Genomic DNA, 115343 nt, shown 5'->3' with positions numbered 1-115343 from the left:
TACTCTCCTTTCCATACTCTTCGCTAAATTCAAATGCAAGTTTGCCAATATCATATAAGTCGTCAACAGTAACTTCTTTATTTTCCTTAGATTTATCCAGTTCAAATGACTTATAAATATCTTTTTTCCCAACGGCTATTTGTCCTAAATTAATTTCGCAAAGCCCCATTTCCTGGTAATTAACAGCTTGAGGATTGGCAATATTGATTGATTTTTTAAACCAATATATGGCATCTTCATATTTTCTATCTAAATATAAACTGTGTGCCAATGCACTTCTTACAATTGGATGTGTAGCATCTGTTTTTAATGCTTCTTTAAATTTATCAATCGCATTTTGATTCAGCTGGTTGGCCTTTGTTTCATTTCCCTTACCTGCTTCATCAGCGGCATCAAGCGATAGCGTCACGCCCTCATTAAATATCTTATATGCCTTTTCCTTTTTAGTTTGCTGACAAGAAGCAAAAACAAATGACGAGGTTATAATTAAAATCAGATAAGTTATTTTCATTTAATATACATCTTGGTGACATATAAACATAAGCATTGGTGTTGAGTATTTTTTCCATCAATTAAAATTCCGAAATTCGCCAAATCCGAAATCATCCGCCAATGCTGCAAATACAACAAAACGTATCCCTTAAAAACTTTAACACTTTTGGTATTGATGCACATGCCCGTTATTTTGTGGAGATTGCTCATGAGGATGACCTTGTTGAACTGTTCGCCGACCCGCAATGGCTGCAAACCGAACGGCTGGTAATTGGCGGCGGGAGCAACCTGTTGCTGGTTACAGATTTTGAAGGGCTGGTAATCCGCATGAATATTCGCGGTATTGAACACCGTATTAGTCATAACGATGTTTTTGTAGAAGTAGGCGGCGGCGAAGTATGGAATGACTTGGTGAACTTTTGCGTAGCCCGCGAATATGCCGGCATCGAAAACCTGAGCCTTATTCCGGGTTCGGTAGGTGCATCACCAATTCAAAACATTGGTGCGTATGGTGTGGAATTAAAGGATGCCTTTGTAAGCTGCAAAGCTTTTGAAATAGCCACAGGCACATTTAAAACATTTACTAAAGCCGATTGCAAATTTGGCTACCGTGAAAGCGTATTTAAAAATGAACTTAAAGGGCAGTATATTATAGTATCGGTAAAATTCCATTTATCACTTACCCCCAATATTAATACCCAGTATGGCGCCATTGGGCAGGAGCTGGCAAACCGCGGCATTACATCGCCCACTATAAAAGATGTGTCGCAAGTGGTATCGCACATCCGCGTTTCCAAGCTTCCCGATCCTTCAACTATAGGCAATGCGGGTAGCTTTTTCAAAAACCCGGTAATCAGTACCGATGAGTTTGCACCCGTTGCAGCCAAATTTCCTGATGTAGTGAACTACCCGGCTGCCGATGGGCAGGTGAAATTAGCTGCCGGCTGGCTAATAGAGCAGTGCGGCTGGAAGGGAAAAACTGTTGGAAATACCGGAACATGGAAAAATCAGGCACTGGTATTAGTGAACCACGGCGGTGCCACCGGACAGGAAGTGTACAACTTTTCGTCGCAAATTATAGACAGTGTGTACGCTAAATTTGGCGTTAGGCTACAACGTGAGGTAAATATTATTAGTTAAATAATTTTATTTAAAATAGAAATCGTCTTTTCATTTAAATTTCATCTATAACATTCCTGTTACATAAATAGTTTTTTAAAACTTATTTAATTAGTTGTTTATTTCAAATAAACAACTAATTATCAATGTGTTGAGTGTAAAACAAGTGTAATATATACACCTTTGAATTTTTGTTACAATTACTGCTTAAAGTATTGATTATAGCTTCGGCCTGCCTCTTAGTGGCATCATGCTTGCCTAAGTCTTAACACAAAACTTTAACAAAATGACAAAGATTGAGTTTAACACCCTGGTATTACGTCAAGCGACTTCATTAAGGTCATACGCCTTACATTTCACTCATGACGCAGACGATGCTAACGACCTTGTTCAGGATACAATGTTGAAGGCGATAACTTATTACAATAAGTTTAAAGAAGGTACTAATTTAAAAGGATGGTTATATACCATCATGAAAAACACCTTCATCAACAACTATCGCCGTTTTGTTAAAATGAGCACATTTGTTACCAAAAGCGATGAAATTTCATCTCCTAACCTGGTATTCAGTTCAACAAAAAATCAAGGCGAAGCCAAGTTTGTGATGGATGATATTAAAAGAGCTTTAGACAGGCTTCCTGAAGATTATTTTATACCCTTCACCATGTATTTTGAAGGTCACAAATATCATGAAATAGCTGATCATTTGGAGATCCCTATTGGTACGGTAAAAACCCGTATTCACGTAGCCCGCAAGCTGCTGAAGAAAAACCTTAAAGCGTACGATAACGGCGTAGCCAAACCAGTATACGCAGAAAATTAATAGTTAAAACTCAAACATATATATAGAAAAGACCCGCTCGTAAAGCGGGTCTTTTTAGTTTTAACCAATACTGATAGTTCCCGTCGCTCGGCTCCAGCCGAGTGACTTATATTACCAGGCCTCCGGCCTACGAAGATGCAGCATTCTGCGGCGTCCCGCCGCGTAATAATGGCCACTCGGCCGGAGCCCACAGGTGTTGGGAAGACTGAATTTTATAAAAAGTTTGTCATTTCGATAGAGCCCGGGCGGGTAAAAGCGTGGCGCGAAGGAGAAATCTTCTGCGGAATGCAAAGCTCCAATAGCATAGCGCATAAGATTTCTCACTCGTTCCTCGTATCGAAATGACAACATTTTGCTCTTCCCAACACCTATGGGCCGGAGCCGAGCGGCGGAAGACATGACGTGGTGTGAAGTTATACCTGTTATTTAAAACTCTTTATTACTTCCCCCGCCACCATTTGCCCGGATATGATAGCCGGCGGAACGCCTGGGCCGGGAACGGTTAGCTGGCCTGTGTACAGCATGTTTTTAATATGTTTTGCCCGCATGGCTGGTTTAAAAAATGCAGTTTGTGAAAGGGTGTTGGCCAGGCCGTAGGCATTGCCTTTAAAGGAGTGGTAATCGGCTTTAAAATCATTAAGGGCGTAGCTGCGCTTTACTACAATAGCATCACGAATATAGTTACCCGTGATGTGTTCAAAACGATCCAGCATCAAGTCGAAATATTTTTCGCGGGTGCTTTCGTCGTCATGCAGTCCCGGTGCTATAGGCATCAGGAAAAATAGGTTTTCACCGCCTTCGGGAGCCGCGTTAGCATCAGTTTTTGAAGTACAGCAAACATAAAACAGCGGACTGGTTGGCCACATTGGTGTAGTATATATTTCTTTGGCGTGCAGCTCAAAATCCTCATCAAAAAATAAATTATGGTGCTGTATGCCGGGCACCTTTTTATTGGTGCCTATATAAAACAACAAACTCGACGGCGACATGGTACGGCTATCCCAATATTGGGGGGTATAATTTTGATCTTTCTTATCCAGCAGCAGTTGGTCTACATGCTCATAATCGGCACCGGCTACAATAAAATCGGCCTTAAAAACGCCTTTATTGGTAATTATGCTGCCAGCCAGTTTATTTTCAACGTCTATTTTAAGTACTTCGGTGTTTAGTTTTATCTCCACGCCTAATTCATTGGCGAGGTTTACCATGGCTTTTACAATCTCGTTCATGCCGCCTTGCGGGTACCAGGTACCCAAGGCGAGGTCGGCATAGTTCATCATGCTGTACATGGCGGGGGTATTTTGCGGAGTTGCCCCTAAAAATAAAACGGGGAACTCCAGCAGTTTTATCAGCTTAGGGTTTTTAAAATACCGGCGAACGTGTTTGCTCATACTGCCTAACAATTGCAGGCTAAAACTTTTTTTAATGAGGTTGTAATCAATAAACTCGGTAATGGAGTGCGAAGGACGAAAAACGTATTCGCCCATGCCAACTTTATATTTGTAGGCGGCTTGTTTTAAAAATTCTTTGAGGCCGATGCTGCTGCCGGGTTCGGTTTGTTCAAAAAGAGCTTCCAGCTGGGGCATCCCGGCTGGTACATCCATGATATCGTCCTTAGCAAAGTACACGCGGTAACCGGGGTCTAAGCGTTCCAGTTTGTAATAATCAGATGGCTTTTTGCCAAACAGGGCAAAAAAGTTTTCAAACACATCGGGCATCCAATACCAGCTTGGTCCCATATCAAACTTAAAACCATCCTGTTCCCAAACCCTGGCGCGGCCGCCAGGCTGGTCATTTTTTTCGAGTACGGTAACTTTAAATCCCTCTTTAGCCAAAACGCAGGCAGCAGATAATCCCGCGAAACCCGCCCCGATAATGATGATATGTTTGTTGTTCATGTTTTTTGTGGTGCGGAGTGTGGGGAGCGGAGGTGCGGGGAGCAAAGTGAGAGGAGCGCAGAATATTCGTCCCCCAACACTTCGCTCCTCGCACCCCATTCTCCGCACTCATAATCCAAAGCCCAAGTTAAACAAATTGTTTTGAGCCAATAAAAAAACAATAACGCTTTGAATTTGTACTTTTGGATACAACGCGCGCGTGAATGATGAACCTGTACGACGAAACCTGCTTTGAATGCAGTAAACTAATTACCAATAAGTATAGCACCTCATTCAGCTTAGGGATAAAAGCTTTTGATATTAGTTTCAGGTACCCTATTTATGCCATTTATGGTTTTGTGCGCTACGCGGATGAAATTGTCGACACTTTTCATGATCATGATAAGCAGCAGCTTATCAGCAATTTTCGTACAGAAACCTTCGGGGCTATTAAAAATAAGATCAGCCTTAACCCGGTTATTCATTCTTTTCAGCAAATTGTAAACAAGTACGCTATTGACCACGAGCTTATTGATGCCTTCCTCCGATCGATGGAAATGGATCTGGATAAAAAAGCCTACTGCGACGATAGTTATAAAGTATACATCTATGGCTCGGCCGAGGTGATCGGCCTCATGTGTCTGCGCGTTTTTACTGATAATGATGATAATTTGTACCAGGCCCTTTTACCGCAGGCCCGCAGCCTGGGCGCGGCTTTTCAGAAAGTAAATTTTTTGCGTGATGTTAAGGCCGATTTTGAAGATCGTGGTCGCATTTATTTCCCGGGGGTGGATTTTAATAATTTTACTGAACAGGACAAGCGCCAGATTGAAGCCGATATAAAGGCCGATTTTAACGATGCCTTTGAAGGTATAAAACGCCTGCCGCAGGGAACCCGCCTGGGTGTTTACATTGCCTACGTATATTATCTGCAGCTGTTCAAAAAAATAAGCTATACCCCCGCAAGCGTGATACTGCAAAAAAGAATCCGGATATCTGATACATCTAAAATAGCTTTGTACGTTAAAGCTGTATTACAACAAAAACTGAATGTTATTTAATGAAGAACCATCTATATTTTTTAGCCACTGCCTTTTTACTGCTGTTTGTAACCCAAAACTTAAAAGCCGAAGAGCCCAATCTTAAAGTTTTACGCAAGCAAATGGTGATAGCTATTGATAACAGTAAAACCACCGATTCGTTGTTTAAGAGTCTTACGGCTATAAAGCAGCCTACGGGTATTGTGAACGGTTTTATTGGCGCATTGCAGGCACTTAAGGCCAAGCACGCCTGGAACCCGTACTTTAAAGTTAAATACCTTAAAAACTCCGAAAAAACATTAAAAAAGGCCGTTGCCGATGATCCGCATAATATGGAGATAAGGTTTATGCGGTTTTCTATAGAGCATAATGTACCCGGCTTTATGGGTTTCAACAAAGACCTTGCCGCCGACAGCGAAGATATAATTATCCAGTTAGATAAAAAAAACTATGGCACTGCCGATAAGGAGCTAACTATTGCTATCATCAAATTCCTCATTAATTCAAAAAGGTGTACCGCAGCGCAAAACGCCGTGCTTAATAAACATTTAGTTGAACTAACGTGAGATACACCTACCTGTTGATCAATATACTAACGGTGTTTTTCCCGGTTGCGTTATCGTTTGATAAAAAGGTAGCTTTTTACAAAAGCTGGAAATTCATTTGGCCGGGCATGGCCCTCACAGGTTTATTCTTTTTGTTTTGGGACATTATTTTTACCATGAAAGGCGTATGGTCTTTCAATCCCAAATACATCATCGGCCTAACTTTTTTCAGGCTCCCGGTAGAGGAGATGTTGTTTTTTTTAACGGTGCCGTTTGCCTGTATTTTTATTTATGCCTGCCTCAACTACTATATTAAATGGCAGTTTGATAACCGGCTTACCCGCATTATCAGCAACCTGCTTATCCTATTATCTGTACTGGTACTTATTTTTCATTATAACCGGATATACACCGCTATAACCTTCGGGCTGATGCTGGCGGTAGTGGCGCTGCTGCAATATGGCTTTAACGTACGTTGGCTTAACCGGTATTATATGGCTTATATTGTAGCGCTTATCCCGTTTTATATGGTTAACGGCATCCTTACGTCGGTACCGGTGGTGTTGTACAATAACTATCAAAACATGGGCATGAGGATAGGTACCATCCCCGTTGAAGATCATTTTTATCTGATGGTGTTATTGCTCATGAATATTGGCTTTTTTGAGTACTTTAAAGCCCGCAACAAAACCCAATGAGCACCCTGCCCGAATACACCAAATCACAACTGGCCCTTCGTAACGGGCAGGACAAGCCACAGATATGGGTGGCCTATAAGGGTATCATTTACGATGTAACCGAAAGCCGCCTCTGGAAAAACGGCAAGCATTACGAACACTGGGCCGGCCAGGACCTTACCCCCGAACTCGCCGACGCCCCGCATACCGAAACAGTATTTGAAAAGTTTGTTGTGATTGGGACGCTGAAAAGTTGACAGGAACTAACGTGAAAAGTACATCAATGCTTCGTTCCCAGGATTAACAAAAATTAATATTACCGGGTTACCTTCCACCTGTTTTAGGTATTAATTAGTAACCAAAAAACAATTAACATCATGAAAATCAAAATTTTACCTGCCCTTGCGGTGGGGGTATTGCTGCTGGGCGCTTGTCGCGGTAGTAGCGGAAAATACGAAGCCATTAATAATAGCAGCTCCGCAGATTCTGCCTCGGTTGATAGCCGGGCGGCGGATACATCAACCGCAGTGCAAACCAAACTTGTAAAAACTGCCGATATGCGTTTTAAAGTAAAGGATGTAAGGCAAACTAGCGAAAATATCTCAACGTTAACAGCAAAGTACAATGGTATGGTTATGCATCATCAAATGCAGGCTACCAATGAGGGAAGTCAGGATACGCGCCTGGGTACTGATTCTATTATGCACATTTCGTTATTTACTATGGTAGCCGATATGACGGTTAATATCCCTCCAAATAACCTGGAGAATTTTATGAACCAGGTTGCACAACTGGGTTTGTACATAGATTCACGTAAGATGAATATTGACGATAAATCGCTTGAATATTTGTCATCAAAGCTTAAAACGCAGAATAGGGAAGAGCTTGTTAAGCAACAGGATAAGGCTAAGGAAGACCCTTCAAGGTTGCTGGTAGCTAAAGATGATATTGTTGACAGAAAAATAAATGATCTTAAAACAGACAAGGATGTTAAATACAGTACCGTTGTTTTAAGTTTTTATCAGAGTAAGACTGTAATTAAAGAGGTTGTAGCTAACGAAGATACTGCAGCGTATCAACCATCTTTTTTTAAGCGCCTCGTGAGCTCATTTTCTTATGGCTGGTCGTTTTTTGCCGATTTGATTTTAGGTGTAGCCAATTTATGGGCTTTTATTTTGGCGGCGATTGGCTTGTGGATATTGGTTAAGTATTACAAAAGAAAAAATCCTGCATTATTTCGCACGATAAAATCATAAAATATGTGGCATTTTCATTAAACATTTCTATTTTTGCCAAACATTAAATATCAGTACAATGGAGTCGATGGAAAACGCAAATGCGGAAAAACATTATAAATTATTGGTTGTAGCTATTGCAATAGGCATGGTAGGTGTTTTCCTGCGTTTTGCGGGCGACGAAAACTCAACCTATTTTTCATGGATAGCCAACGCGTTATTGGTTTTAGGTGTTGCTATTGGCCTAAAAGGTGTGTTTGCAATTATAAAATAGGTTTATCCTCATCATATTAAAAAGGCGTGCTGATTTCAGCACGCCTTTTTTTGTTTACATCTCCCGTCACCGAAAGTGCCTAAATACAAAAGGGGGTTGTCATGTTGAGCTTGTCGAAACATAGTGGGCAGGCCTCTGCGCTCAACCCTTCGACAAGCTCAGGGTGACAGACCCGTTCCCTACTTCGGCCGGTATTTAGATAAATTCAATATCTTTTGCGCATCCTTTTCGGCCATTAACTGCTGTAGGGTAACCTCGGGATGTTTCTCCATGTAGGCACGCACAATTTGCCAGCCGGTCCACACCGCTAATTTGGGGGCCGATTCATTTTTTTCGCCCAAGCCGGGGGTAAAAGGAGCTTCGCTAAGATATTTCTGAATTTTGGGATAATCTGTTTCGTACAGCAGGTTCTCATCTAAAAAGTAGCCCCATATTTTGGATTCAAAATCCTTGCACCATTTTAACTGTTCGGTAGTGTAGCTTATTTTGGTAGTATCGCCAACATCGGGCAGTATACTATCCATAAAATACATGATCTTGCCATTGTAAACCATTTTAGCCAGTAATGATTTATCGTTGTCATCCTCCTGGAACATATCCTCACGGGCTATGCCTTCTATCACGCGCGGCGTAATATTCTCGGGCGTAAAATGTCTCGACATATAATGCGGGAACGCGTTGGTTATCGACGGATAAAACCTGGAGTTTGCACCCAAAAAAAGATCGAGCCCAACGGCAAAGTAACCATCACCAATAGAGGTTTGCGCCTGGAAACCCGAGAGGTAGGCATACACCTTAGGCAGGCGTTTTTGCGGGTAGTAATGTTTTATATATTTAAAAGCTTCGGTAAGCTCCTCGTTTTGCTTATCCATGTTGGGGTACACCACATCTACATCATGTTTAAGATCAGTATAGGCGGTGCCGCTGAACACCTGGCGAAGCGTTTTAAAATAAGCGGTATCCCTTGTACTGCCGGCTTGTAAAACGCGTTCAATAAAATCCGGATAAAAAGCGCCGTAGGTATTTTGCAGGTAAGCAGCCTGCGTGTTCATGGGCTTGGTGCGCATGGCATCAAAATCATGGTCAAAACGTTCAATTTTCACCTCAAGGTCAATATTACTTACATCTATCTTTTTGTTGCGCCCACAGGCCGTGAACATAAGGGCGATAGAAAAAATTAAGTAAATTTGTTTTGTTTTGTACCGGGTAGTTGTCATTTTTATCCTTTGAGCAAAAATAATTTTTATTTGCATTAATACGTTACTATTCCATTCGTGAAACCATCGGGAGTTTAACTAAAAATGAACACCGAAAAATAAATATAATTGATGAAAATCGCATTAGCACAGCTTAACTATCATATAGGTAATTTCGAATCGAACACGGCCAAGATCATCAGTCATATTCAAGAGGCCAAACAAAATGGCGCCGACCTGGTGGTGTTTGCCGAGCTATGCGTTTGCGGCTACCCCGCGCGCGATTTCCTGGAGTTTAATGAGTTTATTGAGCTGTGCGATGAATCGGCAAAAAAAATTGCCGAAGTATGTATTGATGTGGCTTGCATTATTGGTCTGCCTACTTTTAACCATAAAACCGAAGGTAAGGACCTGAACAATTCAGCCTATTTTATTGAGGACGGTAAGGTTAAGGCGATAGTAAACAAGGCCCTGCTGCCCAATTACGATGTATTTGACGAGTACCGCTATTTTGAACCCAGTACCGAATTTAATTGCATTGAATTTAAAGGCAAAAAAATAGCGCTTACCATTTGCGAAGACCTTTGGAACACCATAGAAAACCCGCTGTATATTACCCGGCCAATGGATAGCTTGATCCATCAGCAGCCCGATGTAATGATCAACATAGCAGCATCGCCGTTTGCCTATAACCACGATGAGGAACGCATAGCTATTTTGAGCGATAACGCCAGTCGTTATAAATTGCCGTTACTGTACGTAAACCAGGTTGGTGCACAAACCGAGTTGATCTTTGATGGTGGCTCATTGGTTTTTGATAATACAGGTAAACTGATAGATGAGCTGCCATACTTTGAAGAAAATATGGCCTACTACACTTTAGGCGATGATGATGTGATCACTTTCGATCATCCATCAACCTTAAAGACCGAGCGCCCTGCGGATATTGAACAGATCTACCAGGCAATTTTGTTGGGCATCCGCGATTACTTTTATAAATCGGGCTTTAAGCAGGCTATCCTGGGTTTATCCGGCGGTATTGATTCGGCCGTGGTATGCGCGCTGGCTGCCGAGGCGCTTGGTGCCGAAAATGTAATGTCGGTATTGCTGCCATCCCGTTTTTCAAGTGATCATTCCTTAAAAGATGCCGAGGACCTTGTAGCCAATCTGGGTTGTAAGAGCGAAACCATCGCCATAAGAAATATTACCGAGGCGATAGAAACCTCATTACATCCCCAGTTTAATAACCTGCCGTTTAATATTGCCGAAGAAAATATCCAATCGCGCAGCAGGGCCATTTTGCTGATGGCCATGTGCAATAAGTTTGGCTACATTCTGCTGAATACGAGCAATAAAAGCGAAGCCGCGGTAGGTTACGGCACTTTATACGGCGATATGTGCGGTGGCATCTCGGTTATTGGCGATGTGTACAAAACGCAGGTTTTTGAACTTGCTCGATACATCAACCGCAATAAGGAGATCATCCCTATCAATTCCATCGTAAAACCACCATCGGCCGAATTAAGGCCCGATCAAAAAGATACCGATTCCTTACCCGAATATGATATCCTCGACAAAATTTTGGAAGGATACATTGAACACCGTTTATCATCGGCCGAGATCATAAAAATGGGCTACGACGAACCAACCGTTCGCCGCGTTATAAGGCTGATAAACCTTGCCGAGCACAAACGTTATCAAACGCCACCCATCCTAAGGGTATCGCCAAAAGCATTTGGCATGGGTCGCAGGATGCCTATTGTGGGTAAATATTTGTCGTAAGGTAGTATCAAGTAGTTAGTAAGTAGTATCAAGACAACCGCCTTTTATTTTAGAGATACCCAAAAAATCTTGATACCTGATACTAACTACTTGCTACCAATTATTATAAAAATGCCTATATTTCAGGGCCATGAATAAACTTTATACAGCACTTTACGTTTGTTTTATATTGCTGTGTACAGCAGGCCCAACCCTGGCCCAGCAACCGTTGGTAAGTGAGGCTAAGCGTGCCGAACTTAACAGCCTTTCGGTACAATCAAAAAACACTTACCAGGCAAGCCGCTCAAGGGCTTTATCGTTAGCCGCCAATCATGGCTGGCAGGTTCAGCGCCGCACAAAAAAAGGTAATCTGCTCTCATTGCAGGGAGTAAACAGTCTTGGTTTTCCAATTTATCTCATCACGCATAACAATACCACGGCCGCTGCTACTACCGGTACCAATTTGGTACAGCCTGGTGGTGCGCTTGGTTTAAACCTATCGGGGTCAAGCATGGCAATGATTAATAAGCTGGCCATTTGGGATGGCGGATCCGTTTATACCGCGCACCAGGAGTTTGCTGGCAAAAGCATCACCATAAAGGATGGTGCATCGGTATTGGATCATACTACGCATGTTGCCGGTACCATGATTGCCAAAGGGGTATACGGCCCTGCAAGAGGGATGGCGTTTAATACCAGCACCCTGCAATCCTATGATTTTGATAATGATGTGGCCGAAATGAGCGCCGCTGCGCCAAATCTGCTGCTCTCCAACCATTCTTATGGTGATGTGGCCGGATGGGATTTTAACGATAACCAAAACCGTTGGGAATGGTATGGCCTCCCCGGCGATTCGGTAGATTATACTTTTGGATTTTACGACGGCCGTACCCAGGCATGGGATAAAATAGCGGTTGCTGCGCCCTACTATTTAATGGTCGAATCGGCAGGTAACAGTCGCGGCAGCACGGGCCCCGCCATTGGTGCCGATTATTATGGCTACCGCAGCAAAACTGATCAAACCATAGTTGACAAGGGGGCGCGTACAGCAGGCATCAGTAGTAACGATGGGTATGATATCATCAGCACAACGGGCAATGCCAAAAATATACTTACGGTTGGTGCTGTAAACCCCATTCCGTTTGGACCGAAAAGCAGGCAGGACGTCAGCGTGGCTTATTTTAGCAGCTGGGGACCTACCGATGACGGCCGCATAAAGCCCGATATTGTGGCCGATGGTGTTAGCGTACTTTCAACAGGTGTGGCAAGTCCAACTTCTTATTTGACGCTCTCGGGTACATCGATGGCAGCACCCAATGTTACCGGATCATTGTATTTGCTACAGGAATATTATCAGCAAAAAAATGGTGGTAATTTTATGCGGGCCGCTACTTTAAAAGGCCTGGTTTGCCATACCGCTTTTGATGCAGGCAACATTGGGCCGGATTATATTTATGGCTGGGGATTGCTTAATATGCCCAAGGCTGCACAGGCTATAACAGACAATGGCACAAAAAGCCTCATCAAAGAAAATACACTTGCGCAGGGCCAAACGCAAACATTTAACGTAATAGCATCCGGTACAGATGTACTGGCGGCCACCATCTCCTGGACAGACCCAGAAGGAAGCATTACCCCCGATGGCACCATAAACAGCCGCACACCAAAACTCATAAACGACCTCGATATTAAAATAAGCGATGGTACCAACACTTACAATGCCTGGGTACTTAACCCGGATAACCCGGGCGCGGCGGCTACCACGGGCAACAATTTCAGGGATAATATTGAGCAGGTTTATATTGCCAACGCGGTGCCCGGTCAATCGTATACCATCACGGTATCGCATAAGGGTACGTTAAAGGGCGGCGGACAGGCGTATTCGCTGATTGTAACAGGTGCAGGCGGTAAAACCTATTGCACATCGGCCCCGTTAAGCAATGCCGACTCGCGCATTAACAACGTTACACTGGCAAATATTAACAATACCCCGGCTGCGGGCTGCAAAAGCTATTCTGATTATACCAACCTCACCATACAACTGGAACAAGCTAAAAGCTACCCTTTAAGCCTTACCCTGGGTACCTGCGGTAATAACTTTAACAAAGCCGCCAAGGTTTATATAGATTGGAACGGCAACGGTGTTTTTGACAATAATGAACTTGTAGCTACGTCTGCCGTTGTTAATAGTACAGCAACCTACACCACCAATATTACGGTGCCGGCATCTGTTACTGCCGGAGATTTTAGTCTGATGCGAGTGGTGTTAACAGAAACAAGTGACACCGCCGCCATAAAACCATGCGGAACGTATGCTAAAGGCGAAACGCAGGACTACCGGGTACAGTTCCTGCAAACAAGTATTGATGCGGGCATAGCGGCCATTGTTAGTCCTACAGCAAGCGGTACCTGCTCTGCCAGTACGCCGGTAACTGTGCGGATCAAAAACTTTGGCAGTGCGGCTATCAGCAATATCCCGGTTTCTGTAAAAATAACCGCCGCCGATAATTCCATAACTACTTTTGATGGAACCTACACCGGCACCATTGCACCCGGAGCCGAGGATAATTTTACCTTTAGCCAGGAGTTTAACGCCATAACGGGTGCTACCTATACCATAGTTGCTACAAGCAACCTGCCCAGCGATCCGGTTAAAGCCAATGACACCATTAGCGAAACCGTTGCTGTAAATGCCCCTGCCACCATTGGCGATGTTAATGCCTATTACTGCACCGATACCAAGCAATACCTACTATTCGGCACGGGTGACGGTACTTTGTTGTGGTATGCAAATAATACCGATACCGTGCCGATTGCCTACGGTACAAATGGAAGTACCGCAACCGCACCGGTAAACAACACTTACTACGCCGGTATAAATGATTTTAAAGGAGCGGTTGGTCCGGCTACTAAAAATGTGTTTTCGGCTGGTGGGTATAACCAATTCTCGCCATCGGTAAAGGTAAATACCAAAATTCCGGTGATTATAAAAAGCGCCCGGTTGTATATCGGTTATCCCGGGAAGATAACGTTTAGCGTTACCAACAGCGATGGGCAAACCGTATCAACCACCAGTATTAACGCGCAGGCCACCCGCACCAATCCGCAGAAAGCCTTACAACCCGATGACCCCGCCGACCAGGGTAAGGTTTATGACCTTAACCTTGAACTGCCTGCAGCGGGTAATTACTTGATATCTGTGGAATTTGATGGCGATGCAACGCTTTACCGTAATAACGGCGGCGTAAAGGGCTATCCGTTTAAAATTGGCAATGTATTTAGTATAACGGGTAACGATGCCACGAACGATAATCCGCAGGATACTACTTATTCCAAAGGGTTTTACTATTATTTTTACGATATGCAGGTGGAGAGCATGGGCTGCCCCTCTACCGCGCGCAAGGCTGTTACTTTGGCAAAACCGGTAATAACACAAACTAATAATACTTTAAAATCGAGCTTTGCCACCGGTAATCAATGGCTGCTGAATGGTAAAGAAATAAGCGGCGCTACCGGTCCAACCTATGATCCCGTGCAAAGCGGCAGTTACCAGGTTGAAGTTAGGTTAACAAGCGGCTGTTTGGCACTGTCTGATGCGTTTGCGTATGCAAGAGTGGCCCCAAATACCGGCGATGCCACGGATATCGGCTTAACCGTATTCCCGGTACCCACCAAAACCGAGCTTAACGTAGTATTTGTAGCCAAAACCGCCGCAGATTTAAACCTGTCGCTGGTAAACCCCGCCGGGCAAACTGTTTATAGCAGTAAACAAAGTCTGCCCCAGGGTAATTTTAGCACTGTACTAAATGTTACAGATCAAATACCCGGTGTATATGTGCTGAAAGTACTGTTAGGGCAAAAGGTGTATGCTAAGAAGATAATTATTCAACGGTAGGGGGGAGAGAGCGGAAGGCTTAAAGCAGAAAGCCGAAAGCGGGGGTGCCAAAAGACAAAAAGCTCAAAGCAAAAAGCCCCAAAGCACGTCATTGCGCAGTATATAAATCCGAAGTAGTTCAAACCTTAACATTTGAACTTACTTCGGATTTAATTTATATTTGAATATCTAATCCTGATATGAAAACTGATCATCTACTTTTAATATTCTGCGTAATGGTTTCTTGTAAACCTAAGCCGGTTTCCAAAACTATTGATAAGCAATCGGCCCGGGTGCTATCTGCATCTTACAGAACAAAAAGCGCTGCTAAACCTTATGTCGATGCCGGCGATATTGATGAACAAAAAGATGATTACGCAGATTATTATGTAGTGGTAGCCGATACCGGCGAAAAATATAATGTACTTAGGGACAAAATGCTTGATCTGCACCAGTCGCTGAATGTTCCTATTGATACAATGGGCCGCACCTACAATAAAGTGAAGGATTTGATCGCCCTGCCGGATAACGACGAAGATGAAATATTTGCAGGTGATTATTTTCAGCGACGAAATATATCAAACACTTTGAGTCTTGAATATCTTCAACCATATTTATCTTCATCTAAAAATAAAACCATCGCATTAGTCGCGGGGATTTACGAAACCAAGATGAGTGCGGACAGCGTTTTAAAGTCAATCGCTATCCCTAACGCTTTTACTATTAAAGCACATATCTACCAAGGCTGTTTACATTGATTCTTTAACATGAGCTGGGATATCGTATTATTCAATTCGAATCAAAGAATAAATTCGCCAGAAGATGTCGACGAGGATCTATTAATCCCGGTTTTATTCAGCGAGATATTTGAAACGCATTTTAAAAACATCATCAAAAAAGATAACCATAGAGAAATAAAAGGCGAAGATTATTCGATAATGTATTTTGCAGATGACGAGCCGGCAAGTAACACCTTGCTTTTTCTTTATGGCGAAAATGCCATTTATCCAATTATAGACCTGGCTATTAAAAACAACTGGCAAGTTTTTGATACCGCACTCAACGAAATGATCGATTTACAAAATCCTTCAAAAAATGGGTACAAAAACTTTCAAACCTATCTAAATCAAATATTAAACAATTAAATAAAATCACACCCCCATGCCTCTACTTCAAAACACATTCGTTCATCACGTACACTTTTGGCTTAATGATAAAGCCGATCTTGCTAAGCTTATTGAGGGTTTAAATATCCTTGTACCTATTACCCACATCCGCGATATTCATATAGGCGTGCATGCCGGTACTACCCGCAGTGTTATCGATGGTTCGTATGATGCTTCCCTATTAATTTTGTTTGATAGTGCCGAAGCGCAGGAAGCTTACCAGGTTGATCCTATTCACGAAGTTTTTGTGGTAGATTATGCCAAGCCCCTTTGCGCCAAAATTGTTGTTACCGATAGTGTGAACGTTTAACAAACCGGTAACATATTCTTAAAGCAGGTAAGTTATTATAAAACACCCTTCATGTTTAGTTGTTGCACTAAACATGAAGGTGTTAATTGCAGGTGCTAATGGTTACATAGGTACGCGGCTTATCCCGGTTTTACTGGAGAAAGGCCATGATGTTGTTTGCCTGGTACGCGACAAGCGGCGCTTTCATGAACACAGCGATTTTAGCAAACAGGTTACCCTCATTACCGGTGATCTGCTGCGGGAACAAAGTATCGAAGATTTTCCTACAGATATTGATGCGGCTTATTACCTGGTACATTCCATGGCGCAATCGCAGGATTTTGCAGCGCTTGAGGCACTATCGGCTTACAACTTTATTCATGCGCTTGATAAAACCGGTTGCCGGCAAACCATATTTTTAAGCGGTATCACCAATGATGATAACCTCTCCAAACACCTCGAATCGCGCAGGCATGTAGAGGATGTGTTAAAGGAAGGCAAATCGGCATTAACGGTACTGAGGGCGGCTATTATCATCGGTTCGGGCAGTGCCTCGTTCGAGATCATCCGTGATCTTACCGAAAAGCTCCCCATCATGACGGTGCCCCGCTGGGTAAACACCCGCTGCCAGCCCATCGGCATCCGCGATGTGCTGGGCTACCTGGAAAGCGTAATGCTTAACGAAAAAACCTTCAACCGTAATTTTGATATTGGCGGTCCGGATATTTTAACTTTTAAAGAAATGATGCTGGGCTACGCAAAGGTAAGGCACCTGAAAAGGCACATCATTATCATCCCGTTCCTGTCGCCCAGGATCTCGTCGTACTGGCTGTATTTTGTTACTTCCATCAGTTACACGCTTGCCCAAAGCCTGGTGAACAGCATGAAGAACGAAACCATTATGCATGATCATAGTATTGATGACATCATCCCCCGTAAATGTTTAACTTATGAAGAAGCGCTGAATCTCGCCTTTGTTAAGATAGAGCAAAACTCCATAGTAAGCAGCTGGAAGGATGCGCTGAACATGGGCTACCTCAATTCGGGCTTTATGGACCAGATTAAAGTACCGCAAAATGGTACACTGGAGTACAAAGTAAAAATGCCTTTTGAGCGCGAAACTGAGGAAGTGTTTACCAATTTTATGTCGATAGGTGGTAACCGGGGCTGGTACTATTGGGACTGGATCTGGAACATGCGTGGCTTTCTGGATAAGGTCTTTGGAGGTGTGGGCTCGCGCAGGGGGCGCACCAACGGTATCAATATTGGTCCGGGCGATGTGATAGATTTTTGGCGGGTGCTGCTGGCCGACAAAGAAGCCAAGCGCCTGCTCCTATACGCCGAAATGAAGCTGCCGGGCGAGGCCTGGCTTGAATTTAAAATAATTGAACGCAACGGTAAAAAAAACCTCAGCCAGGTTGCTACCTTTAGGCCCAGTGGCTTGTGGGGGCGCCTGTATTGGTACACCATGTGGCCTTTCCACCTGTTTATTTTTAACGGTATGGCGCGGGAAATAGTGCAGTATGGGGAGGAGCTTTGATCTGAGGTCGGGTTTCGGTGGTGTGAGGTGTGGGGTCTGAGGTGTGTTAATAGGCAATTACATTTAAGTCAACAAAGCACCCACAATACCTTCACACTACAGACCACACACCTCAGATAACAGACAACAGAAAAAATGAATATATTAATAACAGGCGGTTCGGGAGGTTTGGGTAAGCGGTTGAGTACGCTGCTGCTTAGCCAGGGACATTCGGTAAGTTTTTTGAGCCGGAAACAGGGTAATAATAAAGACGTTAAAACCTATTTGTGGGATGTTAACGCGGGTACTATTGACGAGCATTGCATTGATGGGGTGGATACCATTGTTCACCTTGCCGGGGCCGGTATTGTTGATAAACGGTGGACAGACGACCGCAAAAAAGAGTTGACGGATAGTCGCACCAAATCAATTGAACTGGTGTACAGCGTGCTTAAAAAAAGGGCCAATAAAGTTACCGCCGTGGTATCGGCATCAGGTGTCGGGTACTACAGTAACCGTGGCGACGAGCTGATGCACGAAACCGATGCAGCCAAGAACGATTTCATTGGCCAATGTTGCGTTGACTGGGAAGCGGCTGTTGATGAGGGCGAAAAATTAGGCCTGCGGATAGTAAAATTCAGAACAGGGGTAGTGCTGGATAAAGAGGCCGGGGCTTTGCCTAAACTTGCCATGCCTGTTAAGCTTTATGTTGGCTCGCCCATAGCCAGCGGTAAACAATGGATTCCCTGGATCCATTGGCAGGATGTGGTAGATATGTACCTGCTGGGGATAACTGATAAATCATTAAAAGGCGTGTTTAATATGGTTGCACCCAACCCGGTAACCAACCAGCAATTGACCCAAACGGTAGCCAAACAATTACACAAACCTTTGTGGGCACCAAACGTGCCGGCCCTTTTGCTGAAACTGATGATGGGCGAAATGGCCAGCGTGGTATTAGGCAGCACCAAGGTATCGGCACAAAAAATAATAGATGCGGGCTTCAAATTTAAATACCCTGAACTGCCAGGGGCACTGAAAGAAATTTATGGATCATAAAACACCTGTCACGATATTCTGGTTCCGCCGCGATTTACGTTTGGCTGATAATGCCGGCTTATACCGTGCTTTAAAAAGCGGCAATCCCATACTCCCGCTCTTTATTTTTGATAAGGAAATTTTAGATCAGCTGGAAGATAAGGACGATGCCCGCGTCACCTTCATTTACAATGCCATTGAAAATATCAATATTCAACTGCATAAACATGGCAGCAGTTTGCTGGTGATCTATGATAAAGCCGACCATGCCTGGGATAACATCATTAAAGAATATAACATAGCCGCTGTTTATACCAATCATGATTATGAGCCTTACGCAACCAAACGCGATAACGCCATAAAGGAGAAACTCAGCAAGCACAACATCGGATTTAACACTTACAAGGACCAGGTAATATTCGAAAAAGATGAAGTAACCAAGGATGATGGCAAGCCTTACACCGTGTATACCCCTTACATGCGTAAATGGTATGCCACGCTTAAACCGTTTTATTTAAAGGCTTATCCAACAGAAAAATACCTGCACAACCTGGTTAAAACCCCGGTACTGCCCGTTCCTCATTTAAAGGATATGGGATTTGAAAAAAGCGAAATGGATTTTCCCAACCAGGATTATAAAAACATTATAGCCGATTATAAAGAGAACCGGGATTTTCCGGCGCTCAGGGGAACCTCGCACATCGGTTTGCATTTACGGTTTGGTACGGTGAGCATTCGCCAATTGGCTAAAACCGCGCATGGTTATCATGAAAAAACATGGCTTAACGAGCTGATATGGCGCGAGTTTTATATGATGATCCTGCACCACTTTCCGCATACAATGGATCATGCCTTCAGGCCTGAGTATGACCGCATACAGTGGGTTAACAACGAAGAGCAGTTTAAGGCTTGGTGCGATGGGCAAACCGGCTATCCTATTATAGATGCCGGTATGCGCGAGCTTAACGCTACTGGCTTTATGCACAACCGCGTACGCATGATTGTGGCCAGCTTTTTAAGTAAGGATTTGCTGATAGACTGGCGCTGGGGCGAGCATTATTTTGCCCGTAAGCTGCTTGATTATGAAATGGCCAGCAACGTTGGCGGCTGGCAATGGGCTGCCGGCTCGGGTACGGATGCCGCACCATATTTCAGGATCTTTAACCCCGAAGCGCAGACCAAAAAGTTTGACCCTGATTTGAAATACATAAAAAAATGGGTTCCGGAATATGCCGACTTTGGCAAGTATCCGAAACCCATTGTTGATCACGCTTTTGCACGTGATCGTTGTTTAAGAGTTTTTAAAGCCGCACTGGCTAAATAATTATGGCGTAGTTACTGTTGCAATTGTAAAATCAAAACGCATACAAGTGTTAGGTGCTATACCGCCTGATGAGCTTCCACCACGGGCATAAGCCAATCTCGATGGCAGTATCATGCTAATCACGGTACCTGCCGAATGACCTTTTAATGCTTCCTGTACTCCCGGTACCAATCCGTCTAAACTTGCAAATGAGCTTGCAGAACCATCAGCCAAACCAGCATCAAAAACGGTATTGGTTAGGTATTTACCTGAGTACGTTGCCGTAAATGCCGAGTAATAAGTAAGCTGATCTGGGCCTGTACCCTCGGTAGTTACTTTGTACCAAAGTCCTTTGCCCCTGCCGCTGGTAACCTCGGTAAAGCCTGTTATACTATTGGTTGCCATGTATTTTTTAATTACAAACTGATCGTAATCATCAAGGTTATCAATAATATTCACATAGTAATCAAGGCTTTGGTTACCTGCAATATGTGAGTTGGCGTTGCTGCTGCTACCGCTGCCGTAACCATTTACACCATATGCAAGACGCGATGGGATAAGTACCCTGGCGCTTGAACCGCGATATTTAATAAGGTTACGTACGGCGATTTGCAAACCTTTTGGCAATGCTGCGCTGGCAATATGGCCCACGTAGTTGTTGTAATGGTTGGAACTAAGCGAATCTAAGGATGTATACTTACCGTCAAATGATTTTAGCGTGAACACAAAGGCAACGCTATCCGGATAATCTAACGGATGGGTGGTATTTGGTGACTGTGCTAGTGTTTGGTAATAAATGCCCGATGTATCGCCATCTGTTGTATCACGCTTCATTGCGCTTAAACCATTGGCAGTTATATAATTTTGTATCTGTATTTGATCATACTGCGTAATATTCGGATCGTTCCCTGTTTTGCGGCATGATATTAAACCTATGCTGGTAAGTAATAAAAGCGTAAAAATTATTTTTTTCATTTATGTTTTTTATTTATTGCGGATAAATGAAGGTTTAATCAGCATCATTTTCCTTAGTATTTTATTATTTTACCTTTTTGTTTAGTTTGTTACATTATATAATTGCATACTAAAATCAAGCACTGCATTGGCCGGCAACCCTATCTGCGCCTGCGGATATGGCCCGTATGCATATCTTGATGGTATCAGCAACCTAATTTTACCGCCCTTTTTTATTTGCGGTATCCCCAGTTGCCAGCCCCTTATCATACTCCCCAAGGAATAAGACGGATGCACCGGATTTGATTCTGTTTCAGAAAACACCGCACCTGTTGTAAGCAACCTGCCTGTGTAACTTAACGTAACCTGTGTTGAACTGGTGTAAAGATCATTACCTGAACCTTCCTCGCCGGTTTTTACAATATAAAACACACCCGATGTATCAATACGTTTTGCATTAAGGCCGGGATTTGCAGTCAAATAATCGGCAATAATCTTATCATCAATAGCAGCCTGGGCTTTATACTGTACAAGCGAATCATTGGTTTTTTTGCACGCGCTAAAACCAATACCACAAATCAATAAAACTAACAGTATCCTGTTCATTTTTTCAAAAGGCAAATTTATTCTTTTATAATAGAAAAACGGCAGCTTAACACTTTTTAACAATTAATAAAACGCATACCCGGCTATTAAGCCTCCAAGCCGCCCGGTTTTCTGAATAAAACGTTGATTTTTTAGTAAAAGTACATCACTTATACTTCGTGTCATTGGGGCATTGAGTCATTAGTCATTGTTTTATTATACAAATGCAAATGACGACACGTAGTATAGTGACTCAATGACCCAAGGACACGTAGTAAATGACTTAATGATTGAAGACTATGGCTTATAGTTAACGGTGAGCTTGTTTATCTTTTTCAGCATTTCGGTGAGGTATTCTTTATCGGCCCCGCTGATGTGGGCATCCAGGTAATTGTTAAACTGCTTGGCAACTACGCGGGCAAGGTGGCGCTTCTCTTTACCCAGATCGGTAAGGTATATTTTAACAGAGCGCTTATCGCCCTGGTTAGATTCGCGGTAGATGAGGCCTGTTTTTTCCAGCTGGTTAAGCATACGCGATAAGCTTGTTGATTTTAAGCCCAGCAAAGCCGCAGCATGCGATACCGTTGTGCCCTCCTTTTCATCGATATTGATCAGCAAATACCCTATGGATTGTGTAATACCAAACTCGGCAACCAACTGGTTATACCTGTTGGCCACGGTTTGCCAAACTATTTTCAAAAAATAGTCGATGGTTTCCTGTGGGTTTACATTATTTTTCATGCTTATCAAACGTAAGAAATGCTTGTTGCTTACACAAATTTAGTTCATCGGTCATTTCACTTCGTGTCATTCAGTCATTGGTCATTGGCTCATTCAATCAATTGTACTTATTAATAGTAAAATGACTCAATGACACGAAGTGAAATGACCAGATTAATATCCCAGCTTGGTATCATCTCCCCTTGGGTCGGCACCGCCTTCGTAGTAGCCCCACTTGGTTTTCAGGATGGCATCTACCCGGCCTATGCCGCCGTTAAGTACAACTTTGTAGCCTTTGCTTTGCAGTTTTATAATGGTGGCGCTGTCAATTGCACCGGCTTCGGCATCAACCTGGTCTGGCAGCCATTGCGAGTGGAAACGCTTTGATGCTACGGCCTGCTGCATATTCTGGTTAAATTCAATAACATTTAAAATAGTTTGAAAAACGGATGTAATAATGGTCGACCCACCGGGTGTACCCACTACCATAAATAGCTTTCCATCTTTTTCAACAATGGTAGGTGTCATTGACGATAGCATGCGCTTACCCGGCTGAATGCTGTTGGCCACGCCACCAACCAAACCATACATATTTGGCACACCGGGTTTCGAACTAAAATCATCCATCTCGTTATTCAGCAAAAAGCCCGCACCGGCAACAAATATTTTAGAGCCGAAAGAATCATTAAGCGTTGTGGTGATGGATACGGCGTTGCCCTCCCTGTCAACAATAGAGTAATGAGTGGTTTGGTGGCTCTCGTAGCCCGCAAAAGCACCCGGCTGAATACTTTTACTTGGCGTTGCAGCATCCCAGCTAAAGTTGCTCATCCGGCTTTTTATATAAGCAGGTTTTAACAGACTATCTACAGGTACCTTATAAAAATCGGGATCGCCAAGGTATTTTGAACGGTCGGCATATACCCGGCGCTCGGCCTCTACTATCAGTCTTATGGTCGAATCCTGGTTACGTCCCCATTTGTTTAGCGGATATTTTTCAACCGACTGCAGCAGTTGCAGCAACGCTATCCCACCGCTTGACGGCGGCGGCATGGTAATTATCTTATACCCTTTATAAGTTCCGGTAACGGCCTTACGCCAAACCGAATGGTAGTTATCCAGATCGGCTTTGGTAATTAAGCCGCCGCCTGCCCTCATTTCGGCAATCAGTTTATCGGCAATCTCGCCTCCGTAAAAACCATTTCGGCCTTTATCACGAATTTGCTCCAGTGTTTTTGCCAGGTCTTCCTGTATCAGCAAGTCGCCTTTTTTCCAGTCACCATCTTTAAGCAGGTATTTTTTACCGGGATTTAACTGCTGAAATTGCGCACGCGTTTCGTTAAGATCACTGGCCAGCCGTTCGGTTACTTTAAAGCCATTACGGGCAAGGTTTATAGCAGGCTGCACCAGATCGGCCCATTTTAGCTTACCATATTTATCATGAGCGGCCACCATACCATCAACAGAACCCGGCACACCCGCTGCTTTATGCGTATACAAGCTCATATCTGGCACAACATTACCTGCCGAATCCAAATACATATTTGCGCTGGCTCCGGCAGGGCCCTTCTCCCTGAAATCAAGCGTATTGGTTTTACCATCAGCTGACCGGTAAACCATAAAACCACCGCCGCCAATATTACCCGCCTGGGGCAGGGTTACGGCCAATGCAAATTGCACAGCCACCGCAGCATCAACAGTATTGCCGCCTTTCTTCAATATATCCAGCCCTACCTGCGCGGCATCGGGATAGGCGCATACCACTATACCGTTGTTGTATTGCCCGCTGTTATTTACGCCAAGCTGGCCCTGCACACAACCGGCAGTACTTAAAAATAGTATGGCCAGGGGTAAAATTAAGTAGCTGTTTATCTTATTGTTAAAGGTATCCGTTATCATTGCAAACGCATTTTATTTGCTAATGTAACCTATTTATGGCCACAAAACCATTAACAAATGTTGATTATTTCGGCCTGAAAATCAGCCGGATGGACTTTTTTGGAAGACGTTTTGTAATTTAAATAACATAAAAAATTAAATCTGCCGTTTATTTGCAGAAACATATAGGCCTAAATGCGGTTAAGTACGCATGCGGCTTATAGTTAAGCACATAATTGTTCACTTAAATTACCCCATGAAAAAATCACTTTACATTTTACTATTCTCAGTTTCGTTTTTATTGATAGGAAAGCGTTCACAGGCACAGGATTACCCGGTAGCGGTAGGTATTAAATTTGGCGCGTATGAATCGGGCCCGTCTGTAAAATACTTTATGGATAAAAACACCGCGCTTGAAGGTATCTTAGGGATCCGCAACCACGGCCTTGTTGTAACCGGTTTATATGAGATACACCAGGAAGCATTCAGCGTTGATAACCTGAAATTTTATTACGGTTTTGGCGCGCACATCGGTTCGGTAAGTAATTACAAACGCATTGGCGGCGACGACGAATTTTACAATGGCAAACAGATCCTGTTAGGTGCCGATGGCGTTTTGGGGCTGGAATATAAAATTCCCGAAGCTCCCATAGCCATAAGCTTAGACCTAAACCCACGCGTTGAACTGGCAAGAGGCCCATTCTTTGACATTGCCCCAGGCCTGGGACTTAAATATACTTTTTAAGATTAAAGACTTTAAACAAGAAAAGCGGGCTGTAAGCCCGCTTTTCTTGTTTTTATAGAAACCGCGCAATGACGCGTTTTATTTTCTTCTTACCTACCTACTGTCAACCGCCAACTACTCAATACTCCAGCACTACATGCGGTTTAAAGGTATCCGTTTTTACATCGGCTTTTAAATCATGCAGTATATTGTACAGCCCAAAATTGGTGCGGTTTACATAGATGAAATGTTTTACGCCGCGGGCATGTTTAAACTCGGGCATTTTGGACAGACGCTCGCCAAAGCTGTACAGCTTATCAAAAAAGTCCGATTGGCTAAAATCAAAATGATTGTTGATATAGGGCATGGCAAACAGCTCTATCATCTCTTTATACTGAGTGTAAAAAAACTCAATTTGCACCGGCGTATCATCCTTACGGATCATATCCAGCAGGCGGAAGGCCTTTATCGTTTCTTCTTTATTATCCAACAGGTTTGTTGAGGTAAGGGAGAAGAAGGGATAATAAAAATCTTCGGGCATTTCCTTTATACAGCCAAAATCAATAACGCCCAGTTTACCTTCGGGGGTGATCATGAAATTGCCCGGGTGAGGGTCAGCGTGTACGGCGCGCAGTTCGTGCTGTTGAAAGTTGTAAAAATCCCATAAGGCCTGGCCAATCTGGTTGCGCAGCTCCTGCGATGGGTTAGTGGCTAAAAACTCTTTCAGGTGTTTACCATTCAGCCAATCCATAGTAATAATGCGCTTGCTGGAAAGCTCGGGATAATAAGTAGGGAATACCACATTATCCAGGTTAGCGCAAGCGGTTGAAAATTCAATAGAGCGGCGTACTTCCAGTTCGTAATCGGTTTCTTCCAGCAGGCGTTCCTCTACCTCGCGCATGTAAATATCCAGCTCCTTTTCGCTCATGCCCAGCATCCGGAAAGCAAAGGGTTTAATGAGCTTAAGATCAGACGAGATAGAATCGCCCACACCGGGGTACTGGATTTTTACGGCCAGCTTTTTGCCGTTCAGTTCAGCCTCATGAACCTGGCCTATGGATGCGGCATTGGTCGACCGGATATTAAACTTATCAAAGATCTGCTCGGGATTTTTGCCGAAATATTTTTTAAATGTTTGTACGATCAGCGGCCCCGAAAGGGGCGGCGCGTTGTATTGCGATTGCGTGAATTTATCTACATACGCCTGTGGCAACAGATTTTTATCCATACTTAGCATCTGCGCTACTTTAAGGGCACTGCCTTTAAGTTCGCTTAATGATTTATAAATATCTGCTGCGTTGTCCTCATTTAACTCAGATTTATCCATATCCGGGTTAAATAGTTTTTTGGAGTAATGCTTTATATAGTTGCCGCCAATTTTAAAGCCTGTTTTTACAAACTTGGCCGAGCGTTCTACTTTTGTGGTTGGAATACTATTTTGTTCAGGAGCAGCCTCATAATCGGCTGCGCCTTTGTTGTCATCTGCCATAAGTGTTTTTAAAATCCCATCTTGTCTTTCATCCCGCCGTTTTTAACCAGGAATTTGCCGTACTCAAAAAGGTTGTCAATCGGCGAACGCTGAAACAGATCGAACGTTACATTGACGCCTTTTTCAATGGCCTCGTCGGTTTTCTCAAATCCGGCCGAGTTATCGTTAACCCAAAAGTTAAGCACAAAAACAAACTGAATCCAAAGGGCATCTTTATACCGTTTGCTGAAAAATTTGCGGTCGCTTAGTTCGGTGCTTTCAATACCTTCCTTGAGGATCTCATCGGCAAAGTTTTCGTAAATATCTTTTAGCGGTTCAAAAACGCGTGGAGTGGTAAAGCCCCTCGGCTGTTTGTTAATGGTGTAAATAGCAAAACTACGACTGCTTTTAAGCAACTCAAAAAAGCCGTAAAAGAAGGATAAGGCTTTTTCGCGGGCACTATACTGTAACCAAACCTCCTGTCCTTTGATCTCGGCTAAGGTTTTTCTGGCAAAATCGGCCCAAATGGCTTGCTCAATGGCATCAAACGAACCATAAAACTGGTAAAACTCAGCCTCGGTCATTTCGTTTTGCTTGGCAAAAATATAAACCGACTTAGGTTGTCCGCCTTCGGTCAGTACATAATCAATATACGCGTTCTGGATGCTTTCAATAGTGGCCATAATAGTATTGCTTTAATTATTAATACGTTAAAGTTACAAACAAAGTATGAGAAGCCTCGGCTAAATAAAAGGCCTCACCCAAGAAGCCTCACCCCGGCCCTCTCCAAAGGAGAGGGTGATTAAAGTCATGCCAATTAAAGTCCTCTCCTTTGGAGAGGATTTAGGTGAGGCTTCTTGGGTGAGGCTTTATATAAACATTTCAATGGTGCGTTGCAGGTCCTTTGCGGGTACTACACCGCTTTGGCGCCACTTGGTTTGGCCCTTCTGAAAAATCATGAGGGTAGGTACGCTTTGCACGCGGTATGCGCTTGCTGCCTGTGGGTTTTTGTCGATATCTATTTTAATGATCTTAACCTTATCGCCAAGGGCATGTTTTACATCCTGCAAAATAGGGGGCATCATTTTACAGGGGCCACACCACTCTGCCGAAAAATCAACCAATACCGGGATCTCCGATGCTATAATTTCCTGAAAATTTGCCATATGTTATTTTAATTAATGGGTGATGATATTGGTTTGCTGAACCACACATATCGCATAATAAACATGCCAAACAGGTAAAAGTTTAAGGTTGTGAACCATCACCCATAAAATATGACTTTAGTACTATGAACTATTAACAATAGGCTATGAACTATAAATTATTTACATTTATATATGTTGAAAAGGCTTGCCGTTTATCTGCTTATTATACTGCCTGCTGCCGTAATGGCACAGGATGCGCCGGTGGTTATTCCGCTTTGGACGAAGGGGGCACCAGGGTTTGAGAATCGGCGTAATGAGCCGGAACAGGCCAAGGATTATTGGGTGAAAAATATCCATAATCCATCGCTTACTGTTTTTTTGCCACCTGCAGGTAAGGCCAACGGCGCGGCGGTGGTGATATGCCCCGGCGGCGGCCATCGTTTGCTGGTTTATACTGCCGAAGGAGTAGAGCCCGCCAAATACCTCAGCAACCTTGGCATCACCGTTTTTGTGCTTAAATACCGGCTGGGCCGCGATACGCTTTCGCCCTATAAAATTGAGGTGCATGCCCGGCAGGACGGCAACCGCGCCATGCGACTGGTGCGCAGTAAAGCCGCCGAGTATGGTTTAGATACCAACCGAATTGGCATGATGGGCTTTTCTGCAGGCGGTGAAGTGGTTGATATGGTTGCCTACGGCGATGGTAAAGGCAATAGTCATGCGCCTGACCCGGTAGACCGCCTGAATGCCCGACCAAACTTTGTGATCCAGATTTATCCTGGTCCGCTGTTTATACCCGATGTGTTGCCTGTTGGTGCGCCTCCCGCATTTTTACTGGCGGCTAATGATGATGCCTGCTGCTCTGTATCCGTAGTAAGTTTGTTAGAGAAATACCGGGCTGCCAAAGTGCCGGTTGAAGTGCATATTTATAACCGCGGCGATCATGGTTTTAACATGGGCAGCCGGTCGAAACTGCAATCCATCAACACCTGGCCCCAACGCCTGGCCGACTGGCTCGCCGATAACAATTACCTGCTGCCGCAGCATACCGAGAGAAAGAAGATACTGCATTGAGGAGGCTACTGCAACACCTCTTCTATCTTTTCTGTCATCAAATCCTCGTTGCCAGATGCAAGGAGCACTTTACCCTCTTTATCTAACAATATAAAATATGGCATAGAAGGTACCCCATATAAACTAATTACCTTAACGGTTAAGCTTTCGGTGGAGAACTCGTCAATTACCTGCATCCAAGGCATTTGTTCTTTATCAAGCGCGGGAATCCAATCTTTCCAATAGCGGTCGTCAGATACACTTACGATATCAAAACCTTTTTGGTGGTATTTTTCATATATTTCTTTCCAGTGCGGAATACCAGCCCTGCAAGGCGCACTCCAACTTGCCCAAAAATCTATCATGATAAATTTACCCCGTGTTGAGGAGAGCGTAAATTTGGATTTATCTCTTTTTAGCAAGGTGAAATCTGGTGCTAAGGCGTTTACTTCCTTGTTTTTTAAATTGCCTATTTTAGTAACTATCTCTTTATAATAAGCAGAATTTTTTGCCGCCCCTGAAAATTTATCAGCGAATGATTGCGCATAACCAGGCGCCGGATCTTGTGATAAATCGGAAAAAACTTCATTAAACAGGAAAGCACCGATTATAGCAGAGGGGTTTTGAGTGATATGGCTTTCTATCCAGGTTTTTTGTTTTGCGGGCATAATTGTTCCCAAAGAATCTATTTTACTCTTGATTAATATGCGTTCGGCTGTGTCAGTAACCATTTTTAACTTTTTAGAAAGAGATATACAATATGCTTGGTCTGTTTCTTTTAAATATTGGGCATAGGCATTGGCCATTTCAGACCCCGTTTCTTTAATTTCCCATATTCTTATATTACCATATGCATCTCGTTCGGCGTCGGCGGTATCTACAGATACCGATGTAACAGGATGCTCAATAAATGCCCGGAAACACAAATTGCCCGGCATTATTGCAAATACCTTTGCTTGAGGAAAATTTATTTTTCCCTTCATAACAAACTTGCCATTCACAATTACAGCACTATTTATCGGCTTATTCATACCTTCTGAAAGCATGAATACCTTGCCCGATTTTATACCTTTTATGCTGCCCTTTACAACAAATGGTTGCTGGCCGCTGCTTTGCGCGCTCGTTTGGAGTGCGAAAAATATTAAAAAGAAGCATGATGCAACTGCAAGTAGTTTGTTTATTGAAAGGTTTAGTGAATTAGTCATCAGGTGATAAGATAAATGGTATATATGATAGGTGAATTTAGGTATTTATATATTGAAATACAGTAAGCGTATAACTATACAGTTATTAAAGCAATGGTTAAATTATGTTAACGCGCATACCACGCTGCTAAATTGCATTTATCTTTATGCAACGGTTACCAAATGCCCTTGTCCTATGCTGCAAAACTACTTTAAACTCGCTTGGCGCAACCTTTGGAAAAACAAGGTTTTTTCGCTTATTAATATCTTCGGCCTCTCGGTTGGTATTGCCTTTGCGCTGTTGATAGGCGCTTATGTATGGAGCCAGGTGCAGGTAAATCATCAGCTTAAAAATGCCCCAAACCATTATATCATTTTAAGTAAATGGAAAGACCCTAACATGGGTAACGAAATTACTTCTATAGCGCAGCTGCCTAAAGCCCTCCATGATAATTACCCCAACCTGGTGGCAAATTATTACCATTTTGATGCCGTTACCACCAACGTATCAAAGGGTAACGAGCATTTCAGGGAGAGCCTGCAGCTGGGCGATAGTACACTGCTTAAAATGTACGGCTTTAAGTTGCTGCAGGGCGATGCCAATACCGCGCTGAACGATCCGTTTTCGGTAGTGATAACCACCAAGGCGGCACTTAAATATTTCGGGCGGACGGATGTAGTTGGTAAAACCCTCAACTTTGAAAGTTTTGGCGGCGATAAACACGATTTTACCATTACCGCCGTGCTGGATAAGCTGCCCAAAAACAGTGTTACCAACTTGAATGAAAATGTAGATTCGGACTTCTTTTTTACGCTCTCCGCCGCCAAGTATTTTAAACGAAACATAGAGGGCTGGAGCAACAACGTCACCGTGAGCTATATCGAACTGCAAAAGGGCGTAAACACCCAGGCGGTTGAACGTGCTATTGCTGATTTAGTAAGCAAGAATGCCCCGCAAAACACCGCCAAAAACTTTGTGCCGCAGCTGGTGTCGCTAACAGATTATAACATGGTGGCGGCCGGCGGGGTGGTTAAAAAAATGTGCTATACGCTAAGTTGTATTGCCTTGTTTATTTTGCTGATGGCGGTTATAAACTTTGTAAATATTTGTATTGGCCGGTCGTCTGGCCGGATGAAGGAGATGGGGATACGCAAGGTGCTGGGCGGTTTACGCAAGCAGCTTATCTGGCAATTTTTAACAGAATCGGTACTGATGGTTATGATAGCTACCATTATTTCACTTGGAGTTTACGTTTTGGCCCGACCGTTCTTTAGCAATGTGCTTGGCCAGGAAATTACCGGGTTGTTCAATTTCCCGGTGTATTTTGCTGTAGTGCCGTTTGTGTTTGCGCTTTTTGTTGGGATACTGGCGGGTATTTACCCTGCACTGGTATTATCGGCACTAAAATCTGTCGATTCGTTAAAGGGGAAACTGAGTTCGGTTAAGGAAAGCGTACTGTTTCGTAAAACGCTGGTGGCGTTTCAGTTTTGTACTGCGGCCATTGTTTTTATTGGGGCCATCATAATAGCGCAGCAGGTGAACCTGTTTTTTAGCAACAACCTGGGGTACAATAAAGATTACGTGATCTACGCGCAGGTGCCGCGAGATTGGTCGGCAAAGGGGGTACAAAAAATGAGCGATACCCGTTACCAGCTTTCACTTGCGCCGCAGGTAAAAAGCGTATCGCTATCATGGGAAATTCTGGATGGGATGAACTGGGGGGGCTCCGCTCTGTATAAGCAAGGTGCCAACCCTGCGCAAACTATTGCCGCGCAAAACCTGGCAACCGATAGCCACTATGCCGAAACTTATGGCATCCCCCTAATAGCAGGTACGTTTTTTAAACCTACCTACAATGCCGCCGACTCAACCCTGGTGGTAATTAACGAGATGGAATCAAAAGCCATGGGCTGGAAAAACGCGCAGGATGCCATTGGTCAAAATATCATGATAACGGGCGCACCGCAGGTGTTTAAAATTTGTGGCGTTACTGCCAATTTTCATTACGCATCGTTACAAGGCCGCATAGAGCCGGTTACCTTTTTCAACGTAAATTATACAACGTTTTTTCGTTATTTTTCAATTAAGCTAAAGCCGGGCAATATGCAGCAAAATATTGCCGGTTTGCAAAAGGAATGGGGCAGACTATTGCCCGGTGCCCCCTTTGAATATCATTTTATGGACGATGCGCTGAACCGGTTATACAAAACCGAAATTCAGCTGAAGCAAGCGGCTTATATAGCCACTACGCTGGCTGTTATAATTGTGTTGCTGGGTGTGCTGGGCTTAATATCCTTAAGTATTCAAAAACGTACAAAGGAAATCGGCATCCGCAAGGTGCTGGGTTCATCGGTAGCGGGCATTATTGGTTTGTTTATGAAGGAGTTTTTAGTGGTGATATTGATAGCGGCGCTGGTTGCATGTCCGTTGGCTTACCTCATCATGACCCATTGGCTAAATGATTATGCTTATAAAATAGCCATTACGCTTAACCCATTTGTACTGGCTGTGGCGGGTTTAGCCATAGTAACGGCCATGCTTATTGCTATACAAACCATTAAGGCTGCGCTTGATAGCCCGGTGAAAAGCCTGAGAAGTGAATGAGGTTTTGAAAGTAATAGGCAATCAATAGACACATTTATAAAAAGGCGTCATGCTGAACTTCGTTGAAGCATAAGGTTAGGTCTGCGCTCGCCCTTCGATCACAATTGTTGGGAAGACTAAAAAGTTTGTCATTTCGACCGAGGAACGAGGAGAAATCTTATACGATATGCATTGAAGTCCTGTATTCCGCAGAAGATTTCTCTTTCGCGCCACACTTTTGCCCCGCGCTTGCTCGTATCGAAATGACAATTTTTATAAAGCTTTTAGTCTTCCCAACACCTGTCGTCTTTCGACAAGCTCAGGATGACAGCCCCCTTTTTGAATATTATTCTTTACTCATGTCTTTTCACGGGCTATATGCTAAAGAGAGATGGTTATTCCTCGCTTAATATGGTAAACTCAAAAGCCAGCGGTTCAAAATGGCGCACAAGCTGGTCAATGAACAGTTGTCCCCATTTTACATACATGAGGCCGAAGTTTTCGGTGCGTTCCTGCAGGCTGTCTTTTGGGAAAAGCTCGGCCTTAACGGCTGAGAGTTGCTCCAAACGAACTTGGTAGTTGCGTTTTTCGGCACGAATAAGTTTCTTTTCGAGGTTATCTACAGCACGTTTAAGGCGTGCCTGTACGGCCGCTGCCGACGGTGAAAGGGTAGGGTCGATCTTATAGGAGCGGAGCTTTATTTTTTCAAAAATACTGCTCATTTCGCGCCATTCCTGCTGTAAGGTAAGGTTATGGTTACTATGCTTTTTGATCCATGCGCTTTGTAGGGAATCGGTTTGTTTAAACAGATCGGCAACAGAAAGATCCATCCGCTCAATTTTAGCGGCCTGTTCCTTGCGTACCACCAATGCCGAATTACGCAGGATGAGGATCGGGAAATCTACCTTATAAAAATCGAAGTTTGATTTTAGCTCCAGCCAGTAAACCACCTCTGCACCACCGCCAATGTAGGCTATGTTGGGCAAAATACATTCCTGGTACAGGGGGCGCATCACCACGTTGGGGCTAAAACGCTCCGGATAATCCGCTATCTCCTGTTTTAGTTCTGCTTCGGTAAAGCGGGTATCGGTGTTCATTACCTCGTAATGGTCCTGTTCAAAAACAATACGTTCGCGCAGGTTATCTTTCAGGTAAAAAAAGTTGATCTCGCGCGGGTTAACCTGGATATGTACGCCCCGTTTTACCAACTGCTCATTAGTGGCATTGATGTTTTTAAAACTATTTTGGTTGATGATATCCTGCTCCATGATGGGGGCAAACTGCTGCTTAAACTCATGGTCGTCGGCATCAATAATTACCAGGCCGTAATCGCCAAAAAGGGCGTTAACAAGGTAACGGGTAGCATCTGCAAGTTTATCAAATTTGGTATAGGCGGTTTCCACAATTTCGGCAACCTCGCCGGCATGGCCTTCCATTCCCAAAACGCCTTTGTATTGATTAAGGGCCTGGCGCATGGTATCGGGGTTAATACGCCCGGTAGCACCCGAAGCCTCGTACCACCAATGTACTTTTTTGCCGCCTATATTGGTATAATTGATCTCGGCAAAATCATGATCTTCGCTGGCCATCCAGTAAACGGGCACAAAATTTTTATCGGGATGGGCGGTTTTTAACTGCTGCGCCAATTTAATAGCAGTGGCAATTTTATAAAGAAAATACAGCGGTCCTGCGAAGATATTCAGCTGGTGACCGGTAGTAATGGTATACGTATTATCCTCTTTTAACAGATCGATGTTATCTGCTACAAGCTTTGAATTTTGAATTTTAAGTTTTGAATTGTCGGCCTCTTCGGTGTTGTGGGTGTATTGCTTAGTTAAAATACGGTGCAGGATCTCGCGGTTGGCAACTACTTTTTTGTTCTTCAACAACTGGGCAAAGCCATCCATATCTGGACGCTGCCCATAAAAAGGTTGCAGATCGGTCCGGTTTTCGAGGTAATCGATAACGGTAGGCGAAAAAAATCCGGTTTCTTTATAACTTATACAGGAGGCTTCCATTGGTCCAAATGTAAACGCATTAGTGATAATGCGCTACAAATTAGCATTATTTTACAATATGTCCATAAAGGTCAAAGTCTTCGGCGCTGTCTATCTTTACGTTAACAAAACCACCAACGGTAGCATAATCAACACTGGCATCAATTAATACCTCGTTATCCACCTCGGGCGAATCAAATTCGGTACGACCAACAAAGTAGTCGCCGTCTTTTTTATCGATAAGCACCTTAAAGGTATGACCTATCTTCTCCTGGTTTTTGTCAAAAGAAATACCCTGCTGAATTTCCATTATGGCATCGGCACGTTGTTGTTTAACCTCGTCGGGTACATCATCAACCAGTGAATGTGCATGGGTTTTTTCCTCGTGCGAGTAAGTGAAACAGCCCAAACGATCAAACTGCGTATCCTCAACCCAGCGCTGCATTTCTTCAAAGTCTTGCTCGGTTTCGCCCGGGTAGCCGGTAATAAGGGTGGTACGCATGGCAATGCCCGGCACTTTATCCCTGATCTGGTTTACCACATCAATGGTTTTTTGCTTGGTGATACCGCGACGCATAGATTGCAGCATCCTATCGGTAATATGCTGTAAAGGCATATCCATGTATTTGCAAATGTTATCGCGCTCGTTCATCACATCCAGAATTTCCATTGGGAAGCCAGATGGGTAAGCGTACTGCAACCTGATCCATTCGATGCCGTTAACATCGCTCAGGCGGCGCAGTAATTCGTCGAGGTTGCGTTTGCCGTACAGGTCTAAACCGTAGTAGGTAAGGTCCTGCGCAATAAGGATGAGTTCTTTGGTGCCGTTTGCGGCAAGTTTTTGCGCATCAAGCACCAACTGGTCCATTGGTGTGCTGAGGTGTTTACCACGCATCAGCGGAATGGCGCAGAAAGAGCATGGACGGTTACAGCCTTCGGCAATTTTAAAATAAGCAAAGTGCGATGGCGTGGTTAAAAAACGCTCGCCAATAAGCTCATGCTTGTAATTTGCCCCAACGGATTGTAACAGATTTTGCAGATCATTGGTGCCGAAGTAGGCATCAACATTGGTGATCTCGGCTTCCAGCTCGGGTTTGTAGCGCTCGCTAAGGCAACCGGTTACGATTACTTTGCCAACTTTACCCTGTTCCTTTAGCTCGCTGTATTGTAAAATGGTATCGATGGATTCCTGCTTGGCATTATCAATAAAGCCGCAAGTATTTATCACAATAATATCATTGCTGCCTACAGATTCGGCCTCGTGCACCACATCAAACTGGTTGCCCTTTAGCTGCCCCATCAGGATCTCAGAATCATATATGTTTTTTGAACAGCCCAAAGTAACCACGTTAACGCGTTGTTTAACGGGGGTAATGATGGGTTGTTTTGTAATTTCCTTTGTTCTCATAATTAAAACTTATCAATGCGAAGAAGGCCTTACCTAAATCCTCTCCAAAGGAGAGGACTTTAACTCCTCGCGTTTTACTCTTTCCTTTGGAAAGGGTTGGGATTGTACCTAAATCCTCTCCAAAGGAGAGGATTTTAACTCCTCGATTTTTTAACTCCCTCTCCTTTGGAGAGGGTTGGGGTGAGGCTTATTCTTTAAAAAGAGAATTAACAAAGGCAGTCCTGTCAAACAGCTGCAAATGTTCAACACCTTCGCCAACACCAATGTATTTTACGGGAATCTTAAACTGATCTGAAATACCTATTACTACGCCGCCTTTTGCTGTGCCATCAAGCTTGGTGAGGGCCAGGGCATTAACGTTGGTAGCTTCGGTAAATTGCTTGCATTGTTCAATGGCATTTTGCCCGGTTGAGGCATCCAGCACCAGCAATATTTCATGTGGTGCGCCGGGAATTACCTTTTGCATCACATTTTTTATTTTGGTAAGCTCGTTCATTAAGCCAACCTTATTATGTAAGCGGCCGGCAGTATCAATAATGGCTACATCATCGCCATTGGCAACTGCCGAACGCAGGGTATCATAAGCCACCGAAGCCGGGTCGGAGCCCATTGGTTGGGCCACTACCTTTACATCAACACGTTTACCCCAAAGCTGCAGCTGGTCAACGGCGGCAGCACGAAAGGTATCGGCAGCGCCAAGCACTACCTGGTTACCCGCCTGTTTAAGTTTATGGGCCAGCTTGCCAATGGTGGTGGTTTTACCCACGCCATTAACGCCAACTACCATTATTACGTAAGGTTTTTGGGTACCGTATTCAAAAGTGTTGAAATCGTTACTGTTGTTTTCGGCCAGCAGATTCTGGATCTCGTCTTTAAGCAGGGTATTAAGCTCGCCGGTGCCAACGTATTTATCGCGGGCAACGCGGGCCTGGATACGCTCGATGATCTTGAGGGTGGTTTTTACGCCAACATCTGAAGTTACCAGCACTTCTTCCAAATTATCAAGTACATCGTCATCAACGGTAGATTTACCTGCAACGGCCTTGGTGATCTTTGAAAAAAAGTTATCCTTGGTTTTTTCTAAACCAGTATCAAGGGCTTGCTGCTCCTGCTGTGTATTTTCCTTTTTCTTAAAAAAATCAAATAATCCCATTTTTCAGATTTCAGATTTTAAATTTCAGATGTGCAGATTATTGATGTGCTGATTTCAAATTTCAGATACGCAGATTAATTTATTTATTTCTCATTTGCATATCTGAAATATGCACATCAACAAAAAAAGCCCTCTCGTAAAAACAAGACGGCTTCAATATTTTAATCAAAAGTTATTACAGGGTTTTACCTGCAATTGCATCCTTAACAAAATCGTTAGGAACAATTTGAGTTCTGAATGAATAAGCACCAGTTTTTGGTGATTTGTTCATTGTGATAACTTTTGAAAATTCTTTGCCTTTACCTGCTACTTTTAGTGTTGCAACTACTTTCTTTGCCATTTCTTTTAATTATTGAATTAGTGAGTTATTGAATTAGTGATACAGGATGCTTCAATTACAGAAAATCCCGGTTAACTAATTAGTCAATTACTTAATCTCTTTGTGAACAGTTACTTTCCTTAAAACCGGGTTGAATTTTTTCATTTCCAGTCTTTCAGTTGTATTTTTTTTGTTCTTGGTGGTAATATAGCGAGACATGCCTGGCATACCGCTTGTTTTGTGTTCAGTACACTCTAATATAACCTGAACCCTGTTGCCTTTTTTTGCCATTTTCTTTTTATGTTGTACGTGTCACCATCTCGGCTTACGTAATTTTCAAATTATTAAACTGCACGTTTGGTAATTACGCTATGCGCAACCACTAACGTAAAACCTACTAAATGTATCCTTTTTTTACAAATTTATTGATACAAGCAGTAATACCATTTTTAGTGATGGTTTTAACAGCTGATGTAGATACCTTTAAGGTAATCCATTTATCTTCTTCAGGGATATAAAACTTTTTAAGCTTTAAGTTTGGATGGAACCTACGTTTTGTTTTAACGTTTGAGTTAGAAACGTTGTTACCAACTATAGATGCTTTTCCTGTTAGATCACAAATTCTTGACATGACAAATATTTTTAATTATCAACCCTTTATTCAAAAAGAGTTTGCAAATATCAGACTTTTTAATCACATATTCAAGTGTGTTTTAAAAATAATTCAAAAAAGATTAAAGCGCCTTAAATAAGTTATATACAGACCATATCACCCAAGTTATATTGCCATTTATTGCAACCGTTTGTGCAATACTTTTTAAAACAGATACCGGCAAAAAAAGTATAATTACAGAGAAGATTTGTTTTTTTTAAATCTGTAGTCTATTTAAATCAATTGAAAACCACTAAGTATCATTCTTTTTAAATTTTTTTAATAAGTTGCACTTTTAATGCCTACTTCACACATAAATACCTAAATTAGGCCCACCATTATAACCACTATGAAGATTACATCATTTGAAGAATACAAGCAGGTTTATCAGCAAAGCGTTGAAAAACCCGAAGAGTTTTGGGCCGGTATTGCCGAAAATTTCCTATGGCAAAAAAAATGGGATAAAGTGCTGGACTGGAACTTTAAAGAACCAAACATTAAATGGTTCCAGGGTGCAAAGCTTAATATAACCGAAAACTGTCTTGACCGCCACCTGGAAACCATGGGCGATAAGCCTGCCATTATCTGGGAGCCAAATGATCCGCAGGAAGATCACCGTATACTAACCTATAAACAACTACACGATAAGGTTTGCCAGTTTGCCAACGTACTGAAAAATAACGGTGCAAAAAAAGGCGATCGTATTTGTATTTATATGCCCATGATTCCCGAGCTGGCCATCGCTGTTTTGGCTTGTGCCCGTATCGGTGCCATTCACTCGGTTGTTTTCGGTGGTTTCTCGGCACAATCAATTGCCGATAGGATTAACGATGCCGAATGTAACATCGTAATAACTGCCGATGGCGGTTTCCGTGCCAACAAAGCTATCCCCCTTAAAACCGTTATTGACGATGCGCTGGTGCAGTGCAAATCTGTAAAGCGGGTTATTGTGCTTACCCGCAGTCGTACCCCGGTATCAATGATTAAAGGGCGTGATGTTTGGTGGGAAGATGAAATTAAAAAGGTAGAAACTCAGGGTAATCCCGAGTGCGTTCCCGAGCCTATGGATGCCGAGGATATGCTGTTTATACTGTATACATCTGGCTCTACAGGTAAGCCAAAGGGCGTGGTGCATACCACCGGCGGCTATATGGTGTACACGGGCTATACCTTTGCCAACGTTTTTCAGTACAATAAAGGCGAGGTATATTTTTGTACTGCCGATATAGGCTGGATCACCGGGCACTCGTACATTGTATACGGGCCGCTATCGCAGGGGGCAACAACGCTGATGTTTGAGGGCGTGCCAACCTACCCTGATGCAGGTAGGTTTTGGGATATTGTAGATAAGTTTAAAGTAAATATATTATATACTGCGCCAACCGCCATTCGCTCGTTAATGAGCTTTGGCGAGGAACCGCTGAAGGGGAAAGACCTTAGTTCGCTTACCAAATTGGGTTCGGTAGGGGAGCCAATTAATGAGGAAGCATGGCATTGGTACGATGAAAAAATTGGTCATGGTAATTGCCCCATTGCCGATACCTGGTGGCAAACCGAAAATGGCGGTTTAATGATATCGCCCATTTGCAACGTTACCCCAACCAAACCGGGTTATGCCACCCTGCCATTGCCGGGTGTACAGCCAGTGTTGGTTGACGAAAACGGAAACGTAATTGAAGGTAACGGCGTAAGCGGAAACCTTTGTATTAAATTCCCTTGGCCGGGTATGCTGCGCACCACTTATGGCGATCATGAGCGTTGCCGCACCACTTATTTTGCCACCTACCCCGATATGTATTTTACCGGCGATGGTTGCCTGCGCGATGAGGACGGTTATTACCGCATCACCGGCAGGGTAGATGATGTGCTGAATGTATCTGGTCACCGTATTGGTACGGCCGAGGTAGAGAACGCCATTAACATGCACAGCAGTGTGGTTGAATCGGCCGTAGTTGGTTATCCGCATGATATTAAGGGGCAAGGCGTTTACGCTTATGTGGTTAGTCCGGATAAGCATGGCGACGAAGAAATTACCCGCAAGGATATCATCATGACGGTATCGCGCATTATTGGTGCTATAGCCAAGCCCGATAAAATACAGTTTGTAACCGGCCTGCCAAAAACACGTTCGGGCAAGATCATGCGTCGTATTTTACGCAAAATTGCCGAAGGCGATACAGCAAACTTGGGCGATACCTCAACGCTATTGGATCCTGCCATTGTAGATGAAATAAAAGCAGGGAAACTGTAGGAGAGAAAGGACTTTTGGAACAAGGAGTAAGGACTTTCGGACTTGCTCCCGATATTGTCATTTCGAACGAGGTACGAGGAGAAATCTTAGACGAAATGCAAAGTCGCACAAGATTTCTCCTCGTACCTCGTTCGAAATGACAGACGTTTTTATTGAAAAGAACGTTGCAAGTTCAGGCGTCTGCGCCTGAACTGATCTTGGCATGGGCGTCCACGCCCATTTGCTTAGTATGGTAAGCGTGGACGCTTACCGTTTTCTAACTCCGGCGTGGACGCCGGAACTTGCATTGGGAAACGACAACGTTTTTCATTGAAAAGAACAAAGAGTAGGAGCTTTTGGATTAAGGATATAATCGACATAAGATGGAAGAAAAGAAAAATAAGCGATTGGCGAGGATGAAATCTTTTATCCTTGTTCTTTGCTCCCAAAAGTTTTGCTCTAAAAACCTTTTCTCTCTCAGCTCCTTTGTCTTTATTCCCTTAATCCTTGTTCTTTTTTCCTTCATCAACAATCCGTCAACAAGATATAATCTCGATTTTTTTACGGCCCATAACCAGTTTTACTTATCTGATTCGGGTTATCTGAGCAACACAGGCGATGATGAATTTTGGTCGCCCAAGGCTTATGCCGCCCGGCTGGCCGTTGCCGATGATGTGCTGGGCATAAGCATAGCCAGCTATGGCCACGTAAAGGCGCAGCTAAATGTGCTGGACGCGCCCGACAAGGAAAAAGACTTTTCCCGGTATGATCATGTGGTTGAAGCCGGTGTAAAAATAAGCTCGGGATTGTTGCTGGTATATAATTACCCGGATAGTAAAGTGGCTTTAAAGGCCATTGTAACCCCGGGTACCTATCGTGTGCGCGTTTATTCGTACGGCCTCACCAATGTAAACCCCGATGAAGACGAAGGTGTAGACCACTACAAAATAAACCTCTGGAAAGATAACAACACCCAACGCAAAGTTTTAAAACAGTTTGAGAAAGAGGAGTAGAGCGGATTGATTAATGATGGAAGGATTAAAAGAGGAAGGATTCTTTATTTAAAGAATTTTGAAAGTTGGATACCGAAGCCAGGTAATAATAAAGAGTTCAGTGTTTCTGTTTTTTGTGCTTTTTGATGCAGATAGTAGGCACCCTCCTTCAATAAATAAAGATCTGCGTTCTCTTGTACAGGGTCAATTATAATATATTCTTTAACGCCGTACTTTTCATAAATATCCTTTTTCTGGCGAAGATCATAATAAGCGTTTGACGGCGAAAGTATTTCGATGATCAAATCGGGTGCGCCTTCAATACGGTCTTTTATCAGTTCAGGGATCCGTTCTTCTGAAATATAAAGGATATCCGGCTGCAGGATATTCCCATCATCAAATTTTACATCCATAGGTGCACTTACCAAAAACCCATTGTCGTTTTTGCTGTCTAAAAAATTCAACAAGGTTTGCAAAACTTTTGCGGAAATTACCTGATGTATAGCAAGCGGTGATGGCGACCTAATTAAATCATAGTTTATTAACTGAAAAGGGGCACCTTCTTCCAGGAGCGAATAATCATCAATGGTGTATTTCTTTTTCTTGTCAGTAATCAACATCAATCGAATATAACTAATTTCGCACAATGAAAACAGCGAAACCTACAATACTTGTTGTAAACGACGATGGTATAACGGCACACGGTATTAAAGCCCTGTTGGAAGTAATGAGCACTATTGGTCGTGTAGTGGTGGTAGCGCCGGATAGTCCGCAATCGGGCATGGGGCATGCCATTACCATTGGCAAACCGCTGCGTTTAGATAAGGTAGATATTTACGAGGGCATAGAAATGTACCGCTGCTCGGGCACCCCGGTTGATTGTGTTAAGCTGGCGGTTAACATAGTATTTAAAGGCCAAAAACCCGATCTTTGTGTATCGGGCATTAATCATGGTTTAAATAATTCTATCAATGTGCTGTATTCCGGCACCATGTCGGCAGCGGTTGAGGGCGCTATAGAAGGCATTCCATCAATAGGTTTTTCATTGGATGATTATAACCTCGATGCCAATTTTAGCCACTGCTTAAAGTTTGTTAAAGAAGTGGCGCTGCAGGTTTTGGCTAACGGCTTGCCGGTAAATACCTTGCTGAACGTTAACTTCCCTAATACAAATAATATAAAAGGCATTAAAATTTGCAGGCAGGCAAATGCCAAATGGGCCGAAGAATTTGATGAGCGGGTTGATCCGCATAAGCGTACCTATTACTGGCTTACCGGCGAATTTCAGTTAGATGATGCCGGCGAGGATACTGATTCATGGGCGCTGGCACATAATTACGCTTCGGTTGTGCCTATTCAGTTTGATATGACTGCCCACTATGCCATTCAATATTTAAATAACTGGAAGTTTAATGTTTAATTTACTTCGCCAATAAATGCTAAAAAACAATACCATAACAGCCGGTATCATAGGTGGTTCCATACTGCCCGGCATCAGCTTGTTTATATTTTTGTATTTGCTGAAGGGTAATTTTCTCATCTTCGATAAACCCGGCACTCCCTACCTGGTGGCCATCGCTTTAAATCTTTTTATTACCCGTTATTGCTATAAAAAAGGAATGGATAAAACAGGAGCGGGTATAATTGTGGTTACCTTTTTATTTATGGCCGCCGTGTTCATTTTTAAATTACAACCCCTCAGATGAAATATTACCTGGTAGCCGGCGAGGCCTCGGGCGATTTGCATGGGGCTAATTTAATGAAGGAATTAAAAAAGCTGGACAATGCGGCCGACTTTCGTTTCTTTGGCGGCGACCTTATGCAGGCCGAAGGCGGTACACTGGTAAAGCACTATGCCGATATGGCCTTTATGGGTTTTGTGGAAGTGGTGGCAAATTTACCGGCTATCCTTAAAAACCTGAAATCGTGTAAGCAGGACATCAGCCAATACCAGCCCGATGTTTTGGTGCTGATAGATTTTCCGGGCTTCAACCTTAAAATTGCCCAATACGCCAAAAGCATCGGTCTGGAGGTATACTATTATATATCGCCCAAAGTTTGGGCCTGGAACCAGAAACGGGTTTTAAAGATCAAGCGGATAGTAGACCACCTGTTTTGCATCCTGCCTTTCGAAGTGGAATTTTATAAAAGCTGGGGCATGGAAGTTGATTATGTGGGTAACCCCCTGCTGGATGCCATTTCGGCCTTTAAGCCAGATTCCGGTTTCTTGAAGCAGCACAACCTGGAGGGAAAAAGAATTGTTGCCCTGCTGCCCGGCAGCCGCAAACAGGAAATTAGTTATTTACTGCCCGATATGGTTGCCGTGGCCAAACAGTTTACAGATTTTCAGTTTGTGATAGCCGGCGCGCCATCTTTTAAAGTCGATTTTTATACCGAATTTTTGCAGGATAGCAACATCCCCATAATATTTAACGCTACTTACAATTTGCTTAAACATGCCGAGGCAGCCGTTGTAGCATCGGGCACCGCCACGTTGGAAACTGCTCTTTTTAATGTACCGCAGGTGGTGGTTTACAAAGGCAACTCCGTAACTATAGCTATAGCAAGAGTACTGGTGAAAATTAAATTTATATCACTGGTAAACCTTATTGTTGACCGGGAAATTGTAAAAGAGCTAATTCAGCAGGATTGTACCGAATTTAAAATAGCTGCCGAACTCAATGCTATACTTAACGATAAAGCTTACCGGGCAGCCATGCTCAATAACTATGATAAGCTGGACGAGCGCATGGGTACCCCCGGTGCATCGGCAAAAACAGCAGCGCTCATTATAAAATACGCCGCAAAAAAATAAAGCCCCGCAATTTGCAGGGCTTTATCGTTTTCATAGGTGATGTTGTAAAACTTTATAGGTAGATGTATATATGATGATATCAGGCTGCCGACATATTTTCGCGGGCCGCCTGTTGACTGATATTCCTTACGGTACTGTTTGCTTTGAAGCTCCTAAGATCTTGCAATAACATATTCTTCAATTCATTGTCAAAGCGGGCAACTAATTTACTGGCAGATGGTGTTTTGTAAGTTTTCATAGGTAGGTGTATCGTGTAGATAAATAGGTGTATGTTAATTAAGCAGCAGTTGGTAATCCTTGTGTGCGTGCTTTCAATGCTTTTAAATCGTTCATTATAATCATCTTCAATTCGTTATCAAAACGTGCTGTTAATTTGCTGGTTGCTGGTTTTCTTGTGGTTTTCATAGTTTTAGTTTTTTGTATATTTTAAATGTCTTTTGTTTAATCTTCTTTTTCTGTTTCCTGGTTTTCGGTAAGGTTATCCTTGCGCCTTTTTGCCTCGTTGTATTGCCTTAAAATTTGTTCCTGATCTCGCGGATCAGTTGTTTTTGCTGGCTCTACCGGGTTTTGCCATTCTTTTTCTTCTTCCTTAACCGTTTTCTTTTTAGTTTCCATAACAGTTATGTTTGATGAGTAGTATTCCAATCCTGTGCCAAAAATTGGTGTGCATCAAAAAAAAGTCATTTCAGCGTCTGTAATTTTTTACGATACGATGTAATTGCCTGTTTTTAAAGGTTTTTGAACCAAATATTTTTTTGGTTTTTTTATACAGCGTATGTGGGGTTTGTTTTCAAACTGTACGCTGATAACTATGATTCCGAACACCTGCCCTAAATCCGAACGTTTTTCTTGTAGTTAATAAAGTGCACAATAAGTGCAATGCCGGCAAAAGCGGCACCTATGGCGCATACACCGTTCCACTGGTAATTTTTCCAAAGCTGGCTGGCCAGGAACGTGCCGGATGCACCGCCCACAAAGTATGATACCATATATACCGTGTTAAGCCTGTTGCGCGCCTCCGGTATCAGCGAGAAAATGATGGATTGATTGGAGATATGCGTGGCCTGTACGCCCATATCCAATATGATAACCCCAATAATGAGCCCGGCAATGCTATGGCTGGAAAAGTAGAATACAATGTAGGAGATGAGCACCAATAATAAGGTATAGCCCGAGAGTTTGTACGAGTCCATTTTATCGCTCAGGCGACCCATCATCCCGGCTGCCAAGGCCCCGAAGGCGCCCACCAGGCCAAAGGCGCCTGCCGCCGCACTGCCCTCGTTAAACTGCGGCTGTTTTAAAAGGAATACAAGGGTTGTCCAAAATGCGCTGAAACCCGCAAAGCACAAAGCCCCGCGAAATGCCGCCATACGCAGTTTGGGCTGTGTTTTAATTAAATGCACCAACGATTTCATCAGGTTTTTATAATTACCCTTATAATCGGGTTCTACTTCGGGTAAAAACAAAAATATCATGAGCCACATGGCCAGCATCAATCCCGTAGCTATATAATACATGGCCCGCCAGCCCCAATGCTCGCCCACAAAACCGCTCAGTGTGCGCGATAGCAGTATGCCTATCAGCAGACCGCTCATCACAAAACCTATTTTTTTACCGCGCTCGTGTGGTTTGGCCAGGTGCGCCGCCATTGGTATAAGCAATTGCGGAATAACCGACGATAAACCCAGCAGAAACCCCGCCACCGTCATCACCAAAATAGAGGTTGCCATAGCGCTGGCCAGCAGGGCTATAATAACCACAGCAAAATCTATAACTATAAGCCTCTTGCGTTTAACCATATCGGCCAGCGGAATAATGAACAACAGCCCCGTGGCATAACCAATTTGAGTGAACAGCGATACTTGCTGCGCTTTTTTATCGGTGATGTTAAAAGTGTGTGCAATATCGGCCAGCAGGGGCTGGTTGTAGTAAATATTAGCCACCACCAATGATGTTGCAATGGTCATGATCCATAACGTGAACATGGTTAAATGCGGATGATCTTTTGATGGCTGGGTAGCTGTCATGGCTGTTTTTAAGTAAATGCGGTGCAAAAGTGCGTAAGCATTTTTTAAAAAAGGCTTTATTAAAGTAATTTTTATCTCATAAAAAACAATAAGATAAATGTTATGGAGTTTAAATATTGAAGAAAATATTACCGCAAGCAGATGTTTTTTATAAATTTTGACAAAAAAATGCATTTGTTCTTTAAAAAAATAGATTTAAAATGAAATTTTGACAAGTATTTGCGTTGAAAATTTATTTTTGTTCTATTTTTTAATTTTTTTTATGTTAAAATTTGTTAAAAATTGATTTTTTATCAAAATAAAATGGTTGATTAATAATAATTGATTCAAAAAAGTGTTATTTAATTATGTTGATTAAAAAGATTTGAAAAATTATCAGATTTATAAAGTTTTATTTGTATTTTTGAGAATCAAACAGGGGATGTGAGTTGTTTTGATAAATGTTACAAAAAAATTACAAAATAAAATTAGTGTAATTAAAAAGTTAGTGTTACTTTTACACCATAATAAAAACACACATAAAATAGTCTTCTCATAATTTAGGTTTATAATTGGTTAGTAAAGGCCCCTGCCCATCAGGGGCTTTACTTGTTTTATAGCTTTTCTGTTTTGCTCCGGTTTGTTTTTCAGTAACGTTTCTTTGGCTAATTATTTAGCATTGGTTTTGTCGGCCTTGAGCCTTAATCAAGTTATTTTTAGGGGAGTTTTATACCACAAACAAGTTGAAAATTTATTGATCAGCAAATTTTAAACTTTATTGGCAAATATCATCTAAACGCATATATTTGCACTCCATCAAAACGGGGGATTAGCTCAGCTGGCTAGAGCGCTTGCATGGCATGCAAGAGGTCATCGGTTCGACTCCGATATTCTCCACACATTGATTATCAGGCTTTTAGATTGGCATCTAAAAGCCTGATTTTTTTACAGGTACAACATAGGTACAACACTTTCATCCCTTATTATCAAGTTTTAGTACTTCGAAAAATGCGCGAAATGTTTTTTTTTGATATTTTTTAGTCAATTTAGATTACATCCCGCGCATGTCAAAAACTAATTTTACCCGATACTCACTTCTTTTTCGATCCTTCATATCGGATGTTCAACTCCCTTAATGGTAATAATGGTAGTTTTAATACAGATTAAAAAACGAGCGAATTACACTACCTATGAAAGACCATTCGCAAGAGTATGGGGTGCTGGAAGTCGTGGGTTCAGATTCCCGCCATATCGACTTAAAAATAAAGGACGTAAGATTAAAAAAGGCCTTTCGCACGTTGATTCAAAATACTAAAGCAAAAGATTTTCAAAATCACTCAAAGGCTATCAATACGGCTTAAACGCTCCAAATCTTCCACAAATCGGGTCGAAAATCTTTCACTTTTGGCTAAGTGCATGAGGTAGCCCTTACTGGACGTTTCTCGAACTACTTCTTACAAGATCTCAGGGCTTTCGCTTTTTAATATTATGCCGGTCGATTTTGCAAGTATTTAATTCTTAATCAAGAAAATAGTTATATTGGCACTCTAATTATTTGCCACATTTTTGATTAAATACGACAGGATGCCGGTTTATAAAGCATACCATGATAATGAGCTCCTTGACCTTTTAAATAGGGAAGACCATTTAGCGTATACCGAGATATTTAATCGATACAGTGCCCCACTTTACGCACATGCTTACAATAAATTACGTAACGAAGATGATGCGCACGACGTGGTGCAAGAAATGTTCCTAAAGCTATGGGATAAAAGAGCGCGCTTTGGTGACGGCCTTACCGCTGGGGACGAGCGTAAAATCAATCTTGCAGGTTATTTATTTACCGGTGTTCGCAACGCGATTTTCGACATGATCAGGCATAGAAACGTGGCTGCGGCTTATGAAGAGTCTTTCCTTAAATTTGATACTCAACATTATCCCATCGCCGATTACCTGATTAGGGAAAAACAGTTCGCAGAACTTATCGAAAAGGAAATTGCCGCTTTACCACCCCGAATGCGGGAGGTGTTTGAGCTAAGCAGAAAAGATAACTTGTCTTACAAGGAGATTGCGTTGAAAATGAATATCGCCGAATCAACCGTTGCAGATCAGATGAAGAAAGCACTGAAGATCCTGCGGCCCAAGATCGGGATGATGATGATCGCGTATTACCTGTTAAACCAATAAAAAAATATTTTTACAATGCATCCCCTATGGTGCTAACATGATCGTATTACTGATGGATGAAGCTAAGACATCCTTGTAGTAATGCAGCGTAACCAATTAAAGGCCCTAATTAAAAAGTATCAGAATAGCGAGTGCACCGAGGAGGAAAAGGCACTGCTTGAAAGGTGGTACCTGAACTGGAACGAGGAAGACAGAACAGCGCTTTCTGAAGAACAACTTGTAAAAGCGCAACAACGTCTCTGGGCGGGTGTAGCGCCAAAGCCAAAAGCCTCAATTGTTAAAATATGGGCAAGATATGTTGCAGCAGCAGTCATAGTTATTGCTGTGGGTATCGGCATGTATAATTATGTCACCAAGCCATCCGGAAAAACCCATCCATCTACAACTGCTCAAAACATCATTGTTCCTGGTAGAAATAAAGCTTATCTCGTTTTGGCTGATGGTAAGCGGATCAGTTTAACAGATCAAAAGAACGGCGCTATTGCAACGCAGGCCGGCGTGCAGGTTTTGAAAACCGCAGACGGGCAGTTAAGTTACGTCATTGCCGATCAGGGGCATAGTGCTTCTTTAGTGTATAACACCATTGAGACACCCAAAGGCGGTCAATACGAGGTAGTTTTACCGGATGGCTCAAAGGTTTGGCTCAATGCAGTATCCTCACTCAGGTTTCCATCGAGTTTTGCAGGCCTGGCCGCCAGAAAGGTGGAATTAAAAGGTGAAGCATATTTCGAAGTAGCTAAGAGTACGCACTCAAACTTACCTGTTCCATTTCAGGTATCTACCAACAAACAAGAGATTCAGGTATTAGGCACGCACTTTAACGTCAATAGTTATGCCGATGAAGAACAAACTAAAACGACTTTGCTGGAGGGCTCTGTCAGGGTACAAAGTGCCGACAAACAGTTTGCTGAAGTCTTGAAACCCGGAGAACAATCATTGTTGAGTAATAACAGGCTCATGGTGCAAAGGGCAAACATCGAAGAAGCCGTTGCCTGGCAAAACGGGAATTTCAGTTTCTATGCCGAAGATATCAGCAGCATTATGCGGAAACTGGAACGATGGTATAATATAGAGGTAGATTATAAGGGGCAGGTAACAGACGAACGCTATTACGGAAGCATTGCCCGCTCAAAGAATATTACTGAAGTGTTAAAAATGCTTGAAAAAGCGCAAGGTGTTCATTTTAAGATAGAAGGAAGGAGGGTAACCGTCATGCAGTAACGCTATACATGCCTTAAAATGATCTAGTCAAAAAGTCACCCCGGGTGGAGCCGGGATGACTATGTACTTAGATTATCCCAATTAAACTAATTGAAGAACCGCAAGGTGCCGTAACCATCTGAAAATGAAAGGCGCATTGCATATTAAACCCAAGCTTGTCAAATGTACAAATTTTACAAACAAAAATTGGTGCAGCCGCCCCGCTGCATTTACAAAAGCCTGTTAATTATGAAGTTAACAACGCTGATTATCGTGATCTCTATGCTGCAGGTGAGCGCAAGTTCCTTTGCACAGAAGATCACCTTATCACAAACAAATGCCTCGCTACCCGAGGTGTTCAGCCAGATCAAAGCCCAAAGTGGTTATGATTTTATATTTAATGCCACTACGGTAAAAGGGGCCGGAAAGATCAGCATACATGTAAAAAATGCTGGTTTGACTGAAACGCTGAAACAGCTTTTTGCCGGCCAGCCTTTAAACTACACCATTGAAAATAATTCGGTAATAGTTACCAAAAAGGAAGTGACGACAACCGCACCGATCATGGTTGAAACGACAGTTAACGGCCGCGTGCTGGATGATAAGGGGCTACCTATACCGGGCGTTACCGTGACGGTAAAGAACTCGCCGGTACAAACCGTTACGAACAATAATGGTGAGTATACGATTAAAACGGAACCTGATGGGGTATTGATGTTCAGTTATATCGGATACCAGACGCAAGAGGTTCAGGTTGCTAATAAAAAGGTTATTGATGTTGTGCTCGCGCTGAATTTGGGTAAGCTTGATGAAGTGGTTGTGGTAGCATATGGTACACAGCAACGAAAAACATTAACGGGGGCAATTTCCACTGTTCAAAGCGAAGATCTCACAGCGGCGCCCCTGGCCGGCGTAACCAATGCGCTGGCGGGCCGCCTGCCGGGCTTGGTTTCCCAGCAGCTAAGCGGCCAGCCCGGGAGTGACGCCGCCACGTTAAGCATCCGCGGATTTGGCAATGCACTGGTTATCGTAGATGGTGTTGAATCGAACATGAACAACATTGATGCAAATCAAATTGAATCAGTATCGATCCTGAAAGATGCTTCCGCGTCTATTTACGGTGCACGGGCTGGCAATGGGGTAATTTTAGTTACCACAAAGAGAGGGGGCGGCAAAAAGCCCATAATTTCACTTGCCAGCAACTATACGCTACAAGGTGTAACCAATATGCCGCACCCGGTTAATGCCGGTCAATATGCCGAATTGCGTAGGGAAGCATGGCTACAGTCAGGGCAACCGGAAGCAACTGCACCGTACACACAGGAACAGATTAATAAATACTACGACGGTACTGACCCTAATTTTCCAAACACCGATTGGTACGACGTACTTATCAGGCCATGGGCACCGCAGGTTCAAACAAACTTATCGGTGCGTGGCGGTTCAGAGAAAATAAAATTTTACGGTTTTCTAGGTTATACTGATCAGGAGTCAATATGGCGAAAAAATGGCGGCGACTACAACCGGTATAACTTACAGTCGAACATTGATGCAAAAATTACAGACAATTTGTCTTTGCAATTTGACCTTTCTACGGTTATTGAAGATATGAATTATCCGTTGCGTCCCCAATCATCCAACGGCGCGGCCTGGCAGGATTTCTGGAATACACTACCCATATACCCATCTGAGTTTCCAGATCCTACGAAAATACCATTTGCTAACGGAGGAGGAACGGGAGGAGCGCATATTACCACGAATAGTGACATATCGGGCTATAACAAAACCAGTAAGCAAAATCTCAAAGGTACCATTGCGCTAAACTACAACATAGCAAAAGTAAAGGGCCTTTCTGCAAGAGCGTTATTTAATTATTTGCAGGATTACATCACCGAAAAGGCGTTTACCAAGCCTGTAAGTTTTTATTACTATGATTATACCAGCGGTATATATTCCCTGGCGGGCTCTATGGGGTCAAAGGCGTCGCTAAGTATTGGCGATACCAAAAGCAGGATACTTACAACCCAACTGTCGTTGAACTATGATCGCATTATAAGGGACGATCATCATATCTCAGCCCTTGCGCTATATGAAGAGATCACTTCCAGAAGCGATTTTTTAACCGGGGCAAGAACCAATTTTTTAACGCCTGCTATAGATCAGCTATTTGGCGGAAGTACAGTTAATCAATTCGCAAACGGACTTGCTACTGAAGGCGGCCGGAAAAGTTATATCGGCAGACTTAAATATGACTATAAAAGCAAGTATTTATTTGAAGCTACCTTAAGAGCAGATGCATCGGCGAGATTTGCACCCGAAAAGCGATGGGGTTACTTCCCTGGGGTATCAGCAGGCTGGGTACTTTCGCGAGAGAAGTTTTTAGCTAACACATCTTCATACCTTGATGAACTGAAATTACGGGCCAGTTATGGTAAATCGGGAAATGACGGCATTGGCAATTTTCAATTTTTGTCAGGTTATCAATATGGTGGCACCTACCTGTTTGGTAACAATGCTTCGCAAGGTATAGCCTCTACCTGGCTGGCCAATCCAAATTTAACATGGGAAAGAATTAAAATCTCGAACGTAGGCCTTGACGCATCATTCTGGAACGGCTTATTAAGCGGCCAGTTTGAGGTTTTTTACCGCGAAAGAAACGGGATACTATTTACCCGGGGCAATACATTGCCATCCACCTTTGGCGCGCTTTTGCCTACAGAAAATATAAACAGTACCAATGACAGAGGTTTTGAAGTAAAATTAGGTACCGCCGGAAAAAAGAATGACTTCTCCTGGAATATCAGCGCTAACGCTTCATGGTCAAGGTCAAAATGGAACCATTATGAAGAGCCTGAATATACGGATCCGGATCAAATACGGATAAGTAAACGTTCGGGCAGGTGGACCGATGATACCTACGGATATATCAGCGACGGACTGTTTACTTCGATGGATCAGATAGCCGCGTTGCCGTTCGATCAGGATGGTCAAAAAAATGCCTCGTTACGGCCCGGTGATATCCGTTTTATTGACCTGAACGGCGATGGCAGGTTAGATTGGCGGGATCAGAAAAATGTAGGCATGGGTTCAATACCGCACTGGATGGTCGGGTTAAATGCAGCGTTTAAATACAAAAACTTTGATTTGGCCACTTTATGGCAAGGTGCGTTTGGCCATTACACTTATTTAACGCTTCAACGCGGTTTAGTACCTATCGAAACCCAGTTCAATTCGAGGTGGACGGAAGCTAATAATAATCCAAACGCACTTGTGCCAAGATCGGGCGGTGCAGCTTCTAACTCTTTCGCTTCGGATTTTTACTACAAAAATGCGGGCTATTTGCGATTGAAGTCGCTAACCGTGGGCTATAGTTTGCCTGCTTCAGTACTTCAGAAAGTAAACGTACAGCAATTACGGATTTATTTTGCCGGAACTAACCTGCTGACCTTTGACAGGTTGAAAGATTACGGGGTTGATCCCGAAGCACCCGCCGGTAGCCTGGGTCTTTATTACCCTCAGCAACGAACCCTATCTCTGGGTTTGAATGTCTCACTTTAACGTTAAACTAAAGCAATGAAAAAGTTATATACGCTTATCATAGTATTGGCACTTTCGGCATCATCCTGCCAAAAAAATGTGTTAGATAAAGTCCCCCTTGACATTATTTCGGATGCCACGGTATGGAATGATCCCATATTGATCGATGCCTATCTTACGCAGGTATACAGTCAATTATCCATTTTGACTAATGAAACCAAGGGCAACGACTGGAATACAGGTGAATCATGGTATACACCTTTTGAGATCAACCAGGTTAGTGATGAAGCAAAAGCTAACCGGGTAGCAGACGCTTACAATTATAAATTTGGTAATCTGAGAATAGATGGTGGTTTGCTGGAGTGGTGGGAACTATCCTATAAATCTATCAGGGAACTCAATATATTTCTTGAACGTATGCCTGCTTCGCCTATTGATGAAGACCTGAAGAAGAAACGGATTGCAGAGGCAAGATTTTTAAGGGCATTCAACTATTTTGCAATGGTAAAGCGCTATGGAGGCGTTCCGTTGATCACAGTAGCACAGAAATTGGATGACGATAACGCTACATTATATCCAAAGCGAAACAAAGAAGAAGAAATATATGATTTTGTGCTGTCGGAGATGGATGCCGTTGCTAATGACCTTCCTGAAAAGGTTGCTGACAATGACTATGGCAGACCATCAAAGTACGCTGCCCTGGCACTAAAATGCAGAGCCGCGCTTTATGCCGGAAGTATAGCACAATTTAGTACCGTACAATTAGACGGGGTGGTGGGTATCGCCGCTGCAAAAGCAACAGAATATTATCAAGCAGCTTATGATGCTGCTACCCTTATTATGAATGGTTCCGGTCATGCATTATATAAAGCCGATGCCGATAAGGTCACCAATTTCCGGAATATCTTTTTGGTTAAACGAAACCCGGAAGTTATATGGGCCAAAGCACATAACCTGAGCGACAAAGACGCAGGTGGTAACGGCTGGGCCTATGATTTTTTTCAAACCCCTGTACCCAATGCCTGGGGCGGTGGAAATGCGGATGGTGTTTACCTTGAAATGGCTGAAGAGTTTGAACATACAGACGGCAGTTCAGGCAAATTAGACCGTAATGCCATTCAGCAGGGACTATGGACGACTACCGATTTGTGGAAGGATAAAGATCCCCGCTTTTTTGCGACGCTTTATACCATGAACACACCCTGGAAAGGTGGCTTGATAGACTGGCATATGGGGATACTAAAACCCGACGGAACCATACAAACCGACGGTTCTTATAACGGTAGGCTGGCTATGGGGACACAAGATGGCACTACTGGTTTCGGTGTAATGAAATATTTGGATGAGGCGAAAGATAATACGCAAAACATTCGCGGAACATCGCAAACAGATTATATCATTTTCCGTTATGGCGAGGTATTGCTTAATTATGCGGAAGCCGCATTTGAACTTGGAAAAACCAATGATGCTTTAAACGCTGTTAATCAGATCAGGGAGCGAGGCGGAATTAAGTTACTGACCTCTATAGACAGGGCTAAGATACACCATGAGCGGAAAGTTGAGCTGGCTTTTGAAGGTCAGCGTTATTGGGATGTGAGACGGTGGCGGACCGCCGTGGCAGATCTGTCCGTGAACGGATCTGGTTTGCGCTATGTATTGGAACCTACCAGTAACAAGTATAAGTTGATGGTTATCGAAAAAATTGACGGAACTGTGCGCGTACCCGCTTTTTTCCAACGGAATTATTATTTGCCCATCACACTTGGCCGGACAAGTAATAACCCCAATTTAGTAGAAAACCCCGGATACCAATAAAAATTAAATTATGAAATTTCCTTTTTTTCTTTCTGTTTTCCGTCCCTTAAGGGATGGAAAACGGGAAAAATATGCCCTTTTTTTATCGCTTATGTTTACTTGCACCGGTTTGTTTGCTCAAGAAACTGCACCTGTAACCATTATACCGCAACCGGTACAACTGGAAAAATCAACAGGTGCGTTTATCCTCAGCAATCAAACAGTTATTAAAGCAGATGCCCCTAACGATAGAACCGTTTTGTTTCTGTTACAATATTTGAACCGCAGGTTTGCACATACCGGCAAAAAGATTAGTGTCGCCAAATCAAATGCTGCAGCATCGGCACCATTGATAGTTTTGACCAGCACGGGATCGGAAGCGCTTCTGGCCGAAGGATACCGCCTCAAGGTAACACCGCGTAAAGTTACCATCATCGGAAAGGGTGCCGGGTTGCTGTATGGTGTGCAATCGTTTATCCAATTATTGCCTTTAAAGTTTGCTAAAACTGCGGCCATACCTTGTTTAACAATTAATGATTATCCCAGGTTTCCATACCGGGGGTTGATGGTAGATGTGGCCAGGCACTTTTATTCCGTATCAGATATTAAGACCCTGTTGGATCTTATGGCATCGTACAAACTGAACCGGTTTCATTTCCATCTTACCGATAATGAAGGCTGGCGTATCGAAATAAAAAAATATCCCAAACTGGCACAAATTGGCGGATTCAGAAAAGAAAGTCATATTGGTTTTAACAGGGATTGGTTTGATGAAATGCCTTATGGCGGCTACTATAAACAGGAAGAAATTAAAGACTTGGTGAAATATGCCCAGGAAAGATACATCACGATTATACCGGAAATAGAAATTCCTGCACATTCAAGAGCCGCTTTGCGTGCCTATCCCGAGCTTAAATGCCAGCTTCCCGAAGATGTTAAAAATAAGGAGTTGGCTGATTTCCTTTACTGCCCTACCGAGGAAACCTTTAAATTTCTTGAAGATGTACTAACCGAAGTTATTGATCTGTTTCCGAGTAAACTAATTCACATCGGTGGTGATGAGGCCGATAAAACCCCGTGGAAACAGTCTGCTTTTACACAAAAACTCATAAAAGATCTTAAGTTGAAAGACGAGTATGAATTGCAAAGCTATTTTATTCATCGTATAGAAAAATTCGTTAATAAAAAAGGACGTAATATCATTGGCTGGGACGAGATATTGGAAGGAGGATTAGCACCCAACGCAACGGTAATGAGCTGGCGGGGCGAAGAAGGCGGCATAGCGGCGGCAAAAATGAACCATGATGTCATTATGGCTCCGGCCGGGAATGGGTTGTATCTTGATCATGCACAAAGCACATCTGATAGGGAACCTGTAAATATCGGGGGATTCTCTTCACTTCAAAAAACGTATTCGTATGATCCGCAGCCAAAGGTTTTAACTCCGGAGGAGAAAAAACATATTATTGGTGTACAGGCAAACATTTGGACAGAATATATACCTACGCTACCTAAATTGCAATACATGTTACTGCCTCGCATGTTGTCTCTGGCCGAAATTGCCTGGACACCGGTGGATAGGAAAAACGTTGACGATTTCGCCCATATCAGGGTACCCGTACACCTGGCCAGATTGGACAGAGATGGTTTCAACTATCGTGTTCCGACGGCAACGGGGGCAACAGATACAATGATGATCGGGAGCAAATTCACTTTTAAACTCCGATCGGAGCTCCCCGGGGCAAAAATCTTTTTTACAATCAATGGCCGAGTTCCTGATATTACGGATATAGAATACAAGGATTCGCTCACATTTATTTTGCCTCCTAACGAGAAAAGAGAGTTGCAAACAATTGTGGTTACATCTTCAGGAAACAGAAGTATTGCTACCCGTACCATTATGTATAACCAAACGCCGTTACAACCGGCTAAGGTTGCAACAACCAGTGCGGGATTAACTTACCAATTGTATAATGGTTCGTTTACTGATTTTACGGAGTTAATGTGTATCAATCCAACAGAGACAGGGCAGGTTAAAAGCTTTTCTGTTGCGGATTTTTATAAGAAAAGCTCAGCCTTTGGTATTATTTACGAAGGGCTGATAAGTATAGAAGAAGCCGGCCTGCATACATTTTCCCTAACCTCAGATTTTGAAACCCGGCTTTATATTGATGATACGATGATCATCGACAATGTTAAAAATCAATCGAGTTTAACCCGGCACGAACGGGAAGGCGCCGTTTTACTACTGCCCGGCTTTCACAAAGTCCGCATCGAATATTTGAATTTGTGGACAGGCAATCCGTTTAAGGTCGAAATCAGGAAACCGACCAAAGCTACAAAAGAACCAATTGAACAATTATTATATCACTAAACTTTAAATTATGCCTTTATTGCCAGAAGGTTGGGTGCCCGCAGGGTTAACGCCAACCTACATTAATGCTACATCATTTTCGTTTACCGGAAATCAAACCGCTATTGTTGCTAAACAAAGGCGTGTGAGAGCATCGCTTGGAAGCGCTTATTTGTACGGGTATGTTGTTTCAGCAGTATATTCCACGGTTACCACAGTAACTGTTAAATGGGATAGCGGATCGCTCACCAGCGCTTTATCAGCCGTAGATATGGGAATATCAGACAGCCTGAATACAGATATACCGCAACAGTTTCAGTATTTTTTAAATGTAAAAGACCCCCGGTTTGGCGCGGTAGGCAACGGAACAACGGATGATACCGCCGCTATTAATAACGCGGTTGCCTATTTAAATACGTATGGTGGCGGCAAGCTTTTTTTTCCCGCCGGTACATACCGTGTATCGCTGATCACCGTAACCACTAATATCACCATAGAAGGAGAAGGAATTGATAAAACCATTATCAAGAGAACCGACAGCGCTACAGGCGGCGTATTATTGGTGAATGCCAGAAACCTGCGGTTTACAGCAATAGATATCACCTTCGACGGAAACCGGACTAATAACACCAACCAGGCGCACACCGTAACAGTTGTAACCGGTGTATTTGAAGTGCTTTTTGAGCGGTGCAGATTTACAGGCGGTAAAGGATATGGCGTTGGTTTAAATATCGGCGATAATAACAGTAATAAAATAAGTAATGGCCTGCGCCGCATCTCGATGTGCCAGTTTGACAATAACGATGGTTACGGCCTGCAATGCACCCAGGAGAACCATATCCATTTACTGGACAACGAGGTGTTTTCCAACAACAGCGGCGGTGTTAGTATTTCGTGGTATGTTTTCCCGCCTGTTACGGGCTCCCAGCAAAATTACCTGATCTCCAGGAATAAGATCTATTCTAACCAGGGCAGCGGGTTGTTCATACTGGGCTATTATACAGGTGGTACTGCGCAGCATTTAATCTATGGGCCACGGCCATCTGCCAACCTTAACTTCCAGGTGGACGCCAATCAATTTTATCTCAATTCGTCTTATGGCCTGGCAGTACAGGCAGATGGGGCGGTTGTAACAAATAATCTGTGTTACTCTAACGGTGTTTATGGTCAACCCCTGGCATCGGTAGTAGCGGGTATATTGTGTAACAGCGCGGGTGCTATCATCTCAGGAAATATATGTAAGCAAAACACCGGTTATGGTATTGACGCGGGTGGGACGATCTATTCAACCATAAGCGGTAATTACATCGTTAATAACGCTGCACAAACGGGCGGCGGGTTTATCGGGCTAAACGTAGGTGCCTGCCAGCACTCCATTGTAAGTGGAAATGTTTTGGAGAATAACGGCGGCGCATCGGGCGTACAGATCGATGTACCCGGCTCGGATGGCGCGGCCGACGCTTCATTTGACCAGTTGATGACTGCAATGAAAATAACCGGCAACCAGATATCTTTATCAACCGCTACCCAGATAGGTATAGATGTAAGACGGCTTGCTGATCTGGTGACCGTAGAAAACAATACAGTTAACGGTTTCTCGGATAATAACAATATCATCGTTACAACACCCGGACGTGTAGTAAGCCGGGGGAATACATTTTCAAGCAATGGTTATCTCGGGGCTTTGATACCATCTGCAGCAACTTTGATTATACCCGATGCCGGAGAATACTTTGTAGTTACCGGTACCACAGCCATAACAGATATCCGTACATTCAGCCAGCAAACTTATTACAGAAAAGTGCTGGATATACAGATCACAAACGGTGGATCAGGATATAGCCCGGCCAGTCCACCCGTAATTACTATTTCGGGCGGGGGCGGCAGTGGCGCCACAGCTATTGCAGATGTTTCCAACTCTGGCAAAGTAGTAAGTGTTCATATCACCAACCCAGGTTCGGGTTACACCAGCTTGCCTGCAATAACTATAACCGGCGGCGGTGGTACAGGTGCTTCAGGAACTGCTGTGGTAGGTTGTAACAATACACGCGGAAGAAACTTTACATTACTGTTTTTGGATGGCTTAACCATTAACAGCGGAAATAATATTGTTTTGCCTGTGCCATCCATCGCTGCAACAGCCGGAAGCTGTATGAGCTTCATCGGTCAGTTTAACATATTATACCAAACTTCAAGAACTTCCTGAAACACGAGCACCTATTATGAAAAGAGTAATTTTTATATTTACAATCATAGCTGCCGGGTTATTGACATCCTGTGGCAGTAAATCTACTAACGGAGAAGCAGATGACATCACAGTCGCGGTTTATTACTTTCCTAATTATCACCCCGGAGATTCCCGTAACAGTAAGGAGAAAGGACCGGGATGGTCTGAATGGGAACTGGTAAAAGCCGCAAAATCAAGATTTGCAGGTCACAGGCAACCGAGGGTGCCCTTATGGGGCTATACGAATGAAGCCGATCCTAAGCAAATGGCGCAAAAGATTGCGGCAGCGGCAGCTAATGGCATTAATGCGTTTATATTTGACTGGTATTATTACGATGATGGCCCTTTTCTGGAAAAAGCATTGGAGCAGGGATTTATGAAAGCGCCTAATAATGATTTGCTGAAATTCAGCCTGATGTGGGCAAACCACGATTGGGAAGAGATACATCCCTATACCGAAGGAGCCCCGCGTGAGGTGCTATACCCGGGTAAAATCACTCCTCAAACATGGGACAAAATGACGGATATGATCATCAGCCGTTATTTTAAGCATAAATCGTACTGGCTTATTGACGGTGCGCCGTATTTTTCTGTTTATGATTTAAGTAAGTTGCAGGAGTCGTTCGGATCAGTCGCCGCTACGGCCAAAGCGCTTGCCGACTTTAGAAAGAAAACCATAGCCGCCGGCTTTAAAGATCTGCACCTGAATGCTGTAGTTTGGGGAAACCCTATTTTACATGCCGAAAAAACCGTTACTGATCCTGTGGCGCTGGTTCATGAGCTTGGTTTTAACTCAGTGACCTCGTATGTGTGGATACATCACGTGCCGCTTCACCAGCAGGTGGTGCCGTTTGATACCGTTAAAAAAGCATATATGAAATATGCCATGGAAGCAACTAATAACTATGCGGTGCCCTATTTTCCAAATGTTTCTGTAGGATGGGATGCTTCTCCGCGTACCGACCAGCGTACGCCTTTCAATAATTCCGGATATCCATATACCAATACAATCGGGGAAAACACTCCTGCAGCCTTTGAAAGTGCATTGCGCGATGTAAAACAATTTATGCAGACTCACGCACAAAAGGTAGTTACCATCAACTCCTGGAACGAGTGGACCGAAGGCAGTTACTTGGAACCTGATACCACGCATCGTATGAAATACCTTGAAGCGATAAAAGCGGTGTTCGGAAAAAAACAAGTGAGTGCTCAATCAAAATAATTTAGTTGTATGAAGATTCTTGGTAAGCTATTTATATGGTTTATTTTGCTGTTACCGACGGCCGCTTTTGCGGCCGCCCCGGCAGCGGATTTTGTGATGTGGCAACTTCCGTCCCAAGTGAATACGCACGGCAATTCATATGTGTTTAAACTAAAAAATGGAAGTGTGTTTGTTATTGATGGCGGCACAAAAGACGAAACGCCCTATCTCCGCGGTTTTTTGGCAGCATTAGGTAATCGCGTAGAAGGATGGTTCATTAGTCACCCGCATTTCGATCACATGGGGGCACTGAACGAGATCCTGAAAAAACCTGGTGATATCAAAATAGCCAACATTTACCATGCGGCACTTTCTGAGGGATATATAGATGCCGAACCGGAATATACAAGCCAAACGCGCGAATTCTATGGAAATCTAAAAGCATCAGGCATAAACATCACTGATGTTAAAAAGGCGGGTTTCACGGTTCGGTCAGGTAAAACCAGGTTTAAAATCCTTTCTGAAAAAGATGAAGCCATTGCTGTTAACCCCTATAATAATCAAAGCATGGTGATAAGGGTTTGGGATCCTAAAAAATCAATTGTTTTTTTGGGTGACTTGGGTATTGAAGGAGGAGAGAAATTACTGAACGGGAAGTATAGGCCGGATCTGGACTGCGATTACCTTCAAATGGCACATCATGGGCAAAAAGGAGTAAGCAAGCAGTTTTACCGCAGCATAAAATTCAGGGCTTGTTTATGGCCAACACCATTATGGCTTTGGAACAATGACGGTGGTAGAGGATATAACACCCATACTTTTGAAACCGTTGAAATACGCGCCCTGATGGATGAATTAGGGATAAAAAGACATTATATTGCTTGGCAGGGGTTGGCTAAAATAGAATGATATCGGGCAGCTCTTATTAGGAAGGACTTTCATGGACTTTTCTATATTTAGAGTTATTTCAATATCAAGCGCTTACTGGACATTTCTCGAACTGCTTTCTCGCATATCTCCGTGCTTTTGCCTTCAATAAAGCTCCTAAACGTAAATGATTCTCAAATAATAACAACATTCGGATTAGTGGTTTTTTGTGACCATTCTTTCAATATCTCAGATCAATTTAAGATTCGTTCGGTAATTTTTTTCCTCTGCACATCCCACCACATTACCGCTTAAACAACTGAAGCTCAAAACAGGAAAATTGTCAAGGGCCGCGGCAATAGCTGCGGTTTATTATACCCTTGACTATTTTCCTGTGTCGCTAACTTTGTGATTTCGGCGTTGTGGTTTTTCTAAGGTGCGCTGGAAGACAGGCGTGTATGAGGAACGAGTACTTGCCTTTGTGCGGCAGCGAGGCTGGCTGCGAAATGAAACCCGGCGCGTAGCGCGTGGTGCCATGCAGCAACCTGCCGCAGCTGCATGGCCTGTCCATCATAATTACATTACTTATTTGCCTTCACCTTTTCCAGCTTTTGCTTAGCCTCCTTTTGATCCTTTTCCGCCTGCGCTGCTACCGCTTCAGCAGCAATGACCGCCTGCTGTTTGGACATTGCTTTTTCGGCCATATCTATAAACCCCTTCGGGTCTTCCGCCAGCTTTGTATTGATGGTCTTCGCAACTTCTCGATACAATGCCCTAACGAGCCAGAAATTATAAGCTTCACGATTTAAGCGGTCATTTTGATGATAGAAATATAATGCTGTGCCGAATGATCCGGCTGTTATTATAAAACAAACCACCAAGCCAATGACCAGATTCTTCGACCAGGCACCTAAATGATGACTGTTTTTCACTCGAATGACTTTCGGTACCGTCGCTACAACATCTTTTAATTCATCAATGTGCTGTTGTATTTCTTGATCGTCATACCGCCTATTAGCTATTTCAATCTGCGCCGTGATCGTTTCCAATGTGCCCCTGTATTGTTCCAGAAAACTTTTTAAGAGTTCTGCTACACTGGTTTCCATCACACTGATCCTACCGGCAAACCCCTGGATCAGTTCTTCCATAATATTTACTTTCTCTTCTAATTCTTCATTTTGCATAACAATTCATTTTAATGTTCATTCTAATCGTTAATTTATCTACCTGCTTATACCCTGTGACTGGGAATGTTCCGCTTCATGCTTCTTCCGTTTTCTGCGTGCAATATCTGCGTCACCCATTGGGTCAGGTGGTCCGGCAACAAATTGTGGTTCCAGCAATGCTTCTAATATCCCTTTACCTACAATGGGATTATGTCTGTATTCCCCCTGAACGCTCTGCCTAATTGAATCACGCAGCTGGTTAGCAATAAATGGTTGATTTGCTTCCCTTGCCGCATGATACTGCTGTACCTGCTGGTTGCGGTTTAAAGTCGCATCTATGCGGGCAAAGCTCAAACTCCGGTCAATGGCGGAACCTTTCATTTTGATATTGCCTTTTGCAAAGGATATGCCCTGTACTTCATTGGTACCGCTGCGGAATTTATAATCAATGGTAATTCCCTGTCTGGCAAGCTGGGCTTCCAGCTGTTTCCAAGTCGTGGCTGTTTTCATGCCTGCTTTAATAGCATCATACAATTCATACCGGGTCTTTTCTTTGCCTTTTAGTGCCTGGCGGTTCACCAGATCTTTTCCTTCACCTATATGATAGCCGTATTTCAGGGTGATCTCCTTACAGGCTTTGACATTTTTAGCGAAGTTATTTTTATCGCTAATCGTTTTGCCGTTATTATCTACCCGGTTGTAGACCAAGTGAAGATGTGGATGAGCGCGGTCGCTGTGGCGAACGATTACATACTGTGTATCTCGGACAGCTACTTTTTCCATATACTCTTTCGCCCGCTCCACCATGATGTCATCACTTAATTTGCGCAAGTCTTCTTTGCTCCAACTGAGTACCAGGTGTCCAACTGCTTTCCCCAACTCAGGCCGCATTTTCCGTTGCAGGTTAAAGTCCTGAATGATAGCAGCTGCGTTCTGCATTCGTACTCCCTCGGCAGATAATATTTTAGCTTCCGGCTTATTCACCACATAGCGCACACACCCGCCAAAGCTTCTCCCGGTGATCGGCTTACCCATCATGGCTGCTAAGTTTTGTAATTAATTCTTCTACCTGTTTTAGTATGGTCTGGCATTTCATAGCAAGCGTAAAGAGGCCTGCCACATGCGCCAGATGGGTCAACTGGTTAAGGTTATTTGCTAACCCCGCCAGCATCCGGAACCAGCCGGTTTCCTCTACAGTGAAGCGCGGGAAAACCTTGGCATTTTTCGCAGCTCTTCGAAACCACTCACTGGGTTTCAGCCCGGCATTTTTTGCACGTCCCTCGATCAAAATTCTTTCTGTTGGGGTTAAGCGCACCATTAAAAAATCACTCCTCCTGATAGTCTTTTTCGGTCTTCCAGGTGTCCGCACTTTTGTTATTGTTTTATTTTCAGTAGTTGCTGTCATGTGTTCGTTTCGTTTTTCGAGGCTTTAAAAACCGACCAACGGGAGCGAGTTCCGAATCACCCCAGCGGGGTGGAATCGGGTTTTTGTGTAGCAAAAACATTAACTCGCTCCTTAAAATTCGAAAAATGGGCCGGTGATATATCCAGCTATCTGTATATACCCTGAATACCGCAAACCGGTATCCGTAATCCATACCGAAAATCGGCTTAGCGCCCAATTCCCCGGCTTCTTTCTTCCGGCGCTTTGCGCCGGATCTGCGGTTGTAAAGAAGCTTGTTTTTGTGAAGCCAGGTACTCGTTAATGTCGTTAAAGCCTTTGTAAAAACCGGATGCATCGGTGAAGCTGATACCGGCTGCCTGTAACTTTTCCATAGCTGCGATCCCAGCATTGTCATGGTTAAGCATCAGGAAAACTTTCGGGTAACTTTTCAAAATGGGCACCGCCTTTTCGGCCAATGCGACAGAATTCAGGATGATAAAATCCGATTGAGATTGAACGCCCTTCAATTGCAGAAGCGAAAGGAAATCAGTAAACCCTTCCAGCACAATGGCGGCTTTATGCACGCCATCAATAACGGTAATGTCCTTGGGAGATGATGCGCCTTTGAACCAGTTATTCCGCAGCTCGTAACCGCCCGAACGATTGGCAAAGCCAATGGCGAAATAAGGTTTCCCGCCGATGGTAAAATCAACCTCTTTGCAATAGCGGTCGGCGACTGCCGGATCAATCCCGCGCGATTCCAGGTAAGTGACCAAGGCTGGGTGACCAAGCGCTTTCACGCCAGTAATAATCACCGGGTTTTCCGGCTGGAGATCCGATTTTAGTGGCGTTTGCTGACGAAACGAAAAATCATGATTGCCATTATTTAAACGCTCCAGGAATTCCTCTACTGAACAATGGTGCATGCGTATGCCGAGGTCTATTAAATTGCCGCCGATCCCTTCGCCGAAATCCATCCAGGCATTCAGTTTAGTATTTACTTTGAATGAAGCGGTCTTTTCTTCCCGCAGCGGTGATAAGTACCAGTAGTTATGTCCTTTGATCCTTTGCGGCTGAATGTCGCATTGCTCCAGGTAATCTATGATAGGGAGCTCTTTTGCTGTTTTACAGTTATATCGTGTCATGTTGTAAAATCTAATGGGTTGTAATTAAATGATGCAGGAGCCAAACCATATGGGAGGGCTACCCTTGCTTTTATGATGAATGATGAGCTATACCTATAACTATTTATAAATAAATTATTTATACCCTCATCATCGCCTCATCATAGTTTTCTGCTTTGATGAGTTTGCTCATCGTGGTCATCATTGCTCATCGTACCTCATCAAACCATGATGAGCATGTAATGCACTGAAAAGCAATTTGATAATTGTATACTTAGCCCGACTCATCAAACTTTTGCCTCAGCCACTCCTCCGTAATGGTATAATACCTGCCTGTTTTGGCTACCGAAACCAATTCGTTGAGGTTATTATAGCAATAGGTTGAATAGCTTAAACTGTTCGGCACCGGTACAAGGCCCCATTCCTGTTGCATCAGTTGCGACACATCCTGCCGCGTCAGACGGGGCATGCTTTTTTTAAGCAGGTCCAGAATGTCCTTATTGGCAAAGCACATTTTTTGGCCGGGGTCATGCTCTTGGATTTCCTTGAGTAATAAAAGCAGTTCTGTTTCAAGCCGGTTACGGTTATTGCGCATCACGCGTAATAAAGCATCTGTTCGTATCTGCTGCTCGGAAAACCACATCCGGGTATTACCAACAGGCACCGATAAAGGCCGCTCTAATAAATGAAAAAGAAAAGCAGGAATCTCCGTGGTCATCTGTTCCAAAAGGCGAACATTTTCTTTTTCAAACACAGGTATCTTTCTTACCCAGTACCGGGTTTCCGTCGGTTCAATAACAATAAAATTGTACTCGTTATTGGAACAAAGGATGAACTTGCCAAAGAATTCCGTCTCGCGCTTATCCTTGCTTTTGGCTTCTACCTTGGATACTTTGGCGGTACTCAGGTTCTTGATCTTTTCCGAATCCTCCTTTTTATCCAGCAACACTTCCTCCACGCCTATGATCAGCGTATTCATCCAATCGGAATTGAACTGTGACCTGAAATCATGGTTTCCGTTAAAGGTCATATTGTTACCGAAGATGACTTTTAGCAGGTCTAGAAAAGTAGTCTTGCCTGTTTTTCGTTCTTTGGATACCAGGCAAAGAATCGGCAGTTTGATGACCGGCCGGGTATAGAGCAGGGTTATATAATCCAGTCCCAATTCACACTGCTCGCCAAAGATGTGACCCAAAAAGCCCAAAATGGTCTCACAGGAACCCGGCTCCGGTTTGAACTCCAAAGGATGATACTTGTTAAAATAGTTGCCGATGGTTTCCCGGTAATCAGTATGGCTGGGAACACAGCAATACGCATCGAACTTGCGGATTTTTTTGATCGCATCTGCACTCAAATCTTTTTTGAGTGTTTCCGATGACCAAAGCAGCCAACCGTCCGTATAGCCGCCGGTAACCATCGGTTGCCGGGTCCGTTTGTAATACGAGGTCTGTACGCGGATGTAACTGCCAGGTTGGTTTAGTGGAAAGAATTGATCAGCCATGGCCATACTTATTGTACAACGGCCTGCTGGCCGCTGCCGATCCATGCCAATAGTTTCTTACGGGAGAAAAGTAGCTTGCCTTCCACTTTACAAAATGGGATCTTTTTTCTTTTCACCAGCCCGTAGAGTGAAGTGACCTCATACTTGATCAGTACCGCGGCTTCTTTGGTATCCAGCAAGGTGTCGTCCTCGTTATCCGGGCGGGGCGGCTGTAAGTGTACCGCATTTCTGACAGATGACTCAATGAGCTCCTGAAGCTCTTGTGTCGATAGGGTAGTAACAAATGTTGCGTTCATAAATTAAAAAATTTGATGAACGCAAAAGAGTATGAAAATAACCCAACGTTAATGAACGAAGTTGAACGTAGTTAGGATTTGAGTATATAGGTCGGTACTTTTTTTAGGACTTTATACGCTTTTTTAGCGTAGCTGCCACTGCTTTTATGGACAAAATTGATGGCCGTATCTTTCTTCTTGGTCATGTTGCTTTTGATGTCGTTAACCGATTCGATGGTGTCAAAAGAAGAGAAGTTTGATTTCAATAGTTCACAATACAGTACCTGCGGCACTTTCACATACATGGTATTCAGCTTATAGGTGGCATGCATCAATAGGCATAACAGGTTTTGGTAGCCTGGTGCCATTTCGTAATACTGCGGTTCTGCTACCATCAACCAAAGCGGCTCCTGCCCCTCGGCTTCAAAAAGCCTGCCCAGCAGTTCTTTGATCTCTTTTTCGACAAAGAAAACCTGCGGTACCTGCATCAGCTGGCAAAGTTGTTTATCCAGTAGGGCGCACCATAACTCGAATATCGCGGTGGCCGGATATTTTAAAGGAATATATACAGGGGGATTTGTTGCTAATAATTGCGGTGTCAGGATTTCCGGCTCAGGTACTGGCGGAACAGCGTTCTGCACTTCCGCCTTCACTTCGGTTTCCTGCGGCTTTACAGCTTCCTGCTCCGGCATCTTTACAATTGGATAAACCTTGACAATAGGCGGTACCAGTTCTTGCTCCTTCAGGCCTTGCAGGTTTTTATACTCCTGGAAACCCCTTACCAGGTTGGCCTGCAGATAACCCAAAGCATATAGTACCTCGGGAATGGCGAAACCTTCAAAGTAAAGGTTGATATGGCAATAAGAAATAAAATCCCGCAGTGCCTCTTTTTTCTGATCCAGTGTTAAGGATAAATAGGTCTGGCCCAATTCTCTGTAAAACCTGTCGGTTCCCGCCAGGTACCCATTATAAAAAAGTGTGACCAGTTCGTTGGTATAATGTTCATCTATCGGCTGCTCATTATCCCTGATAATACGATTGGAGCCATAGAAGGTGTTTTTGAAAATGCGGGTAAGGTTGGGCTCACTGACATAAAACACCCTGTCATCCGGTAAATTTATGCGCTCGAAAGGAAAGTTCCGCTTATAGTTGAATTCATAGTCGTCCGGTTCAAACAGGCCGTCAACGGAAGAAATAAACGGGTATTTTCCATGATTGTCCGTATTGATCCCGGAGGCGGGATGAAATGCTTTTAGGTTTAAGAAATACATAAGGTAGCTTAAAGTTCTTCAAACGCCGGAATGTGGGAAATAGTTTTTGATAGGTTTATTTAAGTAATGGTAAGGCCGGAATTGTTTTAAGGTATGTTCTACACGCTGTGTAGAATTTTCAGTGACCAATGTGATTAACGATTGTAATCCCTCATTTAACCCTCGTTTAATCCCTCACTGCCCTAATTTACTCCCTCACGACATATTAGTTAGTTTTCTGATCAATATTATCCTGAAAAATAGTTCTATAGGCCGCTTCCATAGCGGTTATTTCCAATTCGGTGAGCTTAGAAAAATCTTTCCTTCTGCGATTGGGGAAAGCACCTTTATTCTGATGTAAAAACAAGATCATCAGGTTAATGTCCTTATCCGGCATATCAACAATGTTTTGCAGTTCGCTCTTTAATTCATCATAATGTTGTATAAATGCCAGTTCTTCCGGTATGTCCTGGCTGATCGTTTCCTGTATAGTCTGTGCTAAAAAGATACATTGTGTAGTCAAATCAGGGTATCGAAAATAACCTTCCACTTCCGCAGGATTGGTCACTTCCATTTCTCCATTTCCTTTTTTTGTATAATTGATCTGGTGAAGCAGTGGCTTTGAATAGTTTTCCAATACCTGGTCGTAGTCATGAATGTGGTTAAGCATGTGCGCAGACACCGGGATAATCAATCCATCAGGTACAATACCGTCCCTGACCAGCATATCATGGATTAAGAAACGATGTAAGCGGCCATTACCATCTTCAAAAGGGTGGATAAAAACGAAACCAAAAGAGATCAGCGTAGCCCTGACCACAGCATAGCCCCCCTCTGTTTTGTCGGCTACAGCCTTCAATCCATCCATTAGCGAGATTAAATATTGGGGTGGCGGGCAAATGTAATGAATGATTTCATCGCCGTATGGCAGGGACTGCCCGATATAATTCTGAAAGTCCCGGAACCCCGGAGCTGCAAACCTTGGATCGACTATAGAATTTTGCAGGGTGGTTAAACTTCCTTCATCCAGCATTTGTTCACTGGATTCCTTTCCTGCTTTCATCAACAAAGCGATAAACCTGTTCATCCGTTCGGGTGATGGCTTTTCCTTTTCAATTTCGTAAGAAGAACGGGTCTCCTTGCTGTAAAGGTAATTAGTGGCCCGCCTGAAAATATCAGGAGAATACTGTTGCTTTAATTGTTCAATCTGAACTTCGATATCCTCTTTTAGTAACTGATCCAATACCGGCGTCCTCCTAACTACCGGGCAAAATGAAACCGTACCCAATAAATTATTATTGATGCGCCAGCGGTTATTTTTTATGATACGGCCAGTGATATATTCGTCTTCATCTAAAAGATCGGTGTAGTTACCGGAGATCTGGTAAGGCAGGTCTAAGCTTAACCCCGTTAAAAACTCATATAAAAAGCCAATTTTCCTGGTGTACTTACCGGATGGTGATTGTCCAATAAACTCGATGATCTCAGCTGTGCCGATTTGAGTAAAGACTGCCTTCAGGAACGACAAATCCAAATCATCATATTTTAATGAAAATACAATGTGAGCTAACGGGGTGTTTTCTTCCGGTGCATATTTTTTTCCGTAGATTTGGTTAACGTCACCTTGTTGGTTGAGCTCTATTTTTTCATTATTGCCTACATAAGATTGATGTGTTAAGCGATGTTTTTTTAGACCGAACCGCTCGCGGAGCCATAAATTGCCAACAGGGATTAAATTCATACACTTTAAGCTTACGGTAAAATAGATTTTTATACTGTAATTTAATTATAATTATATAAATATACAGTAAAACAATTATATAGCCAATATTTTAATTAAAAACAGCTATAAGCTACAGTAATCCTGTACCAGGTTCAGTAAAATGATTACGAATGTCATGCAGTTACGGTAAAACGGCTATCTGATAGAAAAGGCAGGCCTAAAAGCCTTTTTACGGCATCTATAAAGCAGCATTAATCAATGCATCCAGTACAGGATCTCCGATGTCGTCAAGGTAAATGTCTGTTGTTTTTAAACTGTCATGCCCCATAGTTTGCCCTATGATTTCTTTTGATACCCCATTAGATCGTAAAATAGAAGCATAAGAATGCCTGGCTACATACGTTGTCACCGTTCTTTCTATACCTACCGATTTAGCGAGTTCCTTAATATCCCTGTTTACCCGTTTCAATATCTTTTGCTTACGAAACCTGATTGCTTTAGGGGTGTCGTGCCGTTTATATAGAATGGGAAATATATATCCTGCATCACTACTGCCATCAAGATTTTTGTAATGTTCAATAATTCGCAACGCTTGATCATGCAGTTTAAACCGAAAGTCTTCACCTGTTTTGGCTCTTGTATAGGATAATTCCCCCTCGCAAATATTGCCCCATTTTAGTTCAGCTAAGTCCGTGAAATTAAGTCCACGGCAATAAAAACTAAATAAAAAATAGTTCCTTGAATTAATAAGGGTGTCTTGATCTGCACCAATTTTAATATCAGCAATCAGATCAATTTGAGGTTTGGTTATAGCCCGCTTCTTCGTACGAGGGTTATTGTATTTGGCAAACGAAAAATCCTTAAAGGGGTAATGTTTTTCAGGGCATACTTTATCCTTTATCGCCATTTTCCATAAAGTCCTAAACGTCCTGAAATAAACGCTTCTTGTTGTTGCTGCGCAATTACGTTTTAACAAATCACCTTCAAACTTATTCAGAAAACTCAATTGAATATTTAGAAAGGGGTAATCTCGATTGCCGGTAAAGCGCTTCAGACATTTTTTTGTCGAGTCAAATGTTTCTGCGTACCCAAGCCTGTCCTGCTCTTTTAACCTATTGATTACTGTATCAAAATATTCCAGAAGATTTTGGCTCTTGATATCACGGTCGGTCACAGTCATTCTTAGGACGACGTTTTTCACATCATCAAAACTTACTATTTCTTGTTCTTCACCGGCATTTAAGAGAATCAAGTCTATCTTGCTGTTAATACTTTTAAGTAGGGGATTGATAGTTCGGTGGTCGGGATGACTTTTTCTTACGCTTTGAGCTTTTTCATCCCAGTTTTCAACGCTACTTGATTTTTTTGTAGTAACAAACTGGCTTTGCCTGTTTATAGTTATTCTTAGCATGATCGGATGTTCATCATTAGTGAGAATTTTGTTGTACCTTAGAATTAATTTAGTTGAAATTGACATAATGCAAGTGGTCGGTTTATGATAGTGCAAGTGGTCGTTTTTAGGTACAACATAGGTACAACATTCGTTGTCTAAGCATACTTAAATAAACTCAATAAAACTATATAACTATCTGTACATCACAAAAATAGGTATAAAAACAATGTCTTGCAAATAGTAAAAAAGGTCACTATGGAGGCATGGCATGCAAGAGGTCATCGGTTCGACTCCGATATTCTCCACAACTTAAAAAGTACTTACAATTTGTAAGTGCTTTTTTGTTTTACAGGTTATTGGAAACAAGTTCGCCGTTGGGCCAGTTAAATTTATGCCTGGTAATTGCTACAGCAAAGGGAGTAAATTTCCTCATCCTCATATGCTGGGCTCGAGCCCCTTCATTTACCTTTTATGGGCAAGAGATTCGCGCCATTCACTTTGGCTGTTCGACGTTTTAGATTTTAAAAAGTGATTTTTTCAGGAAACATCCAGTTAATTAATCTTGTTTTATCGTAACTAATTTATTTACAGTATTTAATATTGAATTAGCATGGGTCGTAGGTTAATAATACTGCTTTCTTTTTGACTTTATATAAGACCTCGGGCTGATTTCGAATAAGTTTCGACAGGTCAAACTAATTACTTAGTTTAGTGCATTAAATAGCCGTTTAAGTCGATGAAACATTTATTACTTGTCTTATATTTTCTTATTTTTTCCAATTTATTGATTGCACAAACTCCGGCTCAAAATTCTTTTAAAACAGCAATGGAAATTATGGATAAGCAACCAGAAAATTATCTTGCGCCTTTAAAAGCAATTAGAAAAATTAAAGTTGATACTGCGGAAAAAGGAGGATTGAATATTTGGCTCCAAGCTATGATGACCTACTATTCATTTTTAGAGGATTATCCTCAACTTCTTTTTTACAGCGATTTCAGATTTAAAGATCAGATAAATACTGAAAAAGTGGTTTATGATACTGCCTTTGTCAGACAACATACTTTTGTTGACGCTTCCGATTACATAACAGCTCGGGCGAATCTAAGCCAGGTAACTATGATTAATGAAGCGCATCATTTACCATATCACCGGGCATTTATGTTGAGCATGCTGAAAAGATTTTATGATTGCGGTTATCGCTATTTGGCAATAGAAGCGTTGGAGGACTCGCTTATTAACAGCAAAAAGTACCCTGACTATAATACCGGATATTATATCCATGAGCCACTTTTTGGAGAATTATTACGTCAAGCCAAGAAAATAGGGTTTATAATGATTCCTTACGATCCGCAAGAAGATTGCAATCAAGAAAGTGAAGATCCTAATTATTGTAACCGGTTCAGAGATTCCCTGATGGCTCTTAATTTAGTAAGAATATTAAATAAAGAACCAAAAGCAAAGTTATTAGTATATGCAGGTTATGACCACATTCATAAAGGAAGCAGCAATAGCTGGAAAAAAATGGCACAATATTTTAAAGAGTTTTCGGGCATTGATCCTTTTACTGTGGACTTGACTCAACAGGTTGAACATCTATATCCACAGCTTGAAGAAAAAGAGTTTATTTCCGTAAACAAATTTAGAAATATTCAACAGCCCGTAATTGCCCTCCAAGGCAACAATGCCTGGCATGGCAAATATGTAGATGCAACAGTGATATTTCCTATATACAATATAAAGAATACGCGATCAACTTTTCTCAGTATCGCGGGCTTAAGAAAACCATACAAATTGAATAATTATAAATTAAAACGTAATCAACTTGTACAAGCTTTTTATAGTAATGAAATACAAGGAAATCGAATTCCTGCGGATCAATTATTAATTAAAAACGGGAATAATGTTCTGTTTTTATTTAAAGGTAAATATGTTTTAGACATCAAGAATAGCGAAGGTATACTATTAAAGAGACGCAATATAATTATTAACTAATAATTACATTGGATTATTAATTGCTGCCGGGAGCTTCCGACCAAAAAGAATTTAAACCTTTTTGCGTTTACATCTTACTTTTAATTTTCTTTCAGGTAAACCTCAAAATCCGATTCGATATCTTTTAACATCAAACGACGTTCTTCCCAAAACGCGGTTGTTTTATCCATTGGATGTGCATATAAGATGTTAAAATTATTCTTTAAGAATTTTTACAAAACTCCTATTTCAATCAATTCGTCTGCAAAATGGTTCGAGTTTTGCTCCGTCATTGGCCCAACAGCCTCTTATGAAAATGGGAACTTTTTGGGTTAGCCTATTATAATTTATTCTTAGGGTGGGTTTATTTATAATCCCCATTTAAAATTGCAATTGCTTCAAGATTAACCTCGTCTTCGATTTCCATTTTTGATGGAAATTTAGCGATTCGTTCAATTTCACTTAATAAAGTAGGGTCTGTTGTATCTCGCGCAAGGTTTATCAATATCCAAAGTTCCCACATCCCATCATTTGTTCTTAATATCTCAATTATTTCAGGAATTATTTTGTCTGCAAATGGTTTCAAAATATCTGCAATTGGCCGACCAATTGGCCAGTTCATATCTTGCATCCACTCTAACAATTCAGGAATAATGGGCTTTAATTGTTCAAATGAAAGCTTCTTAAGATCGGCAATCACTTTTTGATCATGTTTATGTTTGGGTATAAGTTCTTTAATGTCCGTATAGTGTGTCATCAAAATAAATCTACAAAATAAATCGCTTCGTCCCAAGGTGAATATATCTAAGAATAAAAAATGGCCGATCTTAATCAATTCTTTAATAAAGTGGTTCAGATTAAACGCTGTTATCAATTCGCAATTTTAATATCGTTTCAATCTCATTTCATCACCATACAAATCCTTAATTTACTTTTTAATAAATTTGTTTAAACCAACCACCGCAGCAATGGAACATAACGCTAAATCATTAAGGCCGTTTATAGGCGCCAGGGATTTTAACCTGTCAAGAAGTTTTTACCGCGATCTGGGTTTTGAGGAGGTAGTTTTATCTGATGCTATGTCGGTTTTTAAAACCGGACAAATGGCCTTTTACCTGCAAAACGCTTATGTAAAAGATTGGATTGATAATACAATGCTATTTTTAGAAGTAGACGATGTAGACAGGTATTGGACCCAACTTGTGGCCCTAAACCTTCCCGATAAATATGAAGGCGTCCGTTTAACACCCATCAGGGTAGAGGCCTGGGGCAAGGAATGTTTCCTGCATGATCCATCGGGCATATTGTGGCATTTCGGTCAGTTTTTTTGAAGAAGCCGGTGAGGCTATACGGAAACCTGCATATATTAATACAGGAGCAGTAAATCAAGGGTATGTTTGCCGAAAAAAAAATAATTTCAGAAATTTCTTGATTTGTAAAAATATTGTTGTATCATTGTGCCATGAAAACAACAACAATACAATGTTTTATACCGCAACCGATTTATCGGAGGGGATAGCTTTGTATTGAATAAAATATTATAAAATACTTGAATCCTCTTAGAAAATCTAAGGGGATTTTTTGTTTTAGGCAGAAATTTCAGGGTAGTATATCAATTGGTCAGATTACCTGCTTTGGGAGCAGGAGGCTCCCGGTTCGAGTCCGGGTTACCCTACTGTAAATGAAGGAAATATAGCTCAATTGGTTAGAGCAGCACCCTTATACGGTGTCGGTTAAAGGTTCAATTCCTTTTATTTCCACTGTTATAATTTCCTATGGTGCAACGGTAGCACGTCTGATTCTGGATCAGAAGATCGTGGTTCAAATCCATGTAGGAAAACGGGTTGACCGGATGCGCCGGTGGGTGTTTTTGAAGTTAATAATTGTACCTAAACCTGCTGTGGCCGGGAGGGGTGAGGTATGTGAATTAATAAAGAATTTTCTTTATTAATGAGGTTTGAATGAAAGGAGAATTAGCAAACATGGTGTATGCGCCGGACTGAAAATTCGAATATCCGGGATCGTTACCCGGGTTCTCCACAAAAAATAAAAATGGTCGGTTGCCCGAGTGGTCTAAGGGAGTCCTCTGCAAAAGGATTATTCGCAAGTTCGAATCTTGTACCGACCTCAAATCACCCACCGCAAGCCTATGGGCTTGCGGTGGCGGCAAGAATGCGCAACTTTTGTTAATTGAGTTTTCATTATCACTTAAACAGGTAAAAGCTTAACTTCGGCTAAATCTAAACAAAATGAAAATATTGTTAATGCTGGCGTTGCTTTGCGGCCTGCCTTATTGTTTAAAAGCGCAAGACCCAACCCTCGGGAAAACCAAGGAACAAATAAGGGCGCTTATAAAGCCAAACTCTGGTATTAAGCTGTCAGCCGGCGAAAGTAGTGACACTCTTTCTATGGATGGCGGATTGCAAACGGTAATGTATTACAAAAACAATATTTGCTACACATCAAAAAGTGTTATGCCTTTAAAGTACATAGATTATGTAACAAAAAAGATGACAGCCGACTCCTATAAAAAAGTGAGTGACAGTGTTTGGCTAACCTCAAGCGGCAAAATAAAGGTTGAAATTACCGTTGATAAAAACAGGCAACAATTTTTTGTAAAAACATCTTTAGCCGGAGCCGGTAACCCTGATTAAGTTGCACTAAGTGTTTGTTATCACCATAAAACCTAATCAAACAAAAAAGGCATCCCCAAAAGGATGCCTTTTTTAATAATTACTATATGTGCTGATTACAGGATCAGGATCAATACTAAAATAATAATGATGATGGCACCTACAGAAAGGTAAATACCGCCGCCGCCCATGGCATTAGCTTCGTGTTTTAAACCTTTAAGTTCGGTACGCAGTTCTTTACGTTCCTCTTTTGTAAGGTCTGATTTTTTCATCGCTTTAATTTCATTAACGCGGGCCTTAATTTCCTCAATACGGGCTTGTTTCTGCTCGTCGGTCATGGTGGCAATGGTTTCCTTGCTTAAAGGAGTAAGCGCGTCTGTGTTTACAGATGCACGGCTGGTTAATGCCGTAAACGAAAGCAATACGGTAAGGGCGATTAGATAAATTTTAGTTTTCATAGGATTAGCTTTTAGTTGTTTTGTAATAGTTGTTTTAGTGGTAATATTAAAACCGATAAAAATGTTTTAATACCCGCTCAAATTTTTATGAAAAACTAACTTAAAGCGATATAAAGTACGGCGCCTCAAACACATGGCCGGCATGTAAAGATAGTATTGCCTCTTTTTTGCTGATATCTTTTTGCTGGCCTTCGGTATCGGCGCAGCCCAGCCAGGGCTCAATACAAACAAAATCGGCACCGGGTTTTGCCCACAGGCCCACGTAGTTAAAATGCGGAAACTCAACCGCCAGGGATTGATCGTGCCTGTCGCTTTTTATGGTTACCATTCTGGAAGTGAGCTTTTTTAGCACCAGCGCGTCGCCATCAAAAAGGTGGCGGGTAAGGTATAGCCTGTTGCCGGGTGTGGGTACGGGATGATTTTCGCCGGTAAAAAAACCATCTGCCGAAAGTTGTTCGGCCTTCAAATGCTCGTCGGTTTCAAACTCCAGGTAGTAATCTTCATAACGTTCGCCTTTGTTAAACGGTACGTTAAAGGCGGGGTGACCGCCAACAGAAAAGTATATGGTTTTTTTATCAAGGTTGATAACCTTATACGTTATCCGCAATGAATTATCTATGAGCGTATATAAAACCTGGTAATCAAATTTAAAGGGGTACACCTTCAGCGTATTTTCGCAATAGGGGAGCGAGAAACTTGCCGATACCTCATCGGCCTCCAGCACAATAAACTCCGACTGCCGGGCAAAACCGTGCCTGCCCATGGGGTACTTGTTGCCATCAACCACAAGTTCATTATTGATGAGGCCACCGACAATTGGGAACAGGTTTGGGGCGTGCCAGGGCCATACGCTTGCATCGGCCTGCCACATGTGTTCAACGCCGGTTTCTTTGTTGTAGAATGAACTTAACTGGGCACCTTTTGAGCTGATGGATACCTTTATCTGGTCGTTTTCTAATACGGTCATGAGGATGTGCTGTTTGGTAGGTATTAACTGAATTTATGATGAGTCAAATTACAGAAATATTTTTGTGATAAAACATAAAATTAGGAGGGATTGTTTTGGGGGGCTGGTTAGGCGCACGCGGCACGCGTGCGGGGGGCGAAGCTTGGCAAAGGCGCTACTTATTCAACAAGGGAGATTATCATCGAAATAATCATATTGCACGACAAATATAATTTTAGTTAACTTGCATTAAGTCAATCCAAATATGTCGAAAGCTTTTTTATCTCATTCTAGCACGCAAAAGCCACTAATTGAAAATATCTATAAAAGATTAGGAAAAGATAATTGCATTATCGATAAATATAATTTCGAACCAGGGACGCCGACATTAAATTCTATTATTGAGGGTATTGAAAAAACAGATTTATTTGTAATTTTTTTATCGGATGATTCTTTGAATTCAGAGTGGGTTAAATATGAAATTGAGTATGCAAAAAATCTCAAAAGCTTAGAATTATTTAATAGAATATTGATATTTCTTGTAGACCTCACTATCGATCATACAGATAAACGTATCCCTGATTGGCTAACTGAAAAATATAATTTGAAACACGTAACAGATCCTATTTTACTATATAAAAAAATAGATTCTAAACTGAGAGATATATCAATAGAAAACCATCCCTATGTAAAGAAGAAAGAGGAAATATTTATAGGTAGAAATGGGTTAATGGAAGAATTTGAACAGAAATATTATAATCTAGAAAACATTAAACCTTCTGCGATAATCGCATCTGGTTTTGAAGAAGTTGGAAGAAGAAAATTTGTTAAACATGCATTGGATAAAGTTGAAAAGCTAAATAAATATCACAATCCGATTAGCTTTTTGCTTGACTCTCGAGATAGTATTGAAGATTTTATACTCAGAATTGAAGATTTAAACTCAATTCATCCTGATGAAACTCTTAAAAAAATTAACAATTTAGAACTTTCCGAAAAAATAGCATTTGCGATTGCCCTTGTGTTAAGATTCAAAGAAAATAATGAAATTCTATTTATAATTGATAAAGGCTGTATCGTTCAACCAAATAAAAAAATAGCAGATTGGTTTCTTGAAATTATTCTTGATGAAAGATTCTACAATAATACTGTTATATGTCTGATCTCGACTTTTAGACCAAACACAAGTTTGATCCGTAAATTTTTTAATTTAATTTCATTTCATGTCAATGAACTAACTCCAATAGATAGACAAATCCTTTTTTTGAAATATTGTGAACTGTTTGATTTACAACCCGATAAAGCTGAAACAGAAAAAATATTGGGAGTTTTAAATGGTATGCCAGGGCAAGTATTTCATTGTGTGAGAATGATAAGTGACGAAGGCTTGATAAATACGATCAATAAGTTAGACGAAATAAAGAAGCATAACGACATAAAAGTTTTTCAAATAATTTCAGCTATCAAAGATGAAGGATTACTTTTCTATAATCTATTAATTTTTATTGCTCGATTTGAATTTGTTAGTTATGATTTTTTATATAAAATATTTTCAAGGAATGATTCCGTTGAAGAAGCTTTAGATAAATTGTTCATATATGGTGTTTTTGATAGAATTGGTATTAACAAAGAGTATATCCAACCACATCACGCGATTAGTGAGTATATTAAGAGAGCAAAATTTCAAATTGATTCTGAGACTCGACTCAAATTAAGGAAGCAAATTAATTTATTATTAAATGATAGTAATGAGTATCCCGATATTTCTCAAATATTAATTACCATTAAAATTTTGATTCAAACCAATCAATCTATACCCGAAAGGTATTTTATTCCCTCTTTTGTTTTAAGAACAATCATAGATCATTATTATGAAAATAAATATGATCAGGTAAATATTTTGGCTCAAAAAATGATTGCTAACCATTTGAAACACGACCCCGCAATCATTAGAGAGATAAGATATTGGTATTGCATGTCAATTAGTCGCAAGTCTTTTGAAAGGTCAGAAGATATATTTTATGAAAATCTTAGAGAGTTTGAAAAAGGTGATTACTATTTTCTCCTCGGTTTTCATAAAAGGATTCAAAAGAAATTCCCTGAAGCTGAAGAAAACTTCCGCGACGCTTTAAGATTTGATGAAAATTCTCAAAAGACAAAAAGAGAGTTGGTCAATGTTTTGCTTAGCCAAAACAGATATCCCGAAGCATTGGAGTTCGCAAAGGCTAATTATTCAAAGAATAAATTAAGTGCTTTTCATATTCAAGGTTATTTTATGTGTTTAGTTCGAAAAAGAATTTTGTTTGAAGAAGATAAAATTATTCTAAACGAACTCATGAATAACATTCATATTAGCCATGATTTTAAAGCAAAAGAACTCTATCACACAATGAGAGGCGAGTATGAATATTTTGTAAATAAAAACTTGCCAAACTCAATCAAAATTTTGAAAGAAGCAATTAATATTAGTGAGTTTAAACATTACCCAAGAAAAGCCCTTTTAGAGGTATATAATAAGTCAGACTTTAGGATTGAAGAAGCGAAATTGAAAAGAGATATGGACAATCAATCTGATAAATTTATATACGAAGATTAATTACTTTCATTAATCAACTCTCCCCTCGCTGGCGCACGCGTGCTGCATGTGCTTTTTCGGCAACAATTTTATGATGAAAACATTTCGGCAGTACGATTTGCCGCTTATTATTATAAAAATAACTCAACAGATCAGCAGTTGATTAACAACATTTAAATAATATTAATCAATATTCAGTAGCCCCAATGTCAACATTAGTAGCAGAGCGCTTTGTACCATAATAATCAAAAGTTATACCGTAAGCTAATCCGTTTGCTCCTTTATTGATGAGCGGAGATGACGAAAGTAAATGAAAATTCCCTGTAGCATAATTGACAAACTTACAGGTGTTTACATCTTTACTTAAATAATTATTTGACGAAGTAAGCTTAACACTCGTGCTTTTCCTAATAACGGAAAGGCCCGATGCCGATTGTATAATAACGTTATTAATAACGGTATTCATAGGTATAGTTTCCGAATTTAATTTTATTCCGCCTAAAACGGAAGCTACGATGGTATTATTGATAAATTGAAAATATGGACCGGGTGTGTATCTTGAATCCGCAAAAATACCGTACCCCTTTGAATTTAAAATGTAATTATTATACACTACGTTATCCCCAAGTCCGAGTACAATTATTCCATTTCCCGGTGCATTTTTTATAAGGTTATTATAGCATCTACCGCCGGTGCCTTCTCCTATCTGAATCCCGTTATCCTGGTAGGCTGAAAAAGGAGATATCCCCGGATTTTTGACAGTATTACTAAAGATCAGGCAGCCTGAAATAGCGCTGCCTACCTGTATCCCTTCAGATCCGGTGGAATCAATAAGGTTTCTGTATATTTTAACATTTATTACATCGTGCGGTAAAACCTTGCCGCAGGACAGGGAAACACCATCGGCATAAAACGAGTTTCCTACATAAAAACCTTCTCCACCGGTTTTGTGAACATAATTATCATGCAGAACTACGTTGCGCATAGTGAAATGGCCGCGCCAGGTAGCAACGTCACAAGAGGGATCTGTTTTTGCCATGATACCGGCAAACCCGCTATTATGTACCTCAACGTTGCTGATCTCAAAATCCGAACTCAGATCATCCATCGTCATGCCAATGTTGCCGCCGCTCACTTCAAAGCCATACTTAATAGAGGGAACACCATTTCCCAATATTTTAAAATACTGGCAATTCTGGGTTTTAAAGGCGTAGGAGGCCGTAACCGCAGTTGAAAAAGTCACTTTACCGCCGCTGTTTACAATGATAATGGGTGCTGCAACTGTTCCTTTAAAATTCTTGAGCAACAAAGCACCTCTTTTTCCAGCCGGGATAAATATGGTAGATCCGGCCGGTATCTTTGCTCCATCAACCATCCATTCTGAAGGCTTAACAATATAGGTAACTTTACTAACCGCCTCGGTTTTCAAATTTAAAGTATCGGTGCTCAAGCCCGAAGCAGAATTAAGAGGTTGTTCAATTTTATTTGAATCCTTGGTACACATTGCAAAGGATGATGTAACCAATAGCCCAATTATTAGGCGTATCAGGTATTTTTTATTTTTCATATTTAAAGTGCCCTAAAACAAATTTGGATTCAAATAGCCGTGTTTTTCACATTATTTACTTCAACACCCCACTTTTGTACGGTGCCCACATCAATATTGTTTTAAAAGGTTAGCATATCCCCTTAAACCATCGCCCGTTCTTTCCTATCTTAGTATCATGCGTTTATCATTAATCATCCTATTCCTTGTGGCCCCGTTGTTAACTTTTGCCCAAAGCGGTACTATTACCGGCAAGGTTATCAATGCAGAAACCCAGGCTGCTTTGCCCAAAGCCAGCGTATTTTTAACGGAAACATCTTATGGCACGATCACCAATGACGGTGGTACTTTTACACTCAATGGTTTAAAGCCGGGCAGGTATCTGCTGATCGTGACTATGGTTGGCTTTGAAAAATTTAGCCAGGAGGTTTCGGTTGGTGCAGATGCCGTCCCGATAAATATCAGCCTGAAGCCGCATGTTACGTCCTTGGGCGAGGTAAGCGTTCGGATCCCTGAGGACTGGGAACGGAATTATAAAATGTTTGTGAAGAAGTTTGTGGGCACCTCTGCCTGTGGCCGCAAGTGCAAAATTCTGAATAGTGAAGTGCTGAATTTTAGCTACAACAAAAAAGAAAGGGAACTATCTGCCTCGTCGGACGACCTTATAGAGATGGAGAACCGTGCTTTGGGTTATATGGTTAAGATCTTGCTGACCAAAAGCATGTTTGGCGATAATCACGGATCATGGAATGGCCAATTCTTTTTTGAAGACCTCCCCGGCACACCCGAAGATATAAAACAGTGGAAAGCTAACCGCATCAAGCTATTACAAGAAACCGGAGGTCATTTCGTGGTGTCTGAAAAGTTGCCAAATGATTTTAGGTAATGATGCAATCCACTGGCAAAATATGAACACCCGTGAACGCAAAAAAGGCAGCTACTAAGTAACTGCCTTTTAATATTTATAAGCCTGCCAAAGCAAACTAAAAAAGCTACTATATATGAATAGCGCGGTTGTCGGTAGCGGCAAGGCATGCTTCGCGCATGGCTTCGGTGTAGGTAGGGTGGGCGTGGCTCATGCGTGAGATATCCTCGGCACTGGCGCGGTACTCCATAGCTACAACGGCTTCGGCAATCATATCGGCCGCACGCGGACCAATCATGTGTACGCCTAAAATTTCGTCGGTAGTGGCATCGGCCAAAACTTTCACAAAACCATCCAAATCGCCGCTTGCACGGGCACGACCGCTGGCTTTGAACGGGAACGAACCTACTTTGTATTTAACACCTGCGGCTTTCAACTGCTCTTCGGTTTGGCCAACGGCGGCAACCTCTGGCCAGGTATAAACAACGCCGGGGATAAGGTTATAATCGATGTGTGGTTTTTGTCCGGCAATGATCTCGGCAACTAAAGTACCTTCATCCTCGGCCTTGTGAGCCAGCATGGCGCCTTTAATAACATCGCCAATGGCATAAACGCCTTTAACGCTGGTTTCCAAATGGTCGTTAACCGTAATTTTACGACCGCGTTCTTCTACCGTGATGCCAATTTTATCTAAACCCAAGTTATCGGTATAAGCAACACGACCAACAGCCACAAGGCAATAATCGCCTTTAAGTTCTTGTTTTTCGCCTTTGGGGTTATCAAAAGTTACGGTAACCTCTTTGCCTTTTACGGTAGCGCCGGTAACTTTATGGCCCAGGTAAAACTCCATACCCAGTTTTTTCAAAACTTTTTGCAGCTCGCGGCCAAGGGCTTTATCCATTGTGGGGATAATGCTATCCATATATTCAATTACAGATACCTTTGCACCCAAACGCGCGTAAACCGAACCCAGCTCTAACCCGATAACGCCGCCGCCAATAAGCACCAGGTGTTTTGGTACTTCGGTAAGGGTTAATGCCTCGGTTGAGGTGATGATGCGTTTTTTATCGATCTTAAGAAAAGGCAATGCCGATGGTTTTGAGCCGGTGGCAATAATTACGTTTGTGCCGGTTATTTCGGTATCGGTACCATCAGCCTTTTTAACGTTGATGGTGTTTTTATCTTTAAAAGAACCAACGCCGGTGTGTACGTCAATCTTATTTTTTTTCATTAGGTAAGTGATACCGCTGGTATTGGCATCAACAACTTCCTGCTTGCGTTTTATCATCTGGCCAAAATCAATGCCCAGGTTATCCAGCTTAATACCGTGTGTGGTAAAAGTATGCGCAGCGTTATGGTAATGCTCAGATGAATCAAGCAGTGCCTTTGATGGGATACAGCCCACATTAAGGCAGGTACCGCCCAATGTGTTATATTTTTCAACAATGGCGGTTTTTAAACCCAGCTGGGCACAACGTATAGCGGCCACATAGCCACCCGGCCCCGAACCTATAACGATAACATCATATTGCATAGTAGTGTGTTTTATGGGTGGCAAAGTTAAGGGTAATTAGGTGATATATTATATACTTACGGTCAAAATTCACAATACTTATCTACCCATGCCTTTATGTGACCAGCCCTGTCCTTCAAATAACGCTCCCCAAAAAACAGGTTCGACCAATCGTCAAAGTTCTCGTACTGAAAGCCCAGGTAAAACACCCAGAAGCCAACACCCAGGTAGGGTATAGTTGCTATTTCCTCGTCGGTTACGGGGCGTACTTCACGGTAGGCGGATACAAAGATATTGTACATGCGGTCGGCTTCGGAATCGGTAAGCTTGCCGGTTGCCACGTGCATAAAAAAATGCACAAAGAACGACATCAGATCATTTACCAAATAACCCTGCCCCGCAAAATCAAAATCGAAAAAGGTGATGGTGCCGCTATCGCTAAAGTGAAAATTCTTGGGTAAAAAATCATATTGGCAGTAACCGTAACTAAATTCTGCGGTATTAAAAGTGTGAAGCTTTTGGATAACCTTGGCGGCCGTTTCCTGCAAATAGCTGTACTCGCCGGGTAAATTGATAAAGGCGGGTGCTATTGTTTTTATGGGCAGCAGCAGCGTGGTATCGGTATTATAAACCCTGCGCGGATATTTTAATTGGGCAACGGCTGTAATGTTATGCACAGCCGCCATTTGCCTGCCCACGGTTTTCAGCTGCTCATCGTCCAGATCTAAAACCGGCCTGCCCTCGGCATAGGAGAGCAGGATGCCATAGCGGGTGCTTTCGGGTGCGTTAAACTTTTGTACCTGGTTGTTGCGGGTATCGGCAATGGCGTAGGCTACACTTGCGCCGCCGTTTTTCAAAATATCGAGCAGTTCAACCTCGCTTAGTATTTCTTCGTAGCTGCGGTGCTGCTCGCGGTAAACCTTGAACACATATTTGGCATCGGTCGCTTCAATTATATAAGTATCGCTAACCCCGCGCAGCAGGTATTTGCAGGAGATGAGCTTTAGATTATAAGCATCCTCCAGATGTTTTTTTAAGGCGATAGCAGATAAGGTGGAGTATTGTACAGGAAAGTGCGACATAGTGCCGTAAAGTTAGGAGATTGCGGGGAAACATTTGCGGCCTTGCCGCAGATTACTCACCCGGCTACGCTTCGCGGGTCACTCTCTCTGCGGCAAGCCGTAAAGAGGGGATGTAGGAGTCGATATGACAAAAGAATAAACAAAAAACCTTTTCCCCGCCCTCTTTCCGGCGCAGCTGAAGAGAGGGCCGCCGCACAAAGTGCCGGCGGGGTGAGTCGAACCGGCAAGCAGGGCCGATTTTATCCTCCCGTTATTAACGCACTATTAAAAAACACGTTGCCTACGCAAAAATTAAACAGTAGCCTCGTCTGGAATAAAATTTACCGGTTTATCGTCATCAAATACCACATAAACGCGGCGCCAGGGCTGGTCGTCAATTAGTTTCCATTGATGGGCGGTGCCGGTGGTATCGGTAGCAATGAGTATTTCGCCGGGGCGTAAAATAAAAGTTTCGCCGGGGCGGGTTTCAAATTCAAGCGTGCCGCATAGGGTTATCACGTACTGATCTGCAGGGGCGTTGTGCCAATCATAAAACGAATGCGGCGGCGATTCCTGGAAACGGATAGACGATGCCTGGTTAAAAACACCCTCGGCCACTGTACCTGTTTGTATGTGCGAATGGCCGTCGGCACCGGTATATAATTTATAAGCTTTTATCATTTTTTAACTGCATTTGCAATGGCGACTAAGCTAAGGTATTTTAAATTTTTTATTGCCGCGGCTGCATAACGGCATTGTAAATATTTAGGTTTAAAAACTTATCGGTGTTTTTGGGGTTCTATAAAACTATGATCCCTGCCGTTACCAGAAAGTTTCAGTTTTTTCCATTCCTCATCAGTTTGTTAATTACAGTGGGTATAGGTTTTGTGGCCTCGTTGGTTACGCGGCCGCAAATAGCGGGCTGGTACAGTACGCTCAACAAGCCATCCTTTAATCCGCCGCCCTGGCTGTTTGCCCCGGTGTGGTCATGTATTTACGTGATGATTGCCATAGCCGCCTACATGGTGTGGAAACTGCGCAGCCGCAGACCGGCCTATAAAATTGCACGGGCGGTTTATTTTATACAATTGGCGCTTAATTTTTCATGGTCGATAGTGTTTTTTGGGTTGCACCAGGTATTAGGCGCGCTTATTGTTATTGTGCTGCTGTGGATAAGCATTGTTTTAAATATAAACTGGTTTGGCAAGTTCAACAGGGTGGCCGGCTGGCTGCTGTATCCGTATTTATTGTGGGTGAGCTTTGCCACCGTACTTAACGCAAGTATTTATTTCCTTAACAGATAGCACCAAAAAAACACTATTTTTATTGCGTGCATTTTATGTGCGATAACCGAACCGGCTTATTAAAAAATGAAGAAACTACTGCTTTTATTTTGCCTTATAACAGCTGTCCGCAGCGTGGCTTTTGCTGATGCTATTGCCATTAATCACTTTGTAATAAAAGAAAACCCTTTTGCGGTAGATCAGGTTGCCGTTGTGGCTACCGATACCGCCGGCGTAACCCAGGAAAACGTGAACGGCCTGTTTACCTTTGTAATGAACGGGTTCGACTATCAGCTTAAATTTGAAAAAGGCGTGGCATTTTACCGCCAAAAGCTGGACAGATCAACCTTTTTATACGCCAAGCACGTTAACGAAAGCGGTACGCACTCCATCCTTTACTACATTTATAAACACGATAGCAAGCTTAGCCCCTGGCATATTAGCTGGGTGCTGTTGGTGGCCATTCCGCTGGGGCTTATACTTATAGCCTACATGTTTAAGCGTTTCATCATTGCGGCGGTTATCATCTTTCTTATATTCCTCTATTTCAATTACCACAATAACCTCAGCATCCCAACCTTTTTCGAAAGTATAATCGACGGGCTGAAGGGGATGTTTTAGTTCTTTTGAGGTGAAAGGATAAAGGCGAAAGGTAAAAGGTTTTTTGTTGTGGGGAGTTTATCTTTCCTTGCGCTTGTTTGTAACTACAAGTGTTGGAAAGACTGAATTTTATAAAAAGTTTGTCATTTCGATTGAGCTCAGGTGGGTAAAAGCGTGGCGCGAAAGAGAAATCTTCTACGGAATGCAAAGCTCCAATAGCATAATGCAGAAGATTTCTCGCTCGTACCTCGCATCGAAATGACAACATTTTACTCTTCCCAACACCTGTGGTTTGTAACGAGTGCTTAAAGTGTTTTTGCGTCTGCGACGCATCTTCGCGATACAATCGCGTAACCGTGTTAAGCGCTCGTTACAAACGAGCGCAAGTGGATATCTAAAGAAAGTAAAAAACAAGGAATTTTCCCCGCCCTCTTTCCAGCGAAGCTGAAGAGAGGGCCGCCGCACGAAGTGCCGGCGGGGTGAGTCGAACCCGGTGGCAGAGGAGTTTGCAGATTATGCTGTTCAAAATCAAATACTTTCAATAACTACAGTGCTATTTTTCAATTATAAATAAAGTCTGCAAACCATGGATGCCGCATTAAAACGAATAGCCATAATTACAATATTATTAGTTGGTTTGGTTGTTAATTTAGCAAAAGGTCAGGTATATAATCTTAAATCCTTCAAGGGTGATGATATACAAATTAAGCTGTTGTTAGATAAAGGGATATTATCAATAAGGTTCTTAAAAGATACAGTCTGTTTTAGAAATGTAGACAATCTTAAAATAATGAAGGTTTTAAACAACAACTTTCTGATGATTGTTTATGATGCCCGCGCTGGCTCAGGGATGCATATGGTAAGAACATTAATCTTATCTGCAAATAATAATAAAATTTGCCAGTCTTTGAATGTAACTTCTTTTTTTAAAGATGAGTTTTTGGATTTTAGTAAGCCACACTTAACATCTCCAATAGAAGTTGAGGTGAAAACTGTTTACAATGCGGATCTTTCTTTAACAGGGAACAATAACCAGAATTATAAGCTAAATGGAAAAGTACATGGTGAGAGGAAATCGGTTCATGAGCCAAAAATTAATTACAATTACAATGACGCTGCCAGCCTGCACTTCGACAGGAACCAAAATATTTTCTACAATTCACATGAAAGTATTGCACAATACTTCACAATATTTGATCCCAAAACCCAAAAGGAAATTAAACAATATATAAAAGGCACGTTTCCGATAGCTAAACTTGGCCGGTATAAGTACTACTATATAAAAAATGAATGGTACGAAAGGTATGATAATGACTTATCTAAATATTCCTTCGTTGGCGCGCCTCTCCCATAAAATACCTTTCAACCCCAATTTACTCACCCGTCATCGCTGCGCTGGACCACACTCTACGGCAAGCCGCAAAGAGGGGATGTAATGGTCGACATGTTAAAATATTAAAAAAAAACAAGGAATTTTCCCCGCCCTCTTTCCAGCGAAGCTGAAGAGAGGGCCGCCGCACGAAGTGCCGGCGGGGTGAGTCGAACCCGGTGGCAGAGGGAATTTGCAAATCCAATCAAACAAAAAAGCCCTCTGCTTTCAGCTTATTAAAACGGCAATCCAATCCCAAAGTTTAGCTGGGCAAAGGCATAGTTGTCGCCATAGTTTTGGAGGTAGCTCCTTTTAAATGTTCCTGTACTAAACAGTTCGTCGGCATGTTTAAAGAGTACCCATTGGTCGGCACCGTTAAATTGAGGGTCTTTAAACTTGAAGGCATAATCCAGCCGGAAAACGAAGAAACTCAAATCAAACCGTAAGCCCGTACCTACACCAATTGCTGTAGACTGTAAAAAATTATTAAACCTGAACTCGCCGTTGGGGTTTTCGGCTTTTTTGCCCAGTCGCCATACGTTACCTGCATCCATGTAAACGGCTCCTTTAAGTTTGGCACCAAAAAAGTTATCGGCCAGTTTATAGCGGTATTCAACATTGCCCACAATTTTTATCTCACCAAATTGATCAAGATACTTTAAGCGTGAACGGGTTAAGGAATCTGTACCATAATAAGTAGCGCGGTTAAACTGTCCGGGGCCCAGCGTACGGGGCAGCCAGGCCCTTATATCATTGGCACCGCCGGTATAAAAATTCTTTTCAAATATAAGCTGATTGCTGTTGCCATAGGGGACGCCGATGCCTGGGTTTAAGCGTAAAATTAATTGCCGCTCGCCACCTAACGACCGGTAAATCCTCAGATCAATCTCTGTTTTGGTATACTGGGCAAAGGCATAGCCAAAAATTTTACGCTGGCCTAAGGTATCCTTTGGCGCGTTGAATAGTTTGCTGGCCAGGTTGAGCACGTTGCCGCCTATATCCAAACTCCCGCGGAAGTAGGTAAAGTTATTATACGAGTTTAGTTCGACGTTGTTGTACTGGAACGTGTACTGGCTGCCTGTGGTAAAAACTGTGCGCCCAATAAGCGAAACATAGGCGTACCTGTTTTGATCAAGCAAAGCCTGCCTGGCCACGGGGTCTATGATCCCCCTTGAGTATTCGATGTTTATTGGCGTTACGGTGTGCTGTTTACGGCCGGTTTCAAAAAAGTCATAGCTTATAGAATTAATAAAACTTTCACGCGTAACCAATCCCTTTTGATAAAAGAGCGAGTAGTTGGTAGAGAAAATGGTATGCGGTACCCCAAATTTACCCAGCAACGGAAAATTGAAAGGCGTTAGTATCCTGGGGTAAATAAGGTTAACCCCAGCCCTGAACTCCTGGTTTTGGATGGCGCTGTTATTGGCCACGTTGTTGCCATTATCAAACAATATGCTCCAGTTTATTTTTACCTGCAATATGGCAGCCTGCTTAAAAACATTTCTATCGGTAAACGTATTGCCAACGTTGTAGCCGTAACGCCCGCCATTGAACAGTACCTCGCCCTCAACCCTGTCAGACATGCGTTTGAGGGGTACAATATCAATTTTTGTATCCAGGCGATGGGTACTATCGGCTGTTTTTTCGTAGGTAGGGTTGGGTACATTACGGAAAACGTTTAACTCCGATAATCGGGTAGTGGTAAGCGTTTGATTATCGATATTATAAATCTGGCCCTTTTTCTGAAAGGTATAATCAATTACCGTGCGCGGCTTAAACCTGCCCGAGAAATCAACAAACCTGAATTGCGAATCTACCTGTATGGTATCGGCCTTGCCGGTGGTACGGCTGCTGCTGCGCGATATGGTGATCAGCGTATTGTTAATGGTATAAACCGGGTGCTCCTTTAAGCCTGCCGGGTTATCTATCATCATTTTTATATCAACCACGCTGCTGTTAAAGGTCGAATCGTAATTGAAGCTGATGTACTGCCTGAAAAAATCATAGTAGCCGTTGCGTTTCATGAGCAGGTAAAGCTCATCGCGGTCATGCGCAAGGCTATCGGTATCAAACCTGCCGCCCGGCTGTATGTGCGATAGCTTGTTGCGATTGGCGTTATACAGGTTTTTAATATTTTTATCGGGAATGCTATCCTCAAACTTGCGTATGCGGAACATTGGGCCTTCCACGGCGGTAAACACCAGTTCGGCCTTTTGCTTTTTTATAACCACGCTATCGGTAACCTTTGCTTTAAGGTAACCGCGGTTCTGGATGTATTTCTCCATCTGAAAACGCGAATACTCCACCAGGTTGCTATCCAGTATGGCCGGGGCCTCGCCAATATTTTTTTTGCCGCTTTTATTAAAGGTGTAATACAATTGCAGGTTAAGCCAGTTGTTGGGCTGCTGCTCTTTATCAACATAATTTACAGCAGCATCGGCAAATTGCTCATCTATGCCCTTTATGGTGATTTTGCGTACCAGCACCTGGTTTTTTTTGATACCACGCGTAATACTACAGCCCGAGCCTATAATGATGAGCAAAATACTTAATATTGTAAGGCGGTAACCAGCAGGTTTATTATATGCTTTCAAAATCACAAATCAGTTTATTATCATCCTTACAACATAAAAAATTCCGCAGGGAACATGGTTTTTTCCTGGTAGAGGGTTATAAATCAGTTATTGAATTTACAAGCTCTGGCTACCAGGTTGATACTATTTACCATACCCCCGCAATTGCCCCAAAATTGCTGAATTTATCCCGTAAAATAAACTTTCAGGAGATTTCATTAAACGAGCTCGAAAAAATCAGCACATTGAAAACCCCGCAGGAGGTAATTGGTTTGATAAAAATACCAATATGGCCGGTTTTAAATTACGAAAGCCTGAAACAAAAATTTTCGCTGGTGCTTGATGGCGTGCAGGACCCCGGCAATATGGGCACCATCATTCGCACGGCCGACTGGTTTGGCATTCATGATATTATTTGTTCTGAAGATACGGTTGAAGTGTATAACCCCAAAGTAGTACAGGCCACTATGGGCTCGCTGGCACGCGTGAATGTGCATTACGGTAACCTGGAGGCGGTTTTGCCCCAAATTAACCTGCCCATGTTTGGCGCTATGCTTAATGGCGATAATGTGTACAAAACAAATTTTGGCACCGAAGGGTTATTGGTTATGGGCAACGAGGGCAACGGCATTAGCCCCGCAATTGAACCACTGATCGGCAAGGCGGTAACCATTCCGCGGGTAGGGCAGGCCGAGTCATTGAACGTGGCAATTGCCACCGCTATACTGGTTTCAGAAATAAAAAGAAATTCAATTAAATAAATATTGGCTACCATTAAATAAATTACTATTTTTGCAATCCTTAAAAACAGGGTCGGGTGGCCGAGTGGCTAGGCAGAGGTCTGCAAAACCTTTTACAGCGGTTCGAATCCGCTCCCGACCTCAAGGGTATAAAAAATATTAAAAAAAGAAATCATGGGCGTTACACGTTTAAAAAGAAAAGATAGAAAAAACAAAACTACTTCACGTTTAGAAGTACAGTTTTTGAAATTAGCTACCAACATTGAATACGGAAGCCGTTCTGCTGAGTCAAAACACAGCCAGATCACCAAAAACAATGCAGCTTTAGCTATCGCTGCAGGTAAATAATCTTTATCTGTAAAAGCGCCTGGCGCAAAAAAAGATCTTATAAATCCTGCTGGTTTAATAAAACCGGTGGGATTTTTTTGTGCCCGATATTTTTGACACGATTGAAGGATTGTAAGGATTTTGTCTGAACGTGGAAAATTGTCTGAACCGGGATTTGTGGGATTAAGGGATTGCCGGGATTGGGTTTGAATGGGTTTTTGTATAGAGATTGGACAAATTTTTGATTTTTTTGAGTTTGGTTATATCATTTTGCTTGTCCATAGCGTGGTCATATAGGGGCTTATTCTCCAATCTGATTTAACTTGCTCGTCTTGTAAACTCCAATAGTAAATAGTCCATTCGTGAACTTTGAAGTCTTGAATCAATAGAGGTTTAGCTTTTCCCCAATAAAACTCCATCGCTTTTAGGGTTTCTTGCTCTTCAATAGCCTGGATTATCATTTGCATCAACGTGAACTTTACGTCATCGTCCAGTATTGATTGATAATAGTTTAGATATTTTTCGATAAATGCCGGATCTGCAACTTCGTATGGCTAATCCTGCATGGTTTTACTGTATGGAATATCGAATGCCTTGCTTAACTCAAGCATAGATTTATCGGTTTCAAATCGAATTTGAGGTTTCATATGTGTTAAGAAAGGTTATTCAAAATACAATAGCTTAAATTATTGCCTCAATCTATATAAATTACAATCTAAATTCCGAATATTCTTTAATTCTGAAAATTCTGAATCAGACAACCTGCGCGTTAGGGATTGCAGCGGATACCGGCCAATGTGGCTAAGGCCTTGTGCAGTATGAGTGGAAAGCCCGGCCGCAGGCAACGCCCTCCTTTTAACCGGAAGCTTAAGGCTGAAAGGAAAAGCCAAAAAATTAAAAACTCAAAGATTCACCAGAAATCAATCAATCCTCTCAATCAATAAGCCATATTTAATTCTGGGAATCCTTTAATCCCACAAATCCCGGTTTAGACAAAATCCTATTAATCCCTTAATCCTATAATTCCCGAATCCTATAAACTTTACCCCAGCAACTTCTTATTTATCCTGCCTATCAACCCCGGCCCTTCATAAATAAAACCGGTATAAAGCTGTACCAATGATGCGCCTGCCTTTATTTTCTCCACGGCGTCGTCGGCAGAGTGGATACCGCCCACGCCAATAATAGGGAACGAACCGTTTGATTTTTTATGCAGATAAGCGATAACCTCGGTAGAGCGTTTGGTAAGCGGTTTGCCGCTGAGGCCGCCCATCTCGGTTTTTAAAATAGTTGGCGCACTAAGGCCGTCGCGACTGATGGTGGTATTGGTGGCAATAATGCCCGCTATGCCGGTTTGCTGTACAATGTCTACAATGTCATCAAGCTGTGAATCGGTAAGGTCTGGGGCTATCTTAAGCAGTATGGGGCGGCTGATGCCGTTTTTTGAATTGCGCTGCTGCAATGTATTCAGCAGGTGCATGAGCGGTTCTTTTTCCTGCAACTCGCGCAGACCGGGGGTATTGGGCGAACTTACGTTCACCACAAAATAGTCAACCACATCAAACAGGCGGTCGAAACATTTGATATAATCGTTAACGGCTTCTTCGTTAGGGGTAACTTTATTTTTGCCGATGTTGCCGCCAATAATGAGGTTTTTTTGCGCGCCTTTGGCATTTTTACGGAAGGTGGCAATACGCTCGGCTGCTACATCAACCCCAAAATTGTTAAAACCCATACGGTTGATCAGCGCGCCATCAGTTGGCAAACGAAACATACGCGGCTGCGGATTACCCGGCTGGGGCAGCGGGGTAACGGTACCTATCTCCACAAAGCCGAAGCCTATGTTGGCCATTTCGCCCATCAGTTCGGCATTTTTATCAAAGCCGGCGGCAAGACCAACCGGGTTTTTAAATTTAAGGCCAAACACTTCGCGCTGCAAACGGGCATCGTTTACATCCCATATAGCCCTGCTTAAAGCCGCGCCACCCGGAAAACGGTTAAAGCGCTTTAAATTGCGGGTTACAAAATAATGTACTTTTTCGGGATCGAACTGGAAAAGGATGGGTTTTAATAAAAAATACATGGCGCGAAGTTAGCACATTACTTAATGTGTGTAAACCAGAATTTTATGAAATTTAAATGACTGCCCGTTATTTGGTTCATTACCCTAATAAAAAGAGGGCTTTGTTAGCGATCCCCTCTTGAGAGGGGGCGCGAAGGAATAGTGTAGTGGCAGGGGTGTGTTCTACGGCATGAAACACACCCCTCCGCCCCTCTCAAGAGGGAAATCGCACGCACCCATCTGCTTTTTTAATTACCCTCAAGAGAGAAATATAAACCACGCTGGTATTAATTAATCAATTGATGGTATAAAATTTAACAAAGTTTTAAAAAATGCCCTAAAACTGTAAATTACGATCGCTATTGCCAGTAATTATAAATTTCAGCTTTTTATGAAAAGAATCCTTAATCCCAGTCGCCGCCATTTTTTAAAAACCGCATCGGTAGTGAGTATGGCCACGGTGGGTATCCCGCAAATTGTATCTGCTGCTTTTGCTAACGCCAAGCCTGCTCCCAAACTTAAATTTAATACCGGCGATGTGGTGCTTTTCCAGGGTGATTCAATAACCGACTGGGGCCGCGACCATAGCAAGAACGAACCCAACACAACCAGCGCCTTAGGATCGGGCTATGCGTTGGTGGCCGCCTCGCAGCTGTTGCTTAACCATGCCGATAAAAACCTGCAGATCTATAATAAAGGTGTAAGCGGCAACAAGGTATTTCAGTTGGCCGAACGCTGGGATACCGATTGCCTGGCCCTGAAACCAAATATCCTGAGCATTCATATTGGCGTTAACGATTTTTGGCACACCCTGGGCGGCGGCTATACCGGCACTATTGATACCTACATTGCCGATTATAAAAAGCTGCTGGATCGTACCAAAGCTGCCTTACCAAACGTAAAGCTGGTAATATGCGAGCCATTTGCCCTTAAAGGTGTAAAAGCGGTTGATGATAAATGGTACCCAGCGTTTGATTTGTTTCGCAAAGCTGCCGCCGATATTGCCAGCCAGTACGGTGCCGTATTTGTACCCTACCAAACCGTTATGGACAAGGCCATACAAACGGCCCCGGCCCCATACTGGAACCTGGACGGTGTACACCCAAGCGTAGCCGGCGAAGCCCTCATGGCACAAGCATGGCTAAAAGCGGTAGGAGCTTGAGGGACAAAGGACTGAGGGATTTTCTTGTAGACGAAGGACGAAGGGAGCAAGGACTAAAGACTAATGTCGAACACTGAATGTTGAATCTCGAATAATGAAGTAAGGGGAAATGCCTGATCTGTTTACCTAATCAACTCAAGCCAACCCAATCAACAACTATCCTACCATCTTGCGCGGCGTGTGGCGCGCATGAGCTGGCGGTGTCTTTTGGCATCGTAATAATCATTGGTTACCAGTATAGCATGGATAATGCCCGGCACCCAGAAAAACAGGGTAAGGAATATATTGAGGATGAATGCACCTATACGCCCGGTTGTTAATATGGCCAGGGGAGGGAACAAAAAACATAAAAAATATCTCATGGCTATAAATTTATCTGTCGATTTTATAGTTTAGACCACAAGCGCACGGGTTTGTTACTAACTGCAGCTTAATCGCGCAGGTTTAGCGGTAGCTGATCGCCAAAGAACAGGGCCTTAAGTTCGGTAGCATCATTCGGTAACATTTTACCACCCAGGATAAGCCTCAACTGGCGGCGGCGAAGTGCACCTTCGTAAAGGGCAATTTCATCGTCGGTTTCGGGCAGGAGTACGGGAACCTGGGTTTTTTCGCCATCTTTATCAAGGGCTACAAAGGTGTAATAGGCTTCGTTGCTTTTTACTTTGGTGCCCGAGGGAATGTTTTGCGCCCAAACATCCATCCTTACCTCCACCGAAGTAGTGAACGCGCGGGTTACCTTAGCTTCAATACTGATCACGTCGCCCAGCTTTATAGGCGCCTGGAACGATACATTATCTACGGAGGCAGTTACTACAATACGGTTACAGTGTTTTTGTGCAGATATGGCTGCAGCAATATCCATCCAGTGCAGCAGGCGCCCGCCCATCAAATTATTTAAGGTGTTGGTATCATTGGGTAATACCAGCTCGTTCATGATGGTGTACGATTCTTTGGGGGCTTTTCCTGTCATCCTGCTAATTTTTACGCAAAGATAAGGATTAAGTACGACAGGCCTATGTTTCTGATAAAAAGCAGCTAATGCTTACTTTTTAAGCATCATAGCGGCATGTGTAGCCTTGCCATCCTTAATGCCCATCTTTACAAGATCCATAGCAACGTGGCCTGCAAAAAATGCGGCCGCAATAATAGCCGTGCGAATGATGCTTTTTGTTTTCATAAGCACAAGATAAGAGAAATAGTTGGATTTGGTAATGGGTGAGGTTTAAATATATTTTGCCGGCTTGCCGCAGATTACTCACCCGGCTACGCTTCGCTGGCCACCCTCTCTACGGCTTCGCCGTAAAGAGGGGACGCAACGTGTATTTATAAACTCAATAGAAAAAAGATAAAAGCTTTCCTCACCCTCTTTACGGCTTGCCGTAGAGAGGATCGCCGCACGAAGTGCCGGCGGGGTGAGTCGAACCGATAAGCAGAGCCACCAGCCCTTCTCCAAAACCCTCCACATCTTACCCCAAATCACCAGCTTTTTACCCCCTTATTGTAACAGTATTAAAACCAGTAGCTACATATTAATTTACTTGTTAATTTAGCCCTTAAATTGACCGGCTTCATGAAAAAAATCACCATACTCCTTATTTTACTTTGCGGCTGCACTGCGGTTTTTGCCCAAGCTGATTACGTGAAAGATAACTTCACCAAAAAGGAAGTGTACATAACCATGCGCGATGGTAAAAAACTGTTCACCGCCATTTATACGCCCAAGGGTGCTTCGGCAAAAAATAAATATCCTATCATGATGCAGCGCACCTGTTACAGCGTTGCCCCTTATGGCGAGGATAAATACCCCGCAAGGCTTGGCCCATCAGAGTTTATTATGAAAGAGGGGTATATTTTTGTTTACCAGGATGTACGCGGCCGCTGGAAAAGCGAAGGCACCTGGACAAACATGACACCCGTTATCGACAATAAAAAAAGCAAGAACGATGTTGACGAAGGTTCCGATACTTATGATACTATCGACTGGCTCATAAAAAACGCCGCATTTAACAACGGTAAGGTAGGGCAATACGGCATCTCGTACCCCGGCTTTTATACCGCTGCGGGCATTCTCTCAAACCACCCGGCTTTAAAAGCATCATCGCCGCAGGCACCTATTTCCGATTTCTTTTTTGATGATTTCCATCATAACGGTGCTTTTTTAGAAGGCTACTTTTTTACCTTCCCCGTGTTTGGTGTTCAAAAAACCGATACAACTTCAAAAGCCTGGTACACCATGCTGAAGCCAAATTCAAAAGATGGCTACCAGTATTTGCTTGATCTTGGTCCGCTTAAAAATGCCGGCCAGTATTATCACGATAACTTTTTTTGGCAGGAAACCATTAACCACCCAAGCTATGATGAATTTTGGCAAAAACGCGGTTTGCTGAAACATTATGGCAAAGTAAAACCTGCGGTAATGCTGGTAGGCGGCTGGTTTGATGCCGAGGATTTAACCGGTCCGCTGGCTATTTATAAAACTATTAACAAGACAGATCCTAACGCTTATAACACCATAGTAATGGGGCCGTTTGGTCACGGCCGCTGGTCGCGCGAAACGGGGCATACCATGCACAGCAACATTTATTTTGGCGATAGTATTGCAACCTTTTACCAAAAAAGCATCGAAGCCAAATTCTTTTACCACTTTTTGAAAGGTAACGGCGATAAAAACTCGGGCCTGCCCAATGCCTATATGTTTAATACCGGTAAAAAGGAATGGGCCACGTTTGATAAATGGCCAGCAGCAAATGCCACCCACCAAAAAATGTATTTAGGTGCCGATGGTAAGCTATCGGTTAGTGCGCCAACTGCGGCAGGTTCTGTTTCCTACGTGAGCGATCCGCTGAAGCCGGTGCCTTATACCGAGGATAATACCACCACTATGGGCTTTACGCCGCACAATTACATGAGCGAAGATCAGCGTTTTGCCGGTCGCAGGCCCGATGTGCTGGTTTACCAGAGCGAGGTTTTAAATGACGATGTAACCCTTGGCGGCGAGATCATGGCGCACCTGAAAATTGCAACCACCGGCACCGACGCCGATTTTGTGGTGAAACTGATAGATGTTTACCCCGCCGATGAGCCTAATAACCCCTACATGCCCAACAAAAACATTATCCTGAGCAATTACTGGCAAATGGTACGATCAGAAGTGATGCCGGCACGTTTCCGCAATAGCTTTGAAAAACCCGAGGCATTGGTGGCCAATCAAAAAACGGATGTGAATTTCAGGTTGCAGGATGTACTGCACACCTTTAAAAAGGGCCACCGCATCATGATCCAGGTACAAAGCACCTGGTTCCCGATAATTGCCCGCAACCCGCAAAAATTTGTAGATAACCCTTATAAAGCCGACGAAAGCGATTATATAAAAGCCACCGAAACAATTTTTAACGATAGCTTTATTGATGTACAGGTGTTGAAGTAAGAGGGATTAAAATAAAAGGGTGTCACGCTGAGTGATATACAAGGCTATAAAAAGGGTGTCATGTTGAGCCTGTCGAAGCATAGTGGGCAAAGGCCTCTACGCGCTACTCTTCGACAAGCTCAGGGTGACAGGCCGTTTATAAAGCCCAATGCAAGTTCGGGCGTCCACGCCGGAATTAATTAATGGTAAGCGTCCACTCTTACTCTGTTATCGCTGGAGCGTGGACGCTCCAGCTAAGATTAGTTCAGGCGTGGACGCCTGAACTTGCGAAGGGTGACAGACTATTTATAAAGCGCAAAAAAAATGCCTCAACCCTCTTTTCAGCGAAGCTGAAGAGAGGGTCGGCCAGCGAAGCGTAGCCGGGGTGAGTAACCTCTGCGGCAAGCATAACCAAAACAGAATTATTGAAAATAAACCATATTAAATGAAATTACGCCTTTGCTTACTTGTATTGTCCTTCGCAGGCCTTACAGCACACGCCCAGCTGATGCAGGAAAAAGTATCTTTTACCCATGCCGATAGCTTGCGGGGTAGTCTTACGCCGCTGCGTACCTGTTATGATATTAATTACTATCACCTTGATGTAAAGTTCAACATTCCCGACAAATCCATCAGCGGCAGCAATCAATTTAAGTTTACCGCCACGCAGGATTTTACCCAACTGCAGTTTGATCTGTTTGCCAACTTAAGCGTTGATAAGGTGGTATACAAAGGCAAAACCATTCCCTATACCCGCGATGCGAACGCGGTGTTTGTAACCTTTCCGCAAACCATAACCAGCGGCAGTAAGGACGAGTTTACCGTTTACTACAGCGGCAAGCCAACCATCGCCCTGAACGCACCCTGGGATGGCGGTGTGGTTTTCAGTAAAGATTCATTGGGCAAGCCCTGGTTGGCTACCGCCTGCGAGGGTGTGGGTGCCAGCATCTGGTGGCCCAATAAAGATCACCTGAGCGACGAGGTAGACAGCATGATGATCAGCATCAGTGTACCCAAAGGTTTAAAAGATGTATCAAACGGTCGCCTGCGTAAGGTAACCGAGCTTAAGGATGGTTACACCCGGTTTGATTGGTTTGTGCGCAACCCCATCAACAATTATGATGTAGTGGCCAACATTGGCGATTATGTGCATTTCGGCGATACCTACATGGGCGAAAAAGGCAAGCTCGACCTGGATTACTGGGTGCTGCCGGCCAGTTTGGAAAAAGCCAAAAAGCAATTTGCCGCAAACGTAAAGCCTATGTTAAAGGCTTTTGAATACTGGTTTGGTCCGTATCCGTTTTATGAGGATAGCTACAAACTGGTAGAAACCCCGCATTTGGGCATGGAGCACCAGAGCGCCACGGCCTATGGCAACCATTTTTTGAACGGTTATCTGGGTTCGGATATGTCGGGTACGGGCTGGGGACTAAAATGGGATTATATCGTAGTGCATGAAAGCGGGCACGAATGGTTTGGCAACAACATTACGGGTAAAGATCTGGCCGATATGTGGATCCACGAAAGTTTTACCTGCTATTCCGAATCATTATTTATTGATAACAACTGGGGCAAAAAAGCCGGACAGGAGTATAACTATGGCTTGAGGGCAGGCGTTAGTAATGATAGTCCTATTGTGGGTGTGTATAACGTAAATAAGGAAGGCTCCGGCGATATGTATGCCAAAGGTGCTGTATTTTTAAACCAGGTGCGTACCATCATTAACGACGATGAGAAATGGCGCAGCATCCTGCGCGGGCTGGGCAAAACCTTCTATCATAAAACAGTTACTTATGATGATGTGGTGAACTACATTTCAACACAATCGGGCATCAACCTGCTCCCCGTGTTTGATCAGTATCTGCACTACAAAAACCTGCCCACACTGGAGTTTGCCACAAAAGGCGGCAAGCTGCAAAGCCGCTGGATAGCCGACGCAAAAGATTTTACCATGCCCGTACAGGTAAGGGTTAAAGGCGGCGAATACAAGTTTATTACCCCAACCACCCACTTTAGTCCGGTAGCTATAGAGGGTGCAACAAAAGATAATATTGAAATAGATAAACTGAATTTTTATATAGGCGTGCTGGTTGATTAGTAAATGGTTCCGTTTTGTCATTGCGAGGAACGAAGCAATTTCACGCTGCAAGTCGGCGATTTACTCACCCGACCATTGCTACGCTCGGTCACCCTCTCTTCGCCTTCGGCGGAAAGAGGGGGTGGGTGGTGGTGGATATGTGGGACGGAGATTACCGGGTTTTAAAAATCGGGGGTGTTGTTAGTCGTTTTGTCATTGCGAGGAACGAAGCAATCTCGTCACGCAATCCGGCGAGTACTCACCCGACCATCGCTACGCTCGGTCACCCTCTCTTCGCCTTCGGCGGAAAGAGGGGTGTGGATTGGTGGAAAGTGTGGGGTGAAACAAAAAATGCTTTCACCCTCTTTCCAGCGCAGCTGAAGAGAGGGTCGGCCAGCGAAGCGTAGCCGGGGTGAGTCGTCACCACCGTGTTAAGCACTCGTTACAAACGAGCGCAAGTGACAAAAAAACAAAAAATGCTTTCACCCTCTTTCCAGCGCAGCTGAAGATAGGGTCGGCCAGCGAAGCGTAGCCGGGGTGAGTCGTCACCACCGCGGAGAGCACTCGTTACAAACGAGCGCAAGTGACAAAAAAATAAAGAATGCCTTCACCCTCTTTCCAGCGCAGCTGAAGAGAGGGTCGGCCAGCGCAGCGCAGCCGGGGTGAGTAACCTCTGCGGCTTAAAGGCCACCATTAAAAAGTATTACATCGAATAAAACCAAATACAATGCAAAGAAAAAATATTTACGCTTACGCGCTCGGCCTGTTGCTTACAGCGGCTTGCGCGCTTCCTGTAAAGGCACAATTGGGTGTCGACAAAGAAACTTTTACCCGTGCCGATACTTTGCGTGGTTCCATAACCACGCCCCTGCGCACCTGTTACGATATTAACTATTATCACCTTGATGTGAAGTTTGATATCGACAAAAAATTCATCAGCGGTAATGTGCAGTTTAAATTTACCGCCACAACCGATTTTACCAAACTCCAGTTCGACCTTTGGAATAACCTTAAAATTGAAAAGGTAGTTTATAAGGGGCAGGAGCTTGCCTACAAACGCGAGTTTAACGCCGTGTTTTTAACTTTCCCCAATGCCATTACTAAAGGCAGCAAAGATGAATTTACCGTTTATTACTCGGGCAACCCAACCATTGCCAAGCGCGCACCCTGGGATGGCGGTATAGAGTTTAATGTAGATTCGCTGGGGCATAACTGGGTATCTACAGCCTGCCAGGGTATGGGGGCCAGCGTGTGGTGGCCAACAAAAGATCAGCAGGCCGACGAGGTAGACAGCGCCCTCATCAGCATCAGCGTGCCCAACGGCTTAAAAGATGTATCAAACGGAAGACTGCGTAAGGTTACCAAATTAAAGGATGGCTATACCCGGTTTGATTGGTTTGTGGCCAACCCCATAAACAACTACGATATTGAAGCCAACATTGGCGATTATGCCCATTATGAAACCGATTACCAGGGCGAAAAGGGCAAACTCACCATGGATTTCTGGCCGTTAAGCTACAACCTGGCTAAAGCCAAAAAACAATGGGGACTTGACGCACCACGAATGCTGAAAGCTTTTGAACACTGGTTTGGTCCGTACCCCTTTTATGAGGATGGTTACAAGCTGATAGAAAGCCATCACCTGGGTATGGAGCACCAAAGCGGCACCGCCTACGGTAACCACTATCAGAACGGCTATCTGGGTCGCGACTTGTCGGGCACGGGTTGGGGCCTTAAATGGGATTTTATTGTGGTGCACGAAAGCGGGCATGAGTGGTTTGGCAACAACATCACCAGTAAAGATTTGGGCGATATGTGGATTCACGAGAGTTTTACCAACTATTCCGAATCGTTATTTGTGGAGGAATACTACGGTAAACCAGCCGGGCAGGAGTATGTGCATGGTACCCGCCTCGCCATCCAGAACGACAGGCCAATTGTTGGTCCGTACGGTGTTAACAAAGAAGGTTCTGGCGATATGTACTACAAGGGCGGCAATCTGCTGAACATGGTACGCACCATTATTAACGATGATGAAAAATGGCGCGGTATCCTGCGCGGCCTCAACAAAACATTTTACCACCAAACGGTAACTTATGATCAGGTGGTTGATTATATCAACAAGGAATCGGGTATGAATTTATCGCCGGTGTTTGATCAGTACCTGCGTCATAAAAACTTGCCGATACTGGAAATTGCGGGCAACGCGGGCGGGCTTTTTTGCCGCTGGATAAATGCCGATGCCAAAGATTTTGCCATGCCGGTAAAAGTGAGGGCCAAAGGCGGCGAGTATCAATTCATCACCCCAACCACCAGTTACACCCCGATAAAGTTGACCGGTATTACCAAAGAGAATATTGAAGTGGATACGTTTAACTTTTACATCGGCGTTTTAGTTGAATAAACTACTGACGGCTGCTGACGACCTACTGACGCCGACTGACGAACTACTGACGCGTGCTGACGGCATACTGACGGGCACTGACGAAATATGTAAATTGTGGTCTGTTGGGTCTTAAAAACGTATTTTTTTAAATATAGGTGATGGAAAAGTTGATTAAATTTATTTTCAAAACGCTGCAACCTATGTGGAAAACCTGCGTCTTATAACTACTAAACAATTAGCTATTATGAAATCACTATCAAAACTATTATTGGTTGCTGTGCTGGCCACGGGAACAGTAAATTATACGTTCGCAAAGACTGCCCCGGTTGCCAAAATCCTGCAGCAAACCACCCAGGACCGCCATTTATCGGGTTTTAACGCAGTTGACCTTGCCGGCTCGTTTGATGTTGTAATTGTGCAAGGCTCGTCAGAATCAGTTAAGGTTGAGGCCCCATCTGACGTTATAGACCGTATTATAACTGAAGTGGAAAGTGGCGTTTTAAGGATCCACAGTAAAAAGAACATCAACGGCGACTGGAGCTTTGGCAATAACCGCAAAATGGTGATATACGTCACCGCTAAAGACCTGAACAGCATTGCAGTAACAGGTTCTGGCGATATATTTTTCAAGGAAGGTATTACTACTAATTCCCTTAAATTAAAGGTTACCGGCTCTGGCGATATGCTGGGCAGGGTTACCGTTAAATCATTGCAAAGCAGCATAGCCGGCTCTGGCGATATCAAGCTTTCTGGTCGTGCAGATGAATCTACAGTTAGCGTAGTAGGCTCAGGTGATTTCACCGCCCGCGATCTTATAACCATAAATACCGCAGTACGCGTAGCAGGCTCTGGCGATGCTGTTGTAAATGCCAGCAACAAAGTTGATGCTGCGGTAACCGGTTCTGGCGATATTCACTACACCGGCGGTGCCAAAAGTATATCTACCTCAAAAGCAGGCAGCGGGGATATTAGCAGGTTGTAACTGATTAACTATTAATATATTGCAAAAGGGCGATGAGTAAAACTCATCGCCCTTTTGCTTTAAAAACCTGGTGAAATACTTTAAAACCGCGTGTACAGCGCCAGTTGGGCTACATGGTTCAGGGTATAGTTTTCGGCCTGTTTAATGTATTGGTTAAGGTAACCGGTTTCTATATCAATCATTTTATTAATTCGATAACCTACTGCAACATAGGCACGGTTTTGATCGAATGTATGTTTGTTTACCTTGTTTTTATTTTGAATATTAACAAATACTTCGTTCTGCAACGCCAGGAACGCTCCTTGCGTAAAAATGGCCGAATCTGATTTCAGTGGAACAATTCCGCGCACAAAATACCTTAAACGCTGCGAAAAATACTGATCGTTTTTATTGGGTGCCGAGTGCCCCATAAACCGCTGCTCTAACCGGAAACGGTGTGCCACGGCAACGTTTTTACCGACTTTGTGCGAGTAGGTATACTGCTGCCAGATGCGGTGCTCGGGCCTGAAGGTTTTATCTCCGGATGCAGTGCGGCCATTGGTGGCAATATATGCGTAACCTAATGCTCCGACCTTGTTTTTAGCAAAATAATAATTAGCCGATGGGCGTAAAAGGGTATTCTTTAAAAAGTTCACCTGATCTGCCGAGCGAAACTGGCCATCAAACGAATAACCCCAGTGTTGCGATAGCTTTTGGGAGTGGAATACCGCTGCCCATCCCGAGAACTGGTTATCCTGCGCAAACAACTTTGCCGGGACTAAAAATGCTAATACGATTAAAATTGATAGTTTTTGTTTCAATTGCATAGGTAAAAATATATGTAAATGGAAAACGCAGACAGGCGCTGCAAATTGCCGGTCTGCGTTATTTTATACTGATTTTATTAGATTTCGAATTTCGCCAGGCCAACAAATTCGCTAATGCGGGCACTAATTTCGTCCTGTGATAAATTCCTCAACCGCTCCGAACCAAACCTCTCTACACAGAACGATGCCAGCGCAGACCCATAGATGATGGCGTTTTTCATATTATCGAAGCTCACAGTGCCAGCTTTGGCCATATAGCCAATAAATCCTCCGGCAAAAGTATCGCCTGCGCCTGTGGGGTCAAAAACCTCTTCAAGCGGAAGGGCAGGGGCGCTAAAGATCTTATTCTCGTGGAAAAGCAGTGCTCCGTGTTCGCCTTTTTTAATAATAAGGTACTTTGGACCCATTGTTAATATTTTACGGGCGGCCTTAACCAATGAAAACTCTCCCGATAGCTGGCGTGCCTCGGCATCATTGATGGTTAAAACATCAACCATCTGCAGGGTTTTGTGCAATTCGTCAAGCGCAATGTCCATCCAAAAGTTCATGGTGTCCATTACAATCAGTTTTGGGCGTTTATGCAGGCGTTGTATAACAGTTTGCTGTACCTGGGGCGATAGGTTACCCAACATGAGGTATTCGCAATCTTGATAGGTTTCCGGCACAATGGGGTCAAAATCTGCCAGTACGTTAAGCTCGGTAACCAACGTATCCCGACTGTTCATATCATCATGATACCTGCCGCTCCAAAAAAACGACTTCTCGCCCTTTTTAACCTGCAAGCCATCGGTATTAATATTGTGCTTGTTCAGGTCGTCAATTTCGCTCTGCGGAAAGTCGTCTCCTACCACAGCAACGATTTTTATATCATCAAAAAAGTAAGAAGCGCCCAAACTTGCGAAGGTTGCAGACCCTCCAACGATTTTATCTGTCTTCCCGAAGGGTGTTTCAATGGCGTCAAATGCCACAGTACCAATAACTAACAAACTCATGTAAAAATATTTTAATTTTTTTTGCCACAAATATTGTGAAATTACCTCAGAAATTATACTTTTGCACCACTCCAAACGGAAAAACACTCCTGAGTAGCTCAGCTGGTTAGAGCATCTGACTGTTAATCAGAGGGTCGCTGGTTCGAGCCCAGCCTCAGGAGCCTCAAAATCAATGATTTAACCCCACTCTGGCGAGTGGGGTTTTTTATTTGCAGAAGATTTGCAGAAAAAACCGCAAAAGATCAATAAACCTTGTTTTGCAGAAAAGTGCTGATTAGCTTAATCAAAACCGTTCAACAGCCATAATTATACCTAATATATCCTTATCATTGGCCGTACACCATCGCAATTCATCAAACTAAAAGCTATATAAAGTCCAATAGGCAAATCGCCTTAATCTCCGTTTCAACCTCAATAATTTCCTTTCCGTCAAACAATTGATTATATTCGTTTTACTAAAAAAACTATTGGCAAAGTATAGTAAGCTTTCTGATCAGGAACTGATCGGCCTTTTAAACAAGGACGACGAGGCAGCCTATGAAGAAATCTATAACCGGTACTGGCCTATCCTTTATCAATCCGCTTATAACATTCTCCGAGATAAAAGTGGCTGCATGGATGTATTGCAGGAGGTTTTCGTTTGGCTGTGGGAACATAGAGAGACCCTGCAAATCAATAACCCTAAAGGATACCTGTTTTCCGCTGTAAAATATAAGGTTGCCAATTATATCCGTAAAGGCAAAGTAAGACGGGCACTTTTTGCAGAGTTGGAAGTTATAGATCTAAACGAACTGCCATTTTATGATGACAACCTTGAAGTAAGAGAATTGAAACAGATCATTGCTCAATTTACCTCGGAACTGCCTGACAAAGCGAGACAAGTATTTTATTTAAGCCGGTCCGAACACCTGAGCAATAAAGAAATCGCAGAGCGATTGGGCATTTCCGAAAAGACGGTAGAGAACCAAATGACCACCAATCTCAAAAAATTAAGATTGAAGATGGGTCGCCTTTCCGCCTGGATGATCTTCTTTATATAAACTACCCGAACTTTAAATTTACATTTCTTAAAAATAATTTCATAGTACATAGGGGCTACCCTATCGCTCGTGTGCCTTACAGATATAAACGTTAGTTGAACAAGCGTAACAAGGCATATGAACAAGATCGAGTTTTTGACATTAACCGAAAAGATCAGCGATGGTACAGCTACCGATGAAGAAATTAGGCTGTATAACGCTTATTACAATTCTTTCCAAAAAACATCCGGTGCTTGGGTCGAAGAACTGTTAGGGAACCAGGAGGAGATAGATACGGAATTATCTGCTCATATCCGGGCAGCGGTCAGGCAACCCCACAGTATCCGCAAGGTTATTTGGCCCCGTATCGTAGCAGCGGCTTCCATTATTTTGTGCTTATCCATTGGCGGTTATTTTCTATTACGTAAACCATCCGCACAACAAACGGTACGAGTTTCTAAAAATGACATTGCCCCAGGCGGTAATAAAGCTATCCTGACATTGGCTGGCGGCCAAAAGATTGTATTAACAGGTGCCAAAAACGGATTACTGGCCAACCAAGGTAACACCAGGATCAATAAGACAGCAGACGGCCAGCTTGTTTATGACGCTTCTAAATCTGAAAGTGGCACTACAATATATAATACCATGACCACACCGCGAGGAGGTCAATATCACCTCACCTTAGCCGATGGCACTAACGTTTGGCTCAATGCCGCATCATCGATCAAATATCCGACTGCTTTTAACGGCGATGAGCGACTTGTGGAGATTACGGGAGAAGCTTATTTTGAGGTTGCGCATAATGCCGCCAAGCCTTTTAAAGTAAGCAGCGGCGGGCAAACGGTGGAGGTATTAGGCACCCACTTTAACATCAATGCCTATGCTGATGAGCCAGCTATCAGAACAACCTTGTTGGAGGGAAGTGTAAAGCTGACTATCAATAAACAAAAGGCCATTCTAAAGCCGGGCCAGCAGGCATTTATTTCAGGCGGTAACAATGACTTAATTAAAATTAAAGCAGTCGATGTTAACGAAGTTATGGCCTGGAAGAACGGCTATTTTATCTTCAACGATGAAAATATCGAAAGCATCATGCGCAAGATCTCCCGCTGGTACGATATAGATGTGACTTACCAGGGCGATATGACAGGTAAGGAATTTGTCGGCTCGGTATCGCGCTTTAAAAACGCATCGGAAGTATTACGCAAACTTGAAGCAACCGGAATTATTCACTTTAAAATGGATGGAAGGAGGTTACAGGTGATGCCATAATTCTACAACGAGCAGCGGTAGCCTAAAAAAAGACCGGAAGTGCTTCCAACACTCCCGGTTAATGCCTGGGTTACCCATTTAAATTCATGTGACGCACAAATTATTGATAACTAAACCCAAACATGTAAATGTATGCATTTTTACGTATTCTCTGAAAGCGGGGAACAACCCTGCCCATTAAAAAAAATCCTGCTGGTTATGAAACTCACCTTCGTTTTGATAGTCGCAGCACTGCTTCAGGTACACGCGAGGAGCTTCGCCCAGAACATTACCCTGAACGAACGCAATATTTCCTTAAGCAAGGTTTTTACCGCTATTAAAAGTCAGACGGGCTATGATTTTATCTACAACCCGCAAATGCTGGATAAGGCTAAACCAGTAAGTATTCATTTAACCAATACGCCACTGGTTAAGGTGCTGGAAGACTGTTTTAAGGATCAGCCGGTGACCTATACGATTGATCAGAAGACAATTATTGTTAAGGAAAAAGAGCAATCTCTATTTGACAAAATAAAAAACGCTTTAGCTATTCCTATTACGATTTCTGGTAAGGTAACAGACACAATCGGCACACCCTTGCCCGGTGCAACAGTAAAAAACATCACTCAAAATACGTCAACCATTACAAATGATAACGGTACTTTTCTTATCAGCGCCCTGACTGGCGATAAAATTACAGTAACGTTTATAGGATATAATTCTTATGTTTTTACAGTTACAGAGAATCTACCATATCAAGCTATAATTCTTCATTCTTTTAATAGTAAATTGGATGAAGTCATCGTAAGCACAGGTTATCAGGATATTCCAAAAGAAAGAGCGACAGGTTCATTTTATAAGCTCGACAATCAATTAATCAATCAGCGTGTAAGTCCAGATATAATAAGTAGACTTGACGGATTGACAAGTGGCTTACTTTTCGATAACCATGACAGTCAACAACACACAATTCAGATTCATGGTCTAAGCACTTTAAATTATGGCTCTGCATCGCCATTAATTGTACTCGACAATTTCCCTTACGCTGGTAATATCAATAATATAAACCCCAACGATATTGAAAGCATTACGATTTTAAAAGATGCCGCCGCATCGTCAATTTGGGGTGCTCGTGCAGGCAACGGGGTTATTGTTATAACGACCAAAAAAGCTAAGGCTAATCAGCCATTAACTGTAAATATCAATTCCAATATAACTATCTCACCAAAACCAAATTTGTTTTCAGCAAACCAAATGTCTGTGAATGGTTATATCGATTTAGAAAAAAATCTATTCAGTCAGGGTTATTATGATGCCCTGTTTTCTAATCCATCCTTCCCCGCTTATTCGCAGGTGGTTGATATTCTAAACCAGCAAAGGAATGGGCAAATATCCGATTCACAAGCTAATCAGGCCATCAATCAGTTAAGGGGACAAGATGTGAGAACTGATATGCAAAAATACTTATATCAAAATTCTGTTAACCAGCAATATTATCTAAATCTCACAGGTTCAGGAAATAATATAAGATACCTTGCTTCGGCAGGATATGATAATGACTTAAGTAATTTAAAGGGCAATGGCAATAACAGGTTAACTATACGATCAAATAATATCATCGACCTGACAAAAAAATGGCAACTGCAAACTGATCTAATCTTAACGAAATCAAACTCCACTGCCAATAGCCCCGGTGGTTATGGCGGTTATAAAATATACCCCAATAGCATTTCTCCCTACGCCAGACTTGTCAACAATGACGGTACGCCTGCCGCAATCGATCTTTATTACAGTAAAGCCTTTACAGATACGGCTGGCGCGGGAAAACTATTAGATTGGAAATACAGGCCGTTACAAGAGCTTCAAAACAACAATAATAAATCAACCAACACCGATATATTGTTAAATCTTGGCACTTCTTACAAGGTATTTAACTGGCTAAGGGCTGAAGTGAAGTATCAATACGAACAATCGTGGGATGACCTCAATAATTTACAAAACTTAGATTCTTATGTTACAAGAGATGCTATTAACACTTATACACAAATCCACGGGAGCGCCGTTACTTATATTGTTCCTAAAAATGCCATTTTAAATAGCCAGGAAACGATTAATAAACAACAGGCCGTAAGAGGCCAATTGAACATTGACCATACCTGGAATGATAAAAATCAATTCTCTGCCATTGTTGGTTCGGAAATAAGAGAAACTCAAAGCAGTTCGATCTATGGAATGACTTATGGTTATGATCCCAACACCCTAACCACAACACCGGTAGATTTTGTTAACCTTTATCCTACTTACGATGGAATATATGGGAATACCTATATAACAAATGGCACAAGGTTTACGAAATTAGTCAATCGGTTTGTATCAGTTTTTGGCAATGCTTCATATACCTATGCCAATAAGTACACCATTTCTGCAAGTGCAAGAAGGGATGCGTCAAATATATTCGGGGTAAGTACCAATCAAAAATGGCAACCACTTTGGTCAACAGGTGCAATGTGGAAAATTGATCGGGAAAAGTTTTATAATGTTTCTTGGTTGCCTGAACTAAGTTTACGTTTAACTTATGGTGAAAGTGGTAACCTTTCTCCAAATGAGTCTGCACTTACAAAAATTCAATACTACACTGCCTCGCGAAATCCAATCAATCTGCCGTATGTCGGTATAAATTCGCCGCCAAATCCTCATTTAAGTTGGGAACAGGTAAAAACCTTAAATATTGGACTGGATTTTAGTTCATTTGGTAACAGAATGAATGGCTCGTTCGAATATTATACAAAGCACTCAGATGACCTGATCAATGGGGTACAACTTGACCCGACAGTTGGCTTTTCAAATGCCCGTCAAAATTCCGCAAGCATCTTTTCTAAAGGTATAGACTTGGTTTTAAATTCATTAAATACCAATGGAGCTATAAAATGGCGATCAACCGTTTTATTTAATTATGTAAATTATAAAGTCGTCAAAAACCTTAACCCACCAGCTACGCAAGGATTGGTTAGCTCCGGGACATACATATTCCCTATATTGAATTATAATCCCTATGAAATTGTTACCTATAAATGGGCTGGTCTAAATCCTAAAACGGGCGATCCACAAGGTTATGTTAATGGTGTGGTCAGTACAGATTATAATGCGCTTACCCAAACCCAGTTAGATCAGCAAGTCAACAATGGTTCTGCAATCCCCCCCGTGTTTGGCACAATTAGAAACACTTTCCAGTGGAAAAATTTTTCATTGGCTGTTAATATTACTTATAAGCTTAACTATTATTTCCTTAGGCCAGCGACGAACTATAGTAACCTTATTACGTCTGGAAGCGGCGGTTACTCGGACTATGACCAAAGATGGCAGAAACCGGGCGATGAAATGCATACCAATGTTCCATCATTTATTTATCCTACGAATTCCCAACGGGATGTATTCTATCAATATTCTTCTATAAACGTTGAAAAGGGTGATAATTTCAAATTGAATGACATTTATTTCAGCTATGATTTTATACCCCACAGGAAGATTTTGGGGTTTAAATCACTTCAATTTTATTTATATGCCAATCAATTAAACTTCATCTTATGGAAAGCGAATAAGGCCGGTATTGACCCTGATATTATTTATGATATAAAACCTCCGGTTAGTTATTCAGCGGGTATAAAAGCCTCTTTATAAATTTAAACATAGTAACATGAAAAAGATATTTAGTAATTACACATTCCATTTCATACGGTATTCGTATGTTTTCATATTGGTCATACTTGGTATGCCATTCTATTCATGCAATAAGTATTTGGATGCGAAGCCCGATGCAACAATTGCCACTCCTTCAACGATTGATGATCTGGAAGGTATTTTGAACTATTATAATTTTATTAATGCGCGTTACCCTTCAGCATCAGAAGTGAGTTCTGATGATTATTACTTAACAGCAACTGATTGGAGCACACTTGCGGATGCGCCCCGTAACTATTATATCTGGCAAAAGTATGATAACATAGGTGGCGATTATACAGCACCCTACTCAACAATTGAGTACACTAACGTTGTGCTTGACGCCCTTTCCAAAATATCAACTTCCGATATATCCAGGAAAAATATCGTTCAGGGGAGCGCTTTATTTATACGTGCATCAAATCATTATGCCTTAGCTCAATTGTTTGCTAAAGCTTATGATAAAAATACTTCCAATACCGATATGGGAATTGTAATCAGGTTAACATCGGATATCGCCGTAAAACCCGTGCGTTCTTCCATTGCAGAAACTTATAGTTCCATTTTAAGCGATTTACAAAGATCAGTTCTATTATTACCGGCCAGTCCGTCCCAAAAATTCAGGCCGAGTAAACCTGCGGCCTATGGAATGTTGGCAAGAGTATATTTATCCATGAGCGACTATAAAAATGCTGCTCTCTACGCCGATTCAGCACTAAGTTTATACAATAAATTGATCAATTATAATTCCGTCAGCACTACAGCAACAATTCCGTTCGCGCAATTTAACGATGAAGTAATTTATGATGCAAGAACATCGGCACCCGCAGCACTATCATCCTCAAAAGCCAAAATTGATACTATTCTGTATGCCAGTTATACTGTAAACGATTTAAGAAAAACCATTTTATTCAAAAAGAACACTAACGGCAGTTATGCATTTAAAGGAAATTATACTGGCCAAAATAATGCTTCTTTGTTTACAGGTATAGCCACGAATGAATTGTTTTTGATTAGAGCAGAAACGGCAATAAGAAATGCCAATGTAACTGTCGCCCTACAAGCAATAAACAGCCTGTTAATTACACGATATAAACAGGGCACTTACACCCCTTATACAAATACAGATCCAACTCAATTGCTTGCATTTATTTTACAGGAGAGGCGAAAGGATTTATTATTTAGAACACTTAGGTGGACTGATCTTCGACGATTAAATCAAGATGTTAATTACTCCAAAACGCTATCAAGAAATTTGAATGGGACGATTTATACCCTTGTTCCTGGGAGTGAACGTTATGTATTTGAAATCGACAGGAATGCCGTAAATATAAGTGGACTTATCCAAAATCCATAATCTTAATTATCAATCAGTTACATCATGAGATTTTTTTTATTATTATTAAAATATATAGTGGTTACATGTTTACTGCTTAACTCTGCTAAGACTTTTGCCCAGACATCAAAAACCATTAAAACACTTTCAATCGGGGATAAAATGCCTGACGTAAAAATCACCAATATTATAAATAGCCATATCAAGTCTGGCAAAATTTCAGATTATAAGGGGAAACTTATCCTACTTGATTTTTGGTCCACGTGGTGTTCGGCCTGTATAGATGGATTTTCGGAACTTGATTCCTTGCAACGGCAATATCCTGATAAAATTCAAATTTTACTTGTCAATCCCAAAAGGGAGGGTGATAGTAAAAAGGGGGTACAAATCGTCATCAATAGGATGAATGAATGGTCTACACGTCCTTTTCGACTTCCTATTGTATTCCAAGACACTTCCATTACTAAGAATTTCCAATTTCATAGTCTTCCACATTGCGTTTGGATAGGGCCGGATGGAAAAGTCATTGGAATTACTGGAAAAGAAGAAGTGACAATTCAAAATATTAAAAAAGGTATCGCTGGGAAAAAGATCGAGATAATTGCAAATAAACATTAAGCCATTACAAAAGACACCAATGAAAATAAAATGCCACATAATTCTAATCTCGCTAATGATAATCGGGTTAAATACTTTGTTTGGCCAAGAGCCAATTCATATCTATGGTGATATAAAATCGGGGATATATCAACCTATCGAGGGAGTCACTATCAAAACTATCAAAGGGCTATCAAGTACCGTAAGTGATGACAAAGGCAGGTTTGAAACTATCTTATTGTTTACAACTGATACTCTTTTGATCACTAAAGCAGGATACAAACCCACTAAAATTGTCATAACTCAAAAAACTATAAATGTATTACATATTAAACTTAAGCAAATTTGATAGTCATTGAAATTATTATTCAAGCACCTCTTTAAGATAAAAATCATTTACTCCTATCCGAATACGGCAAATAGTCCAAGTAATTATTAACCATGCCATCTTAACATAATGGACATAACGAATTAATTAACTTTCAACGATAAATGACTGGCAATTAGCTTTTTGTCATATTCACGGTTTGTTGCCTTGCCTGCTTAACGACAAACTAAATTAACGGTCGAATATGTTTCACCAGTTATGAATTAGCTTTATGAAAATCTGGTACTATATCGGTTTTGGTGTTTTGCTTTTGTTCATTATGGGTGCAATCGTTTGGCTGGTGATGGATATGATTAAAGAGAAAAAGAACCCTGTTATCAAAAAGAAAAAATTAATAATATTCTCCTTCGTTCTTCCACCCTTTCATGATATTAATGATAGGGTCAGTTAATAGTTAAGAGCGCCCTGAAGGAGCAGGGCGCTCTTTGTGGTAGAAAATATAAATGCCTAAATTTGTGTGTTTAAATCTGCCAGCCTATGCAGCATCTAAAGGATTTTTTAATCCGTATCCAAACGTTTGACTTGCGTGTGGTCGAAGACGATATTTACATGGAATGGGGAACGAATGCCAAGAAGCACGTCAAAGTTTATGACCTCACCTACCAGACGCCATACTATGACAGCTTTTCTTACCGGAGCGAATTAAGGGTATTGAAAGATATGGCCTTTATCGACCTGATGACTTTAGATAAAGAACTTATTCAAATCCAGCTGACCGAACTGGTTAAAGTCCGTAACCGCTTTAAGGAGTTTTGGGGTTATTATCATGATAACTATTCCGAGATGACACGTGTTTATAACCGCTCCTTTATTTTTTCTGTCAGGTTGGATTATTTATTTATCGTCAATGGCCTGCAATCCGCCGATGCAGAGATAGTAGTTAGTAGCAAGTTCGGTGAAGACCTAGGCGAATCGGTAAAGCTACGGGAAAAGTTCTTAATGGAACTGATCAACAGAACTGAAACCGCTATTAAACCGAAACAATCTGAAGCCGAATTTAAAGAATGGCTGAACGCCGAAAGGAAAAAACGGGAAGCGGAAACGGCCACGCCTGACACCGCTAACGAAACGTCAATAACTCCTAATTCCGAAACACCCAACGTGCCTGAAACACCGGCAGTAAAGGAAACCACTACCGAACCTGAACTAAGTTACGAACAGTTAGCTGCTGCCAAAATTGTCGGCTTCTATCCAACCTTTAAAGCGGGCACAGCGGCACAATTATTCAGTTTGTTAAAAGAATATTTTATTCCCGAGGAACATGCGGCGCTGGAGAAACTATTGTTACATGACGAAGCCCCTAATACGCCTTTATTATTCCGGGGTTCTGCCACCGCATTGGCCGATGCCTTTAAACAACTCAAAGAAGCAAATCTGATCGTAGGGTGCCGGATGATTGACCTCGAAAGGTGGATAGCGCC

At 42.5% G+C, this 115343-nt stretch carries 100 protein-coding genes and 7 tRNA genes (1 of these 107 running past the window's edge); 62 read left to right on the top strand and 45 right to left on the bottom strand.

Annotated features, from left to right (window positions below; genetic code table 11):
* On the bottom strand, nucleotides 1-511 hold the 5' portion of the coding sequence (locus tag BLS59_RS14605) for a tetratricopeptide repeat protein (protein WP_091150024.1). It extends 119 nt beyond the left edge of the window; 511 of the gene's 630 nt are visible here — the first part of the coding sequence; its start codon is at nucleotides 509-511; the stop codon falls past the left edge of the window.
* A gap of 101 nt (nucleotides 512-612) precedes the next feature.
* On the opposite strand from BLS59_RS14605, the gene murB reads away from it, so the two are divergent.
* Nucleotides 613-1632 carry a UDP-N-acetylmuramate dehydrogenase gene (murB, locus tag BLS59_RS14600; RefSeq protein ID WP_091150023.1) on the top strand — a complete coding sequence of 340 codons (1020 nt, stop codon included), beginning with the start codon at nucleotides 613-615 and terminating at the stop codon, nucleotides 1630-1632.
* Between the two features lie 265 nt (nucleotides 1633-1897).
* A complete protein-coding gene (locus tag BLS59_RS14595; RefSeq protein ID WP_091150022.1) occupies nucleotides 1898-2434 on the top strand; it encodes an RNA polymerase sigma factor in 537 nt (178 codons plus the stop codon).
* 422 nt (nucleotides 2435-2856) lie between these two features.
* On the opposite strand, the gene BLS59_RS14585 is transcribed toward BLS59_RS14595, so the two are convergent.
* Nucleotides 2857-4332, bottom strand: a complete 1476-nt coding sequence (locus BLS59_RS14585) for a phytoene desaturase family protein (RefSeq protein ID WP_091150020.1) — start codon at nucleotides 4330-4332, stop codon at nucleotides 2857-2859.
* Nucleotides 4333-4535: 203 nt separating this feature from the next.
* Between BLS59_RS14585 and BLS59_RS14580 the strand changes: the two genes are divergently transcribed.
* From BLS59_RS14580 to BLS59_RS14555, 6 genes are all read left to right on the top strand, one after another.
* Nucleotides 4536-5372: a phytoene/squalene synthase family protein gene (locus BLS59_RS14580; RefSeq protein WP_162842640.1), complete on the top strand. Its 837-nt coding sequence runs from the start codon at nucleotides 4536-4538 to the stop codon at nucleotides 5370-5372.
* Complete coding sequence (locus tag BLS59_RS14575) at nucleotides 5372-5917, top strand: hypothetical protein (protein ID WP_091150018.1); 546 nt, start codon at nucleotides 5372-5374, stop codon at nucleotides 5915-5917. Before BLS59_RS14580 ends, BLS59_RS14575 begins: the two co-directional genes overlap by 1 nt.
* Complete coding sequence (locus BLS59_RS14570; RefSeq protein WP_091150017.1) at nucleotides 5914-6594, top strand: lycopene cyclase domain-containing protein; 681 nt, start codon at nucleotides 5914-5916, stop codon at nucleotides 6592-6594. Before BLS59_RS14575 ends, BLS59_RS14570 begins: the two co-directional genes overlap by 4 nt.
* Nucleotides 6591-6830: a cytochrome b5 domain-containing protein gene (locus BLS59_RS14565; RefSeq protein WP_091150016.1), complete on the top strand. Its 240-nt coding sequence runs from the start codon at nucleotides 6591-6593 to the stop codon at nucleotides 6828-6830. The genes BLS59_RS14570 and BLS59_RS14565 overlap by 4 nt, the downstream gene beginning before the upstream one ends.
* Nucleotides 6831-6950: 120 nt before the next feature.
* On the top strand, nucleotides 6951-7829 hold the full coding sequence (locus BLS59_RS14560) for a DUF4349 domain-containing protein (protein ID WP_091150015.1): 879 nt from the start codon (nucleotides 6951-6953) through the stop codon (nucleotides 7827-7829).
* Nucleotides 7830-7887: 58 nt separating this feature from the next.
* Nucleotides 7888-8082: a hypothetical protein gene (locus BLS59_RS14555; RefSeq protein WP_091150014.1), complete on the top strand. Its 195-nt coding sequence runs from the start codon at nucleotides 7888-7890 to the stop codon at nucleotides 8080-8082.
* A gap of 179 nt (nucleotides 8083-8261) precedes the next feature.
* On the opposite strand, the gene gldB is transcribed toward BLS59_RS14555, so the two are convergent.
* Nucleotides 8262-9299 (bottom strand): gliding motility lipoprotein GldB, encoded by a 1038-nt coding sequence (gene gldB / locus BLS59_RS14550; RefSeq protein ID WP_091150013.1) that lies wholly within the window; start codon nucleotides 9297-9299, stop codon nucleotides 8262-8264.
* Between the two features lie 111 nt (nucleotides 9300-9410).
* Between gldB and BLS59_RS14545 the strand changes: the two genes are divergently transcribed.
* From BLS59_RS14545 to BLS59_RS14510, 8 genes are all read left to right on the top strand, one after another.
* Complete coding sequence (locus tag BLS59_RS14545; protein ID WP_091150012.1) at nucleotides 9411-11060, top strand: NAD+ synthase; 1650 nt, start codon at nucleotides 9411-9413, stop codon at nucleotides 11058-11060.
* A 130-nt stretch (nucleotides 11061-11190) separates the two neighbouring features.
* Nucleotides 11191-14934 (top strand): S8 family serine peptidase, encoded by a 3744-nt coding sequence (locus tag BLS59_RS14540; protein WP_091150011.1) that lies wholly within the window; start codon nucleotides 11191-11193, stop codon nucleotides 14932-14934.
* Between the two features lie 179 nt (nucleotides 14935-15113).
* Entirely contained in the window at nucleotides 15114-15671 is a 558-nt protein-coding gene (locus BLS59_RS14535) for a hypothetical protein (RefSeq protein ID WP_143014132.1), read from the top strand.
* A 9-nt stretch (nucleotides 15672-15680) separates the two neighbouring features.
* Nucleotides 15681-16058, top strand: coding sequence for a hypothetical protein (locus tag BLS59_RS14530; RefSeq protein ID WP_091150009.1), 378 nt, complete (start codon nucleotides 15681-15683; stop codon nucleotides 16056-16058).
* A 16-nt stretch (nucleotides 16059-16074) separates the two neighbouring features.
* The gene (locus BLS59_RS14525) at nucleotides 16075-16389 is read left to right on the top strand and encodes a Dabb family protein (protein WP_091150008.1); all 315 of its coding nucleotides are present in this window, start codon (nucleotides 16075-16077) and stop codon (nucleotides 16387-16389) included.
* 73 nt (nucleotides 16390-16462) lie between these two features.
* Nucleotides 16463-17908: an SDR family oxidoreductase gene (locus tag BLS59_RS14520; protein WP_091150007.1), complete on the top strand. Its 1446-nt coding sequence runs from the start codon at nucleotides 16463-16465 to the stop codon at nucleotides 17906-17908.
* Between the two features lie 135 nt (nucleotides 17909-18043).
* Nucleotides 18044-18946 (top strand): TIGR01777 family oxidoreductase, encoded by a 903-nt coding sequence (locus tag BLS59_RS14515; protein WP_091150006.1) that lies wholly within the window; start codon nucleotides 18044-18046, stop codon nucleotides 18944-18946.
* Nucleotides 18936-20249 carry a cryptochrome/photolyase family protein gene (locus BLS59_RS14510; RefSeq protein WP_091150005.1) on the top strand — a complete coding sequence of 438 codons (1314 nt, stop codon included), beginning with the start codon at nucleotides 18936-18938 and terminating at the stop codon, nucleotides 20247-20249. Before BLS59_RS14515 ends, BLS59_RS14510 begins: the two co-directional genes overlap by 11 nt.
* Here BLS59_RS14510 and BLS59_RS14505 read toward each other — a convergent pair whose 3' ends face one another.
* The 4 genes from BLS59_RS14505 to ggt all read right to left on the bottom strand — a co-directional run bounded on the left by BLS59_RS14505 (nucleotide 20250) and on the right by ggt (nucleotide 24383).
* Nucleotides 20250-21203 (bottom strand): FKBP-type peptidyl-prolyl cis-trans isomerase, encoded by a 954-nt coding sequence (locus BLS59_RS14505; protein WP_091150004.1) that lies wholly within the window; start codon nucleotides 21201-21203, stop codon nucleotides 20250-20252.
* Nucleotides 21204-21284: 81 nt separating this feature from the next.
* Nucleotides 21285-21788: an FKBP-type peptidyl-prolyl cis-trans isomerase gene (locus tag BLS59_RS14500; protein ID WP_091150217.1), complete on the bottom strand. Its 504-nt coding sequence runs from the start codon at nucleotides 21786-21788 to the stop codon at nucleotides 21285-21287.
* Nucleotides 21789-22064: 276 nt separating this feature from the next.
* Nucleotides 22065-22508, bottom strand: a complete 444-nt coding sequence (locus tag BLS59_RS14495; protein WP_091150003.1) for a MarR family winged helix-turn-helix transcriptional regulator — start codon at nucleotides 22506-22508, stop codon at nucleotides 22065-22067.
* A gap of 153 nt (nucleotides 22509-22661) precedes the next feature.
* A complete protein-coding gene (gene ggt, locus BLS59_RS14490) occupies nucleotides 22662-24383 on the bottom strand; it encodes a gamma-glutamyltransferase (protein WP_091150002.1) in 1722 nt (573 codons plus the stop codon).
* Nucleotides 24384-24618: 235 nt separating this feature from the next.
* Here ggt and BLS59_RS14485 point away from each other — a divergent pair, with 235 nt between their 5' ends.
* Nucleotides 24619-25107, top strand: coding sequence for a hypothetical protein (locus tag BLS59_RS14485; protein WP_091150215.1), 489 nt, complete (start codon nucleotides 24619-24621; stop codon nucleotides 25105-25107).
* Between the two features lie 118 nt (nucleotides 25108-25225).
* On the opposite strand, the gene BLS59_RS14480 is transcribed toward BLS59_RS14485, so the two are convergent.
* The 3 genes from BLS59_RS14480 to trxA form a co-directional block, all read right to left on the bottom strand.
* The gene (locus BLS59_RS14480; protein WP_091150001.1) at nucleotides 25226-26575 is read right to left on the bottom strand and encodes an ABC1 kinase family protein; all 1350 of its coding nucleotides are present in this window, start codon (nucleotides 26573-26575) and stop codon (nucleotides 25226-25228) included.
* Between the two features lie 8 nt (nucleotides 26576-26583).
* Entirely contained in the window at nucleotides 26584-27237 is a 654-nt protein-coding gene (locus tag BLS59_RS14475) for a TetR family transcriptional regulator C-terminal domain-containing protein (protein ID WP_091150000.1), read from the bottom strand.
* Between the two features lie 186 nt (nucleotides 27238-27423).
* Nucleotides 27424-27720 carry a thioredoxin gene (gene trxA, locus BLS59_RS14470; protein WP_091149999.1) on the bottom strand — a complete coding sequence of 99 codons (297 nt, stop codon included), beginning with the start codon at nucleotides 27718-27720 and terminating at the stop codon, nucleotides 27424-27426.
* Nucleotides 27721-27894: 174 nt separating this feature from the next.
* Here trxA and BLS59_RS14465 point away from each other — a divergent pair, with 174 nt between their 5' ends.
* A complete protein-coding gene (locus BLS59_RS14465; RefSeq protein ID WP_091149998.1) occupies nucleotides 27895-28776 on the top strand; it encodes an alpha/beta hydrolase in 882 nt (293 codons plus the stop codon).
* 5 nt (nucleotides 28777-28781) lie between these two features.
* Here BLS59_RS14465 and BLS59_RS14460 read toward each other — a convergent pair whose 3' ends face one another.
* Nucleotides 28782-29960, bottom strand: coding sequence for a TlpA disulfide reductase family protein (locus BLS59_RS14460; protein ID WP_091149997.1), 1179 nt, complete (start codon nucleotides 29958-29960; stop codon nucleotides 28782-28784).
* A gap of 52 nt (nucleotides 29961-30012) precedes the next feature.
* Here BLS59_RS14460 and BLS59_RS14455 point away from each other — a divergent pair, with 52 nt between their 5' ends.
* Complete coding sequence (locus tag BLS59_RS14455) at nucleotides 30013-32544, top strand: ABC transporter permease (RefSeq protein WP_240315241.1); 2532 nt, start codon at nucleotides 30013-30015, stop codon at nucleotides 32542-32544.
* 374 nt (nucleotides 32545-32918) lie between these two features.
* Here the strand turns inward: BLS59_RS14455 and bshC are convergent, their stop codons facing one another.
* The 6 genes from bshC to rpmB all read right to left on the bottom strand — a co-directional run bounded on the left by bshC (nucleotide 32919) and on the right by rpmB (nucleotide 38031).
* On the bottom strand, nucleotides 32919-34541 hold the full coding sequence (gene bshC / locus BLS59_RS14450) for a bacillithiol biosynthesis cysteine-adding enzyme BshC (protein WP_091149996.1): 1623 nt from the start codon (nucleotides 34539-34541) through the stop codon (nucleotides 32919-32921).
* 46 nt (nucleotides 34542-34587) lie between these two features.
* Nucleotides 34588-35928 (bottom strand): 30S ribosomal protein S12 methylthiotransferase RimO, encoded by a 1341-nt coding sequence (gene rimO, locus BLS59_RS14445; RefSeq protein WP_091149995.1) that lies wholly within the window; start codon nucleotides 35926-35928, stop codon nucleotides 34588-34590.
* 187 nt (nucleotides 35929-36115) lie between these two features.
* On the bottom strand, nucleotides 36116-37081 hold the full coding sequence (gene ftsY / locus BLS59_RS14440) for a signal recognition particle-docking protein FtsY (RefSeq protein WP_091149994.1): 966 nt from the start codon (nucleotides 37079-37081) through the stop codon (nucleotides 36116-36118).
* A 175-nt stretch (nucleotides 37082-37256) separates the two neighbouring features.
* Nucleotides 37257-37421: a DUF4295 domain-containing protein gene (locus BLS59_RS14435; protein ID WP_091149993.1), complete on the bottom strand. Its 165-nt coding sequence runs from the start codon at nucleotides 37419-37421 to the stop codon at nucleotides 37257-37259.
* 87 nt (nucleotides 37422-37508) lie between these two features.
* Nucleotides 37509-37691, bottom strand: coding sequence for a 50S ribosomal protein L33 (rpmG, locus tag BLS59_RS14430; RefSeq protein ID WP_067063463.1), 183 nt, complete (start codon nucleotides 37689-37691; stop codon nucleotides 37509-37511).
* 106 nt (nucleotides 37692-37797) lie between these two features.
* Nucleotides 37798-38031: a 50S ribosomal protein L28 gene (gene rpmB, locus BLS59_RS14425; RefSeq protein ID WP_090641306.1), complete on the bottom strand. Its 234-nt coding sequence runs from the start codon at nucleotides 38029-38031 to the stop codon at nucleotides 37798-37800.
* A gap of 370 nt (nucleotides 38032-38401) precedes the next feature.
* Between rpmB and acs the strand changes: the two genes are divergently transcribed.
* Together acs and BLS59_RS14415 are read left to right on the top strand one after the other, a co-directional pair.
* A complete protein-coding gene (gene acs, locus BLS59_RS14420; protein WP_091149992.1) occupies nucleotides 38402-40303 on the top strand; it encodes an acetate--CoA ligase in 1902 nt (633 codons plus the stop codon).
* Between the two features lie 362 nt (nucleotides 40304-40665).
* A complete protein-coding gene (locus BLS59_RS14415; RefSeq protein WP_091149991.1) occupies nucleotides 40666-41295 on the top strand; it encodes a hypothetical protein in 630 nt (209 codons plus the stop codon).
* Nucleotides 41296-41339: 44 nt separating this feature from the next.
* On the opposite strand, the gene BLS59_RS14410 is transcribed toward BLS59_RS14415, so the two are convergent.
* Complete coding sequence (locus tag BLS59_RS14410; protein ID WP_091149990.1) at nucleotides 41340-41894, bottom strand: Uma2 family endonuclease; 555 nt, start codon at nucleotides 41892-41894, stop codon at nucleotides 41340-41342.
* Between the two features lie 26 nt (nucleotides 41895-41920).
* Here BLS59_RS14410 and surE point away from each other — a divergent pair, with 26 nt between their 5' ends.
* From surE to lpxB, 3 genes are read left to right on the top strand one after another with little or no spacing between them, the layout of a single operon-like run.
* Entirely contained in the window at nucleotides 41921-42694 is a 774-nt protein-coding gene (gene surE, locus BLS59_RS14405; protein WP_091149989.1) for a 5'/3'-nucleotidase SurE, read from the top strand.
* A gap of 16 nt (nucleotides 42695-42710) precedes the next feature.
* A complete protein-coding gene (locus BLS59_RS14400; RefSeq protein WP_091149988.1) occupies nucleotides 42711-42980 on the top strand; it encodes a hypothetical protein in 270 nt (89 codons plus the stop codon).
* Nucleotides 42977-44089 (top strand): lipid-A-disaccharide synthase, encoded by a 1113-nt coding sequence (gene lpxB, locus BLS59_RS14395; RefSeq protein WP_091149987.1) that lies wholly within the window; start codon nucleotides 42977-42979, stop codon nucleotides 44087-44089. The genes BLS59_RS14400 and lpxB overlap by 4 nt, the downstream gene beginning before the upstream one ends.
* Before the next feature lie 79 nt (nucleotides 44090-44168).
* Here the strand turns inward: lpxB and BLS59_RS31640 are convergent, their stop codons facing one another.
* The 4 genes from BLS59_RS31640 to BLS59_RS14390 form a co-directional block, all read right to left on the bottom strand.
* Nucleotides 44169-44327 (bottom strand): hypothetical protein, encoded by a 159-nt coding sequence (locus tag BLS59_RS31640; RefSeq protein ID WP_162842639.1) that lies wholly within the window; start codon nucleotides 44325-44327, stop codon nucleotides 44169-44171.
* Nucleotides 44328-44365: 38 nt separating this feature from the next.
* A complete protein-coding gene (locus BLS59_RS32495) occupies nucleotides 44366-44494 on the bottom strand; it encodes a hypothetical protein (RefSeq protein ID WP_262492950.1) in 129 nt (42 codons plus the stop codon).
* Nucleotides 44495-44530: 36 nt separating this feature from the next.
* Nucleotides 44531-44704, bottom strand: coding sequence for a hypothetical protein (locus BLS59_RS31635; RefSeq protein ID WP_162842638.1), 174 nt, complete (start codon nucleotides 44702-44704; stop codon nucleotides 44531-44533).
* 215 nt (nucleotides 44705-44919) lie between these two features.
* Nucleotides 44920-46116, bottom strand: coding sequence for an MFS transporter (locus BLS59_RS14390; protein WP_205411272.1), 1197 nt, complete (start codon nucleotides 46114-46116; stop codon nucleotides 44920-44922).
* An 802-nt stretch (nucleotides 46117-46918) separates the two neighbouring features.
* Here BLS59_RS14390 and BLS59_RS14385 point away from each other — a divergent pair.
* The 10 genes from BLS59_RS14385 to BLS59_RS14345 all read left to right on the top strand — a co-directional run bounded on the left by BLS59_RS14385 (nucleotide 46919) and on the right by BLS59_RS14345 (nucleotide 61503).
* A tRNA-Ala gene (locus tag BLS59_RS14385) sits at nucleotides 46919-46992 on the top strand.
* A 293-nt stretch (nucleotides 46993-47285) separates the two neighbouring features.
* Nucleotides 47286-47456 carry a hypothetical protein gene (locus BLS59_RS31630; protein WP_162842637.1) on the top strand — a complete coding sequence of 57 codons (171 nt, stop codon included), beginning with the start codon at nucleotides 47286-47288 and terminating at the stop codon, nucleotides 47454-47456.
* 205 nt (nucleotides 47457-47661) lie between these two features.
* Nucleotides 47662-48282 (top strand): RNA polymerase sigma factor, encoded by a 621-nt coding sequence (locus BLS59_RS14380; RefSeq protein WP_240315240.1) that lies wholly within the window; start codon nucleotides 47662-47664, stop codon nucleotides 48280-48282.
* Between the two features lie 81 nt (nucleotides 48283-48363).
* Nucleotides 48364-49503, top strand: a complete 1140-nt coding sequence (locus tag BLS59_RS14375; RefSeq protein ID WP_091149985.1) for a FecR family protein — start codon at nucleotides 48364-48366, stop codon at nucleotides 49501-49503.
* 228 nt (nucleotides 49504-49731) lie between these two features.
* The gene (locus tag BLS59_RS14370) at nucleotides 49732-53040 is read left to right on the top strand and encodes a TonB-dependent receptor (RefSeq protein ID WP_091150209.1); all 3309 of its coding nucleotides are present in this window, start codon (nucleotides 49732-49734) and stop codon (nucleotides 53038-53040) included.
* 15 nt (nucleotides 53041-53055) lie between these two features.
* Nucleotides 53056-54834 carry a RagB/SusD family nutrient uptake outer membrane protein gene (locus tag BLS59_RS14365; protein ID WP_091149984.1) on the top strand — a complete coding sequence of 593 codons (1779 nt, stop codon included), beginning with the start codon at nucleotides 53056-53058 and terminating at the stop codon, nucleotides 54832-54834.
* A gap of 10 nt (nucleotides 54835-54844) precedes the next feature.
* Nucleotides 54845-57187, top strand: coding sequence for a family 20 glycosylhydrolase (locus tag BLS59_RS14360; protein ID WP_091149983.1), 2343 nt, complete (start codon nucleotides 54845-54847; stop codon nucleotides 57185-57187).
* 10 nt (nucleotides 57188-57197) lie between these two features.
* A complete protein-coding gene (locus BLS59_RS14355; protein WP_091149982.1) occupies nucleotides 57198-59372 on the top strand; it encodes a right-handed parallel beta-helix repeat-containing protein in 2175 nt (724 codons plus the stop codon).
* Nucleotides 59373-59388: 16 nt separating this feature from the next.
* Nucleotides 59389-60615 carry a glycoside hydrolase family 99-like domain-containing protein gene (locus tag BLS59_RS14350; protein ID WP_091149981.1) on the top strand — a complete coding sequence of 409 codons (1227 nt, stop codon included), beginning with the start codon at nucleotides 59389-59391 and terminating at the stop codon, nucleotides 60613-60615.
* A 9-nt stretch (nucleotides 60616-60624) separates the two neighbouring features.
* Complete coding sequence (locus BLS59_RS14345; protein ID WP_091149980.1) at nucleotides 60625-61503, top strand: ComEC/Rec2 family competence protein; 879 nt, start codon at nucleotides 60625-60627, stop codon at nucleotides 61501-61503.
* A 539-nt stretch (nucleotides 61504-62042) separates the two neighbouring features.
* Here BLS59_RS14345 and BLS59_RS14340 read toward each other — a convergent pair.
* From BLS59_RS14340 to BLS59_RS14300, 9 genes are all read right to left on the bottom strand, one after another.
* Complete coding sequence (locus BLS59_RS14340) at nucleotides 62043-62645, bottom strand: hypothetical protein (protein ID WP_091149979.1); 603 nt, start codon at nucleotides 62643-62645, stop codon at nucleotides 62043-62045.
* A gap of 39 nt (nucleotides 62646-62684) precedes the next feature.
* Nucleotides 62685-63665 (bottom strand): relaxase/mobilization nuclease domain-containing protein, encoded by a 981-nt coding sequence (locus BLS59_RS14335; RefSeq protein ID WP_091149978.1) that lies wholly within the window; start codon nucleotides 63663-63665, stop codon nucleotides 62685-62687.
* Complete coding sequence (locus tag BLS59_RS14330) at nucleotides 63655-64032, bottom strand: plasmid mobilization protein (protein WP_091149977.1); 378 nt, start codon at nucleotides 64030-64032, stop codon at nucleotides 63655-63657. The genes BLS59_RS14335 and BLS59_RS14330 overlap by 11 nt, the downstream gene beginning before the upstream one ends.
* A gap of 206 nt (nucleotides 64033-64238) precedes the next feature.
* Nucleotides 64239-65156, bottom strand: coding sequence for a toprim domain-containing protein (locus BLS59_RS14325; RefSeq protein ID WP_091149976.1), 918 nt, complete (start codon nucleotides 65154-65156; stop codon nucleotides 64239-64241).
* A 253-nt stretch (nucleotides 65157-65409) separates the two neighbouring features.
* The gene (locus BLS59_RS14320) at nucleotides 65410-66636 is read right to left on the bottom strand and encodes a primase-helicase family protein (protein ID WP_143014131.1); all 1227 of its coding nucleotides are present in this window, start codon (nucleotides 66634-66636) and stop codon (nucleotides 65410-65412) included.
* Nucleotides 66637-66644: 8 nt separating this feature from the next.
* Entirely contained in the window at nucleotides 66645-66932 is a 288-nt protein-coding gene (locus tag BLS59_RS14315) for a helix-turn-helix domain-containing protein (RefSeq protein WP_091149974.1), read from the bottom strand.
* A gap of 71 nt (nucleotides 66933-67003) precedes the next feature.
* The gene (locus BLS59_RS14310; RefSeq protein ID WP_091149973.1) at nucleotides 67004-68182 is read right to left on the bottom strand and encodes a hypothetical protein; all 1179 of its coding nucleotides are present in this window, start codon (nucleotides 68180-68182) and stop codon (nucleotides 67004-67006) included.
* A 205-nt stretch (nucleotides 68183-68387) separates the two neighbouring features.
* On the bottom strand, nucleotides 68388-69902 hold the full coding sequence (locus BLS59_RS14305) for a Fic family protein (protein ID WP_091149972.1): 1515 nt from the start codon (nucleotides 69900-69902) through the stop codon (nucleotides 68388-68390).
* Between the two features lie 220 nt (nucleotides 69903-70122).
* Nucleotides 70123-71361, bottom strand: a complete 1239-nt coding sequence (locus BLS59_RS14300; RefSeq protein ID WP_091149971.1) for a site-specific integrase — start codon at nucleotides 71359-71361, stop codon at nucleotides 70123-70125.
* A gap of 652 nt (nucleotides 71362-72013) precedes the next feature.
* On the opposite strand from BLS59_RS14300, the gene BLS59_RS14295 reads away from it, so the two are divergent.
* Nucleotides 72014-73270 (top strand): hypothetical protein, encoded by a 1257-nt coding sequence (locus BLS59_RS14295; RefSeq protein ID WP_091149970.1) that lies wholly within the window; start codon nucleotides 72014-72016, stop codon nucleotides 73268-73270.
* 343 nt (nucleotides 73271-73613) lie between these two features.
* On the opposite strand, the gene BLS59_RS14290 is transcribed toward BLS59_RS14295, so the two are convergent.
* Nucleotides 73614-74123 carry a DUF5071 domain-containing protein gene (locus BLS59_RS14290; RefSeq protein ID WP_143014130.1) on the bottom strand — a complete coding sequence of 170 codons (510 nt, stop codon included), beginning with the start codon at nucleotides 74121-74123 and terminating at the stop codon, nucleotides 73614-73616.
* A gap of 94 nt (nucleotides 74124-74217) precedes the next feature.
* Between BLS59_RS14290 and BLS59_RS14285 the strand changes: the two genes are divergently transcribed.
* The 6 genes from BLS59_RS14285 (at nucleotide 74218) to BLS59_RS14260 (ending at nucleotide 75903) form a co-directional block, all read left to right on the top strand.
* Entirely contained in the window at nucleotides 74218-74580 is a 363-nt protein-coding gene (locus BLS59_RS14285; RefSeq protein WP_091149968.1) for a VOC family protein, read from the top strand.
* 270 nt (nucleotides 74581-74850) lie between these two features.
* Nucleotides 74851-74924, top strand: a tRNA-Pro gene (locus BLS59_RS14280).
* An 11-nt stretch (nucleotides 74925-74935) separates the two neighbouring features.
* A tRNA-Ile gene (locus BLS59_RS14275) sits at nucleotides 74936-75009 on the top strand.
* Nucleotides 75010-75018: 9 nt separating this feature from the next.
* A tRNA-Gln gene (locus BLS59_RS14270) sits at nucleotides 75019-75089 on the top strand.
* Between the two features lie 214 nt (nucleotides 75090-75303).
* Nucleotides 75304-75377, top strand: a tRNA-Cys gene (locus tag BLS59_RS14265).
* A 121-nt stretch (nucleotides 75378-75498) separates the two neighbouring features.
* Nucleotides 75499-75903: a hypothetical protein gene (locus tag BLS59_RS14260; RefSeq protein ID WP_091149967.1), complete on the top strand. Its 405-nt coding sequence runs from the start codon at nucleotides 75499-75501 to the stop codon at nucleotides 75901-75903.
* A 95-nt stretch (nucleotides 75904-75998) separates the two neighbouring features.
* On the opposite strand, the gene BLS59_RS14255 is transcribed toward BLS59_RS14260, so the two are convergent.
* Together BLS59_RS14255 and BLS59_RS14250 are read right to left on the bottom strand one after the other, a co-directional pair.
* Entirely contained in the window at nucleotides 75999-76340 is a 342-nt protein-coding gene (locus BLS59_RS14255) for a hypothetical protein (protein WP_091149966.1), read from the bottom strand.
* A gap of 100 nt (nucleotides 76341-76440) precedes the next feature.
* The gene (locus tag BLS59_RS14250) at nucleotides 76441-77307 is read right to left on the bottom strand and encodes an aldose 1-epimerase family protein (RefSeq protein WP_091149965.1); all 867 of its coding nucleotides are present in this window, start codon (nucleotides 77305-77307) and stop codon (nucleotides 76441-76443) included.
* Nucleotides 77308-77551: 244 nt separating this feature from the next.
* Between BLS59_RS14250 and BLS59_RS14245 the strand changes: the two genes are divergently transcribed.
* On the top strand, nucleotides 77552-79882 hold the full coding sequence (locus BLS59_RS14245) for a toll/interleukin-1 receptor domain-containing protein (RefSeq protein WP_091149964.1): 2331 nt from the start codon (nucleotides 77552-77554) through the stop codon (nucleotides 79880-79882).
* Between the two features lie 166 nt (nucleotides 79883-80048).
* Here the strand turns inward: BLS59_RS14245 and BLS59_RS14240 are convergent, their stop codons facing one another.
* The gene (locus tag BLS59_RS14240) at nucleotides 80049-81428 is read right to left on the bottom strand and encodes a right-handed parallel beta-helix repeat-containing protein (protein ID WP_091149963.1); all 1380 of its coding nucleotides are present in this window, start codon (nucleotides 81426-81428) and stop codon (nucleotides 80049-80051) included.
* Nucleotides 81429-81585: 157 nt separating this feature from the next.
* On the opposite strand from BLS59_RS14240, the gene BLS59_RS14235 reads away from it, so the two are divergent.
* Nucleotides 81586-82293 carry a carboxypeptidase-like regulatory domain-containing protein gene (locus BLS59_RS14235; protein ID WP_091149962.1) on the top strand — a complete coding sequence of 236 codons (708 nt, stop codon included), beginning with the start codon at nucleotides 81586-81588 and terminating at the stop codon, nucleotides 82291-82293.
* Nucleotides 82294-82402: 109 nt separating this feature from the next.
* Here the strand turns inward: BLS59_RS14235 and lpdA are convergent, their stop codons facing one another.
* The 3 genes from lpdA to BLS59_RS14220 form a co-directional block, all read right to left on the bottom strand.
* Nucleotides 82403-83806, bottom strand: coding sequence for a dihydrolipoyl dehydrogenase (gene lpdA / locus BLS59_RS14230; protein ID WP_091149961.1), 1404 nt, complete (start codon nucleotides 83804-83806; stop codon nucleotides 82403-82405).
* A 62-nt stretch (nucleotides 83807-83868) separates the two neighbouring features.
* Complete coding sequence (locus BLS59_RS14225; protein WP_091149960.1) at nucleotides 83869-84867, bottom strand: phosphotransferase enzyme family protein; 999 nt, start codon at nucleotides 84865-84867, stop codon at nucleotides 83869-83871.
* Between the two features lie 291 nt (nucleotides 84868-85158).
* Nucleotides 85159-85527 (bottom strand): cupin domain-containing protein, encoded by a 369-nt coding sequence (locus BLS59_RS14220; RefSeq protein WP_091149959.1) that lies wholly within the window; start codon nucleotides 85525-85527, stop codon nucleotides 85159-85161.
* 128 nt (nucleotides 85528-85655) lie between these two features.
* Between BLS59_RS14220 and BLS59_RS14215 the strand changes: the two genes are divergently transcribed.
* The 3 genes from BLS59_RS14215 to BLS59_RS14205 all read left to right on the top strand — a co-directional run bounded on the left by BLS59_RS14215 (nucleotide 85656) and on the right by BLS59_RS14205 (nucleotide 88083).
* On the top strand, nucleotides 85656-86150 hold the full coding sequence (locus BLS59_RS14215) for a TspO/MBR family protein (RefSeq protein WP_091149958.1): 495 nt from the start codon (nucleotides 85656-85658) through the stop codon (nucleotides 86148-86150).
* Nucleotides 86151-86216: 66 nt separating this feature from the next.
* The gene (locus tag BLS59_RS14210; protein ID WP_091149957.1) at nucleotides 86217-86750 is read left to right on the top strand and encodes a hypothetical protein; all 534 of its coding nucleotides are present in this window, start codon (nucleotides 86217-86219) and stop codon (nucleotides 86748-86750) included.
* A gap of 565 nt (nucleotides 86751-87315) precedes the next feature.
* Nucleotides 87316-88083, top strand: a complete 768-nt coding sequence (locus BLS59_RS14205) for a hypothetical protein (protein ID WP_091149956.1) — start codon at nucleotides 87316-87318, stop codon at nucleotides 88081-88083.
* 251 nt (nucleotides 88084-88334) lie between these two features.
* Here the strand turns inward: BLS59_RS14205 and tamL are convergent, their stop codons facing one another.
* Complete coding sequence (gene tamL / locus BLS59_RS14200; protein WP_091149955.1) at nucleotides 88335-90692, bottom strand: translocation and assembly module lipoprotein TamL; 2358 nt, start codon at nucleotides 90690-90692, stop codon at nucleotides 88335-88337.
* Between tamL and BLS59_RS14195 the strand changes: the two genes are divergently transcribed.
* From BLS59_RS14195 to BLS59_RS14185, 3 genes are all read left to right on the top strand, one after another.
* Nucleotides 90683-91432, top strand: coding sequence for a TrmH family RNA methyltransferase (locus BLS59_RS14195; protein WP_091149954.1), 750 nt, complete (start codon nucleotides 90683-90685; stop codon nucleotides 91430-91432). The two genes, tamL and BLS59_RS14195, sit on opposite strands and share 10 nt — an antisense overlap.
* Nucleotides 91433-91482: 50 nt before the next feature.
* Nucleotides 91483-91553: transfer RNA gene (locus BLS59_RS14190), tRNA-Cys, on the top strand.
* Between the two features lie 32 nt (nucleotides 91554-91585).
* Nucleotides 91586-91759 (top strand): spore protein, encoded by a 174-nt coding sequence (locus BLS59_RS14185; protein WP_091149953.1) that lies wholly within the window; start codon nucleotides 91586-91588, stop codon nucleotides 91757-91759.
* 1021 nt (nucleotides 91760-92780) lie between these two features.
* Here the strand turns inward: BLS59_RS14185 and BLS59_RS14175 are convergent.
* Nucleotides 92781-93821: a quinone-dependent dihydroorotate dehydrogenase gene (locus BLS59_RS14175; protein ID WP_091149951.1), complete on the bottom strand. Its 1041-nt coding sequence runs from the start codon at nucleotides 93819-93821 to the stop codon at nucleotides 92781-92783.
* Nucleotides 93822-94191: 370 nt separating this feature from the next.
* Here BLS59_RS14175 and BLS59_RS14170 point away from each other — a divergent pair, with 370 nt between their 5' ends.
* Complete coding sequence (locus BLS59_RS14170) at nucleotides 94192-94962, top strand: SGNH/GDSL hydrolase family protein (RefSeq protein WP_091149950.1); 771 nt, start codon at nucleotides 94192-94194, stop codon at nucleotides 94960-94962.
* A gap of 161 nt (nucleotides 94963-95123) precedes the next feature.
* Here the strand turns inward: BLS59_RS14170 and BLS59_RS14165 are convergent, their stop codons facing one another.
* The 3 genes from BLS59_RS14165 to BLS59_RS32490 all read right to left on the bottom strand — a co-directional run bounded on the left by BLS59_RS14165 (nucleotide 95124) and on the right by BLS59_RS32490 (nucleotide 96139).
* Nucleotides 95124-95324: a YqaE/Pmp3 family membrane protein gene (locus BLS59_RS14165; RefSeq protein WP_091149949.1), complete on the bottom strand. Its 201-nt coding sequence runs from the start codon at nucleotides 95322-95324 to the stop codon at nucleotides 95124-95126.
* A 68-nt stretch (nucleotides 95325-95392) separates the two neighbouring features.
* A complete protein-coding gene (locus BLS59_RS14160) occupies nucleotides 95393-95932 on the bottom strand; it encodes an acyl-CoA thioesterase (protein ID WP_091149948.1) in 540 nt (179 codons plus the stop codon).
* 72 nt (nucleotides 95933-96004) lie between these two features.
* Nucleotides 96005-96139: a hypothetical protein gene (locus BLS59_RS32490; protein WP_262492949.1), complete on the bottom strand. Its 135-nt coding sequence runs from the start codon at nucleotides 96137-96139 to the stop codon at nucleotides 96005-96007.
* A 393-nt stretch (nucleotides 96140-96532) separates the two neighbouring features.
* Here BLS59_RS32490 and BLS59_RS14155 point away from each other — a divergent pair, with 393 nt between their 5' ends.
* The 4 genes from BLS59_RS14155 (at nucleotide 96533) to BLS59_RS14135 (ending at nucleotide 103813) form a co-directional block, all read left to right on the top strand.
* Entirely contained in the window at nucleotides 96533-98389 is a 1857-nt protein-coding gene (locus tag BLS59_RS14155; RefSeq protein ID WP_091149947.1) for a CocE/NonD family hydrolase, read from the top strand.
* 424 nt (nucleotides 98390-98813) lie between these two features.
* A complete protein-coding gene (locus BLS59_RS14150) occupies nucleotides 98814-100466 on the top strand; it encodes a M1 family metallopeptidase (protein ID WP_091149946.1) in 1653 nt (550 codons plus the stop codon).
* Between the two features lie 706 nt (nucleotides 100467-101172).
* Nucleotides 101173-102849 (top strand): M1 family metallopeptidase, encoded by a 1677-nt coding sequence (locus tag BLS59_RS14140; RefSeq protein ID WP_091149944.1) that lies wholly within the window; start codon nucleotides 101173-101175, stop codon nucleotides 102847-102849.
* 226 nt (nucleotides 102850-103075) lie between these two features.
* Nucleotides 103076-103813, top strand: a complete 738-nt coding sequence (locus BLS59_RS14135; protein WP_091150207.1) for a head GIN domain-containing protein — start codon at nucleotides 103076-103078, stop codon at nucleotides 103811-103813.
* Nucleotides 103814-103893: 80 nt separating this feature from the next.
* On the opposite strand, the gene BLS59_RS14130 is transcribed toward BLS59_RS14135, so the two are convergent.
* Both BLS59_RS14130 and BLS59_RS14125 read right to left on the bottom strand, forming a co-directional pair.
* Nucleotides 103894-104619 (bottom strand): DUF2490 domain-containing protein, encoded by a 726-nt coding sequence (locus BLS59_RS14130; protein ID WP_091149943.1) that lies wholly within the window; start codon nucleotides 104617-104619, stop codon nucleotides 103894-103896.
* A gap of 77 nt (nucleotides 104620-104696) precedes the next feature.
* The gene (locus BLS59_RS14125) at nucleotides 104697-105611 is read right to left on the bottom strand and encodes a PfkB family carbohydrate kinase (protein WP_091149942.1); all 915 of its coding nucleotides are present in this window, start codon (nucleotides 105609-105611) and stop codon (nucleotides 104697-104699) included.
* Between the two features lie 87 nt (nucleotides 105612-105698).
* Between BLS59_RS14125 and BLS59_RS14120 the strand changes: the two genes are divergently transcribed.
* From BLS59_RS14120 to BLS59_RS14080, 8 genes are all read left to right on the top strand, one after another.
* Nucleotides 105699-105772, top strand: a tRNA-Asn gene (locus BLS59_RS14120).
* A 306-nt stretch (nucleotides 105773-106078) separates the two neighbouring features.
* The gene (locus BLS59_RS14115) at nucleotides 106079-106651 is read left to right on the top strand and encodes an RNA polymerase sigma factor (RefSeq protein WP_091149941.1); all 573 of its coding nucleotides are present in this window, start codon (nucleotides 106079-106081) and stop codon (nucleotides 106649-106651) included.
* A 117-nt stretch (nucleotides 106652-106768) separates the two neighbouring features.
* Nucleotides 106769-107905 (top strand): FecR family protein, encoded by a 1137-nt coding sequence (locus tag BLS59_RS14110; protein ID WP_091149940.1) that lies wholly within the window; start codon nucleotides 106769-106771, stop codon nucleotides 107903-107905.
* Nucleotides 107906-108103: 198 nt separating this feature from the next.
* The gene (locus BLS59_RS14105; protein WP_162842635.1) at nucleotides 108104-111562 is read left to right on the top strand and encodes a SusC/RagA family TonB-linked outer membrane protein; all 3459 of its coding nucleotides are present in this window, start codon (nucleotides 108104-108106) and stop codon (nucleotides 111560-111562) included.
* Nucleotides 111563-111680: 118 nt separating this feature from the next.
* Nucleotides 111681-112958 (top strand): RagB/SusD family nutrient uptake outer membrane protein, encoded by a 1278-nt coding sequence (locus BLS59_RS14100; RefSeq protein WP_162842634.1) that lies wholly within the window; start codon nucleotides 111681-111683, stop codon nucleotides 112956-112958.
* A 24-nt stretch (nucleotides 112959-112982) separates the two neighbouring features.
* Nucleotides 112983-113555, top strand: a complete 573-nt coding sequence (locus tag BLS59_RS14095; protein ID WP_091149937.1) for a TlpA family protein disulfide reductase — start codon at nucleotides 112983-112985, stop codon at nucleotides 113553-113555.
* Nucleotides 113556-114133: 578 nt separating this feature from the next.
* Complete coding sequence (locus tag BLS59_RS14085) at nucleotides 114134-114313, top strand: hypothetical protein (protein WP_091149935.1); 180 nt, start codon at nucleotides 114134-114136, stop codon at nucleotides 114311-114313.
* An 86-nt stretch (nucleotides 114314-114399) separates the two neighbouring features.
* A partial coding sequence (locus BLS59_RS14080; protein WP_091149934.1) for a hypothetical protein occupies nucleotides 114400-115343 on the top strand: 944 nt, incomplete at its 3' end.

Source organism: Mucilaginibacter pineti (assembly GCF_900101875.1).
Lineage (GTDB): Bacteria > Bacteroidota > Bacteroidia > Sphingobacteriales > Sphingobacteriaceae > Mucilaginibacter > Mucilaginibacter pineti.
The sequence above is the reverse complement of the archived record's forward strand: the minus strand, read 5'-3'. Positions and strand labels throughout refer to the sequence as shown.

Excerpts from the sequence above, each read along its gene's own strand:
- BLS59_RS14125 (WP_091149942.1), bottom strand. The coding sequence starts at position 105,611 with ATGAGTTTGTTAGTTATTGGTACTGTGGCATTTGACGCCATTGAAACA.
- BLS59_RS14095 (WP_091149937.1), top strand. The coding sequence starts at position 112,983 with ATGAGATTTTTTTTATTATTATTAAAATATATAGTGGTTACATGTTTA.
- BLS59_RS32495 (WP_262492950.1), bottom strand. The coding sequence starts at position 44,494 with ATGAAAACCACAAGAAAACCAGCAACCAGCAAATTAACAGCACGTTTT.
- ggt (WP_091150002.1), bottom strand. The coding sequence starts at position 24,383 with ATGATAACGGATACCTTTAACAATAAGATAAACAGCTACTTAATTTTA.
- surE (WP_091149989.1), top strand. The coding sequence starts at position 41,921 with ATGAAAACAGCGAAACCTACAATACTTGTTGTAAACGACGATGGTATA.
- BLS59_RS14195 (WP_091149954.1), top strand. The coding sequence starts at position 90,683 with ATGCTTTCAAAATCACAAATCAGTTTATTATCATCCTTACAACATAAA.
- BLS59_RS32490 (WP_262492949.1), bottom strand. The coding sequence starts at position 96,139 with ATGAAAACAAAAAGCATCATTCGCACGGCTATTATTGCGGCCGCATTT.
- BLS59_RS14295 (WP_091149970.1), top strand. The coding sequence starts at position 72,014 with ATGAAACATTTATTACTTGTCTTATATTTTCTTATTTTTTCCAATTTA.
- BLS59_RS14110 (WP_091149940.1), top strand. The coding sequence starts at position 106,769 with ATGAACAAGATCGAGTTTTTGACATTAACCGAAAAGATCAGCGATGGT.
- BLS59_RS14480 (WP_091150001.1), bottom strand. The coding sequence starts at position 26,575 with ATGGCAGATGACAACAAAGGCGCAGCCGATTATGAGGCTGCTCCTGAA.
- trxA (WP_091149999.1), bottom strand. The coding sequence starts at position 27,720 with ATGGCAAATTTTCAGGAAATTATAGCATCGGAGATCCCGGTATTGGTT.
- acs (WP_091149992.1), top strand. The coding sequence starts at position 38,402 with ATGAAGATTACATCATTTGAAGAATACAAGCAGGTTTATCAGCAAAGC.
- BLS59_RS14415 (WP_091149991.1), top strand. The coding sequence starts at position 40,666 with ATGGAAGAAAAGAAAAATAAGCGATTGGCGAGGATGAAATCTTTTATC.
- BLS59_RS14515 (WP_091150006.1), top strand. The coding sequence starts at position 18,044 with ATGAATATATTAATAACAGGCGGTTCGGGAGGTTTGGGTAAGCGGTTG.
- BLS59_RS14555 (WP_091150014.1), top strand. The coding sequence starts at position 7,888 with ATGGAGTCGATGGAAAACGCAAATGCGGAAAAACATTATAAATTATTG.
- BLS59_RS14325 (WP_091149976.1), bottom strand. The coding sequence starts at position 65,156 with ATGACACGATATAACTGTAAAACAGCAAAAGAGCTCCCTATCATAGAT.
- BLS59_RS14315 (WP_091149974.1), bottom strand. The coding sequence starts at position 66,932 with ATGAACGCAACATTTGTTACTACCCTATCGACACAAGAGCTTCAGGAG.
- lpxB (WP_091149987.1), top strand. The coding sequence starts at position 42,977 with ATGAAATATTACCTGGTAGCCGGCGAGGCCTCGGGCGATTTGCATGGG.
- BLS59_RS14475 (WP_091150000.1), bottom strand. The coding sequence starts at position 27,237 with ATGGCCACTATTGAAAGCATCCAGAACGCGTATATTGATTATGTACTG.
- BLS59_RS14310 (WP_091149973.1), bottom strand. The coding sequence starts at position 68,182 with ATGTATTTCTTAAACCTAAAAGCATTTCATCCCGCCTCCGGGATCAAT.
- BLS59_RS14160 (WP_091149948.1), bottom strand. The coding sequence starts at position 95,932 with ATGACAGGAAAAGCCCCCAAAGAATCGTACACCATCATGAACGAGCTG.
- BLS59_RS14365 (WP_091149984.1), top strand. The coding sequence starts at position 53,056 with ATGAAAAAGTTATATACGCTTATCATAGTATTGGCACTTTCGGCATCA.
- BLS59_RS14175 (WP_091149951.1), bottom strand. The coding sequence starts at position 93,821 with ATGTATTTTTTATTAAAACCCATCCTTTTCCAGTTCGATCCCGAAAAA.
- BLS59_RS14500 (WP_091150217.1), bottom strand. The coding sequence starts at position 21,788 with ATGAACAGGATACTGTTAGTTTTATTGATTTGTGGTATTGGTTTTAGC.
- BLS59_RS14520 (WP_091150007.1), top strand. The coding sequence starts at position 16,463 with ATGAAGGTGTTAATTGCAGGTGCTAATGGTTACATAGGTACGCGGCTT.
- gldB (WP_091150013.1), bottom strand. The coding sequence starts at position 9,299 with ATGACAACTACCCGGTACAAAACAAAACAAATTTACTTAATTTTTTCT.
- BLS59_RS14535 (WP_143014132.1), top strand. The coding sequence starts at position 15,114 with ATGAAAACTGATCATCTACTTTTAATATTCTGCGTAATGGTTTCTTGT.
- BLS59_RS14130 (WP_091149943.1), bottom strand. The coding sequence starts at position 104,619 with ATGCAATTGAAACAAAAACTATCAATTTTAATCGTATTAGCATTTTTA.
- rpmB (WP_090641306.1), bottom strand. The coding sequence starts at position 38,031 with ATGTCAAGAATTTGTGATCTAACAGGAAAAGCATCTATAGTTGGTAAC.
- BLS59_RS14585 (WP_091150020.1), bottom strand. The coding sequence starts at position 4,332 with ATGAACAACAAACATATCATCATTATCGGGGCGGGTTTCGCGGGATTA.
- BLS59_RS31640 (WP_162842639.1), bottom strand. The coding sequence starts at position 44,327 with ATGAAAACTTACAAAACACCATCTGCCAGTAAATTAGTTGCCCGCTTT.
- BLS59_RS14300 (WP_091149971.1), bottom strand. The coding sequence starts at position 71,361 with ATGTCAATTTCAACTAAATTAATTCTAAGGTACAACAAAATTCTCACT.
- BLS59_RS14215 (WP_091149958.1), top strand. The coding sequence starts at position 85,656 with ATGATCCCTGCCGTTACCAGAAAGTTTCAGTTTTTTCCATTCCTCATC.
- BLS59_RS14495 (WP_091150003.1), bottom strand. The coding sequence starts at position 22,508 with ATGAAAAATAATGTAAACCCACAGGAAACCATCGACTATTTTTTGAAA.
- BLS59_RS14170 (WP_091149950.1), top strand. The coding sequence starts at position 94,192 with ATGAAAAGAATCCTTAATCCCAGTCGCCGCCATTTTTTAAAAACCGCA.
- BLS59_RS14390 (WP_205411272.1), bottom strand. The coding sequence starts at position 46,116 with ATGACAGCTACCCAGCCATCAAAAGATCATCCGCATTTAACCATGTTC.
- BLS59_RS14250 (WP_091149965.1), bottom strand. The coding sequence starts at position 77,307 with ATGACCGTATTAGAAAACGACCAGATAAAGGTATCCATCAGCTCAAAA.
- BLS59_RS14220 (WP_091149959.1), bottom strand. The coding sequence starts at position 85,527 with ATGATAAAAGCTTATAAATTATATACCGGTGCCGACGGCCATTCGCAC.
- BLS59_RS31635 (WP_162842638.1), bottom strand. The coding sequence starts at position 44,704 with ATGGAAACTAAAAAGAAAACGGTTAAGGAAGAAGAAAAAGAATGGCAA.
- BLS59_RS14185 (WP_091149953.1), top strand. The coding sequence starts at position 91,586 with ATGGGCGTTACACGTTTAAAAAGAAAAGATAGAAAAAACAAAACTACT.
- BLS59_RS14580 (WP_162842640.1), top strand. The coding sequence starts at position 4,536 with ATGATGAACCTGTACGACGAAACCTGCTTTGAATGCAGTAAACTAATT.
- BLS59_RS14165 (WP_091149949.1), bottom strand. The coding sequence starts at position 95,324 with ATGAGATATTTTTTATGTTTTTTGTTCCCTCCCCTGGCCATATTAACA.
- BLS59_RS14085 (WP_091149935.1), top strand. The coding sequence starts at position 114,134 with ATGAAAATCTGGTACTATATCGGTTTTGGTGTTTTGCTTTTGTTCATT.
- BLS59_RS14465 (WP_091149998.1), top strand. The coding sequence starts at position 27,895 with ATGTTGAAAAGGCTTGCCGTTTATCTGCTTATTATACTGCCTGCTGCC.
- BLS59_RS14530 (WP_091150009.1), top strand. The coding sequence starts at position 15,681 with ATGAGCTGGGATATCGTATTATTCAATTCGAATCAAAGAATAAATTCG.
- BLS59_RS14410 (WP_091149990.1), bottom strand. The coding sequence starts at position 41,894 with ATGTTGATTACTGACAAGAAAAAGAAATACACCATTGATGATTATTCG.
- BLS59_RS31630 (WP_162842637.1), top strand. The coding sequence starts at position 47,286 with ATGAAAGACCATTCGCAAGAGTATGGGGTGCTGGAAGTCGTGGGTTCA.
- BLS59_RS14105 (WP_162842635.1), top strand. The coding sequence starts at position 108,104 with ATGAAACTCACCTTCGTTTTGATAGTCGCAGCACTGCTTCAGGTACAC.
- BLS59_RS14150 (WP_091149946.1), top strand. The coding sequence starts at position 98,814 with ATGAAATTACGCCTTTGCTTACTTGTATTGTCCTTCGCAGGCCTTACA.
- lpdA (WP_091149961.1), bottom strand. The coding sequence starts at position 83,806 with ATGCAATATGATGTTATCGTTATAGGTTCGGGGCCGGGTGGCTATGTG.
- BLS59_RS14140 (WP_091149944.1), top strand. The coding sequence starts at position 101,173 with ATGCAAAGAAAAAATATTTACGCTTACGCGCTCGGCCTGTTGCTTACA.
- BLS59_RS14540 (WP_091150011.1), top strand. The coding sequence starts at position 11,191 with ATGAATAAACTTTATACAGCACTTTACGTTTGTTTTATATTGCTGTGT.
- rpmG (WP_067063463.1), bottom strand. The coding sequence starts at position 37,691 with ATGGCAAAAAAAGGCAACAGGGTTCAGGTTATATTAGAGTGTACTGAA.
- BLS59_RS14155 (WP_091149947.1), top strand. The coding sequence starts at position 96,533 with ATGAAAAAAATCACCATACTCCTTATTTTACTTTGCGGCTGCACTGCG.
- BLS59_RS14210 (WP_091149957.1), top strand. The coding sequence starts at position 86,217 with ATGAAGAAACTACTGCTTTTATTTTGCCTTATAACAGCTGTCCGCAGC.
- BLS59_RS14340 (WP_091149979.1), bottom strand. The coding sequence starts at position 62,645 with ATGCAAAATGAAGAATTAGAAGAGAAAGTAAATATTATGGAAGAACTG.
- BLS59_RS14565 (WP_091150016.1), top strand. The coding sequence starts at position 6,591 with ATGAGCACCCTGCCCGAATACACCAAATCACAACTGGCCCTTCGTAAC.
- BLS59_RS14525 (WP_091150008.1), top strand. The coding sequence starts at position 16,075 with ATGCCTCTACTTCAAAACACATTCGTTCATCACGTACACTTTTGGCTT.
- BLS59_RS14345 (WP_091149980.1), top strand. The coding sequence starts at position 60,625 with ATGAAGATTCTTGGTAAGCTATTTATATGGTTTATTTTGCTGTTACCG.
- BLS59_RS14335 (WP_091149978.1), bottom strand. The coding sequence starts at position 63,665 with ATGATGGGTAAGCCGATCACCGGGAGAAGCTTTGGCGGGTGTGTGCGC.
- BLS59_RS14135 (WP_091150207.1), top strand. The coding sequence starts at position 103,076 with ATGAAATCACTATCAAAACTATTATTGGTTGCTGTGCTGGCCACGGGA.
- BLS59_RS14575 (WP_091150018.1), top strand. The coding sequence starts at position 5,372 with ATGAAGAACCATCTATATTTTTTAGCCACTGCCTTTTTACTGCTGTTT.
- BLS59_RS14245 (WP_091149964.1), top strand. The coding sequence starts at position 77,552 with ATGTCGAAAGCTTTTTTATCTCATTCTAGCACGCAAAAGCCACTAATT.
- BLS59_RS14260 (WP_091149967.1), top strand. The coding sequence starts at position 75,499 with ATGAAAATATTGTTAATGCTGGCGTTGCTTTGCGGCCTGCCTTATTGT.
- BLS59_RS14235 (WP_091149962.1), top strand. The coding sequence starts at position 81,586 with ATGCGTTTATCATTAATCATCCTATTCCTTGTGGCCCCGTTGTTAACT.
- BLS59_RS14225 (WP_091149960.1), bottom strand. The coding sequence starts at position 84,867 with ATGTCGCACTTTCCTGTACAATACTCCACCTTATCTGCTATCGCCTTA.
- BLS59_RS14400 (WP_091149988.1), top strand. The coding sequence starts at position 42,711 with ATGCTAAAAAACAATACCATAACAGCCGGTATCATAGGTGGTTCCATA.
- BLS59_RS14240 (WP_091149963.1), bottom strand. The coding sequence starts at position 81,428 with ATGAAAAATAAAAAATACCTGATACGCCTAATAATTGGGCTATTGGTT.
- rimO (WP_091149995.1), bottom strand. The coding sequence starts at position 35,928 with ATGAGAACAAAGGAAATTACAAAACAACCCATCATTACCCCCGTTAAA.
- BLS59_RS14370 (WP_091150209.1), top strand. The coding sequence starts at position 49,732 with ATGAAGTTAACAACGCTGATTATCGTGATCTCTATGCTGCAGGTGAGC.
- BLS59_RS14460 (WP_091149997.1), bottom strand. The coding sequence starts at position 29,960 with ATGACTAATTCACTAAACCTTTCAATAAACAAACTACTTGCAGTTGCA.
- BLS59_RS14320 (WP_143014131.1), bottom strand. The coding sequence starts at position 66,636 with ATGGCTGATCAATTCTTTCCACTAAACCAACCTGGCAGTTACATCCGC.
- BLS59_RS14285 (WP_091149968.1), top strand. The coding sequence starts at position 74,218 with ATGGAACATAACGCTAAATCATTAAGGCCGTTTATAGGCGCCAGGGAT.
- bshC (WP_091149996.1), bottom strand. The coding sequence starts at position 34,541 with ATGGAAGCCTCCTGTATAAGTTATAAAGAAACCGGATTTTTTTCGCCT.
- murB (WP_091150023.1), top strand. The coding sequence starts at position 613 with ATGCTGCAAATACAACAAAACGTATCCCTTAAAAACTTTAACACTTTT.
- BLS59_RS14350 (WP_091149981.1), top strand. The coding sequence starts at position 59,389 with ATGAAAAGAGTAATTTTTATATTTACAATCATAGCTGCCGGGTTATTG.
- BLS59_RS14595 (WP_091150022.1), top strand. The coding sequence starts at position 1,898 with ATGACAAAGATTGAGTTTAACACCCTGGTATTACGTCAAGCGACTTCA.
- ftsY (WP_091149994.1), bottom strand. The coding sequence starts at position 37,081 with ATGGGATTATTTGATTTTTTTAAGAAAAAGGAAAATACACAGCAGGAG.
- BLS59_RS14375 (WP_091149985.1), top strand. The coding sequence starts at position 48,364 with ATGCAGCGTAACCAATTAAAGGCCCTAATTAAAAAGTATCAGAATAGC.
- BLS59_RS14255 (WP_091149966.1), bottom strand. The coding sequence starts at position 76,340 with ATGAAAACTAAAATTTATCTAATCGCCCTTACCGTATTGCTTTCGTTT.
- BLS59_RS14560 (WP_091150015.1), top strand. The coding sequence starts at position 6,951 with ATGAAAATCAAAATTTTACCTGCCCTTGCGGTGGGGGTATTGCTGCTG.
- BLS59_RS14355 (WP_091149982.1), top strand. The coding sequence starts at position 57,198 with ATGCCTTTATTGCCAGAAGGTTGGGTGCCCGCAGGGTTAACGCCAACC.
- BLS59_RS14510 (WP_091150005.1), top strand. The coding sequence starts at position 18,936 with ATGGATCATAAAACACCTGTCACGATATTCTGGTTCCGCCGCGATTTA.
- BLS59_RS14330 (WP_091149977.1), bottom strand. The coding sequence starts at position 64,032 with ATGACAGCAACTACTGAAAATAAAACAATAACAAAAGTGCGGACACCT.
- BLS59_RS14205 (WP_091149956.1), top strand. The coding sequence starts at position 87,316 with ATGGATGCCGCATTAAAACGAATAGCCATAATTACAATATTATTAGTT.
- BLS59_RS14545 (WP_091150012.1), top strand. The coding sequence starts at position 9,411 with ATGAAAATCGCATTAGCACAGCTTAACTATCATATAGGTAATTTCGAA.
- BLS59_RS14305 (WP_091149972.1), bottom strand. The coding sequence starts at position 69,902 with ATGAATTTAATCCCTGTTGGCAATTTATGGCTCCGCGAGCGGTTCGGT.
- BLS59_RS14485 (WP_091150215.1), top strand. The coding sequence starts at position 24,619 with ATGAAAAAATCACTTTACATTTTACTATTCTCAGTTTCGTTTTTATTG.
- BLS59_RS14360 (WP_091149983.1), top strand. The coding sequence starts at position 54,845 with ATGAAATTTCCTTTTTTTCTTTCTGTTTTCCGTCCCTTAAGGGATGGA.
- BLS59_RS14505 (WP_091150004.1), bottom strand. The coding sequence starts at position 21,203 with ATGAAAAAAATAATTTTTACGCTTTTATTACTTACCAGCATAGGTTTA.
- BLS59_RS14435 (WP_091149993.1), bottom strand. The coding sequence starts at position 37,421 with ATGGCAAAGAAAGTAGTTGCAACACTAAAAGTAGCAGGTAAAGGCAAA.